The sequence below is a fragment of the Nioella ostreopsis genome (assembly GCF_004000255.1).
Taxonomy (GTDB): domain Bacteria; phylum Pseudomonadota; class Alphaproteobacteria; order Rhodobacterales; family Rhodobacteraceae; genus Nioella; species Nioella ostreopsis.
In genome coordinates this window covers 1-115,343 of record NZ_RCIQ01000010.1, presented here as the reverse complement: position 1 = coordinate 115,343, position 115,343 = coordinate 1, and the positions used below count along the sequence as shown (strand labels likewise).

Annotated in this window: 101 protein-coding genes, 1 tRNA gene and 1 pseudogene (1 of these 103 running past the window's edge); 61 read left to right on the top strand and 42 right to left on the bottom strand. The window is 63.1% G+C overall.

Going from position 1 to position 115,343, the window contains the following annotated elements; all coding sequences use genetic code 11:
- The 3 genes from EP237_RS12135 to EP237_RS12125 all read right to left on the bottom strand — a co-directional run.
- Positions 1–1,323, bottom strand: the 5' portion of a protein-coding gene (locus EP237_RS12135; RefSeq protein WP_240661615.1) for a hypothetical protein. It extends 375 nt beyond the left edge of the window; the window shows 1,323 of its 1,698 coding nt (coding positions 1–1,323); the start codon lies at positions 1,321–1,323; the stop codon falls past the left edge of the window.
- A gap of 69 nt (positions 1,324–1,392) precedes the next feature.
- The gene (locus EP237_RS12130; protein WP_127561162.1) at positions 1,393–2,094 is read right to left on the bottom strand and encodes a GntR family transcriptional regulator; all 702 of its coding nucleotides are present in this window, start codon (positions 2,092–2,094) and stop codon (positions 1,393–1,395) included.
- Positions 2,091–3,452 (bottom strand): formimidoylglutamate deiminase, encoded by a 1,362-nt coding sequence (locus EP237_RS12125; protein ID WP_127561161.1) that lies wholly within the window; start codon positions 3,450–3,452, stop codon positions 2,091–2,093. The genes EP237_RS12130 and EP237_RS12125 overlap by 4 nt, the downstream gene beginning before the upstream one ends.
- A 79-nt stretch (positions 3,453–3,531) precedes the next feature.
- Between EP237_RS12125 and hutI the strand changes: the two genes are divergently transcribed.
- The 6 genes from hutI (at position 3,532) to EP237_RS12095 (ending at position 11,081) form a co-directional block, all read left to right on the top strand.
- Positions 3,532–4,713, top strand: a complete 1,182-nt coding sequence (gene hutI / locus EP237_RS12120; RefSeq protein WP_240661614.1) for an imidazolonepropionase — start codon at positions 3,532–3,534, stop codon at positions 4,711–4,713.
- Positions 4,710–6,236: a histidine ammonia-lyase gene (gene hutH, locus EP237_RS12115; RefSeq protein WP_127561159.1), complete on the top strand. Its 1,527-nt coding sequence runs from the start codon at positions 4,710–4,712 to the stop codon at positions 6,234–6,236. Before hutI ends, hutH begins: the two co-directional genes overlap by 4 nt.
- The gene (gene hutG / locus EP237_RS12110) at positions 6,233–7,027 is read left to right on the top strand and encodes an N-formylglutamate deformylase (protein ID WP_127561158.1); all 795 of its coding nucleotides are present in this window, start codon (positions 6,233–6,235) and stop codon (positions 7,025–7,027) included. The genes hutH and hutG overlap by 4 nt, the downstream gene beginning before the upstream one ends.
- A 3-nt stretch (positions 7,028–7,030) precedes the next feature.
- Entirely contained in the window at positions 7,031–8,695 is a 1,665-nt protein-coding gene (hutU, locus tag EP237_RS12105; protein ID WP_127561157.1) for a urocanate hydratase, read from the top strand.
- Positions 8,696–8,905: 210 nt separating this feature from the next.
- Entirely contained in the window at positions 8,906–9,820 is a 915-nt protein-coding gene (locus EP237_RS12100; protein ID WP_127561156.1) for an HNH endonuclease, read from the top strand.
- A 475-nt stretch (positions 9,821–10,295) separates the two neighbouring features.
- On the top strand, positions 10,296–11,081 hold the full coding sequence (locus EP237_RS12095; protein ID WP_127561155.1) for a phytanoyl-CoA dioxygenase family protein: 786 nt from the start codon (positions 10,296–10,298) through the stop codon (positions 11,079–11,081).
- A 32-nt stretch (positions 11,082–11,113) separates the two neighbouring features.
- Here the strand turns inward: EP237_RS12095 and EP237_RS12090 are convergent, their stop codons facing one another.
- Together EP237_RS12090 and EP237_RS12085 are read right to left on the bottom strand one after the other, a co-directional pair.
- Entirely contained in the window at positions 11,114–12,145 is a 1,032-nt protein-coding gene (locus tag EP237_RS12090; RefSeq protein ID WP_127561154.1) for an ACP S-malonyltransferase, read from the bottom strand.
- Positions 12,142–14,331: a thiamine pyrophosphate-dependent enzyme gene (locus EP237_RS12085; RefSeq protein ID WP_127561153.1), complete on the bottom strand. Its 2,190-nt coding sequence runs from the start codon at positions 14,329–14,331 to the stop codon at positions 12,142–12,144. The genes EP237_RS12090 and EP237_RS12085 overlap by 4 nt, the downstream gene beginning before the upstream one ends.
- Positions 14,332–14,468: 137 nt before the next feature.
- Here EP237_RS12085 and EP237_RS12080 point away from each other — a divergent pair, with 137 nt between their 5' ends.
- Positions 14,469–15,350, top strand: a complete 882-nt coding sequence (locus EP237_RS12080; RefSeq protein WP_127561152.1) for a LysR family transcriptional regulator — start codon at positions 14,469–14,471, stop codon at positions 15,348–15,350.
- A gap of 4 nt (positions 15,351–15,354) precedes the next feature.
- Here the strand turns inward: EP237_RS12080 and EP237_RS12075 are convergent, their stop codons facing one another.
- Complete coding sequence (locus EP237_RS12075; RefSeq protein ID WP_127561151.1) at positions 15,355–16,470, bottom strand: glycine cleavage T C-terminal barrel domain-containing protein; 1,116 nt, start codon at positions 16,468–16,470, stop codon at positions 15,355–15,357.
- Between the two features lie 327 nt (positions 16,471–16,797).
- On the opposite strand from EP237_RS12075, the gene pseF reads away from it, so the two are divergent.
- From pseF to EP237_RS12045, 6 genes are all read left to right on the top strand, one after another.
- Positions 16,798–17,493 carry a pseudaminic acid cytidylyltransferase gene (pseF, locus tag EP237_RS12070; RefSeq protein WP_127561150.1) on the top strand — a complete coding sequence of 232 codons (696 nt, stop codon included), beginning with the start codon at positions 16,798–16,800 and terminating at the stop codon, positions 17,491–17,493.
- Positions 17,490–18,584 (top strand): hypothetical protein, encoded by a 1,095-nt coding sequence (locus EP237_RS12065; protein ID WP_127561149.1) that lies wholly within the window; start codon positions 17,490–17,492, stop codon positions 18,582–18,584. The genes pseF and EP237_RS12065 overlap by 4 nt, the downstream gene beginning before the upstream one ends.
- Positions 18,584–19,618 (top strand): hypothetical protein, encoded by a 1,035-nt coding sequence (locus EP237_RS12060; protein WP_127561148.1) that lies wholly within the window; start codon positions 18,584–18,586, stop codon positions 19,616–19,618. Before EP237_RS12065 ends, EP237_RS12060 begins: the two co-directional genes overlap by 1 nt.
- Positions 19,615–20,661, top strand: coding sequence for a pseudaminic acid synthase (pseI, locus tag EP237_RS12055; protein ID WP_127561147.1), 1,047 nt, complete (start codon positions 19,615–19,617; stop codon positions 20,659–20,661). The genes EP237_RS12060 and pseI overlap by 4 nt, the downstream gene beginning before the upstream one ends.
- Positions 20,658–21,440 carry a WbqC family protein gene (locus EP237_RS12050; protein WP_127561146.1) on the top strand — a complete coding sequence of 261 codons (783 nt, stop codon included), beginning with the start codon at positions 20,658–20,660 and terminating at the stop codon, positions 21,438–21,440. Before pseI ends, EP237_RS12050 begins: the two co-directional genes overlap by 4 nt.
- Before the next feature lie 130 nt (positions 21,441–21,570).
- Positions 21,571–22,203, top strand: coding sequence for a class I SAM-dependent methyltransferase (locus tag EP237_RS12045; protein ID WP_164744693.1), 633 nt, complete (start codon positions 21,571–21,573; stop codon positions 22,201–22,203).
- Between the two features lie 590 nt (positions 22,204–22,793).
- Here EP237_RS12045 and EP237_RS12040 read toward each other — a convergent pair.
- The 4 genes from EP237_RS12040 to EP237_RS12025 form a co-directional block, all read right to left on the bottom strand.
- Positions 22,794–22,880: transfer RNA gene (locus EP237_RS12040), tRNA-Leu, on the bottom strand.
- Between the two features lie 13 nt (positions 22,881–22,893).
- Positions 22,894–24,612: a methionine--tRNA ligase gene (gene metG / locus EP237_RS12035; protein ID WP_127561144.1), complete on the bottom strand. Its 1,719-nt coding sequence runs from the start codon at positions 24,610–24,612 to the stop codon at positions 22,894–22,896.
- Between the two features lie 81 nt (positions 24,613–24,693).
- Entirely contained in the window at positions 24,694–25,914 is a 1,221-nt protein-coding gene (locus EP237_RS12030) for an MFS transporter (protein WP_127561143.1), read from the bottom strand.
- Positions 25,915–26,128: 214 nt separating this feature from the next.
- On the bottom strand, positions 26,129–26,740 hold the full coding sequence (locus EP237_RS12025; RefSeq protein WP_127561142.1) for an ImuA family protein: 612 nt from the start codon (positions 26,738–26,740) through the stop codon (positions 26,129–26,131).
- Positions 26,741–26,846: 106 nt separating this feature from the next.
- Between EP237_RS12025 and EP237_RS12020 the strand changes: the two genes are divergently transcribed.
- The gene (locus EP237_RS12020) at positions 26,847–27,890 is read left to right on the top strand and encodes an aldo/keto reductase (protein ID WP_127561141.1); all 1,044 of its coding nucleotides are present in this window, start codon (positions 26,847–26,849) and stop codon (positions 27,888–27,890) included.
- A gap of 3 nt (positions 27,891–27,893) precedes the next feature.
- Here EP237_RS12020 and EP237_RS12015 read toward each other — a convergent pair whose 3' ends face one another.
- Positions 27,894–28,868: a GlxA family transcriptional regulator gene (locus tag EP237_RS12015; protein WP_127561140.1), complete on the bottom strand. Its 975-nt coding sequence runs from the start codon at positions 28,866–28,868 to the stop codon at positions 27,894–27,896.
- A 75-nt stretch (positions 28,869–28,943) separates the two neighbouring features.
- Here EP237_RS12015 and bcoG point away from each other — a divergent pair, with 75 nt between their 5' ends.
- The 11 genes from bcoG to EP237_RS11960 all read left to right on the top strand — a co-directional run bounded on the left by bcoG (position 28,944) and on the right by EP237_RS11960 (position 38,519).
- Positions 28,944–29,855 carry a 3-dehydrocarnitine:acetyl-CoA trimethylamine transferase BcoG gene (bcoG, locus tag EP237_RS12010; RefSeq protein WP_127561139.1) on the top strand — a complete coding sequence of 304 codons (912 nt, stop codon included), beginning with the start codon at positions 28,944–28,946 and terminating at the stop codon, positions 29,853–29,855.
- On the top strand, positions 29,855–30,169 hold the full coding sequence (locus EP237_RS12005; RefSeq protein ID WP_127561138.1) for a hypothetical protein: 315 nt from the start codon (positions 29,855–29,857) through the stop codon (positions 30,167–30,169). The genes bcoG and EP237_RS12005 overlap by 1 nt, the downstream gene beginning before the upstream one ends.
- A 10-nt stretch (positions 30,170–30,179) precedes the next feature.
- Positions 30,180–30,956 carry an SDR family oxidoreductase gene (locus tag EP237_RS12000; protein ID WP_206052291.1) on the top strand — a complete coding sequence of 259 codons (777 nt, stop codon included), beginning with the start codon at positions 30,180–30,182 and terminating at the stop codon, positions 30,954–30,956.
- A gap of 1 nt (position 30,957) precedes the next feature.
- Positions 30,958–32,400: a carnitine 3-dehydrogenase gene (locus EP237_RS11995; protein WP_127561137.1), complete on the top strand. Its 1,443-nt coding sequence runs from the start codon at positions 30,958–30,960 to the stop codon at positions 32,398–32,400.
- 526 nt (positions 32,401–32,926) lie between these two features.
- Complete coding sequence (gene pcaF / locus EP237_RS11990) at positions 32,927–34,129, top strand: 3-oxoadipyl-CoA thiolase (RefSeq protein ID WP_127561136.1); 1,203 nt, start codon at positions 32,927–32,929, stop codon at positions 34,127–34,129.
- Positions 34,130–34,145: 16 nt separating this feature from the next.
- The gene (gene paaA / locus EP237_RS11985) at positions 34,146–35,138 is read left to right on the top strand and encodes a 1,2-phenylacetyl-CoA epoxidase subunit PaaA (protein WP_127561135.1); all 993 of its coding nucleotides are present in this window, start codon (positions 34,146–34,148) and stop codon (positions 35,136–35,138) included.
- A gap of 21 nt (positions 35,139–35,159) precedes the next feature.
- Positions 35,160–35,444 carry a 1,2-phenylacetyl-CoA epoxidase subunit PaaB gene (paaB, locus tag EP237_RS11980; protein WP_127561134.1) on the top strand — a complete coding sequence of 95 codons (285 nt, stop codon included), beginning with the start codon at positions 35,160–35,162 and terminating at the stop codon, positions 35,442–35,444.
- Complete coding sequence (gene paaC, locus EP237_RS11975; RefSeq protein ID WP_127561133.1) at positions 35,444–36,205, top strand: 1,2-phenylacetyl-CoA epoxidase subunit PaaC; 762 nt, start codon at positions 35,444–35,446, stop codon at positions 36,203–36,205. The genes paaB and paaC overlap by 1 nt, the downstream gene beginning before the upstream one ends.
- Before the next feature lie 5 nt (positions 36,206–36,210).
- A complete protein-coding gene (paaD, locus tag EP237_RS11970; protein WP_206052290.1) occupies positions 36,211–36,672 on the top strand; it encodes a 1,2-phenylacetyl-CoA epoxidase subunit PaaD in 462 nt (153 codons plus the stop codon).
- Positions 36,673–36,684: 12 nt separating this feature from the next.
- Positions 36,685–37,755, top strand: coding sequence for a 1,2-phenylacetyl-CoA epoxidase subunit PaaE (paaE, locus tag EP237_RS11965; RefSeq protein WP_127561132.1), 1,071 nt, complete (start codon positions 36,685–36,687; stop codon positions 37,753–37,755).
- 11 nt (positions 37,756–37,766) lie between these two features.
- Positions 37,767–38,519, top strand: a complete 753-nt coding sequence (locus EP237_RS11960; protein ID WP_127561131.1) for a Phenylacetic acid catabolic protein — start codon at positions 37,767–37,769, stop codon at positions 38,517–38,519.
- On the opposite strand, the gene EP237_RS11955 is transcribed toward EP237_RS11960, so the two are convergent.
- The 6 genes from EP237_RS11955 to paaG all read right to left on the bottom strand — a co-directional run bounded on the left by EP237_RS11955 (position 38,516) and on the right by paaG (position 43,558).
- A complete protein-coding gene (locus EP237_RS11955; protein ID WP_127561130.1) occupies positions 38,516–39,361 on the bottom strand; it encodes a LysR substrate-binding domain-containing protein in 846 nt (281 codons plus the stop codon). The genes EP237_RS11960 and EP237_RS11955 overlap by 4 nt on opposite strands.
- Before the next feature lie 89 nt (positions 39,362–39,450).
- Positions 39,451–40,347, bottom strand: coding sequence for a DMT family transporter (locus tag EP237_RS11950; RefSeq protein WP_164744692.1), 897 nt, complete (start codon positions 40,345–40,347; stop codon positions 39,451–39,453).
- Positions 40,348–40,432: 85 nt separating this feature from the next.
- The gene (locus tag EP237_RS11945) at positions 40,433–41,029 is read right to left on the bottom strand and encodes a TetR/AcrR family transcriptional regulator (protein WP_127561128.1); all 597 of its coding nucleotides are present in this window, start codon (positions 41,027–41,029) and stop codon (positions 40,433–40,435) included.
- 3 nt (positions 41,030–41,032) lie between these two features.
- Positions 41,033–42,343 carry a phenylacetate--CoA ligase PaaK gene (gene paaK, locus EP237_RS11940; RefSeq protein ID WP_127561127.1) on the bottom strand — a complete coding sequence of 437 codons (1,311 nt, stop codon included), beginning with the start codon at positions 42,341–42,343 and terminating at the stop codon, positions 41,033–41,035.
- 7 nt (positions 42,344–42,350) lie between these two features.
- Positions 42,351–42,776 carry a hydroxyphenylacetyl-CoA thioesterase PaaI gene (gene paaI / locus EP237_RS11935; protein WP_127561126.1) on the bottom strand — a complete coding sequence of 142 codons (426 nt, stop codon included), beginning with the start codon at positions 42,774–42,776 and terminating at the stop codon, positions 42,351–42,353.
- Complete coding sequence (paaG, locus tag EP237_RS11930) at positions 42,773–43,558, bottom strand: 2-(1,2-epoxy-1,2-dihydrophenyl)acetyl-CoA isomerase PaaG (protein WP_127561125.1); 786 nt, start codon at positions 43,556–43,558, stop codon at positions 42,773–42,775. Before paaG ends, paaI begins: the two co-directional genes overlap by 4 nt.
- Before the next feature lie 93 nt (positions 43,559–43,651).
- Between paaG and EP237_RS11925 the strand changes: the two genes are divergently transcribed.
- From EP237_RS11925 to EP237_RS11890, 8 genes and pseudogenes are all read left to right on the top strand, one after another.
- Positions 43,652–45,703 carry an FAD-dependent oxidoreductase gene (locus EP237_RS11925; protein ID WP_127561124.1) on the top strand — a complete coding sequence of 684 codons (2,052 nt, stop codon included), beginning with the start codon at positions 43,652–43,654 and terminating at the stop codon, positions 45,701–45,703.
- Positions 45,700–47,718, top strand: a complete 2,019-nt coding sequence (gene paaZ, locus EP237_RS11920; protein ID WP_127561123.1) for a phenylacetic acid degradation bifunctional protein PaaZ — start codon at positions 45,700–45,702, stop codon at positions 47,716–47,718. The genes EP237_RS11925 and paaZ overlap by 4 nt, the downstream gene beginning before the upstream one ends.
- A gap of 38 nt (positions 47,719–47,756) precedes the next feature.
- Positions 47,757–48,566 carry a PaaX family transcriptional regulator C-terminal domain-containing protein gene (locus tag EP237_RS11915; protein ID WP_127561122.1) on the top strand — a complete coding sequence of 270 codons (810 nt, stop codon included), beginning with the start codon at positions 47,757–47,759 and terminating at the stop codon, positions 48,564–48,566.
- Between the two features lie 373 nt (positions 48,567–48,939).
- Positions 48,940–50,040 carry an ABC transporter ATP-binding protein gene (locus EP237_RS11910; protein ID WP_127561121.1) on the top strand — a complete coding sequence of 367 codons (1,101 nt, stop codon included), beginning with the start codon at positions 48,940–48,942 and terminating at the stop codon, positions 50,038–50,040.
- 67 nt (positions 50,041–50,107) lie between these two features.
- Complete coding sequence (locus EP237_RS11905) at positions 50,108–51,223, top strand: extracellular solute-binding protein (protein WP_127561120.1); 1,116 nt, start codon at positions 50,108–50,110, stop codon at positions 51,221–51,223.
- Between the two features lie 98 nt (positions 51,224–51,321).
- Positions 51,322–51,612 carry a DUF1330 domain-containing protein gene (locus EP237_RS11900; protein ID WP_071690844.1) on the top strand — a complete coding sequence of 97 codons (291 nt, stop codon included), beginning with the start codon at positions 51,322–51,324 and terminating at the stop codon, positions 51,610–51,612.
- A complete protein-coding gene (locus EP237_RS11895) occupies positions 51,609–53,165 on the top strand; it encodes an ABC transporter permease (RefSeq protein ID WP_127561119.1) in 1,557 nt (518 codons plus the stop codon). The genes EP237_RS11900 and EP237_RS11895 overlap by 4 nt, the downstream gene beginning before the upstream one ends.
- A gap of 14 nt (positions 53,166–53,179) precedes the next feature.
- Positions 53,180–54,025: pseudogene (locus tag EP237_RS11890) on the top strand (ABC transporter permease); the annotation flags it as partial.
- 212 nt (positions 54,026–54,237) lie between these two features.
- On the opposite strand, the gene EP237_RS11885 reads toward EP237_RS11890, so the two are convergent.
- Together EP237_RS11885 and EP237_RS11880 are read right to left on the bottom strand one after the other, a co-directional pair.
- Complete coding sequence (locus EP237_RS11885) at positions 54,238–54,972, bottom strand: SDR family NAD(P)-dependent oxidoreductase (RefSeq protein WP_127561117.1); 735 nt, start codon at positions 54,970–54,972, stop codon at positions 54,238–54,240.
- Positions 54,969–55,742, bottom strand: coding sequence for an SDR family oxidoreductase (locus tag EP237_RS11880; RefSeq protein WP_206052289.1), 774 nt, complete (start codon positions 55,740–55,742; stop codon positions 54,969–54,971). Before EP237_RS11880 ends, EP237_RS11885 begins: the two co-directional genes overlap by 4 nt.
- Before the next feature lie 152 nt (positions 55,743–55,894).
- Between EP237_RS11880 and EP237_RS11875 the strand changes: the two genes are divergently transcribed.
- On the top strand, positions 55,895–57,121 hold the full coding sequence (locus EP237_RS11875) for an acyl-CoA dehydrogenase family protein (protein ID WP_164744691.1): 1,227 nt from the start codon (positions 55,895–55,897) through the stop codon (positions 57,119–57,121).
- Positions 57,121–58,140 carry a phosphotransferase family protein gene (locus EP237_RS11870; protein WP_127561115.1) on the top strand — a complete coding sequence of 340 codons (1,020 nt, stop codon included), beginning with the start codon at positions 57,121–57,123 and terminating at the stop codon, positions 58,138–58,140. The genes EP237_RS11875 and EP237_RS11870 overlap by 1 nt, the downstream gene beginning before the upstream one ends.
- 183 nt (positions 58,141–58,323) lie before the next feature.
- Here the strand turns inward: EP237_RS11870 and betC are convergent, their stop codons facing one another.
- Positions 58,324–59,859 carry a choline-sulfatase gene (gene betC / locus EP237_RS11865; protein WP_127561114.1) on the bottom strand — a complete coding sequence of 512 codons (1,536 nt, stop codon included), beginning with the start codon at positions 59,857–59,859 and terminating at the stop codon, positions 58,324–58,326.
- Positions 59,860–60,354: 495 nt separating this feature from the next.
- Here betC and EP237_RS11860 point away from each other — a divergent pair, with 495 nt between their 5' ends.
- The 9 genes from EP237_RS11860 (at position 60,355) to EP237_RS11820 (ending at position 71,323) form a co-directional block, all read left to right on the top strand.
- Positions 60,355–61,923 carry an ABC transporter substrate-binding protein gene (locus tag EP237_RS11860; protein ID WP_127561113.1) on the top strand — a complete coding sequence of 523 codons (1,569 nt, stop codon included), beginning with the start codon at positions 60,355–60,357 and terminating at the stop codon, positions 61,921–61,923.
- A gap of 92 nt (positions 61,924–62,015) precedes the next feature.
- Entirely contained in the window at positions 62,016–62,972 is a 957-nt protein-coding gene (locus EP237_RS11855) for an ABC transporter permease (protein ID WP_071690835.1), read from the top strand.
- A gap of 12 nt (positions 62,973–62,984) precedes the next feature.
- Positions 62,985–63,908 (top strand): ABC transporter permease, encoded by a 924-nt coding sequence (locus EP237_RS11850; protein WP_127561112.1) that lies wholly within the window; start codon positions 62,985–62,987, stop codon positions 63,906–63,908.
- 4 nt (positions 63,909–63,912) lie between these two features.
- A complete protein-coding gene (locus EP237_RS11845) occupies positions 63,913–65,547 on the top strand; it encodes an ABC transporter ATP-binding protein (protein WP_127561111.1) in 1,635 nt (544 codons plus the stop codon).
- Positions 65,548–65,724: 177 nt separating this feature from the next.
- Positions 65,725–66,678, top strand: a complete 954-nt coding sequence (locus tag EP237_RS11840; RefSeq protein WP_127561110.1) for an ABC transporter substrate-binding protein — start codon at positions 65,725–65,727, stop codon at positions 66,676–66,678.
- An 8-nt stretch (positions 66,679–66,686) separates the two neighbouring features.
- Positions 66,687–67,745: a quaternary amine ABC transporter ATP-binding protein gene (locus tag EP237_RS11835; RefSeq protein ID WP_127561109.1), complete on the top strand. Its 1,059-nt coding sequence runs from the start codon at positions 66,687–66,689 to the stop codon at positions 67,743–67,745.
- On the top strand, positions 67,742–69,808 hold the full coding sequence (locus EP237_RS11830) for an ABC transporter permease (RefSeq protein WP_127561108.1): 2,067 nt from the start codon (positions 67,742–67,744) through the stop codon (positions 69,806–69,808). Before EP237_RS11835 ends, EP237_RS11830 begins: the two co-directional genes overlap by 4 nt.
- Complete coding sequence (locus EP237_RS11825; protein WP_127561107.1) at positions 69,805–70,809, top strand: GlxA family transcriptional regulator; 1,005 nt, start codon at positions 69,805–69,807, stop codon at positions 70,807–70,809. The genes EP237_RS11830 and EP237_RS11825 overlap by 4 nt, the downstream gene beginning before the upstream one ends.
- 220 nt (positions 70,810–71,029) lie before the next feature.
- Positions 71,030–71,323, top strand: coding sequence for a hypothetical protein (locus tag EP237_RS11820; protein ID WP_127561106.1), 294 nt, complete (start codon positions 71,030–71,032; stop codon positions 71,321–71,323).
- A 95-nt stretch (positions 71,324–71,418) separates the two neighbouring features.
- Here the strand turns inward: EP237_RS11820 and EP237_RS11815 are convergent, their stop codons facing one another.
- Positions 71,419–71,763: a hypothetical protein gene (locus tag EP237_RS11815; protein WP_127561105.1), complete on the bottom strand. Its 345-nt coding sequence runs from the start codon at positions 71,761–71,763 to the stop codon at positions 71,419–71,421.
- Between the two features lie 135 nt (positions 71,764–71,898).
- Here EP237_RS11815 and ppsA point away from each other — a divergent pair, with 135 nt between their 5' ends.
- Together ppsA and EP237_RS11805 are read left to right on the top strand one after the other, a co-directional pair.
- A complete protein-coding gene (ppsA, locus tag EP237_RS11810; protein WP_127561104.1) occupies positions 71,899–74,289 on the top strand; it encodes a phosphoenolpyruvate synthase in 2,391 nt (796 codons plus the stop codon).
- Between the two features lie 83 nt (positions 74,290–74,372).
- A complete protein-coding gene (locus EP237_RS11805; protein ID WP_127561103.1) occupies positions 74,373–75,599 on the top strand; it encodes a coiled-coil domain-containing protein in 1,227 nt (408 codons plus the stop codon).
- A 39-nt stretch (positions 75,600–75,638) separates the two neighbouring features.
- Here EP237_RS11805 and EP237_RS11800 read toward each other — a convergent pair whose 3' ends face one another.
- From EP237_RS11800 to EP237_RS11745, 12 genes are all read right to left on the bottom strand, one after another.
- Entirely contained in the window at positions 75,639–79,229 is a 3,591-nt protein-coding gene (locus tag EP237_RS11800; RefSeq protein WP_127561102.1) for a hydantoinase B/oxoprolinase family protein, read from the bottom strand.
- 65 nt (positions 79,230–79,294) lie between these two features.
- Positions 79,295–80,578: a TRAP transporter large permease gene (locus tag EP237_RS11795; protein ID WP_127561101.1), complete on the bottom strand. Its 1,284-nt coding sequence runs from the start codon at positions 80,576–80,578 to the stop codon at positions 79,295–79,297.
- The gene (locus EP237_RS11790) at positions 80,575–81,123 is read right to left on the bottom strand and encodes a TRAP transporter small permease subunit (RefSeq protein ID WP_127561100.1); all 549 of its coding nucleotides are present in this window, start codon (positions 81,121–81,123) and stop codon (positions 80,575–80,577) included. The genes EP237_RS11795 and EP237_RS11790 overlap by 4 nt, the downstream gene beginning before the upstream one ends.
- Positions 81,124–81,151: 28 nt before the next feature.
- On the bottom strand, positions 81,152–82,186 hold the full coding sequence (locus EP237_RS11785; protein WP_127561099.1) for a TRAP transporter substrate-binding protein: 1,035 nt from the start codon (positions 82,184–82,186) through the stop codon (positions 81,152–81,154).
- Positions 82,187–82,207: 21 nt separating this feature from the next.
- Entirely contained in the window at positions 82,208–83,032 is an 825-nt protein-coding gene (locus EP237_RS11780; protein ID WP_127561098.1) for a putative hydro-lyase, read from the bottom strand.
- A gap of 89 nt (positions 83,033–83,121) precedes the next feature.
- Positions 83,122–84,015: a LysR family transcriptional regulator gene (locus EP237_RS11775; RefSeq protein WP_206052288.1), complete on the bottom strand. Its 894-nt coding sequence runs from the start codon at positions 84,013–84,015 to the stop codon at positions 83,122–83,124.
- 74 nt (positions 84,016–84,089) lie between these two features.
- Complete coding sequence (locus EP237_RS11770) at positions 84,090–84,725, bottom strand: DUF3726 domain-containing protein (protein WP_127561097.1); 636 nt, start codon at positions 84,723–84,725, stop codon at positions 84,090–84,092.
- Complete coding sequence (locus tag EP237_RS11765; RefSeq protein ID WP_127561096.1) at positions 84,722–86,416, bottom strand: hypothetical protein; 1,695 nt, start codon at positions 86,414–86,416, stop codon at positions 84,722–84,724. Before EP237_RS11765 ends, EP237_RS11770 begins: the two co-directional genes overlap by 4 nt.
- Positions 86,417–86,486: 70 nt before the next feature.
- Positions 86,487–88,034, bottom strand: a complete 1,548-nt coding sequence (locus tag EP237_RS11760; protein WP_127561095.1) for a BCCT family transporter — start codon at positions 88,032–88,034, stop codon at positions 86,487–86,489.
- A gap of 70 nt (positions 88,035–88,104) precedes the next feature.
- Entirely contained in the window at positions 88,105–89,082 is a 978-nt protein-coding gene (locus tag EP237_RS11755) for a membrane dipeptidase (protein ID WP_127561094.1), read from the bottom strand.
- Positions 89,079–90,530 (bottom strand): aldehyde dehydrogenase family protein, encoded by a 1,452-nt coding sequence (locus EP237_RS11750; RefSeq protein ID WP_127561093.1) that lies wholly within the window; start codon positions 90,528–90,530, stop codon positions 89,079–89,081. The genes EP237_RS11755 and EP237_RS11750 overlap by 4 nt, the downstream gene beginning before the upstream one ends.
- A 102-nt stretch (positions 90,531–90,632) precedes the next feature.
- Positions 90,633–91,514 (bottom strand): LysR family transcriptional regulator, encoded by an 882-nt coding sequence (locus EP237_RS11745; protein WP_127561092.1) that lies wholly within the window; start codon positions 91,512–91,514, stop codon positions 90,633–90,635.
- Positions 91,515–91,558: 44 nt separating this feature from the next.
- Between EP237_RS11745 and EP237_RS11740 the strand changes: the two genes are divergently transcribed.
- Together EP237_RS11740 and EP237_RS11735 are read left to right on the top strand one after the other, a co-directional pair.
- Positions 91,559–92,005, top strand: a complete 447-nt coding sequence (locus EP237_RS11740) for a RidA family protein (protein ID WP_240661613.1) — start codon at positions 91,559–91,561, stop codon at positions 92,003–92,005.
- A 305-nt stretch (positions 92,006–92,310) separates the two neighbouring features.
- Entirely contained in the window at positions 92,311–93,561 is a 1,251-nt protein-coding gene (locus EP237_RS11735) for a tyrosine-type recombinase/integrase (RefSeq protein ID WP_127561091.1), read from the top strand.
- Positions 93,562–93,720: 159 nt separating this feature from the next.
- On the opposite strand, the gene EP237_RS11730 is transcribed toward EP237_RS11735, so the two are convergent.
- Positions 93,721–94,605 carry an HAD-IIA family hydrolase gene (locus EP237_RS11730; protein ID WP_127561090.1) on the bottom strand — a complete coding sequence of 295 codons (885 nt, stop codon included), beginning with the start codon at positions 94,603–94,605 and terminating at the stop codon, positions 93,721–93,723.
- A 298-nt stretch (positions 94,606–94,903) separates the two neighbouring features.
- Here EP237_RS11730 and EP237_RS11725 point away from each other — a divergent pair, with 298 nt between their 5' ends.
- The 7 genes from EP237_RS11725 (at position 94,904) to EP237_RS11695 (ending at position 102,249) form a co-directional block, all read left to right on the top strand.
- A complete protein-coding gene (locus EP237_RS11725; RefSeq protein ID WP_127561089.1) occupies positions 94,904–95,680 on the top strand; it encodes a DeoR/GlpR family DNA-binding transcription regulator in 777 nt (258 codons plus the stop codon).
- Positions 95,677–96,720 carry an ABC transporter ATP-binding protein gene (locus EP237_RS11720; RefSeq protein WP_127561088.1) on the top strand — a complete coding sequence of 348 codons (1,044 nt, stop codon included), beginning with the start codon at positions 95,677–95,679 and terminating at the stop codon, positions 96,718–96,720. The genes EP237_RS11725 and EP237_RS11720 overlap by 4 nt, the downstream gene beginning before the upstream one ends.
- 37 nt (positions 96,721–96,757) lie before the next feature.
- Positions 96,758–98,014: an ABC transporter substrate-binding protein gene (locus EP237_RS11715; RefSeq protein ID WP_127561087.1), complete on the top strand. Its 1,257-nt coding sequence runs from the start codon at positions 96,758–96,760 to the stop codon at positions 98,012–98,014.
- 66 nt (positions 98,015–98,080) lie between these two features.
- Positions 98,081–98,974: a carbohydrate ABC transporter permease gene (locus tag EP237_RS11710; RefSeq protein WP_127561086.1), complete on the top strand. Its 894-nt coding sequence runs from the start codon at positions 98,081–98,083 to the stop codon at positions 98,972–98,974.
- Positions 98,971–99,780, top strand: a complete 810-nt coding sequence (locus EP237_RS11705) for a carbohydrate ABC transporter permease (RefSeq protein WP_127561085.1) — start codon at positions 98,971–98,973, stop codon at positions 99,778–99,780. The genes EP237_RS11710 and EP237_RS11705 overlap by 4 nt, the downstream gene beginning before the upstream one ends.
- Before the next feature lie 5 nt (positions 99,781–99,785).
- Complete coding sequence (locus tag EP237_RS11700; protein ID WP_127561084.1) at positions 99,786–100,583, top strand: phosphodiesterase; 798 nt, start codon at positions 99,786–99,788, stop codon at positions 100,581–100,583.
- 1 nt (position 100,584) lies between these two features.
- On the top strand, positions 100,585–102,249 hold the full coding sequence (locus tag EP237_RS11695; protein ID WP_127561083.1) for a Na/Pi cotransporter family protein: 1,665 nt from the start codon (positions 100,585–100,587) through the stop codon (positions 102,247–102,249).
- Positions 102,250–102,480: 231 nt separating this feature from the next.
- On the opposite strand, the gene EP237_RS11690 is transcribed toward EP237_RS11695, so the two are convergent.
- The 7 genes from EP237_RS11690 to EP237_RS11655 all read right to left on the bottom strand — a co-directional run bounded on the left by EP237_RS11690 (position 102,481) and on the right by EP237_RS11655 (position 108,264).
- Positions 102,481–103,614, bottom strand: a complete 1,134-nt coding sequence (locus EP237_RS11690) for a recombinase family protein (protein WP_127561082.1) — start codon at positions 103,612–103,614, stop codon at positions 102,481–102,483.
- Between the two features lie 141 nt (positions 103,615–103,755).
- Complete coding sequence (locus tag EP237_RS11685) at positions 103,756–104,319, bottom strand: hypothetical protein (RefSeq protein ID WP_127561081.1); 564 nt, start codon at positions 104,317–104,319, stop codon at positions 103,756–103,758.
- 230 nt (positions 104,320–104,549) lie between these two features.
- Positions 104,550–105,089 carry a hypothetical protein gene (locus EP237_RS11680; protein WP_164744690.1) on the bottom strand — a complete coding sequence of 180 codons (540 nt, stop codon included), beginning with the start codon at positions 105,087–105,089 and terminating at the stop codon, positions 104,550–104,552.
- Between the two features lie 852 nt (positions 105,090–105,941).
- The gene (locus EP237_RS11670; protein ID WP_164744689.1) at positions 105,942–106,346 is read right to left on the bottom strand and encodes an SDR family oxidoreductase; all 405 of its coding nucleotides are present in this window, start codon (positions 106,344–106,346) and stop codon (positions 105,942–105,944) included.
- 164 nt (positions 106,347–106,510) lie between these two features.
- Positions 106,511–107,242 (bottom strand): SDR family NAD(P)-dependent oxidoreductase, encoded by a 732-nt coding sequence (locus EP237_RS11665; RefSeq protein WP_127561077.1) that lies wholly within the window; start codon positions 107,240–107,242, stop codon positions 106,511–106,513.
- A gap of 3 nt (positions 107,243–107,245) precedes the next feature.
- The gene (locus EP237_RS11660; RefSeq protein WP_127561076.1) at positions 107,246–107,569 is read right to left on the bottom strand and encodes an EthD family reductase; all 324 of its coding nucleotides are present in this window, start codon (positions 107,567–107,569) and stop codon (positions 107,246–107,248) included.
- Positions 107,566–108,264: a GntR family transcriptional regulator gene (locus tag EP237_RS11655; RefSeq protein WP_127561075.1), complete on the bottom strand. Its 699-nt coding sequence runs from the start codon at positions 108,262–108,264 to the stop codon at positions 107,566–107,568. The genes EP237_RS11660 and EP237_RS11655 overlap by 4 nt, the downstream gene beginning before the upstream one ends.
- A 95-nt stretch (positions 108,265–108,359) precedes the next feature.
- On the opposite strand from EP237_RS11655, the gene EP237_RS11650 reads away from it, so the two are divergent.
- The 4 genes from EP237_RS11650 to EP237_RS11635 are packed head-to-tail and all read left to right on the top strand — an operon-like array spanning position 108,360 to position 112,158.
- Positions 108,360–109,298, top strand: a complete 939-nt coding sequence (locus EP237_RS11650; protein ID WP_206052287.1) for a fumarylacetoacetate hydrolase family protein — start codon at positions 108,360–108,362, stop codon at positions 109,296–109,298.
- A gap of 31 nt (positions 109,299–109,329) precedes the next feature.
- Complete coding sequence (locus EP237_RS11645) at positions 109,330–110,328, top strand: DctP family TRAP transporter solute-binding subunit (protein WP_127561074.1); 999 nt, start codon at positions 109,330–109,332, stop codon at positions 110,326–110,328.
- A 7-nt stretch (positions 110,329–110,335) separates the two neighbouring features.
- Positions 110,336–110,872 carry a TRAP transporter small permease gene (locus EP237_RS11640; RefSeq protein ID WP_127561073.1) on the top strand — a complete coding sequence of 179 codons (537 nt, stop codon included), beginning with the start codon at positions 110,336–110,338 and terminating at the stop codon, positions 110,870–110,872.
- The gene (locus EP237_RS11635) at positions 110,869–112,158 is read left to right on the top strand and encodes a TRAP transporter large permease (RefSeq protein WP_127561072.1); all 1,290 of its coding nucleotides are present in this window, start codon (positions 110,869–110,871) and stop codon (positions 112,156–112,158) included. The genes EP237_RS11640 and EP237_RS11635 overlap by 4 nt, the downstream gene beginning before the upstream one ends.
- 453 nt (positions 112,159–112,611) lie before the next feature.
- Here EP237_RS11635 and EP237_RS11630 read toward each other — a convergent pair whose 3' ends face one another.
- Entirely contained in the window at positions 112,612–112,872 is a 261-nt protein-coding gene (locus EP237_RS11630) for a helix-turn-helix domain-containing protein (RefSeq protein WP_127561071.1), read from the bottom strand.
- Positions 112,873–113,074: 202 nt separating this feature from the next.
- On the opposite strand from EP237_RS11630, the gene EP237_RS11625 reads away from it, so the two are divergent.
- Positions 113,075–114,838 (top strand): DUF262 domain-containing protein, encoded by a 1,764-nt coding sequence (locus tag EP237_RS11625; RefSeq protein WP_127561070.1) that lies wholly within the window; start codon positions 113,075–113,077, stop codon positions 114,836–114,838.
- Complete coding sequence (locus EP237_RS11620; RefSeq protein WP_240661612.1) at positions 114,835–115,299, top strand: hypothetical protein; 465 nt, start codon at positions 114,835–114,837, stop codon at positions 115,297–115,299. The genes EP237_RS11625 and EP237_RS11620 overlap by 4 nt, the downstream gene beginning before the upstream one ends.
- Positions 115,300–115,343: the final 44 nt, after the last annotated feature.

The window sequence follows — 115,343 nt, the reverse complement described above, 5'->3', positions numbered from 1 at the left end:
CTCGTGTCGCTGCCCGAGCCGGGGTTCGAGCTTTTCCTCGGACACGTACCAGGCCCGCGCGGTGGCCTCCGGGGCGGTCCAGTCCGTTTCCAGCGCCCATGGAAACTGCTGTTCGATCAGGGTCTTGACCTGATGCAGGGGCATGGAGCCATCAATGCGGAACCCGGCCTGTTCCACGGCAGCCATGCAGGGGCCTAGCCCGTCGATGATGTCGCCATAGGGTTCAAGCATCAGCGAGACCAGCAATTCCTGCCCCTCAAGCGACAAGGACCCTTCGGCCCATGTAAGGAGCGTGTCCCACGGATGATCGGCGTCGAGCCCTTCCGCGACATGCGGCAGCACGCGTGCCAGATCGGCCCGAAGAGCCGCAAGTCTCGCCAGTTGAATCGGGTGTTCGGTTCGCCAGCGCTGAACCGCCTTGGCACTTCTGGTCAGAAGATCGCGGAACAGCGCAATCTCCGACGCCGTGGCGGAGGGCAGGGCGCGCACCCGCGCCAGTGCCGTTTCGCGCACCAGTATCCAGTTGTTCACCAGCATCGGGTGATTGACCAGAAACGGCGCCATGCCAAGCCCGGTGGAGTTGCCGATGCCGAGGCGGCGCGCAAGGGCGGGGTCCAGCGCCACGGCATTCTCGCCGCCCTGCACCCGGGCCATGTGTTCGACCATGTCGCGCACGAACCAGCGGGTCAGGTAGACCGACAGCATTTCCGCCTGGAAAGGTGCCGCCATCTCGGGGCGGTCGGCGATCACCTCGCGGTCGGCAGCGCCGAACTTGCCAGAGCCGTAAACAGCCGTCGTGCGCATCAAATAGCCCACCTCGGTGATCACATCCGGGTCGGGCTGCTGCCCTGTGGCCAGTCGGTCCACCACATGTGTCCACAGCCTGACGGACCGATTGGCCCGTGAAAGGGAGAGTTCACTTTCACTTATGCGACCTGCCTCCTGCACCGGCACATTTCGGGACAGCCTGGCGATATCGTCCCGGTCGGGCACCCCGTCAAACAGAGCGAATGTCGCGTCCCAGGCCTCGGCGATCACCCGGTCGGACCGCAGGTGGTCGGGCAGATCATGGGCGAAGGCGACCAGAGAATAGGTTCGTTCGGGGCCTTTCGCGCAATAGACCGCGTGACCGACGCCCCTGTCGTCGATTTCGAACGCGGCCCGCGAAAACCGCCAGCCCTCGCTGGAAAGCCTGCGGGTGAGCTGCCGCATGAAACTGAGCCTGCATTGGTGCAACGACCCCAGACGCGCCAGCCGCATCACCTGTTCCGGCGGGCGCAAGGCGCATGCGCTGAAGTCTTTCATGTCTGCGTGTTCGGTCATCGCGCTGTCCTCCAACCCCGGTGCAGCTTGGCGGCCGCGGCGGGCAAGGTCAAACGCGCATCCGACATCTTACCCTGCGATAGGCGACACGATCCGGTGCCCTGGCATGTGCCAGAGCCTGACGAATGTCACCGGCGCGTCAAGGCCCCACGTGCTGCGTTCCAGCGTCAGAAGCGGAGTGCCTTCGGCGACATCCAGTGCGCGGGCCTCGTCCGGGCCGCAGGGCTGCGCCGAGATCGCCAGTTCGCCCCGTGCGACCGGGACCGTTTCCAGTAGCCATTCATTGGCGCTTTTGCGGCTGAAATCATGGTGTTCCGCCTGAGGTACGGCGGCAAGGTTGATCCAGCGATCTTCCAGAACATAGGGGGCACCGTCGGCCAGGTGGATTGCAGAAAGATGCAGGGTGCGGGCGGCTTCGCCAAGCCCGAGCGCATAGGCAACGCGCGCGGGGGGGCGCAGGATGCCTTGGGTCAGCAGAGCATAGCCGTAGCGCTGGCCGCCCGCTTCAATCTCCTGCCGGATGACCGGGATCTCGATGACCGCCTTGCCGACCGGGTGCAGCGCCACGCGCGTCCCCGATTTGCGGCGGCGTTCCACAAGTCCCGCCCCGGCCAGTTCCCGAAGCGCCCGGTTCACGGTGGTCCGTGCACAGCCGAATTCGGTGGCGAGGTCGGCCTCGTTCGGGATCAGGTCGCCGGGCTTCCATTGGCGGGCGCGGATGCGGCGACGCACCTCGTCCTGCACGCCCTGCCATGTATTGGTGTCGCTCATGTGGCGGCCCGAAGGTCTTTAACCGCTGCCCTGTAGGCTGCTTCGATGGCGTCGCGGTGGATATGGCGGCCCTCGCGCACCATGTGACGTCCCGCCGACCAGACGTCGCGCACCATGCGGTCGTCGCCCGCGAAGATGTAGCTGTCGAGGATCGTGTCGCCGGTCATGCCCTCAAGGTCCGGGTGGCTGGTGTCGAGCGTGAGCATATCGGCCCAGGTCCCGGCGGCAAGCGCCCCGGTCTGCCGCCCGGCCGCGCCTGCACCGCCCGAGTTGACGGCCTCGAACAACCTGCGCCCGGTGGAGTGGTCCGGCGTGGCGAGGGCCGCGCGGGAATGGTCGCGCAGGCGCTGGCTAGTGTCGAGCTGGCGCAGCTCCTCAGCCAGCGCGATACGGATATTGCTGTCGGACCCTATGGCGATGCGCCCGCCTGCGTTCATCCATCTGACCCCGTCGAAAATACCGTCCCCGAGGCTGGCCTCGGTCAGCGGGCAAAGCACGGCCGTGGCACCGGACCGGGCGAGCCCCTTGGTTTCGTGCGGCTCCATCTGCGTGCAGTGGATGAAATGCCAGTGTTGCTCGGGGGTGAGCGTGTCCAGCACCCATTCGACGGGCCGTTTGCCGGTGGCGGCCAGAACCTCCTCCACCTCGGCCTTCTGTTCGGCGAGGTGCATGTGGATCGGCCCGCCGCTGGCCAGCCCGATCACCTCGCGCAGGGCGTCTGCCGGGGCGGCACGCAGCGAATGGGGAGCGATCCCGAAGCCCCAGTCGGCGGGACCATCAGCAATCTGCGCGCGGGCGTCTTGTGCCAGCCGTGCGAAGCGGTCAGCGTCGTTGCCGAAGCGCTGCTGGCCCGAGGTCAGCCCGCGTCCGTCCAGCCCGCCGGTCTGGTAGAAGACCGGAAGCAGCGTCAAACCGATGCCCGACAGATCCGCCGCTGCCGTGATCCTGTCGCTGAGTTCGGAGAGCCGCGCATAGGGCACGCCGCCGGGCTGGTGGTGCAGATAGTGAAATTCCACATTGGTGGCATAGCCTGCCTCCAGCATTTCCATCTGTACGAAAGCGGCAATCGCCTGCACCTGTTCGGGCGTGATCCGGTCGAGGAAGCGGAACATCAGTTGCCGCCAGGTCCAGAAACTGTCGCTTGGGTCGGGGCCGCGGCGCTCGGTCAGCCCGGCCATGGCGCGCTGGAAGGCGTGGGAATGGGCGTTGGCCGGGGCGGGCAGAAGGCACCCCACCCGCGTGCCCTGCGGCGCGGCACCCGGCGTGACGCTGACGATGCGGCCCTCCTCCAGCGTGACCAGCACGTTCTGCTGCCAGCCATCGGGGGTCAGCGCGGTTTCGGCCCAGACATGTTCCATGGTCAAATCCCTGCTTGACTCGAATATGTGCATACATAATCCTTTCACGCAGGGATTAATCAAGCGAAATGAGTCGATCATGCTTCTGGTGAACGCGACGGTGGCCACGATGGGCGAGGGCGCGCCTTACGGGCTGATCCCCGACGGGGCGGTGCTGCTGGAGGGCGACCGGGTGGCCTGGGTCGGGCCGCGCGCCGAGGCGCCAGAGGCCGAGACGCGCGACATGGGCGGGCGGCTGATCACACCCGCGCTGATCGACTGCCACACCCATCTGGTTCACGCGGGCGACCGTGCGCGGGAGTTCGAATTGCGCCTGCAGGGGGCGAGTTACGAGCAGATCGCGCGCGAAGGCGGGGGGATCCTTTCGACGGTCACCGCCACCCGTGCGGCGAGCGTCGAGGAGCTGGTTGCGCTGGCCCTGCCGCGTCTGGATGCGCTCTTGTCCGAGGGTGTCAGCGTGGTCGAGGTGAAGTCGGGCTACGGCCTGACCATCGAGGCCGAACTCAACATGCTGCGCGCGGCGCGGGCGCTGGAACAGCACCGCCCGGTGAGGATCGTGACAAGTTTCCTCGCCGCCCATGCGGTGCCGCCGGGGGCCGAGCCGGAGGCCTATATCGACGAGGTCTGCATTCCCGCGCTGCATCAGGCCCATGCGGAAGGGCTGGTCGATGCGGTCGATGGCTTCTGCGAGGGGATTGCCTTCACGCCCGCGCAGATCGAGCGGGTGTTCGAGGTGGCGAAGGCGCTCGGCCTGCCGGTGAAGCTCCATGCCGAACAGCTCTCGCATCTGGGCGGAACGGAGCTGGTGGCGCGATATGGCGGGCTGTCGTCGGATCACGTGGAATACGCGACCGAGGCCGATGCGCGGGCGATGGCCGAGGCGGGCACCGTCGCCGTGCTGCTGCCGGGCGCGTTCTATACGCTGCATGAAACGCAGATGCCGCCCGTCGCCGCCTTCCGCGCCCATGGCGTGCCGATGGCGCTGGCGACCGACGCAAACCCCGGATCGTCGCCCATGTTCTCGCTGCTTCTGGCCGTGAACATGGGCTGCACGCTCTTCCGCCTGACCCCGGAGGAGGCGTTGAGGGGCGTGACGGTGAACGCGGCCAAGGCGCTCGGGCTCATCGATTGCGGGCAGATTGCCGCCGGAAAGCGCGCGGATCTGGCGGTCTGGGATGTGAAACAACCGGCGGAACTGGCTTATCGCTTCGGCTTCAATCCCCTGGCGGAACGCTGGATCGGCGGGGAGGTCGTGGCATGATCCTGACCCCGGGCGCGGCGACGCTGAGGCAGCTGGAGGCGGTGTGGCGCGGGGCGACCCCGGCGCTAGACCCGGCGGCTTACCCTGCCATCGAGGCCGCCCATGCCGAGGTACAAAAGGCCGCCGCCGGGGAGGATCCGGTCTACGGGATCAACACCGGCTTCGGCAAGCTTGCTTCGATCAAGATCGCGGCCGGGGATACGGCGGCGCTGCAGAGGAACCTCATCCGTAGCCATGCTTGTGGCGTCGGCAAACCGCTGGAGGAGGACACCGCGCGGCTGATGATGGCGCTGAAACTCCTGTCTCTGGGTCGTGGCGCGTCTGGCGTGGCGCCTGCCACGGTGCGGCTCATCGAGGGGATGCTCGCCAAGGGCGTCACCCCGGTCATCCCCGAACAGGGATCGGTCGGCGCCTCGGGCGACCTTGCGCCGCTGGCCCACATGGCCCTGGCGATGATGGGCGAGGGCGAGGCGGTCTTCGACGGCCAGACCTTGCCGGGGGGCGAGGCGCTGGCCCGCGTGGGGCTTGATCCGGTGAGTTTCGGCCCCAAGGAAGGCTTGGCGCTGATCAACGGCACCCAGTTTTCGACAGCCTGCGCCTTGGTGGGGCTCTTCACCGCCTGGGCCAACCTGCGCGCGGCGATCACGGTCTCGTCGCTCTCGACCGATGCGATCATGGGCTCCACCGCGCCGCTTTTGGCCGAGATCCACGCCCTGCGCGGTCAGCCCGGCCAGATCGAAGTAGCCGCCGCGATGCGGGAGCTGATGGAGGGCTCCGAGATCCGCGAAAGTCACCGCGAGGGCGATACCCGCGTGCAGGATCCCTATTGCATCCGCTGCCAGCCGCAGGTGACGGGGGCCGCGCTGGACCTTCTGCGCATGGCCGCTGGCACGCTGCGGATCGAGGCCAATGCGGTGACGGACAATCCGCTCGTGCTGCTTGGTGAGGGTCGGATCGTCTCGGGCGGGAATTTCCATGCGGAGCCGGTGGGGTTTGCCGCCGACATGATCGCGATTGCCCTGTCGGAGATCGGGGCGATTGCACAGCGCCGCGTGGCGCTGATGGTGGATCCGACCTTGAGTTTCGACCTGCCGCCCTTCCTGACGCCCGCGCCGGGCCTGAACTCCGGCCTCATGATCGCCGAGGTCACGACGGCGGCCTTGATGAGCGAGAACAAGCACCTGGCGAACCCGTGTTCGACGGATTCCACCCCCACGAGTGCCAACCAGGAGGACCATGTCAGCATGGCCGCCCATGGCGCGCGGCGGCTGGCCCGCATGAACCTGAACCTCTCGCGGATCTTGGGCGTCGAGGCGATGTGCGCCGCGCAGGGCGTGGAGTTTCGCGCGCCCTTGCAGACAAGCCTCGCATTGCAGGGCGTGCTGGCCCGGTTGCGGTCACGTGTGCCCACGATCCGCGAAGACCGCTACCTCGCGCCCGATCTGGAAGCGGCGGGCGAAATGGTGGCTTCCGGCGCTTTGTGCGAGGGGCTGGACCTGCCGGAACTGGAGGGCGTGGCATGACCCCGGTTGAAGTTCAACAGGGCGACCGCCCCGTCATTCTGGGCCTGCCCCATACCGGCACCTTCGTGCCCGATGAGATCCATTCGCGGTTGAACGCCCGCGGGCGGGAGCTGTCGGATACCGACTGGCATATCCATCGGCTCTATGACGGGCTGCTGCCCGGCGTGACCACCGTGCGCGCCACGTTTCATCGCTACGTTGTCGACGCCAATCGCGATCCTTCCGGCGCGAGCCTTTATCCGGGGCAGAACACCACCGGCCTCGTGCCGCTCACGGATTTCGACGGCGCTGCGATCTGGGCCGATCCGCCGCGCGAGGCGGATATAGCGGCACGGCGGGAGGCGTTCCACACCCCCTATCACGCCGCCCTGCAGGCGGAGATGGAGCGGGTGCGGGCCATCCACGGCGTGGCGATCCTCTATGATTGCCACTCGATCCGGTCGGTGATCCCGCATCTTTTCGAGGGGCTCTTGCCCGATTTCAACATCGGCACGAACAGCGGCACCACCTGCGCGCCCGAGATCGAGGCCGCCGTCCGCGGGATCTGCGCCGAGGCGACCGGCTATACCCAGGTGCTGAACGGCCGCTTCAAGGGCGGCTGGACGACCCGCCACTATGGCCACCCCGATCAGGGCTTCCACGCCATCCAGATGGAACTGGCGCAGTCGACGCATCTTGTCGACGAGACCGCCGGTTGGGCCTACGCCCCCGAAAAGGCCGACCGCCTGCGCCCGCATCTGTCCCGCATCCTGACAACCCTGGCCGACCTGGCCCCAAAGCTGAAGGGCTGACCCATGACCGACCCCCGCCACAACATCCGCGACGTCTTCCCCGCCACGGGGACCGAGATCACCGCGAAAAGCTGGCTCACCGAGGCGCCCATGCGGATGCTGATGAACAACCTGCACCCCGATGTGGCCGAAAACCCGCATGAGCTGGTGGTTTACGGCGGCATTGGGCGCGCGGCGCGCACGTGGCATGATTTCGACCGGATCGTCGCCAGCCTGAAGGAGCTGGAAGAGGACCAGACCCTGCTGGTGCAGTCGGGCAAGCCCGTGGGCGTTTTCCGCACCCACAAGGACGCGCCGCGGGTTCTGATCGCCAATTCGAACCTCGTGCCGCATTGGGCGACATGGGACCATTTCAACGAGTTGGATAAGCGGGGGCTGGCGATGTATGGCCAGATGACCGCCGGGTCGTGGATCTATATCGGGTCGCAGGGCATCGTGCAGGGCACCTATGAAACCTTCATGGAAGCGGGCCGCCAGCACTATGGCGGCAACCTGAAAGGCCGCTGGATCCTGACCGGCGGGCTTGGCGGCATGGGCGGCGCGCAGCCTCTCGCTGCCGTCATGGCCGGGGCCTGCTGCCTGGCCGTGGAATGCGACGAGACCCGCGCCGAGTTTCGCAAGCGCACCCGCTATGTGGACGAGATCACCCATTCGCTGGATGACGCACTCGCCATGATCGAGAGCTGGACCAAGGCGGACGAGGCGAAATCCGTGGGGCTCATCGGCAACGCTGCCGATATCTTCCCCGAACTCGTCCGGCGTGGCGTGCATCCCGATATCGTGACCGACCAGACCTCCGCCCATGACCCGATCCACGGCTACCTGCCGCAGGGCTGGAGCGTGGGGGAATGGCGCGACAAGCAGGAAAGCGACCCCAAGGCTGTGGAACGCGCGGCGCGGGCCAGCATGAAGGTGCATGTGGCTGCCATGGTCGATTTCTGGAACGCGGGCGTGCCGACGCTGGATTACGGCAACAACATCCGGCAGGTGGCGCTGGAGGAGGGCTTGGAGAACGCCTTCGCCTTCCCCGGTTTCGTGCCCGCCTATATCCGGCCGCTCTTCTGCCGGGGCATCGGGCCGTTCCGCTGGTGTGCCCTGTCTGGCGACCCGGAGGATATCTACAAGACCGACGCCAAGGTGAAGGAACTGGTCGACGACCCGCATCTGCACAACTGGCTCGACATGGCGAAGGAGCGGATCGCGTTTCAGGGCCTGCCCGCGCGGATCTGCTGGGTGGGTCTCGGCGTGCGCCACAAGCTGGGGCTCGCCTTCAACGAGATGGTCCGGAACGGAGAGCTGAAAGCCCCCGTGGTGATCGGGCGGGACCATCTGGACAGCGGTTCCGTCGCCTCGCCCAACCGGGAAACCGAGGCGATGAGGGACGGCTCGGATGCTGTGTCCGACTGGCCGCTCCTGAACGCGCTTCTGAACACGGCGTCAGGGGCCACCTGGGTCAGCCTGCACCACGGCGGCGGCGTCGGCATGGGGTTCAGCCAGCACTCGGGCATGGTCATCTGCTGCGACGGGTCAGAGGACGCCGACCGGCGGCTGGAGCGGGTCCTGTGGAACGACCCTGCGACGGGGGTGATGCGCCACGCCGATGCGGGCTACGACATCGCCCTCGACTGCGCGCGGGAGCATGGGTTGGATCTGCCGGGGATCTTGTGATAGGAGACGGCCCCTCGATAGCGAGGGGCCAGCCGCCTGGCGGGTTGGGGTGCGGGTGCATATGCTAGTACGGACGGCAGCGACGCGCAGAAAGCGGAATTTGTAAAGCTGGCACCTTTCGTCCATCTTGAGGGCGCAATCCGCTCATGGACGAAGCGGCGCCGCGGCACTAGAGATCTTGGATTGTCATGCACGCGGCTCCTATTGAGAATGTTTCAATTGAATTCGCAAGATAGATCATACAAACACAGAGAATTATTCGACGCTGGGGTTGAAGCCCTTCAAGGTATTGGCGTCGAAGGAAAATTCTATAAATGTCCAATTTGCCAACGTGATTACGATGAACGAGCTATCAAAAAAGATGCTCCAACTGATTATTGTCTTACTCTCGAACATGCGCCGCCCGACAGCATTGGCGGAAAGGTAGTCGCACTAACATGTAAAAGTTGCAACAATGCCCTTGGATCAAGATTGGACAGCCAGATTGCCGCCAGAGAGCAATTCTTTCGCTTCATCGACCCAAACAGGCCTGATCCCAAACCCTTCGCAGGAAAGATAACCCTGAGTGAAGATCCCAAAACTACTACTAATGTTCAAATTTCAGGAAAAATTGGTGGCGGGATCAATATCCGCGCAGGGAATAACAATAAGCCATCAAATCTGGTTGAAACACACAAGAGCCTCAAAAAGATACACCTATCTGGAGACGTGTTTCATGGAACACTTGGGCTGCCTGCCTATAATCTGAGTCTAGCGAAATTGGCTTTCCTTAAGAATGCCTTCCTTTGTTTATTTGGAAAATTTGGATATACATACGCCTTGAGCAAGCCAGCTAGATATATTGCCGACGGCTTTCTTGAGAAGGGGGATGTTGAAGTAGTGATGCTTCAGCCAATTAGTGGTTTTGAAAACAATATTTTGGTATGCGAAGAGTTTGGGGTTTGTTTTGTTGGCTTTGGTGACTTTCTTTTGGTTTGCCCGTGGATAAATGCCAGCATTGAAAAGTACGCCGCAGCCTGCCAGACCCCTGACTCTCTTTTGGGAAACTACAAGTCACTTTTTCCATTTGAAATGCCGCTCAAACTCGAAGCGATACTGGACAAGAGATCGAGCAGAAAAGCTTAGGGACTAGAACGCTGTTATCGCTTCGCGCATTGAAGGCCCGCTTTTTGACGAGGAGCTATCGTATGCGAAGGGAACTTCCCAAATTCACCCAGTTCGCATGCGGGGCCATCAAATGCTTGCATAAACGAATGACCGCTTCGGGCTGACTCCGGTCATTAGGGTGGCCCCGATGGATGGCAGCTCTGTCCCGCAAAACCGACCTCAAGCCCTCAACGAACCCCGAATAACCATTTTCCCTTGGCAGGTCGTGCAAAGCCTGTCAGCGTGAGGGGCAGCGAAAGGGAAAAGCGATGCTGGAGACTGTCCGACAGTTCCGCGACAGGCTGACCGGGAAATGGTCGGCTCGGTCCTGCTGGCCCTGTTTCATCATCAATATCCGCTCCTCCCCCGCTCTCTGATGATCCGCTGAACCCGGGGCCTCGCCCCAGATGACATGGCTGCCGCGATGGCAGCCCGGATGATTGGAGCTTTCCAGATGACCCTTACCCCAGACCTGCCCAAGGTGCAGGAGGACTACAAGCGCGACGGTGTCGTGCTGCTGCGCAACGCGGTTTCGCCCGAGTGGATCGAGAAGCTGCGCGCGGCGATTGACATCGAAGTGCAGAAGGGCGAGCGCTATTTCGCCTACAAGAACATGCGCGAAAACCCCGGCACGTTTCAGGATTTCTGCCTGCACTCGGATATAGGCGAGCGCGTGGCCGAGGTGGCCGGCAGCCCGTGGACCTCGCTCATCTACGACCAGATTTTCGTGAAGGAGCCGGGGACGAAAACCCAGACCGGCTGGCACACGGATCAGCCCTATTGGCCGGTCTCGGGGCCGATCATGACCATGTGGATCGCGCTCGATGACGTGGACGCGGACAATGGCGCGCTGGAATTCGTGCGCGGGTCGCACGCCTGGGGGGCCAAGTATCGGCCCTTCAAGACCGACCAGCTTGGCGCGTTTTCGCATTACCTGGAGGAGGGGAACCCGGACTATATCGACATGCCCGATTTCGAGGCGGATCGGGCGAAGTATGACATCTTCCACTTCCCGCAGATGGCGCCGGGCGATGCGCTCGCCTTTGATGGGATGAGCGTGCATTCGGCCATGGGCAACCGCACCTCGACCCACCGGCGGCGGGGCTACGCGATCCGTTTCGCGGTGGAGGGCGCCACATATGACCCGCGCGATGAGGTCACGGAATGGCTGCATGATGAGAGCCTTGCGAAGGGCGATCCCTTTCGGGGCGGGCGCTTCCCGGTGATCTACGCGGCGTGACCAGTGGGGGGCCGGGTGCCCGGCCCCTTGCGTCAGGTGACCTGCGCGCGCTGATCCTCGCGGCCCATGGAGACGAGGAGGGTGTCGCGGGCTTGCACGGCCTCGAACCCCGCCTTGTCTGCGATGCCTTTCCACTGGGCCAGCACCAGCGACTGTGCCACCGCGCCGCCTAGCGTCGCACCGGGGCCAGTCACGATGAAGAGGTCGGGGGCGAATTCGCGGGCCGCCGTGCGGATGGCGGCGGTGAAGTCGTAGGTCTCGCAGACCTGCGTGTCGAAGGTGTAGCGCCAGAGAGCCTGCGTGTCTGTGGCCCCGGGCCACCAGACCGACCCGCGCCCGTCGATAAGGGGTTTTTGCGGCTGGTGGAACAGCGTCGCGGGCAGGGCGGTTCGGCCCTGTTCGGCCACGGGCGCCTGAAGGCCCGTATGAAACGCCGCGTGATTGGCCAGCCGCATGGGGAAGCGGCCCCCGACCGGGGGAACGGCGGCTTCAAAGGCGTTCAGACCGGCCTCGTCGCCCGCAAGCACCAGCATTCCGCCGAGGTCGATGGAGAGGCGCAGCGTTTGCCCGTCGCGTGCGTCGATGTCAGCGACCAGCTCCAGCAGCTCCGCCTTGCGCGTCCTGTCCGCCCGCCAGTCGTCCCCCATCCACGGGTAGACCAGTTGCCCGCCAATAAGGTGCTCCTGCATCAGGCTGCCCATGGTGTCGACGACCCGGAATCCGTCCTCCGGCGTCAGCGCACCACCTGCGGCCAAAGCCAGATACCAGCCCATGGAATTGCCGGTGACGGCCACGACCTCGATATCCTCGGCCAGCGCCGCCGCATCGGCCAGCGAGCAGGCGCAGATGAGCGGCGAGGCCACGTCACCGCGCGAGTATTTCGAGACGCTGAACCGCTCCGCCCCGTCCAGTGCGGAAACAGTCTCCCGCCCCGCCTCGGCGCGGATCGCGTCGAAGCGCGCGACGAGATCCGAGCGGGCCCCGTGGTGGCGCCCCAGATACCCCAGTTCGGCTGCGTTATAGGTGCCCCGTCCGGGGCAGATCAGAACCGCCTTGCGTGTCATGCCATGCCTCCCGTCAGGGATTTCGCCGCGTGGTAGATGCCGTCCGCGGAAGGTAATGTCGCGCCATAGGCCGGGCCGGTGGCGATGAAGCTGTCCTCTGCCGTGACCCGTGCGAAACTGGCGATCCCGGCCTCGTGCAGATGGGCCATCAGCGCCTCTGCCTGCCCGCCAGTGAAGCGGCATTCATCGACCACCAGCACATGGGCCGCGCCGCGCACCGCCTCGATCATCGCGTCCACCGGCAGGGGCGCCAGCCAACGCAGGTCGATCACGCGGGTTCTGATCCCGTCCGCCTCCAGCCGCGCCTGCGCTTGCCGGGACAGGTAGTGGCCGTTGCCGTAGGTGATAATCGCCAGATCCTGCCCGTCGCCATGCTGGCCGATCTCGCCAAGCGGAATGCGCCGGTCCGGCGCGGGGTAGCTCGTCATCCAGCCGCCATCCCCAGCCTCGTGCAGGTCGCGCATGGGGTAGAGCGCAATGGGTTCGACGAAGACGACGACCCGCTGTTCCTCCCACGCCAGCCGCACGCATTCGCGCAGCATCATGGCCGCGTCTTCGCCGGTCGACGGGCAGGCGAGGATGAGGCCGGGAATGTCGCGCAGGACGGCGAGCGAGTTGTCATTGTGGAAATGCCCGCCGAAGCCCTTCTGGTAGCCAAGCCCGGCGATGCGCACCACCATCGGGTTGGTGAACTGGCCGTTGGAGAAGAAGGGCAGGGTGGCGGCCTCTCCCCTCAGTTGATCCTCGGCGTTGTGCAGATAGGCGAGGAACTGAATCTCGGGGATCGGGACGAAGCCATTGCCCGCCATGCCGATGGCATTGCCGAGGATGGACTGCTCATCCAGCAGCGTGTCGATCACCCGGTCCGGGCCGTAGCGCGCTTGCAGCTTCTGCGTCACGCCATAGACGCCGCCCTTGCGGCCCACATCCTCGCCCATCAGGACAATCTCGGGATGGTCCAGCATCAGATCGGTGAGCGCGAGGTTGAGGATCTTCGACAGGGGCTGTGGGGTCTCCATTGCCTTCATGTCGGCGCCGAAGGCGGCCGCCCGCGCCTCCGCCGAGGGGCCGTTCGTGGGTGCGCAATCCCGTTTCGGGGGGATGAGGCTGGCCATCACGCCTGCCGCGTCCTGCAACCGAGGACGGGTCATGGCCTCCTGCGCCACGCGGGTCACGCGGGCGTTGGTTTCTTCATAGATCGTCAACGCATCCTCTGCGGGCAGGGCGCCCGAGGCATCCAGCAGGCGGGCGGAATGCAGGAGGGGATCGTTCGCTTCGCCGGCCTCGACCTCCTCTTTCGACAGGTAGCTCAGCGCCACATCCGCGCCCGCGTGGCCGTAAAGCCGGACCGTGCGCAGGTGCAGGAAGGCGGGCTTTCTGCGGGTGCGGACATAGTCGGCAGCCTCCTGCGCGACTTTGTAGGTGTCGTAGATATCGAGCCCGTCGGCGCTGAAATACCTGATGCCGGGGCGGTGGCGCATGCTGGCTTCGATCCAGCCTTTCGGCGTCTTGACCGAGATGCCGATCCCGTTGTCCTCGCAGACGAAAAGCAGCGGCAGGGGCGTGGATTGCACCGATGTCCAGCCCGCCGTGTTGATGGCACCCTGCGCGGTCGAATGGTTGGCTGACGCATCGCCGAAACTGCACATGACGAGCGCGTCATCTTCGTAAAGCTTGTGCTCGGGCGGATGCCGCCGGGCAAGGCCGATGGAAAACGCCGCGCCGACCGCTTTGGGCAGGTGGCTCGCGATGGTGGAGGTCTGGGGCGGGATCATCAGATCGCGTGAGCCGAGCACCTTGTGCCGCCCGCCGGAAATCGGGTCTTCCGAGGAACAGGAAAAGCTCAGCAGCATGTCCCAGGTGATATTTTGCCCCGGCACCTGCGCGCTGCGCGCGATCTGGAAGGCGGCGTCGCGGTAATGCAGGAAGGCCGGGTCCGCAGGGCGTAGCGCGGCGGCGACGGCGGCCATGCCCTCGTGCCCTGAGGACCCAATGGTGTAGAAACCTTGCCCCGCCTTCTGCATCGCGCGGCTTTCCCGGTCGAGCGCGCGGCTGAGGCACTGCGACCGGAAGAGCGACACCGCCAGTGGTGCGGGCAGGCCCGGCGCGGGGGGGCTGCCGGGCGGGAAATCGCGCTTGGCCACGCGGGTCAGGAAATTGTCGTGGACGATCTGGGCGCGGTCCATGGGGGCCTCTGTTGGGTCTTGCCGTGCGATTTTGTTGAAGGAGATCGCAGCCGGGCTGTCACGTTCCCTTCTGAATTATTCGTATTTACACGGCAACGCCAATGATGAATTCTCCGAAGAGTTGGAGAAAAACTCACATGATTGCCTCTCGCCGGTTTCTTCCCTCACTGCCCTCTATGCTGGCGCTGGAGGCGGTGGACCGTCTTGGCAGCGCCACGGCTGCGGCGGAGGAATTGTCGCTTACCCACAGCGCTGTCAGCCGTCAGATCAAGGTGCTGGAGGATCAGTTGGGCGTCACGTTGGTGCAGCCGGGGCGGGGCGGGCTGCGGCTGACGCCCGCTGCGGTGGACTATTGCCAGACGCTCAGGGAAAGCCTGACGGCGCTGTCGCGCGCCTCGCTGCGGCTGAAGGCCAATCCCGATGGCGGCAGTCTTGACCTCTCGATCCTGCCCACTTTCGGCATCCATTGGCTGGCGCCCCGTCTGCGTCGCTTCAGCCTCGCGCACCCGGAAGTGTCGCTGAACCTGTCCACCCGCCTCAAGCCCTTCGATTTCACGCGAGAGCCCTTCGACGCGGCGGTCCATTTCGGCGCGCAGGACTGGCCGGGCGTGTCCTATCTCAAGATTGCGGGTGAAGAGGTGCTGCCGGTCTGCGCGCCGGGGGTGTTGGCAGGGCCGCTCGACCGTCCCGAGGCGCTGCTGGACCTGCCGCTGCTGCATCTCGATACGCGCGCCAGCGCGTGGGAGGATTGGTTCCGCCATCAGGGCGTCGATGTCAGCGCCCCGCGCGGCATGCTCTTCGACCAGTTCACCACCATCGCACAGGCCGCCGCGCTGGAGATGGGGGTTGCCCTGCTGCCCACCTTCCTCGCCGAAGCGGAAATCGCACGCGGGCGGCTGGTGGTGGCCTATGGCGGGCCGGTGGTCTCGACCGGCAGTTACTACCTCGTCTGGCCCAATGACCGGCCCATGCGCGCGCCGCTGGAACGGTTCGCGGAGTGGATCCGCTCGGATCTGTGAGGCATCAGGCGAAGGGCAGGGGCGCCAGCCGGGCGGCACGGGTTCCATCGGCCAGGGCGACGCTGAGACCGGTGGCGCTGTCGGCGATATCGGCGCGGATCAGGCCGACGCCGATATTCATCCCCAGGCGGCGGGACCGCGCTACCTCGCTGACATGACCGACCGGCTGGCCGTCCTGCAGCAGATCCACCGGATGGCCGTTCGGCTGCACCGGGTCGCCGTCCAGCACCAGCCCGACCCGGCGGCGCGCGGCGCCGTCCGCCGCGATCCGTTCCAGCGCCGCGCGACCGATGAAATCATGCCCTGCGGCAAGGTCGATCAGCGGGCCGAAGCCCATTTCGTAGGGATTTGTCCGATGCGTCTGCAACCGCATATCCGCGCCATAGGAAATCAGCCCGCTTTCCAGCCGCTCGGTATCATTCGGCGCGCCCGGTCCGATACCAAAGGGCCGGCCCGCCTCTTTCACCGCCTGCCACAGGTCGCCGCCCCGGCTGCCATCGGTCAGATAGAGCTCAAACCCGCCCTGTTTCGACCAGCCGGATCGCGCCAGCACCAGCGGGATGCCGTTCAAATCGGTTTCGCGGAACGCGAAATAGCGCAGCGCGCGCACCCAGTCCCCGAACAGCGTGGCGGTCACGTCTTCGGCCTTCGGACCCTGAATGGCCAGGGGCGAGACATCGGGCTCAAACACCTGAACATCCATGCGCTTTTCCCGCGCTACGGCGGCGGCCCAGAGATGAATATCGCTATCCGCGACCGACAGCCAATAGCGGGTGTCCTCCAGTTTCAGCAGAACCGGGTCGTTGATCAGCCAGCCATCGTGATCACATAGCGGCACATAGCGGCCCTGACCGACTTTTGTCGCCGACAGGTTGCGTGGCGTCAGGTATTGCGCCAGCGCGCCCGCATCGGGACCAGAGAGTTCCACCTGCCGTTGCGCGGCCACGTCCCACATTGCGACGCCATTCAACAGCCGGTCATATTCCGCCTCCGGGTCGCCGAAATTGCCGGGAATATACATGTGGTTGTAGACCGAGAAGGACCGCACCCCGTCAGCAACGGTTGCCTCGAAATAGGCGGATTTGCGAATGTTGGGACCGATATTGATGTCAAAGGACATTGGGGGCCTTCCGGGAAAACTGCGGTTGTCCCCTTGTTGAATCGGTTCCCGAGGAGTGCAAGCCGTTCTGTGCGCCTGCTGCCCGGTTTGGGCGCAAAGGCGGGTCCGTCAGCCTGATCCCGCGTGCGCGGTCCGAACCGCGCGCGTGACATGGCATATCTCTACCGGTGATGGGCAGGCGCACGCCGTTGTCTGCCGGATATGCAATCCGCCATTTACAAACTGTGAACGAAACGGAAAACAGGCGCAGTCCCCTGCGAAGCCTTCAAGCTTGCCGCAAAGGTGATATACAGACGCTGTCCAGTTTGAAGCGGAAGGACTCCGGGCTTGAAAACCGTTGCTATCATCCCCGCGCGCGGTGGCTCCAAACGGATTCCGCGCAAGAATATCCGGCCATTCCGCGGCCAGCCGATGATTTCCTGGGCGATCCGCGAGGCGCTGTCCTCGGGCCTGTTCGACCGGGTGGTCGTCACCACAGATGATGCCGAGATCGCCGAGGTCGCCCGCGCGTCGGGGGCCGAGGTGCCGTTTCTGAGACAGACCGATCTGGCCAATGATCACGCCGGTCTGACCGAGGTCGTGCAGGACGCGATCCGGCAGCTGTCGCTGTCGATCACCCCTCCCGATATGGTTTGCCTGATCTACGCCACCGCCCCGTTCCTGAGGGCAGCGGACCTGCGCGACGGGCTGGACCGGCTGACTGCCTCGGATGCCGACTACGCGATTTCCGTGGCCAGTTTCCCGGCCCCCGTGGAACGCGCGCTGGTCGAGACGGATGGCCACCTGACGATGATGAATCAGGACAATCTGTTTCTGCGCAGTCAGGACCTGCGCGAGGCCTATCATGATGCCGCGCAGTTCGTCTGGGGAACGGCAGAGGCATGGCTGTCGGACCGGCGGGCCTTGCGGTCCCCGACGATCCCGGTTGTCCTGCCGCGTCAGCGGGTGCAGGACATCGACACTCCCGAGGACTGGGCTTTTGCGGAATTGCTAGCGAAAGTGCTGGAAGAGGTCGAGGCATGACAGCCCGCCGCCCCGTCCTGGGGGCCTTTCTGAACGGGGTGCCGGACGTTGAAAACCTCTATCCGATTCTCGCGGGCCTCAGGGATGGGGGGCGGGTCGAGCTGGATCTGTTCGTGACCTCCGGGCTCTGGCGGCGCGAGGCGCGCGTGCGCAAGCTGTTGCGCGGATCGGGCATGTCGTATCGGGTGCGGCCCAACAAGCTGATGAAGGCGGGCGTCTACTATCGACGCCTGCTGCGCGGGGTCGACCGGCTGCTTGTGATCGGTGACCCCTGCCATGACGAGTCGGTTTTCGGTGCGCGCGGGCGCTACATAAAGGACGCGGGCATTCCGACGATCTACATGCAGCATGGCGTCATCCAGCAGCACCTGACCTATTCGGACGATGGCAGCGCGACGGAGTTTCATTCCGATCCGGTCTTTCTGTGGGAAGATCCTTCCTGCCATGATGGCATTCTGGCGCCGGACGTGGCGCCGCGTATCCGCATTTCCGGCTTCACCAAGAAACCGGTTTTCGAACTACGGCGGCCCCCTGAGGCGCTCTCGCAGCGGCTGGCCGGATTCCGCAAGCGCGTCCTGATCTGCCACACATTCCGGGGCGGCGGCCATGACGCCACCCAGATCGAGCAGGCCTATGGGATGATCCGCGCATATTGCGAGCGGAACCCGGATGTCGCGGTGATCGTCCGGCCGCATCGGGGCAAGGTCCGCTCAAACTACAGCCAGCATGACAGGCAGCTTGGCCGTGACTGCCCCAACGTGCTCTTCTCCTTCCAGCATTCCGGTCCGCTCAAGGGCATGAACATCGTCGACGTGCTGAGCCTCGTGGACTGTATCGTCTCCACCCCGTCGACGGCGGTTCTGGATGGGCTCTATCTGGGGCGACCGGCGGCGTTGATGGCGGCTGAAAACTGTCGGCAACTGATGTCTCTACCCGTAATTTCCGACCAGGCGTCGCTTGAGGCCTTTGTCGAAGGGGGCATGACGGACCCAATGCGCCGGATGCTGGACCACTACGGTGACGTAGATCAGAACGTGAGCCGGGTCTGCGCCATGATTGAAGAGCGGCTGTTGACAGAGGCTGCAGCCTGATGGCCGCGATGCCCCCCCCGGTCGTCCTGCGCGCATCCGGTGGCGCGGGCGTAGGCATAGGCCATCTGCAACGCTGTGCCGCCCTCGCGCAGGCGCTGAAGGGCGATGTGCTTGTCTCGTCGCCCGAACGACCGGACGTCATGGAAGAACTTGGCCTTCCCGCGCATGGCCGTCTTGACGATGCCGGCTGGATCGTTGTGGTGCCCGAGGGGGCGGTCGTCGTGCTCGATACGCTGCACCATGGCAACGCCAAGGCCACGGCGGCGGATGTGGCGACGCTGAAAGCCGCAGGTCACCGCGTCGTGGTGATCGACAGCATGCCGCCCGACCACTTCACCGCGCCCGATCCGGGCTGCCTGCCAGATCTGCTGGTCACGCCCTATCATGCCGCCGACAAGCTGCGCCCGCCGCTGCCGGGCACGCGCTGGCTTGCCGGAAGCGCCTATGCGATCCTGCCAGAGGCCTATCGCCGCGCAAGAGCCGAGGCTGCGGCGGTGACGGGCGAGGGGGCAATCCTCGTCACCTGCGGTGGTGCTGATCCGACCGGGCTGTCGCTTGGACTTGCGCGCGCCTGTGCGCGAGGCGTGTATCCGGTCGATGTCGTCATCGGCCCCCAGTTCGCACCCGATCTGGTCGCGGAGCTGGAGACACTGGCAACGACCTGCCCGCAGATCACGCTGCATCGCGGCCTGAGCTCGCTCATTCCACTTTACCAGCGCGCACGCCTTGTCGTCGGGCGGCCCGGCCTTGTCCGCTACGAGGCGGCCTGCCTCGGTCGCCGGGCGCTCTACCTGTGGGATCACGATGAATACCGCGCCTATTTCGAAGCCTTTCGGGACAGCGGCCTTGCGGAGATCCATTTCACGGCCGATCCCGGTGGGGAAGCCGCGTTCTTCGACCGCCTTGCCACGCTTGTCACCTCGCGCGAACCGGATCGGGGGCTGGCCTCGGAGACCGCTGACGCGGTAGACGGGAACGGAGCGGCCCGCGTGGCGGAGGCGATCATGGCATTGTGCCAGAAAGGACCGAGATGACACTCACAGTAGACGGCAAGAAGATCGGAGAAACCGAGAAGGCATTCCTGATCGCGGAACTCAGTGCCAATCACGATGGCGATCTGGATCAGGCGCTTGCCCTTGTGGATCTTGCCGCCGATGCCGGGTGGGATGCGTTCAAGTTGCAGACCTACAGCGCCGACAGCCTGACGGTGAACAGCAACCACCCCTCGCTTGCCGTTGACAAGGTCTGGGGCCACACCAACCTTTACGAGCTGTACCAGTCCGCCGCGATGCCGATGGAATTTCATGCGCCGCTGTTCGACCGCGCGCGCGCCAGGGGAATGCTGCCCTTTACCTCCGTCTACGACCCGAAGGACCTGCCGTTCACCGAAGATCTTGGCTGCGCACTCTACAAGATCGCGTCCTTCGAGATGACCTTCGATGACCTGCTGATCGAGATTGCGGGCACCGGCAAGCCGGTGATCATGTCGACCGGCATGGCGGAACTGGCCGAGGTCGACCATGCCCTGAACGTGCTGGCGCGGGCCAATGCGGGCGACGTGATCCTGCTGCACTGCGTATCGGCCTATCCGACCCCGTTCGAAGAGATCAACCTGACCGCGATGGATGCGCTGCGGGCGCGGTTCGGGCGGATGGTCGGGTTCTCAGACCACACGGTCGGGTCTCGCGCCGCGGTTCTGGCGGCGGCTATGGGGGCCGTGGCGATCGAGAAGCACATCACCAACGATCCGACCCGCACCGGCCCCGACCACAGGTTCTCCGCCACGCCGGATGTGCTCGCGGAGATCGCGGCCGGTGTCACAGAGGCCGCCATTGCGCGGGGGACCGGGAAGAAGGGCACGTCCAGTTCCGAACAGGTCAGCAAGGCGGTTGGCCGGCGGTCGGCCTTCAGCCTTCGGGATCTGCGCGCGGGAGAGATTGTGACAGAGGCGGATTTCCGGTTCGTCCGGCCGGGGGCGGGGATTCCGCCCAATGACAAGGGGGCGGTGCTGGGTCGGCGGCTGGTCAGGGACGTGCCGAAGGGCCACCCGATCACCTATGACGATGTCGAGACATGACCGACGCGCATGCCAAGATGATCCGGGATCAGCGGATTTGCGCCATCATGCAACCCACCTTCCTGCCGTGGCTCGGTTATTTCTCGTTGATTGCCCAGGCCGATGATTTCGTGTTTCTGGACGATGTGCAGTTTACCAAGCAGAGCTGGCAGAACCGCAACCGGATTTCCGGGCCGAACGGGCCGGTGCTTCTGTCCCTGCCGGTGGCGCGCAAGCCCTCCTTTCCACTGATCAACGAGGCCCTGTTCGGGCAACCTGATTTCGAACGGAAACTTGTGGCGCGGATCAAGGGGAGCCTTGGAAAAGCGCCGCATTGGCCTTTGGTGGAACGCCTGCTGGAAACCGGGCTGGCCCGGTCATCGCATGGGCTGTCGGCGTTGAATATCGGTTTCATTCGCGACATCTGCTCGGAAATCGGCATTGATGCGACGTTTCACCAGACCAGCCGGATGAACCTGCCGGACTTCGAACGGTCGGAACGGCTGTTGCAGATCTGCGAAAGACTGAAGGCAGGGATTTACCTCTCGCCCGTCGGGTCCGCCGGATATTTGCGCGACAGCAATCCCTTTTCGGAACAGGGTATCCGCCTTCGGTTCATGAGCTTCGCGCATCCGCAATACGCTCAGGCAAAGCACGCGTTCCAGTCCCATATGTCGATCATCGACGCGCTGGCCTGGACAGGGCCGGATGAAACGCGCCGGATGATCATCGAGGGCATTGGCGCGCCGGTCGGAATAGAGGCGCTGGATCAGCCTGTCGACGACGATCCCGCGTCCTGAGTTTGCTGTCGCGTCCAGAAATCCTGTTTTCGTCCCTGATCTTGCGTGATACCGTCCGTGGGCGCCCCTCGGGATCGCGTGAAACCGCCATAAACCAGCAGAAAAAGCAGGCCCGATGCCCTATCAGGACGTGAATAAGATCATCGCCAACTACGAAACTCTCTTGAAGGAAAAGGGGGAAGGCGCGCAGGCGGTGCAGTATGCGGACGAAGCCAGCCAACAGGCGCGTTTCGAGATCTTGCTGCAGATTGATCGGGACATGACATCGGTGCTGGACGTGGGCTGTGGGCTGGCGCATTTCGCCCATTACCTGCGCGCCGGTGGACGGAACAGCCGCTACACCGGTGTCGATGTGGTGGCAGATTTCGTGCGACTGGCCAACAGATCGCTGGCCGATGACGACCGGGCCACGGTCACGCTCATGGATGCGGGCGCTGATGACCTGCCGGGCGGGCACGACTATGCGGTGTTGTCGGGGGTCTTCAACAATACCATGACCGACAACTGGGGCTTCATGACCAGCACCTTGCGCAAGATGTATGCCGCAGCGGACAAGGGGATCGCCTTCAACGCGATGTCGACCTGGGTCGATTTTCAGGACCCCGATCTGTGGTATGTGGACCCGATGGAGGTCTTCTCTTTCTGCAAGCGCGAGTTGGGCGGTCATCCGGTTCTGAGGCATGACTATGTAACGCGCCCGGGCGGCTTTCCTTTCGAGTTCACCATGTATGTCTACAAGCAGCCCTACAGCCCCGACCGCTGATCGGCGCTGCGGAAGTCTGCGTTGGTCCCGTGGCGGGCACATGCGTGCCAGCCTCTGTTGCGCGCCAGGAAAGGACGGCGTGTCAGGTAGGGAACTGGCTCAAACAGAGGTCATCATTGGTTGAATGGTGATGGAGGCGAGCTTTCAGCTGCTGCCCCGGGCCATCCGTAATGACTCCGGATCATCTTTCAGGGATGCACTCACCCGGCTGATCTGCTCCGCCCGATCCCATTCAAGATTGCCGAATTCCATAGGACGACTTGGACTCAAGCATGGTTATGCAGAACTATGATTCGAACACCCTTTCGGCGGCAGCGCATTGACTGCAAACCTAGGGCCGCAGACCGGTGCGGGTGGCACCCGCTGCGTCAGAGACGACCTCGAATTCGGCCACGGTCTCCCCCCGTTCACGGTAGAAGAGCGAGGCAATCGGTAGCGTTGACTGGCACTCAAACAATTAGGCCTTGGAACGGTTGGCGACAGCCTCGCAAGCTGGCAACTCACAACGCGCAATAGGTGGGGCGGAAAGGGGGATTTATAACGGGAAAATACGCACAACCCTTTGAAATAGATAAAAATGATAACTTAGTTGGTGCGGGCGGTGGGACTCGAACCCACACGGGCACAGGGCCCTTCAGATTTTAAGTCTGATATGTCTACCATTCCATCACGCCCGCATAAGGCCCCCGGTCAGGTCCGGGTGCCTGCAAATCTTTCCTGCCAGCCCTCGCGATCCTCGTCGCTGATCTTGGCGAAGAGGACATCGGGCACGGTAAACTCGTGACCTGCCTCCAAGACCGCCAGCGCATCGCCCACGGAATCCGGCCAGCCCGCGCCGTCTGCGTTCATCGCCGCCAGCATCGTGGCCGATGCATCGGGGATGAAGGGTTCCGACAGAACCGCATAGAGCCGGATCAGGTTGAGCGACAGGCGCACGATGGCGGCGGCACGCTCGGGGTCTTCCTTGAAGGCGGCCCAGGGTGCGGCGGCCTGCAGGTATTCATTGCCCGCGACCCAGATGGCGCGCAGCTCGGCCGCTGCCTTTCGGATCTCCATCGCTTCCATATGCGCTTCATAGGCTTCGAGCTTTTCTTCCAGCTCGGCCACAAGCGCGAATTCCTGATCGCCGTAGTCGCCGCCCTCGGGCACCACTTCGCCGAACTTGGAGCGGCAGAACTTTGTGACGCGGCTGACGAAATTGCCCAAGACATCCGCGAGGTCCTTGTTCACGGATTGCTGGAAGTTTTCCCAGGTGAATTCGCTGTCGGAGCTTTCGGGCGCATGGGACAGAAGCCACCAGCGCCAGTAATCGGCGGGCAGGATCTCCAGCGCCTGATCCATGAAGACGCCGCGCCCGCGAGAGGTGCTGAACTGGCCGCCGTCATAGTTGAGGTAGTTGAACGACTTGATGTAGTCGACCATCTTCCACGGCTCGCCCGAGCCGATCATCGTGGCCGGGAAGCTCAGTGTGTGGAAGGGCACGTTGTCCTTGCCCATGAACTGCACATAGCGCACGTCATCCGCGCCCTTGTCGGTGCGCCACCAGCGTTCCCAGTCGGCATCCGTCTTGCCATTGGCCTCGGCCCATTCGGCGGCGCAGGCGATGTATTCGATCGGGGCGTCGAACCAGACATAGAAGACCTTGCCTTCCATGCCCGGCCAATCCCCATCGCCGCGCTTGACCGGGATGCCCCAGTCCAGATCGCGGGTGATGCCCCGGTCCTGCAGCCCGTCACCGTCGTTGAGCCATTTCTTGGCAATGGAGGTCGTGAGGACGGGCCAATCGGTCTTGCTGTCGATCCATGCCTCCAGCTGGTCCTTCAGCTTGGACTGGCACAGGAACAGGTGCTTGGTCGGGCGCATTTCCAGATCGGTGGAACCTGAAATCGTGGAGCGCGGGTTGATCAGATCGACCGGGTCCAGCTGTTTGGTGCAATTGTCGCATTGGTCGCCGCGCGCCGAGTCGAAGCCGCAATTGGGGCAGGTGCCCTCCACATAGCGATCCGGCAGGAAGCGGCCATCGGCCTTGGAATACATCTGCTGGTCATCGACCTCGCGGATCAGCCCGGCCTCGTAGAGCTTGCCAGCCAGGTGCTGCGTCAGCTTGTGGTTCTGCTTGCTGGAGGAGCGTCCGAAATGGTCGAAGCTGAGGCGGAAGCCCTTGGCGATCTCGGCCTGCACGGCCCACATCTCGGCGCAATACTCCGCGACCGGCTTGCCTGCCTTGGCGGCGGCCAGTTCGGCGGGGGTGCCATGTTCGTCGGTGGCACACAGGAACATGACCTCATTGCCCCGGCCCCGCTGGTAGCGGGCATAGAGATCGGCGGGCAGCTGGCTGCCCACGAGATTGCCCAGGTGCTTGATCCCGTTGATATAGGGGATTGCCGAGGTGATGAGGATTCGTGCCATCGGAGTGCCTTTTCTCGTCCTTGCGCAGTCCCGTTTAGCGCAGCGATGCGGCAAGGACCAGAACCCTTGCACAGGTCGGGATCAGGAGCGGTGATTTCGGCGAAAGATGCGCCCGACCAGGAAGCTGGTGCGCGGCACCCAGACATAGGGCGCGCGGGTGGTGGCGCTGGCCCGGCGGCGCATGCGGATCAGGCCGAAAACGACAAGCCCCAGATGCGCGGCGGCGATGAAGCTGAACAAAGCGCCGGGGCCATAGAGGGTGATCAGGTTCGAGGTCAGGAGCGGCGCGACGATGGCGCCAAGCGCGTAGAAGAACATGAGCGCGGCAGAGAGCTCCACCCGCTCGTGATCCTCGGCCCAGTCATGGGCATGGGCGGCGGAGATCGAGTAGATCGGGAAGGTCATCAGCCCGAAGAAGAAGGCCGCCCCCATGACGGCGGCTGTGCCCATGCCACTCACGGCGATGGTGAAGCCGCAGGCCGGCAAGGCGGCGATGGACATGCCGATCAGCACCCATCTGCGGTCATAGCGGTCGGCCAGCCAGCCCACGGGCAGTTGCGCCAGCGCCCCGCCAAGCACGAAGGCCGATAGGAAATAGGCGATCTGATCGGCGCGCAGCCCGACCTCGGTGCCATAGAGCGGCCCCACCATGCGGAACGAGGCCGAGGACACGGCAGCGACCATGACGCCCGCCACGGCCAGGGGCGACTTGGTCCAGGCCATGAGGGGCTGCAGGCGGGGGGCGTCGGGGGTCACCGGTTCGACCGCGCGCGACAGGGTGAGCGGCAGCAGCGTCGCGCAGCACAGGAGAGCGAGCAGGTTGTAGGAGACGTAATGGGCGGGCTCCAGAAAGCCGATGATCATCTGCGCGCAGAGTGATCCCACCATGTCGACCATCCGGTAACTGCCCATGGCGCGGCCGCGTGTCTCGTTCGTGACCTTGGATTGCAGCCAGGCCTCGACCACTGTGTAGCAGCCCGCCACGCAGAGCCCCGAGGCCACGCGCATCAGCGCCCAGGCATAGGGGTCCAGAATCAGCATATGGGCAAGCAACCCGATGGCTCCGCTTGCCGTGAAGGCCGCGAAGGCGCGGGAATGGCCGATGGAGCCCATCAGGCGCGGGGCCCACCAGCAGCCGATGAAGAAGCCGAAGAAATGGGCGGAGCCAAGCAGGCCGATCTGGCTGTTCGTGAAGCCCAGAACCGTGCCCGAGAGCACATCGAGCGGCCCCACGCCGCCCGACGAGATCTGCAGAAGGAAGATCGACAGGAAGAGGGCGGCAAAGGAGACGAGCAGGCGCATGGGGCAGGGGATCTGACTTTTTTGTCAGACTGGTGCCGCCTGCGGCCTGGTGCTGTTCCCCGGGCGACCTCAGCGGGGTCGTTTATGGCGGGTTCGCTCAATGCTGCGCGTGCCGGATCGCGGGAACGCTCTTGCAAGAGCGTTTTTCGGGGGCTCTGCCCCCGTCGCCTTGCGGCGACTCCCCCGAGGTATTTTTGCCAAGATGAAGGCAGGGTCAGGCGGCGGGGGCCTCTTTCGGCGGCGCGGGCATGATGCCCTGAGAATCCAGCATCCAACTTTTTGGCGGTGCCTGCCGGGCGCGCAGGCGGGTCAGCTGCCAGCGGGTGCGGCCCGGGGCGTGTTCCGGGATCAGTTGCCAGCGGCTTTCCACGCCGGGCGCACCGCCGGCGCCGGGGGTCAGCAGCAGGCAGATCGGTGCATGGCCTGCCATCGCCCCGGCCTCGGCGGCCAGGTGCAGGCGGCGCACCGGGGTCAGGCCCGGCGGTTCTGGCAGGTCGCCCACGACGAGCGGCACGATGCCGGGACGCAGCGCCTCTTCCAGCGCCCAGAGCAGGTCCTCGGGGCGGCTTGTATCGACCATCAGCAGCCGGGCCGGGTCGATCAGCGGGCGCACCCCGTCCATATGCAGCCGGTCGGGATGCCAGCCGGGGCGCAGCCACAGGACCGGCCCGTCGCAGCCCTGTGCGGCCAGGAGCGCCAGCCGTCGCCGGGCCGGGCCGCAGAATTCATGCGCGCGGGCACGGGGCAGGTCGAACCGGTCCAGAAACCGCAGCGGGCGCGGGCCGGATCGGGAGGGGGCAGAACGGGACAGCAGGGCCTGGGACATGGGGTCAATCTACATGTTCGCTAAATGTTCTTCAATCCCCGCCTTGCGCCCGGGGTCTCAGCGCCTAGGTTGCGACGTAACAACATGACGGACAGGACAGGATAATATGCGACAGGTTTCCTTTGGATCGACCGGGCAGACGGTATCGGAACTGTGCCTTGGCACGATGACATGGGGCACCCAGACCCCGGCGGATGATGCGCATCGGCAGATGGACATGGCCCTGGCGGCGGGGATCGACATTGTCGACACGGCCGAGATGTATCCGGTCAACCCGGTCAGGAAGGAAACGATTGGCGGATCGGAGGCCATTCTGGGCGACTGGAACGCGGCCAATCCGGCGCGGCGCGGAGATTATCTGCTCGCCACCAAGATCAGCGGCGAGGGCGGGGTCGCCCGAGAGGGCGCGCTGATCACCGGGGCGGCGCTGCGCGAGTCCCTGGAGGGCTCGCTGAAACGGCTCAGGACCGACTATGTGGATCTCTACCAGTTGCATTGGCCCAATCGCGGATCGTTCCAGTTCCGCAAGAACTGGACCTATGATCCGCGCGGCCAGAACAAGGCCGAGACCCTGGCCCATATGGAGGATGTGCTGGCGGAGGCCGACAAGCTGATCGCGGAAGGCAAGATGCGCCACATTGGCCTCTCCAACGAATCCGCCTGGGGCACGGCGCAATGGGTCCGGGTGTCCGAGGACAAGGGCCTGCCGCGCGTTCAGACCGTGCAGAACGAATATTCGCTGCTCGCCCGGATGTATGACACCGACATGGCCGAGATGTCGGTCAACGAGGAGGTGACGCTGCTGTCCTTCTCGCCGCTGGCCGCCGGGTTCCTGACCGGCAAGTACCAGAACGGCGTGGTGCCCGCGGGGTCGCGCATGTCGCTGGTGCCGGAAATGGGCGGGCGCAAATCGGCGCGGGTCTTCGATGCGGCGGCGGCCTATCTGGAGATTGCGGCGCGCCATGGGCTGGACCCGATCCATATGGCGCTGGCCTGGCAGCAGACGCGGCCCTTCGCGATCTCGGCCATCTTCGGAGCCACGACCTGCGCGCAGCTGGAGCACATTCTGGGCGCGGCGGATATGGTGCTGGCTGCGGAGGTGCTGGAAGAGATCACGGCAGCCCACAAGGCGCATCCGATGCCCTACTAGGCCTCAGCGGTCGGCGCGCAGGTCCGAGATCGACTGGCCAAACGCCTTGCGAAAGGCGCGGGCGAGGGTGGAGGGGCCGGAAAAGCCGGTCCTGACGGCGATCTCCTGCACGCTTAGCCCGGTATCCAGCGCCAGTCTGCGGGCCTCGTTGAGGCGCAGGCGCAGGAAGAAGGCACCGGGGCCGGTTTCGAGGTGCTTGCGGAAGAGCATTTCGAGCCGCCGGGGCGAGAGACCCACCTCTGCCGCGATCTCAGCTATGGCGGGGGGGTCTTCCAGCCGCTCCTCCATGATGGCCACGGCGCGGGCCACTTGCGGGGTCAGGGCGGCGAGGCGGGCCTGCGGGACCAGCCGTTGCGGGCTGGGGCGGTCCTCCGGGTCGTAAAGCAGCGCATTGGCGACCAGCCCGGCCAATTCCGCCCCGTGATGGGACCGGATCAGGTGCAGCATCAGGTCGAGGCAGGGGGCCGCGCCGCCGGTGGTCAGGGCCGGGCCGTCGATCACGTAGCGGTCGGGCAGGGGGTCCACCTCGGGGAAGGCATTTGCGAAAGCCTCCAGATCCTCCCAATGGGTCGTGGCGCGGTGGCCGTTCAGCAACCCGGCCCGCGCCAGCACCCAAGGCCCGCCATCGACACCGCAATAGGGGATGCCGCGCCCCCGCAACTGGCGCAGCCAGGACCTGAGCGCCGGGGTGGCATGGGCATCGAGCCGGAAGCCCGCCACCATCACCATAAGATCCATATCTGCATGAAGCGGAAGCGGCTCGGTCATCACCTCCAACCCCGATGTCAGTCGCACCAGCCCGCCCTCGGGCGACATCACCTGCCAGGCATAGACCTTCCGCCCCGCCCGCCGGTTCGCGGCGCGGAATGGGTCCAGGGCCGCGGCCATGGACAGCAGGTTGGAATCGGGCAGAACCAGCAGGCCGATGCGGAAGGGCGGCTCCCCGGGGATTCTTTTGCGAGTCGCGGAAATCGTCATGGATGTTGCGTATATCGCAAAGAACTTGCCCGCAACATGCGCTTTCCTACCCCGGACCAGAGGACGGAGACCATCATGCCCCTTACCCCTTCGCGCGACGTATTCATCACCTGTGCCATCACCGGATCGGGCGGCACCACGGACCGCAGCCCACATGTGCCGCGCAGCCCTGAACAGATCGCCGACAGCGCCATTGCCGCCGCCAAGGCGGGCGCGGCGATTGTTCATTGCCATGTGCGCGACCCTGAAACCGGGGCGCCAAGTCGCGACCGGGGCATGTTCCGCGAAGTGACCGAGCGTATTCGCGCCGCAGACGTGGACGTTGTGCTGAACCTCACCGCCGGGATGGGCGGCGACCTGGTGCTTGGCAGCGTGGAACAGCCGCTGCCCGCCAATGACGCCGGGACAGACATGGCGGGCGCGTCCGAGCGCTTTGCCCATGTGCTCGACTGCCGCCCGGAAATCTGCACGCTCGACTGCGGCACGATGAACTTCGCCGAGGCCGATTACATCATGGTCAACACCCCCGGCACCCTGCGCGCCATGGGGCAGATGATGACCGATGCGGGCGTGAAGCCCGAGATCGAAGCCTTCGACACCGGCCATCTGTGGTTTGCCAAGAAGCTGGTGGAGGAAGGCATCCTCGACGATCCGGCGCTTGTGCAGCTCTGCATGGGGGTGCCGTGGGGCGCGCCCGATGACCTCAACACCTTCATGGCGATGGTCAACAACGTGCCCGATCACTGGACTTTCTCGGCCTTTTCCATCGGGCGCAACCAGATGAATTACGTCGCGGCGTCCGTTCTGGCGGGCGGCCATGTGCGCGTGGGGCTGGAGGACAATATCTGGCTGGACAAGGGCGTATTGGCGACGAATGACCAGCTGGTGACCCGTGCACGCGGCATCGTGGAATCCATGGGCAGCCGGATCATGGGCCCGCAGGAGGTGCGCGACAAGCTTGGCCTGACCAAGCGGGACCCGGCCTGATGCGCAAGCTGGTCGCCGCGATGGCTCTGCCCCTGCTGCTGGCCAGCTGCATCGAGAACGGGCCGTCCGAGCTGTCCGGTCCCGATGCGGCGGCCTGCGAGGCGCGGGGCGGCTACGTCGCCGTTGCGGGCTTCTCGGGCGAGGAATTCTGCGCCGAACCGACGCCGGATGCGGGCCAGATGTGCCGTGCCGCGTCGGACTGCGAGGGGTATTGCGCGGCCGAGACGCGGACCTGCTCCACCCATTTCAACGCGTTCGGCTGCTACAGCTATCTCGATGACACCGGGCAGGTCGTGTCGATCTGCGTAGACTAGGGCAAGGCGAATGGACGGATTGCAGGGCAAGCGTGTTCTGATCACGGCGGGCGCGGCGGGGATCGGTCGGGTGATGGCCGAAAGCTTCAAGGCCAGGGGCGCGCGCGTCGCGGTGTGCGACGTGGACGAGGCCGCCTGCGCCGAGATGGCAGCGGCCAACCCCGACATCCTGACCCGCGTGGTGGACGTGACCGATATGGGCCAGGTGGACGAGTTCTTCGACGAGGCGCTGGAGGCGCTCGGCGGGCTCGACGTGGCGGCGGCCAATGCCGGGATCGGCGGGCCTGCGGCGCCGGTGGAAGAGATGGATTTTCAGGGCTGGAAGGACACGCTGTCCGTCAATCTCGACGGGGCCTTCCTGGTGGCCCGCCGCGCGGCCCCGGTGATGAAGGCGCAGCGTTCGGGCCTTCTTTTGCTGACTTCCTCGACCTCGGGCCTCTTCGGTCATCCCTATCGCTCGCCCTATGCGGCGGCAAAATGGGGCATTATCGGCCTGACCAAGACCTGGGCGATGGAACTGGGGCCATACAACATCCGCGTCAATGCGCTCTGCCCCGGGGCAGTGGAAGGGCCACGCATGGATCGGGTCGTCGCCAATGAGGCCAGGGCGCGCGGCATCCCGGAAGACGATGTGCGCCAGATCTATGTGAAGGGCGTCTCGATGAAGACATGGGTCAAAGCGCAGGACATCGCCAATATGGCGCTCTTCCTGGCGTCGGATATGGGCAACAAGGTCTCGGGACAGGCGATGGCCGTCGACGGGCATACGGAAACGAACGGGGATTGAAATGACCAAGACAGCGGCAATTCTGGGCGGGGGCGTGATTGGCGGCGGATGGGCCGCGCGGTTCCTGCTGATGGGCTGGGATGTGCGGGTGTTCGACCCGTCGCCGACGGCGGAGGAAACGCTGAACGCGATGCTGGGTCGGGCGCGCAAGGCTTTGCCCGCGCTATACGACGTGGCGCTGCCGGCAGAAGGCAATCTATCCTTCCATGGCACGATCAGCGAGGCGGTCGAGGGCGCGATCTGGATTCAGGAAAGCGCGCCGGAGCGGCTGGAGCTGAAACAGAAGCTCTACCAGCAGGTGCAGTCGGTCTGTGACCCGGACGCGATCATCGGATCTTCCACGTCGGGGTTCATGCCGTCAGAGCTGCAAAGCTGCGCCACGCGGCCCGAGCAGATCATCGTCGCGCATCCATTCAACCCGGTCTACCTGCTGCCGCTGATCGAGCTGGTCGGGTCGGACAAGACCGACCCGGCAACGCTGGACCGCGCCAAGGAACTGCTTGAAACCGTTGGTCTTTTCCCGCTGAAAGTCCGCCAGGAAATCCCCGCCCATATCGCCGACCGCTTCCTGGAGGCTGTCTGGCGCGAGGCGTTGTGGCTGATCAAGGACGGCATCGCGACGACCGAGGAAATCGACGACGCGATCCGCATGGGCTTTGGCCTGCGCTGGGGGCAGATGGGGCTTTTCGAGACCTATCGCGTGGCGGGCGGCCCGGCGGGGATGGCGCATTTCATCAGCCAGTTCGGCCCGGCGCTGGAATGGCCCTGGACCAAGCTGATGGATGTGCCGGAGCTGACCGATGAACTGATCGAGATGATTGCCAGCCAGTCCGATGCGCAGTCGGGGCACCTGTCGATTGCAGAACTGGAATCCTTGCGGGACGGCAACCTTATCGGCATGATGCGCAGCCTGAAGGCGCGCGGGTCTGCCGTGGGTAAGGTCTTGGCAGATCACGAAAAAACCATCGAACCCGCGATGCCGGACCTGATGGTTCCGATGATCACGCTGGACCGGCAGGTGCCGACCGATTGGGTGGATGGCAACGGCCATATGAACGAAAGCCGTTATGTGCAGGCGATGTCGGAGGCGAGCGACCGGTTCCTGCTGTGGATCGGCACGACGCCCGACTATATCGCCACGCAGGGCAGTTGGTTCACGGTGGAAAACCATGTGCGCTATCTGGCCGAGGTAATGATCGGCGACCGGATCACCGCGACGACGCAGGTGCTGGAAGCCAAGGGCAAGAAGCTGAAGCTGTTCTACACGATCCGCTGCAATGGCGATGTGGCGGCGACGGTGGAGCAGTTGCTGATCCATGTCGACATGCAGACCCGCCGGGCGGGAGAGCCACCGGCGGAGATGGCCGATCTGCTGACCCGGATTGCGGAGGCCCATGCGGCATTCGGGGTGCCGGAAGGGGCCGGGGGCACTGGCCGCAGATAGGCGAAAAACAGGGGGTGCCATGCGTGCACCCCCTGTACACCCCCCGTACACCATGCGTGCAGACGGAAAGCGGTTTCGCCGCCTGCCGGCGTCGACCCGCGAGCGGCCCTCCTCAACCCCCCGGCTTGCGCCGGGAGGCCTCGTCGGTCCGCGTTGCCACGGATCTGTTGGGAGGGCGGCCTGTCGGGTCGGGTTTCCGGATTTGTGGCGAGGNCCCGCGAGCGGCCCTCCTCAACCCCCCGGCTTGCGCCGGGAGGCCTCGTCGGTCCGCGTTGCCACGGATCTGTTGGGAGGGCGGCCTGTCGGGTCGGGTTTCCGGATTTGTGGCGAGGGGGGATGCCTCCGGCGGGAGTATTTGGGCCAAGAAGAAGGGGAAGGTCGGTCTATTGTCCGGCTGTGTGAATGCGTTACGGAATCTTCGCAATCTTGCCTGATCGCGTAACATTTCTCTTGCAACGAATCACGTTGCGGAATATCCCGACCATGCGGTCAGTTATTTGCGAGACTTTCGGGAGGATTCCGCCATATGGACGCTTTCATCTGCGACGCCACGCGCACGCCGATCGGACGTTACGGGGGGGCGCTCAGTTCGATCCGCACCGATGACCTCGCGGCGCTGCCCATAGCGGCCCTCATGGCGCGCAATCCGGGCGTGGACTGGGGCGCGATTGACGACGTGATCTATGGCGACGCCAACCAGGCGGGTGAGGACAATCGCAACGTGGCGCGCATGGCCGCGCTGCTGGCGGGGCTTCCGGTCAGCGTGCCGGGCACCACGGTGAACCGGCTTTGTGCCAGTGGCATGGATGCCGTGGGTATGGCCGCGCGGGGGATCAAGGCGGGCGATTATGACCTGGTGATCGCGGGGGGCGTCGAAAGCATGAGCCGCGCGCCCTTCGTGATGCCGAAAGCCACCAGCGCCTTTTCGCGGGCTAATGCGGTCTATGACACCACCATCGGCTGGCGCTTCGTGAACAAGAAGATGCAGTCGGCCTATGGCACGGATTCGATGCCTGAAACGGCCGATAACGTGGCCGAGGATTACAATATCAACCGCGCCGATCAGGATGCCTTCGCCGCCCGGTCTCAGGCCCGGTGGGAGGCGGCGCAGGCGGCGGGGCTGTTTGCCGATGAGATCACGCCCGTGACGGTGCCGCAGCGCAAGGGCGATCCCGTGGTGGTCGATACGGATGAGCACCCGCGCCCCGGCACCAGTGCCGAGAAACTGGCGGGGCTGAAAGGCGTCAATGGCCCTGACAAGACGGTGACGGCGGGCAATGCCTCGGGTGTCAATGATGGCGCAGCGGCGGTTCTGCTGGCATCAGAGGCCGCGGCCAAGGCCAACGGGCTGACCCCGATGGCGCGGGTCGTGGCGATGGCGGCGGCGGGGGTAGAGCCCCGTATCATGGGCATCGGCCCGGTGCCCGCCACGCGCAAGGTGCTGGCCAAGGCGGGGCTGACCATAGACCAGATGGATGTGATCGAACTGAACGAGGCCTTTGCCAGCCAGGGCTTGGCCACATTGCGCGAACTGGGTGTCGCCGATGACGCGGCGCATGTGAACCCCAACGGGGGCGCCATCGCGCTTGGCCATCCGCTTGGCATGTCGGGCACGCGGCTGGTGCTGACGGCGGCCTATCAACTCAACCGCACGGGCGGGCGCTATGCGCTCTGCACCATGTGCGTGGGCGTGGGACAGGGTGTGGCCCTGATCCTGGAACGGGTCTGAAGGGAGACACGGGAAAATGTATGCACAGATGATCAAGACGGCCTCGAACGGGATCAAACCGCGCGAGGAGATGTCCGAGGAAGAGCGCGCCTTTCAGGACAAGATCGACAACGACATCAAGATCGAACCGCGCGATTGGATGCCGGAGGATTACCGCCGGACTCTGATCCGTCAGATCGGCCAGCACGCCCATTCCGAAGTGGTGGGGCAGCTGCCGGAAGGTAACTGGATCACCCGCGCGCCGACGCTGGAACGCAAGGCGATCCTGCTGGCCAAGGTGCAGGATGAGGCGGGGCATGGGCTCTACCTCTACTCCGCTGCTGAAACGCTCGGCGTCAGCCGGGATGAGCTCATTGAGCTGCTGCATGAAGGCAAGATGAAGTATTCCTCGATCTTCAACTATCCCACGCTCAACTGGGCCGATATCGGGGCTGTGGGCTGGCTGGTCGATGGCGCGGCGATCGTCAATCAGGTGGCGCTGCAGCGGACGTCCTACGGGCCTTATGCCCGCGCCATGGTGCGGATCTGCAAGGAAGAGAGTTTTCATGCGCGGCAGGGTTATGACGCGATCCGCGCGATGGCCTTCGGCACGCCGGAACAGAAGCGGCAGGCGCAGGATGCTTTGAACCGGCTCTGGTTCCCGGCGCTGATGATGTTCGGGCCGTCCGACGCGGAATCCACCCATTCGGAACAGTCGATGGCGTGGAAGATCAAGGTGAAGTCCAATGACGAGCTGCGCCAGCAATTCGTCGACCAGACCATTCCGCAGATCGAGTACCTGAAGCTCGACCTTCCCGACCCGAACATCAAGTGGAACGAAGAGCGCGGGCATTACGATTTCAGTGAACCGGATTGGCCCGAATTCTTCAATGTGATCAAGGGGAACGGCCCCTGCAACGTGGACCGGATGAAAGACCGTGTTGCGGCCTGGGACGATGGGGAATGGGTGCGCGACGGGCTGCTGGCCCATGCCCGCAAGAAAGCCGCTCGCAAGGTCGCGGCCGAGTAATTCCGTCGAGGAGGACGAGAGATGAAAAACGAATGGCCCCTGTGGGAGATCTTCATTCGCGGCCAGCATGGGTTGAGCCACCGGCATGTCGGCTCGCTCCATGCGCCGGACGCGGAGATGGCGGTGAAGAACGCCCGCGACGTCTACACGCGCCGCAATGAGGGCGTGTCGATCTGGGTGGTGGAAGCCAAGCATATCGCGGCCAGTTCACCCTCCGAGAAAGGCCCGTTGTTCGAACCTTCGGAAAGCAAGATCTACCGCCACCCGACCTTCTACGACATTCCCGACGAAGTGGGGCATATGTGATGACCCGGGACGAGGCTTTGTTCGAATTCCTCCTGCGGATGGGGGACAATACGCTGATCCTCGGGCATCGGGTGTCGGAATGGTGCGGCCATTCCCCGGTGCTGGAGGAAGACATCGCGCTGGCCAACACCGCGCTCGACATGATCGGGCAGACGCAGCTTTGGCTGGGGCTGGCGGGCGAGGTCGAGGGCAAGGGGCGGACGGCGGATAACCTTGCCTTCCTGCGCGACGCCTGGGACTTCCGCAATGTGCTGATGGTGGAGCTGCCGAACGGCGATTTCGGCCAGACGCTGATGCGGCAGTTCCTCTATGACGCCTGGTCCTTCGTGATGACCGATTGGCTGAAAGGATCGTCCGATCCGCGGATCGCGGCCATCGCCGAGAAGGCCCACAAGGAGGTGACTTACCACCTGGAACGCTCTGGCGACACGGTGATCGGTCTTGGGGATGGAACCGAGGAAAGTCATAGCCGGATGCAGGCGGCTTTGGATTATCTCTATCCCTATTGTGGAGAGATGTTCGAAAAGGATAAGTCGGATGAGCTGCTGGCGGAGGCCGGGATAGCCCCTGATCCCACCGAGCTGCGCCCGGAATACGACGATATCGTCGGTCGGGTACTGGCGGAGGCCACATTGGCCATTCCGGGTGGCAGCTACGTCCACAAGGGCGGGCGCAATGGCCGGATGCATACCGAACATCTGGGTCATCTGCTGACCTCGATGCAGTGGCTGCAACGCGCCTATCCGGGCGCTGCGTGGTGAGCGTGATGGCGAAGCCTACGGTCGATCAGGTCTGGGAGTGGCTCGATGCCGTGCCCGACCCCGAGATCCCGGTGATCTCGCTGGTCGATCTGGGCATCATCCGGGGCGTGGAATGGCAGGGCGAGACGCTGATCGTATCGGTTACGCCCACCTATTCCGGCTGTCCCGCGACCAGCATCATCAATCTCGACATCGAGATCGCCTTGCGCGGCCACGGCATCGAGAAACTGGAGCTGAAACGCCAGATCTCGCCACCCTGGACCACCAATTGGCTGACCGAGAAGGGACGCGCCAAGCTGGAAGATTACGGCATCGCGCCGCCGCAACCCGCGGGCGGCCCAAGCCGCTGCCCGCAATGCCACAGCAGCAACCTGGAACGGATCAGCCAGTTCGGATCGACCCCCTGCAAGGCGACGTGGCGCTGCCGCGACTGTCTGGAACCGTTCGACTATTTCAAGTGCATATGAGGGAGGAGCCCCATGGCGCGCTTTCACGAGCTCACCGTTACTGACATCCACAAGACGATCCGCGACGCCGTTGTCGTGACCCTGAGGCCCGAGGACGCCGAGGCCTTCGACTTCATTCAGGGCCAGTACTTGACCTTCCGCCGGGAATTCGACGGAGAGGAGTTGCGCCGGTCCTATTCGATTTGTGCCGGAAAGCAGGAGGGCATCCTGCAAGTGGGGATCAAGCGCGTCGATGGCGGGGCGTTTTCCACCTGGGCCAACGAGGATCTGAAGGTGGGGGATACGCTGCAGGCGATGCCGCCCATGGGGGGCTTTCACACGGCGCTGGATGCGTCCCAGGCCCGCCATTACCTGGGCTTCGCGGGCGGGTCGGGGATTACCCCGGTTCTGTCGATCATCAAGACCGCGCTGGCGACGGAACCCCGGTCCAGCTTTACCTTGGTCTATGCCAACAAGGGCGTGAACACGATCATGTTCCGCGAGGAACTGGAGGATCTCAAGAACCTCTACATGGGCCGGTTCAACGTGATCCACGTGCTGGAAACCGACGCGCAGGAGATTGATCTGTTTACCGGTCTGGTGACCGAAGAAAAGGTCGCGCAGCTTGTGCGGACGGGTTGGGTGGATATCGACAGTGTCGACACCGCCTTCATCTGTGGGCCGGAACCGATGATGCTGGGCATCGCCAAGGCGCTGCGGGCGCATGGGCTGAACGATGCGCAGATCAAGTTCGAGCTCTTTGCCTCGGCCCAACCGGGGCGGCTGGCGCGGCGGGTCGTGTCGAAGGATGCGGGAAGCGCCGCCAATCAGGCGGCCCTGTCGGTGACGCTCGATGGGTCCACCCGATCGCTGACCGTGGGCAAGGATACCAGCGTGCTCGATGCGGCGCTGGAAAACGCCATGGACGCGCCCTATGCCTGCAAGGCGGGGGTCTGTTCAACCTGCCGCTGCCGGGTGCTGGAGGGCGAGGTCGAGATGGTCGCCAATCACGCGCTGGAGGATTACGAGGTCGCCAAGGGCTACGTCCTGTCCTGCCAGTCCTATCCCGTCACCGACCGCGTGGTCGTGGACTTCGACCAGTAAGGAGCCGGATCATGGAGATGAAGATCGAGGAGTATCTGGCCCAGGGCGGCGTGCTGACCAGCCCCGCCAATGTGCCGCCGCGCTACCGCGCCGAGCTGATGAAGCTGATGGCCAGTTTCGTCGATAGCGAACTGGCGGGGGCGGCGGGCTTTGCCGATGTGATCAACGCAGGCCCCGGCATCAAGGAACGGATCGCTGCGGCGCGGATCGTGCTGGAAAAGACTGATCATGCGGACAAGGTGCTGCGGGTGATGGGCGAATTTGGCGTCGATACGGCGCGCTATGCCAACCACCACCCCTGGACCGCGCGGCTGGAACGTGACGCCGATATCGGGGCTGTGCGCGGCGACCATGATATGCGGCTGGCGGTGTTCAATTATCCACTGGATGGCTGGGGCGATGCTGTGGTTATGAACCTGCTGATGGGCCGCGCCGTGGTGGCGCAGCTGTCAGATATGCAGATGGTGAGCTACCAGCCGCTGGCCGAGGCGTTTCGCGCTGTGGCGCCGGTGGAACTCCGCCATGCGGAGCTGGCCGAGGAAGGGCTGGAGCGGCTGGTGTCAGAGGGGCAGGGAGAGGCGCTGCAAGCCTCTGTCGCCTATTGGTGGCCCCGTGTGGCGGCGAGTTTCGGGCAGGGCGATCCCGCCCGGTTCGATCAGCTGCGCGCCATGGGGTTGCGCCATGCGTCGCGAGGCGAGCTGTTTGCCCGCTGGCAGGCGGAGGCCGGAGCGGCGCTGTCTCGCGTGAGGCTGAGCGCGGCCTAGACGGCGCTGCGAATCCAGTCCTCGACGATGCGCCGTGCTGCGCTTGCAGGCGTGTTGGCGGGGCGGATCAGGTAGAGCCCCTGGCCCGGTTCGGGCGGGAATTCCTTCAGTTTCACGAGACGCCCGGCGGCAAGGGCGTCTTTTGCCATGATTGCGGGGACAAGGGCGATGCCGGTTCCCGCCTCTGCCGCGTCCAGGGCGAGGGCGGTCTGCGCGACCTGATGCGCTTGGAAGGCGGTTCCGCTTTGGTTCAGCCATCTGGCCCAGGGACGTCTGGCATCCTCGATCAGTATGTATTGCGCGAAGAAGCTTTCGCGCGCGATCACCGGCGCGCGGGCGATGAGCGTGGGACCGGCCACAGCGACCAGCGTGGTTTCGCAGAGCAGATCGACCTTCCGCCCGGCGGTGGAGGGCGCCGCGCCGAGATGCAGGATGAACTCCGCATCACTCTGATCCGGGGCTTGTGCGGTGATGATCTGAAGGTCGATTTCCGGGTTTGCTTCCGCAATCTCCGACAGGCCCGGAATCAGCCATTTTGCGGCCAGAGAGGGACTGAGTGCGATGGAAATCTGCGTGGAACGTGATTTAAGAGAATCTATACCCTGTTGAATCAGCCCCATGGCGTGTTCGATGGGTCTGTGCAACCGCAACCCGGCCTCTGTCAGGCGCAGGCCACGGCGGTGTCGTTCAAAAAGCTTTGCTTCAAGTGTAGCTTCCAACTGATTGATTTGTTGTGAAACTGCCCCTGTTGTTACCTGAAGTTCCCGCGCGGCCGCGCCAAGGGTCTTGTGGCGTGCCGCCGCGTCAAAGGCACGAAGCGTGTTCAGGCTGGGCGTGTTCATGCGGCCAATATAGCGGAGTTATTCTAGAATCAGAAGATGCCTGAGAGGTGTGATTCCATGATTTGATCAAAAACTGGGCGCGGAACAGGTCAAACCTGCGATTTATGCCCCAGAACCTCTACGAATCCGGCGCCGACGATCATCATCGTGCCAATCCCCTCTCGCCACCCGAAGGGCTCGCCCGACCAGAGCGCGGCCGAGATCACGCCGACGACGATATCGCTCATCAACAGAAGCCCGAGCCGCGCCGGGGTCAGGACTGTGGCCGGCCAGATGGTCAGGAAGAGCATGGGAACGACGATGAGGCCCGAGATCAGGAACCATGGGGCCGCGCCCATCACATGCGTAAGGGCGAAGCTGCCGCCAAGGCTACCCCCGCCGATCACGAGGGTCGCGCCGGTCACGACCAATGCGCCGAAGACGAAGGCGAAGACCTGCTCGGCCACCGCCACCGTGCCCGCGCGATAGAGGAAGAAGGACCCGAGTGCCCAACTCATCCCCGATATCAGCGCAAGAATATCCCCCAGATTGGGACCGCGCCCGAGCGCTCCGACCCCCATCATCACCACCAGTCCGCCAATCCCGAGTACGATTGCGCCGATCCTGGCCGGGGTCAGCCTTTCCCCCAGGAAGGCGAGGCCGAGGGCCGTGCTCCAGATCGGGGAGAGATAGAACAGCAAGACCGACCGGATCACATCCGTCAGAACGAGGCTGGTGGAATAGAGGCTGAAGGCGCATCCGGTCAGCAAGCCGCAGGGCACCAGCACCGCCAGATGCGCGAGCGGGCGGGCCTTGAGCCACAGCAGAACCGGGATCATCAGGGCAACGGCTGCGGAATAAAGCGAGAACCCGGCCCAGGCCCCCGGCAGGCCTGCCTGTTCGATGGCGCGGATCGGGATCCAGATCAGCCCCCACATCGCGCCGCCAATCACGATGGCGACCGCGGCAGATCCGGGCTGCCGTGCGATTTCCTGCAGGCGGGACATGGGCTTGGCTCCTGTTCGGGATGCGCCGGGCATGAATGGCCCGACCCCGCGCAGCCTGCCCCGACGGGACGGTCTGGGCAAGCCCTCAGATGCCCGGAAGGCCCCTCAGCGTCAGGTCCGCAACCAGCGTGGCATAGGCGTCACGGGCCTGCGGTGCCGCGCCGCCGTTCCACATGTAATACCAGTTCAGCATGCCGAAGACCGACATGGTCACGGCGCGCAGCTTGGCCCGGTCGTCGCCGAAGACCTGCGGGGCCGCCGCGCGGATGCAATCGGAGAGATAGCGCACCATGTCACGTTGATAGGCGCGCATGCGGTCCTGCTGGTCCTCGGGCAGAGCCGAGAGCGCATTGAGCTGGACCTGATGCTCATAATCCGACCCCTGATAGGCGCGCAGAACATCGCGGATCACCCGGCGCAGACGGTCCTCCGGCGAGAGCCCCTCGACATCGGTGGCAAGGATGAGATCCCGCAGGCCCGACAGGTAACTGTCGAGAATGTCGAAAAGAATCGCGTCCTTGCTGTCGTAGTAGTGGTAGATGTTTGCCTTCGAGATCCCGCATTCCTTGGCAAGTTGCGCCATCGAGGCGCGGTCGAAGCCCTCGGTGGCGAAGATCTTGGCCGCCGAATGCAGGATCTGGTCCCGTTTCTGGTCGTGGTCTTTCGCGATGGTCCGGGCCAAGGCTTATCCTTTCTCGCGGTTGTCGACGACGCGCTTGGCCTTGCCCTCGCTGCGGGCCACGGCACCGGGATCGCCCACATTCACCTCGATGGAAATGCCGACGATGTCTTTCACCCGCTTGGACAGCATCCGGGAGGCAGCGGTTTTCGACAGCTCGTCGGTGGCGTCGGGCAGGGCCTCCACATGCACGCGCATCGCGTCCATTCGACCGGCCGTATAGAGCTCGATCTGGAAATGGGGCGCGAGGCCGCCGGTCGCCATCAGCTGTTCCTCGATCTGGGTGGGGAAGACGTTGACGCCACGCAGGATCATCATGTCGTCAGAGCGGCCGGTGATCTTCTCCATCCGCCGCATGGATCGCGCCGTGCCGGGCAGAAGCCGCGTCAGGTCCCGCGTGCGGTAGCGGATCATCGGCAGGCCTTCCTTGGTCAGCGTCGTGAAGACCAGTTCGCCAAGTTCGCCATCGGGCAGCACTTCGCCGGTTTCGGGGTCGATGATCTCGGGCAGGAAGTGATCCTCCCAGATCACCGGGCCGTCCTTGGTTTCCACGCATTCATTGGCCACACCCGGCCCCATGATCTCGGAAAGCCCATAGATATCAACGGCATGCATGTCGAAGGCTTGCTCAACCTCCTTGCGCATGGCGTCGGTCCAGGGCTCGGCCCCGAAAATGCCGACCTCAAGGCTGCTTTCGCGCGGATCGAGGCCCAGTTTGTGGAATTGTTCGAGGATGTTGAGCATGTAAGACGGCGTGACCATGATCGTCGTGGGCTTGAAGTCGTTGATCAGAGTGACCTGCCGTTCGGTCATGCCGCCCGAGACGGGCACCACCGTCGCGCCGAGCCGTTCGGCCCCGTAATGCGCGCCGAGGCCACCGGTGAAGAGGCCATAACCATAGGCCACATGCACGATATCGCCTGCACGGGTGCCGGAGGCGCGCATGGAGCGCGCGACGAGGTCGGCCCAGTTGCTGATGTCGTTTTTCGTGTAACCCACAACCGTGGGTTTCCCGGTGGTGCCGGAGGAGGCATGGATGCGGGAAATCTGGTCGCGCGGCACGGCGAAAAGACCGAAAGGATAATTGTCGCGCAGGTCCGTCTTGTAGGTGAAGGGGAACTTCGCCAGATCGGAAAGTTGTTGCAGATCATCGGGATGCACGCCCGCCGCGTCAAATCTCTGGCGGTACATCGGCACATTGTCATAGGCGTGGCGGACGGACCATTTCAGGCGGTCGAGCTGCAGGGCGCGGATCTCGTCGATCGAGGCGATTTCAATCGGGTCAAGCTCTTCCTTGCGGGGGCTGAGGTCTTTCATGTCGGTTTTACTCCTCGAACAACTGGCCACGGATCGCGCGGGAATTGCCCCGGAACTCCGCGATCACGGTGCCGTCCTGGTTGGTCACGGTCACGTCATAGATGCCGCTGCGCCCGGTCAGGCTGATCTCGCGGGCCACGGCGGTCAGCCGGTCGCCGACGCGGCCCGGCGCGATGTAGGTGATGGTGTTGGTCTGGGCGACCGTGTTCTGGTTCCGGCTGTTACAGGCGAAGGCAAAGGCGCTGTCGGCGAGCGAGAAGGTCACGCCGCCGTGGCAGATCCCGTGGCCGTTGGCGTGGTGGGGTTCCACGGTCAAGGCCAGCGTGGCGTGTCCTTCGCTGACCTCCACGATCTCCATGCCGAACCAGGGGGAGGCATTGTCGTCGGCCCACATGGCTTCGGCGGATTTCTGGGCACGGGTTTCGGGGGTCATCGGCCTTTGAACTCCGGCTGGCGTTTCGACAGGAAGGCGCTGACGCCCTCGGCATAATCGGCGCTTTCGCCGCAGGTTTTCATGGCGTCGGCTTCAAGATCGAGTTGATCGGAGAGCGTGTTGGTGGCGGCGGCCTGGATGCAGCGTTTCGTGAGGCCAAGCCCGAGGGTCGGGCCTTTGGCAAGCTTGGCGGTCAGCGCGCGCGCCTCCGCCATCAGTTGGTCATCCGGGTAGGTGCGCCAGATCAGGCCCCAGTCGGCGGCGGTTTGGGCGGGCAGGGGTTCCGCCGTCATGGCGAGTGCCTTGGCGCGGGCTTCACCCAGAAGGCGGGGCAGGTGCCAGCTGCCGCCGGTGTCGGGGACAAGACCGACCTTGCTGAAGGCCTGGATGAATTTGCCGCTCTCCGCCGCCAGCACGATGTCGCAAGCGAGAGCGAGGCTGACGCCAGCCCCCGCTGCGACGCCATTTACGGCGCAGATCACGGGCAGGCGCATGTCGCGGATGAGCCGCACAAGCGGGGCGTAGAAGGTGCGGACGGTATGGCCCAGATCGGGCGGGCCATCCATTTTCGAGGGGTCGCGGTCGCCCAGATCCTGCCCGGCGCAGAAGCCTCGGCCCGCGCCGGTCAGCAGGATCGCCCGTGCGCCGCCATCGCGCGCATCAGACAGGGCCGCGCGCAGGGCAAGGTGCATTTCCTCGTTGAAACTGTTCAGCCGGTCGGGGCGGTTGAGCGTGATTTCCCGCCAGTCCCCGTGGTCCGTTACCAATACCGTGTCGCTCATCTGCGGCCTCTCCTCCCTCGCTCAGGAATCTCTTGCATAAACCGAACGGTTGGTCAATAAATTCCGCAATGCCGTGAGGGAGGGATCGTCGCAATGGCCACTGATGCACCAGTAACTGTCAGAAAAGACGGAGATATTGCGTGGGTCACCATTGACAGCCCGCCGGTGAATGCCACGTCGCAGGCGGTGCGGGCGGGGCTGGAACGGGCGGTGTCAGAGGTGCAGGGCGCGCGCCTTGCGGTGCTGACCTGCGCGGGCCGGACCTTCATCGCGGGCGGTGACATGTCGGAATTTGACGGTCCGGCGGCTTTACCGCATCTGCCCGATGTGGTGCAGCTGATCGAGGACTCAGCTGTGCCATTTCTGGCGCTGCTGCACGGCACGGTTCTGGGCGGGGGCTTCGAGATCGCCATGGGCTGCGCCTGGCGTTTCGCCGCGCCGGGGACCAAGTTTGGCCTGCCGGAAGTGAATGTGGGCATTATCCCCGGGGCAGGGGGCACGCAACGCGCCCCGCGCCTGATCGGGATGGAGGCCGCGATTGAGATGGCGTGCAAAGGGCGGATGTATTCTGCCGAGGACATGCTGGCGCTTGGCGGGGTGGACCGGGTGGAGACCGATCTGGAGGCCGCCGCTCGTGCGTTCGCCGCCGATCTGCCAGAGCGTCCCGTCGCAGTCAGCGCGCGAACGTGCGACGTGTTGAGTGATGCGGACTATGCGGCCAGGGCAGCGGAGATCGCCAAACGCGCCAAGGGCCAGCAATCGCCCCTGTTGAACCTGGAGGCCCTGCAATGGGCGGCCCTGCCATTCGCGGAAGGTCAGCCCATGGAACGCGCCCGGCATCTGGAGATGCGCGCCGGGGCCGAAAGCCGCGCGTTGCGCCATGCGTTCTTTGCGGAACGACAGGTGATGAAGCCCAAGGCGATTGCGGGTGCCACGCCGCGCGATCTGTCTCATGTGGCCGTGGTCGGTGGCGGGCTGATGGGGGCGGGCATTGCGGCATCGTGTTTGTCTGCCGGGTTGCGGGTGACTCTGATCGAACGCTCTGCAGAAGAGGCAAGCGCCGCGCAGGGCCGGGTGGAGGGGCTGGTTGCCGGGGCGCTGAAACGCGGGAAAATTTCGCAATCCCAGTATGATAAACAGATGACCGCCTTTGCGGCGGTGGACAATTACGCGGCGGCCTCTGGCGTCGATCTGGCGATTGAGGCGGTGTTCGAGGACCTGGCCGTCAAACAGGCGGTGTTTGCGGATTTGGCAAAGCATCTGTCGCAGGATGCCATCCTTGCCACCAACACCTCCTATCTCGATCCACGAGAGATTTTCGCGGCGGTCCCGAACAAGGCCCGCTGTCTCGGCCTGCATTTCTTCTCGCCCGCCCATGTGATGAAGCTGGTTGAGGTGGTGAACACCCCTGACACCGACCCCGATGTGCTGGCCACCGGGTTTCAGCTGGCCAAGCGGTTGCGCAAGATCGCGGTGCTGTCGGGCATCTGTGATGGGTTCATCGGCAACCGGATGCTCTCGGCCTATCGGCGCGAGGCGGAATATCTGCTGGCCGATGGCGCGATGCCGCATGAGGTGGATGCGGCGATGCGCGGCTTCGGCATGCCGATGGGGCCGTTCGAATTGCAGGACCTGACGGGCTTGCAGATTGCATGGGCCAATCGCAAGCGGCAGGCGGAGACGCGCGACCCTGCGGAACGCTACGAACGCATTGCGGATACGCTGTGTGAAATGGGTCGGCTCGGGCAGCGCAGCGGCAAGGGCTGGTATGCCTATACCGAGGGCAGCCGCACGCCGGAGCGTGATGCGGAGGTTGAGGCGCTGATCGTTGAGTATTCCGCCAAACGCGGCATCACCCGGCGCCGCTATTCAGAACAAGATATCCGCGACCGGCTGCTGGCCGTCTACGCCAATGAGGGCGCGCGGATCGTCGAGGAAGGCATCGCCGAGGATTTCGCGGCGGTCGATATGGTCAAGCTGCATGGCTACGGATTCCCGCGCTGGCGGGGCGGGCCGATGCACTATGCGGCGCAGGTGGGGTGGGCCGCGATGGCCCGGGTGATCGCCGAGGTGGCGGGGGAAAGCCCCGGATCCTGGGTCATGGCCGAGCACCTTGCGCGCGCGTTGGAAGGAGAGACGGAATGAGCCTGCTGGATATCAAAAGCTTCGCCGCGGGCGAGTGGATCGCGCCCGATAGCAACGCCCGGATGATCGCGAGTGCGGTGACGGGGGAGCCGATGGCACGGGCCGGATCGGCCCTGCCGGTGCAGGACATGCTGGATTATGCGCGGGGTGTGGGCGGACCGGTGCTGCGGGCAATGAGTTTCCACGACCGGGCGCGGATGCTGAAGGCGCTGGCGCTGGAACTGGGCAAGCACAAGCAGGCGCTTTATGACCTCAGCTTCAACACCGGGGCCACGCAATCCGACCACCTGATCGACATCGACGGGGGCATCGGCACCATGTTCGTCTTCGCCTCCAAGGGGCGGCGGGAAATGCCGGACGGGCATGTCTATCTCGATGGTGAGGTGGAGCAGCTGAGCCGCAACGGGACGTTCCTTGGTCAGCATATTGCGACGCCATTGCAAGGGGTTGCGGTTCACATCAACGCGTTCAACTTCCCCGTTTGGGGGATGCTGGAAAAGCTCGCGCCGACGCTGCTGGCGGGGGTGCCTGCGATTGTAAAACCGGCGACGGCCACCTGTTACGTGACCGAAATGGCCGTTCGGATCATGCTGGAAAGTGGCATCCTGCCCGCCGGCGCGTTGCAACTGGTGTCGGGCGGTGTAGGCGATATGCTCGACCGGCTTGGCTGTCAGGATGTGGTCAGCTTCACCGGATCGGCACAGACGGCTCTGGCGCTGCGGTCGAACCCGGTGATCCTGCGCAATTCGGTGCGCTTCGTGGCGGAGCAGGACAGTCTGAATGCCTCGATCCTTGGCCCCGATGCCGTCGCAGGCACGCCTGAGTTTGACCTTTTCGTCAAGGAAGTCACCCGCGAGATGACCGCGAAGGCCGGGCAGAAATGCACCGCCATTCGCCGGATCATCGCGCCGGAGGCTTCTGTGCCTGCGTTGCTGGAGGCACTGTCCGCGCGGCTTGGCAGCACCACCATCGGCAATCCGCAGGACGAAGGCGTCCGCATGGGCGCGCTGGTCAGTTCGGCGCAAAAGGCTGATGTGCTGGAGAAAGCGGCTCTGATCGGGGCAGAGGCGGAACGGGTCTTTGGTGATCCTGAGAATTTCGCCATGGCCGGATCGAAAGGGGCCTTCCTGCCGCCGATGCTGTTCCATTGCGCGGACCCGGATAGGGCCGAGCGTGTGCATGACACGGAAGCCTTCGGGCCGGTCAGCACCGTCATGGGCTACCGCGATCTGGGGCATGCGGTGGACCTGGCGAACCGGGGGCAGGGGTCTTTGGTGGCGTCGGTCATCACCCATGATCCGGCTGTTGCCCGCGAGGTGGCGCTTGGGTCGGGGGCGTTCCACGGGCGGCTCTATTTCAACAACCGTGACTCGATGAAGGAAAGCACCGGCCACGGCTCGCCGCTGCCGCATATGGTCCATGGTGGGCCGGGCCGCGCGGGCGGGGGCGAAGAACTGGGCGGCATCCGGGGCGTGATGCATTACATGCAGCGCACCGCCATTCAGGGCAGCCCGGATATCCTGTCGGCCATCGGCGGCACCTGGGTGCCCGGCGCGGCAGAGATCGACGCAGGCGCGCATCCCTTCACCCGCCGTTTTGGCGAGCTGGCGATTGGCGAGACCATCCACACCGATCCGCGTGTCGTGACGCTGGAGGATATCGAGCATTTCGCCCATTTCACCGGTGACACCTTCTACGCCCATATGGATGAGGAGGCCGCGAAGCGGAACCCGTTCTTCCCGGGGCGCGTGGCGCATGGCTATCTGCTGCTGTCCTTTGCGGCGGGGCTGTTCGTGGAACCCAATGAAGGGCCGGTTCTGGCCAATACCGGGCTTGATGCTTTGCGTTTCATGAAGCCGGTGCAGGCGGGCGATGCGATCAAGGTGCGGCTGACGGTGAAAAAGAAGACCCGGCGCAATGATGAGTATGGCGAGGTCCGCTGGCATGCGACCCTGACCAATCAGGATGACGAAATGGTCGCGGAATACGAGCTTTTGACCATGGTCGCCTTCTGAGAGTGGCGGGTCAGGGCGCGCCTGCCTATAGTCGCGCCATGGAGACGGAAAGCCAGACATTCAGGGACGCGGCGACGCTGCTGACCGGGGGCGAGAGCCACCGGGTCTGGTCGCTGATCGTGACCATTTTCGGCGATCTCGCCCGGCAGGAACGGGACCGGATCAGCGGCGCGGCGCTGACGCGGCTCGTTGGCATGATGGGCGTGAAGCCCGAAGCGATGCGCGTGGCCCTGTTCCGCCTGCGCAAGGATGGCTGGATCGACAGTGTCCGCGAAGGGCGGGGCAGCCTGCATTTCCTGACCCCCATGGGGCGCAGGCAAAGCGCCGAGGCCAGCCCGCGCATCTACGATGCCGAGCGCGGCTTTCCCGACAGGTGGCACCTTCTGGTGTCCGGCACCGGCGAACAGACCGGCCGAAGCCAGCTCGACAGTGTCCTGCTGACAGGGGAATACCTGCCGGTCGGGTCGCAGGTGGTGATCGGGCCGGGGCCGCTGCCCGGGGATCTCAAAGGGTTGCTGGGGGTGGAAACCGGGCGGGTCTCGGTGCCCGACTGGCTGCGGGATCAGGTCTGCCCGCCGGACCTGCTGGCACAATACGCGGCGCTGGAGCGGGATTTCGCGACGCTGCTGTCCCAGCTGGATCGCGCCACGCCGCTGGCGCTTGCGGAATGCGCGGCGCTGCGTCTGCTTGTCGTTCACAGCTGGCGGCGCTTGTTGTTTCGTCATCCCGACCTGCCGGACTGGTTTTTTCCCGTCGGTTGGCGTGGACCGGACTGCCGGGGTCTCTTCCGCTCGCTGATGGACCGGTTGCCCGCCCCGCAGCTGCTTTCACTGGAAGCGGCCCTGTGACCGACGCATTCCGATTCTCGATCACCGCGAATCGGGGCGTGATCCCGGCCTTTTGGCCCACGATCTGATTCCCGATACGCGAGCGGCGCGTCGGGATCGGATGCCACCAAGAGCCGTCTTCTGCGTATCAATCGCGCAACCCCTTGCACTGATTGCCTATCAAACCCCCTTATTTTGGTCTTTCGAACTAAATTCTAGACTGGGGTTGGACGCCTTCGTCTGTGCGCATAAGGTGGGGAGCAGGACATGAGTGTCGGTTTTTGAAGGTCATGCGTCGCTTGACGCGCCGGAAACTGAGGCTAATGCATAAAGAATGGCCGCAAGAGCCGAAAATAAGAACCAGCGCCACGGCGCCGGACAACAGGGAAGAAACATGAACGCGAGTTCCGGATCGGAAAACTTCGTGGTCTTCGACCGCGTGCAGAAAAGCTACGATGGCGAAACACTCGTCGTAAAAGACCTCAATCTCAGCGTTGGAAAGGGTGAATTCCTGACCATGCTTGGTCCCTCGGGGTCTGGGAAAACCACCTGTCTGATGATGCTGGCCGGGTTCGAGACCGCAACCCACGGGGAAATCCTGTTGGGCGGTCAGCCGATCAACAACATCCCGCCGCACAAGCGTGGCATCGGCATGGTGTTCCAGAACTACGCCCTGTTCCCGCACATGACGGTGGCCGAAAACCTCGCTTTCCCGCTGCAAGTCCGCAACATGAGCAAATCCGACCAGGAAGCGAAGGTGAAGCGGGCGCTCGACATGGTGCAGATGGGCGATTTCGGCGGCCGCCGTCCGGCCCAGTTGTCCGGTGGTCAGCAGCAGCGGATCGCCCTGGCGCGTGCGCTTGTGTTTGAACCGGAACTGGTTCTGATGGACGAACCGCTTGGCGCGCTCGACAAGCAGCTGCGCGAACATATGCAGTTCGAGATCACCAACCTCGCCCACAACCTCGGCATCACCACGGTCTATGTGACCCACGACCAGACCGAAGCTCTGACCATGTCGGACCGCGTCGCCGTGTTCGACGATGGCCGCATTCAGCAGCTGGCCCCGCCGGACGAGCTGTATGAGGCACCCTCCAATAGCTTCGTGGCGCAGTTCATCGGCGAGAATAACACGCTGATGGGAACCGTTAGCAAGATCGACGGAGACCGCGCAGAGGTGCGGCTGGACGATGGCGAGATCATCGACACCAAGCCGGTCAACGTCAGCAAGGTTGGCGAGCGGACGCTCGTGTCGATCCGCCCCGAGCGGGTGGAATTCAACAAGGAACGGATGACCCCCGGCGCGCACACCATCAAGGCGGAAGTGCTGGAGTTCATCTATATGGGTGACATCTATCGCACCCGGCTCCGTGTGGCCGGGAACGAGGATTTCATCATCAAGACGCGTAACGCCCCCGATCAGCGCCGGCTACAGCCCGGCGAACAGATCGAGATCGGCTGGCGCGCAGAGGATTGCCGGGCGCTGGACGCCTGAGCAACGGACCCGCTCCTGCCAAGGGGGCGGACCCATTAAATAAAGACGACCAACAGAGGAGAGACTCATGAAACTCAAGACAGCTCTTATGCTGACCTCGGGCGCGGTTATGACCGCATCCATGGCGCATGCAGACGCCCATATGGCGAACAGCATGACCCTTGTCAGCTGGGGTGGCGCCTACCAGGCCAGCCAGGTGAATGCATACTCCGCGCCTTACCAGGCGATGCATGAAGGCCTGGAAGTGATCTGGGACGAAAGCTCGGCTGAAGCCGTGGCCCGTCTGCGCGCCATGAACGAAGCCGGCAACATCACCTGGGATCTGGTTGACGTTGTGGCCGCTGACGCCATGCGCCTGTGCGACGAAGGTCTGGCGATGGAAATCGACCATGACGAAGTTCTGGCCCCGGCGCCCGATGGTACCCCGGCCTCCGAAGACTTCGGCGACCTGATCGTGTCCGACTGCTTCATCCCGCAGATCGTGTATTCGACCACTTTCGGCTATCGCACCGACGTGGAAGCCTGGGGCGGCAACACCCCCGACGACATCTGTGACGTGTTCGACCTGGAAACCTTCCCCGGTCAGCGTTCCCTGGAACGTCGTCCGATCGGCAACATGGAATGGGCGCTGATGTGCTCGGGCGTTGCACAGGAAGACGTCTATGACGTTCTGGAAACCGAAGAAGGCATCGCGCAGGCATTCGCCATGCTCGATACCATCGCCGACAGCACCGTCTGGTGGACTGCCGGCGCCGACACCCCGCAGCTTCTTGCGGATGGTGAAGTCGTGTTCGGCTCGACCTATAACGGTCGTCTGTTCAGCCTGATCGAAGAGCAGGACCAGCCCGTCGCTATGATGTGGGACGCGCAGGTGTTCGACCTTGATGGCTGGATCATCCCCGAAGGTCTGCCGGAAGACCGTCTGGCTCGCGTTCTGGACTTCGTCCGCTTCGCAACCGACACGCAGCGTCTGGCGGATCAGGCTGCTTACATCTCCTACGGTCCGGGCCGCGCGTCCTCTGCACCGCTGGTGGGTCAGCATGCCGAACTGGGTATCGACATGGCGCCGCATATGCCGACCGACCCGGCCAACGCGACCCGGACCTTCCTGTTCAACTACGAATGGTGGGCCGATTACCGCGATGACATGGACGCCCGTTTCCAGGCGTGGCTGTCGCAGTAAGGCGATTGTAGCGGCGGGGATCTCCCCGCCCTACGACCAAAGACAGTGGCAAGGCGATGTGATCGCCTTGCCAGATCACCACGAAAGGCAGGGGACAGATGCCCAAGGGGTATATCATCGGACATATCACCGTCACCGATCCTGACGCCTACCCGGAATATATCCGGCGCGATACGCCGATCCTTCAGAACCTGGGCGCAAAGTTCATCGTTCGGGGCGGCCGGTCGGAAGTGCCGGAAGGTGAGACATTCGAACGCCATGTGGTAATCGAATTCCCGAGCTTTGAGGCCGCCAAGGCCGCGTATAACGACCCAGAATATCAGGAAGTGGCCGAAATTCGCCGGGCCTCGGCGGATAGTGTCATCATCCTAGTGGAAGGCCACGAATGACCGACAATACGGCACAGACCCCCGCAGGCCCGGTGCTGGCCGCCGACGGGCGCCCCCTGAAAGCGAGCCTCAATCGCGCGCTCAGGGCCCAGAAGATCCGTGCGCTGCTGCTGATTGCGCCGCTGCTTCTGTTCATCCTGATCACCTTCATCCTGCCGATTGCGGACATGCTGTTCCGCTCGGTCGAGAACCAGATCGTGCGAGAGACCTTGCCACGCACCGTCGCCGCGATGGAAGCGTGGGAAAACCACGAGGAAGCGCCGGGGGAAGACGTATATGCGGGGCTGTATATCGACCTGTTCGAGGCCGCCGAGTTCCGCCGCCACACCCGCGTTGGCAGCCGTCTGAACTACGAGATGACGGGTATCTCGTCGCTGTTCCGGCAGGCAGGCCGCGGCGTGGGCCGCTTTGACACCGACCTCTATACCGATCAATTCACCGATCTGGATACAGCCTGGGCCGACTACGCCACCTGGACCGGGCTGATGGGCGACAGCGCCATTCGCGCCGCGCTGCCCGAGACCGCAGACTCGTTCGACACATGGGTTCGGATCACCATCGAGGCCAATGATGATGATCCGGCTGAGGAAAACATCGAAGATTTCGTGTATTTCTCGCTGTATCGTGACCTGGCCGGCAACGGCTATTCCGGCAGCAACGCATTGCTGAGCACCGCCGCAGAAGCCGTGAGCAGCTTTGACAGCCTGTCGATCCGCGATCAGTTCGAAGAGCTGGACGAGGACTGGCTGAACCCCGAGTTGATGGAAACGATCTGGGTCTATTCGCCCTCCTACACGCCCGGCTATTTCCTGACCGCCATCGACATGCAACTGTCGGCGGACGGGATCACCGCGCAGCCGGAAGACCGTCAGATCTATGTGACGCTCTTTGGCCGGACGCTGTTCATGTCGCTGGTCATCATGGGCAGCTGCGTGTTGCTGGGCTATCCGATCGCCTTCCTGCTGGCGAACCTGCCGATGCGGATATCGAACGTGCTGATGATCCTTGTTCTGCTGCCCTTCTGGACCTCGCTGCTGGTGCGGACCTCGGCCTGGAAGGTGCTGTTGCAACAGCAAGGCGTGATCAACGACATCCTGGTCTGGATCGGCATGGTGCCCGATGACGCGCGATTGCAACTGATCAACAACCAGACGGGTACGATCATCGCGATGACGCATATCCTTCTGCCCTTCATGATCCTGCCGCTCTATTCGGTGATGCAGACCATCCCGCCGTCTTATGTGCGCGCGGCCAAGTCGCTCGGCGCGACGGACTGGACGGCGTTCTGGCGGGTCTATTTCCCGCAATCCATCCCGGGGATCGGGGCGGGGTGTATCCTCGTCTTCATCCTCGCCATCGGCTACTACATCACGCCGGAACTGGTTGGGGGCCGGACGGGGACCTTCATCTCGAACCGGATCGCCTATCATATCTCATCGTCGCTCAACTGGGGTCTGGCCGCTGCGCTTGGCAGTATCCTCCTCGGGGTCGTGCTGATCCTCTACTGGATCTATGACCGCATCGTGGGCATCGACAACGTGAAGCTGGGGTAAAGACCATGAGCAGCCTTCCTCCTTATGCCTCCACCGGCCAGAAGATCTGGTTCTACAGCTTCCGGGTGATCTGCGGGTTCATCTTCTTCTTCCTGATCGCCCCGATCATCACGATCATCCCGCTGAGCTTCAACGCCGAGGATTTCTTTACCTTCACGCCGGGTATGCTGGCGCTGGATCCGGATGCCTACGGGCTGGATCACTATCGGGATTTCTTCACCAATCCCGATTGGCAGCAGCCCCTGTGGAACTCGGTTCGGATCGCACCCATGGCAACCCTGCTGTCGGTCGCCTTCGGAACCCTGGCCGCCATTGGCCTGTCGCAGTCCCATGTGCCTTTCAAGGGCGCGATCATGGCGATCCTGATTTCGCCGATGATCGTGCCGCTGATCATCTCGGCCGCCGGCATGTATTTCTTCTACAGCCGCATCGGGCTGCAGGGGACCTATCTGGGCGTTGTGCTGGCCCATGCGGCGCTTGGCATTCCCTTCGTGATCATCACCGTGACCGCGACGCTTGTGGGCTTTGACAAGTCGCTGACGCGGGCCTCGGCCAGCCTCGGGGCGGATCCGGTGACGACCTTCTTCAAGGTGCAGATGCCACTGATCCTGCCGGGCGTGATTTCCGGGGGTCTCTTTGCCTTCATCACCTCGTTTGACGAAGTGGTTGTGGTGCTGTTCGTGGGCTCCGCCGGTCAGAAGACACTGCCCTGGCAGATGTTCATCGGGCTGCGGGAGCAGATTTCGCCGACGATCCTGGCGGTTGCGACGATCCTTGTGGTGATTTCCATCGCTCTGCTGACAACGGTGGAACTGCTCAGACGGCGGTCGGAACGGCTGCGGGGGATGAGCCCCGGTTGATGGATCAGGGCGGCCTTCGGGGCCGCCCTTTTCGTTTCGCCGCCTTCGGCGTCGACCCGGGAACGCGCCTCGTCACCCTCCGCTTGCGCGGGGACCTCCTCGGCGCGTGCTGCCGCGATTGCGTGGCGAGGACGGCGCTTGGGTGTCAGGCCCCGGTCCCCGGTGGTGAGGTTGGGACGCCTCCGGCGGGAGTATTTGGGCCAAGAAGAAGATCAGTAGGCGGTCACGCCCCCGTCGATGGCGATGGCCTGACCGGTCATGTAGCTGTTGGCCGGATCGAGCAGGGACAGCATAGCAGCGGTGATTTCCTCGGGCGTCCCGAGACGTTTCATCGGGGAAGCGTTGGCCAAGAATTCCTGCATCCCGGCCATGTCGCTGTCTGTGACCATCGGCGTGGGGCTGTAGAAGGGGCAGACGGCGTTCACGCGGATGTTGTTGCGCGCTTCCTCGATGGCGGCGGTTTTCGTGAGGCCCACCACCGCATGTTTGGCGGCGGCATAGGCGGCCAGCTTGGGGGCTGCACCGAGGCCCGCGACGGAGGCCACGTTGAGGATCGCGCCGCCGGTGTCCCGCATCAGGGGGATCTGGTGCTTGAGGCCGAAGAACGTGCCCTTGGCGTTGACCGCGTGAATGAGGTCGAACTCATCTTCGCGGATCTCGGTCAGGGGCTTCATCGGGCCTGCGATGCCGGCGTTGTTGACGGCTATGTCGAGCCGCCCGAACTGTTCGATGGCGAGGTCACAGAGCGCCTTCACGCGATCCTCTTTCGTCACGTCACAGCGCATGTACGTTGCCAGATGACCCCGCGCGACATGGCGCAGACCCCATTTGTTTCGGTCCCCCATGACCAGAAGTGCGCCTTCTGCTGCCAGTGCCTCGGCCAGCAGCTTGCCAAAGCCGCTGGCGGCCCCGGTGATGAGCGCGACCTTGCCTTCAAAGCGTTTCATATGGTCAGCCCGCCATCGACGACCAGCAATTCCCCGGTGGTGTAGCTGGCAGCATCCGAGACCAGATAGAGCACCGCGCCTGCCATCTCTGACGGCTCTGCGGGGCGTTTCATCGGCAAGCGGGCCATGATCTCGGTGTAGTGTTTTTCGCTGTCCAGCAGCGCGCCTGCGAAGCGCGTTCGGGTCCAGCCGGGCGCCAGCGCATTCACGCGGATACCAAGCGGTGCGCATTCCTTGGCAAAGGCGCGGGTCATGTTCACCACCGCGCCCTTGGTGATCGAATAGGTGCCCTGCATGTCACCGGGTTCCAGCGCGTTAACAGAGGCCGTGTTGACGATAGCGCCTTTGCCCTGATCGCGCATCATCTTGCCAGCTTCCACGGACATGAAGAAGTAGCCCCGGATATTGACGTCGAGCGTTTTCTCGAAACTGCCGAGGTCGGTGTCGAGGATATGCCCGAAATAGGGGTTGGTGGCGGCGTTGTTCACGAGGATGTCGAGCCGACCATGGGTGTCCTTGATATGGTCGAACACGGTGGTGATCTGATCCATGTCGCCGATATGACAGGCGAAGGCCTCGGCGCTGCCGCCTGCGGCGGTGATGGCCTCGGCCACGGCGGTGCAGCCGTCAAGCTTGCGGCTGGACACGATCACATGGGCACCGTGATCGGCCAGGATCTTCGCGATCTCCTCGCCGATGCCGCGACTGGCACCGGTGACAAGCGCCACGCGCCCGGTGAGGTCGAATAGCGGGTGTGGTTGGATGGTCAAGTCTGCGCCTCCCTCTTTGCGGGAAAGGCTAGAGGGGAGGACCCGAAAGGCAAGGGCTTTCGGGGGTTTGTGGGAAATGACACCACGGCACAGTTGACAGTTCATGGCCGGGCCAAGAACGTAGCGCCAGCCAGCGAGGGAGGACAGAACCGGTGGATTTCGAACCAACGCCGAAGATGCGCGAGATGCAGGCGCGCCTGACCGAGTTCATGGAGGCACATATCTATCCGGCGGAACCGGTCTTTGCGCGGCATTTCGAGACGACGGAGACGCCGTTTCGCACGCCTGATTTCTACGAGGATCTGAAGGAAAAGGCCCGCGCGGCGGGGTTGTGGAACCTCTTCCGTCCCAAGGCCCATGGCGGGGAGCTGTCGAACCTCGAATACGCGCCGCTGGCCGAGATCATGGGCCGGGTCTGGTGGGCGCCCGAGATCTTCAATTGCAATGCGCCCGATACGGGCAACATGGAAACGCTTATGCTTTATGGTTCCGACGCGCAGAAGGCGCGTTGGCTGGAGCCTTTGCTGGCAGGCGAGATCCGATCGGGATTTGCGATGACGGAACCCGATGTCGCGTCCTCGGACGCCACCAATATCCGCACGGAGATCCGCCGTGATGGCAGCGAGTATGTGATCAACGGGCGCAAGTGGTACACGACCGGGGGCATGCGCGACAGTTGCGCGGTGTTCATTGTCATGGGCAAGTCCGACCCGGACAATCCCGACCGCCACAAGCAGCAAAGCATGATCCTGGTGCCGCGGGATGCGCCGGGGCTGAAGATTTTGCGTCATGTCACGACGTTTGGCTATGCGGACGCGCCCTTTGGCGAGGCGGAGATCGCGTTCGACAATGTGCGGGTGCCTGCGGACAACCTTCTGCTTGGTGAGGGCAGGGGGTTCGAGATCGCACAAGGGCGGCTCGGTCCCGGGCGCATTCATCATTGCATGCGACTGGTGGGGGCAGCACAGCGGGCGCTGGAGCTGATGATGGACCGGGTCGAGGAACGTGAAACCTTCGGACGCCGTTTGTCGCAGCATCAATCGGTGCGCGAGGACATCGCCAAAAGCTGGTGCGAGATCGAACAGGCGCGCCTGTTGACGCTGAAGGCCGCGGCCAAGATCGACCGGGAGGGCGCGAAATCGGCGAAGGATCTGATTTCCGCGATCAAGATTGTCGCCCCGATGATGGCACAGACGGTGATTGACCGCTCGATCCAGATCCACGGCGGCAAGGGGCTGACGCAGGATTTGCCTTTGGCGGAATTGTTCAATTATGCCAGACAGATACGCTTTGCCGACGGGCCGGACCAGGTGCATATGATGGCGCTTGGGCGGCAGCTGGTCAGGGCGCATCACGAGGGCAACAAGGGGCCGGTCTGATGGAAGAGGCGGAGCTTCGACGGTTAGGCAGCTATCTGGAGGCGCATCTTCCGGGCTTTCGCGGGTTGCGAACGGCGCAGAAGTTCTCTGATGGCCAGTCGAACCCGACCTACAAGCTGCGCGCCGAAAGCGGGGCCTATGTATTGCGCCGCAAACCGCCGGGCGAGTTGCTGAAATCCGCCCATGCGGTGGACCGGGAGTTTCGGGTGCTGTCAGCCTTGGCCGAAACGGATGTGCCGGTGGCCCGCGCGCTTCATCTATGCTCGGATGACAGCATTCTTGGGGCGATGTTCTACGTGATGGAGTTCGTGGAGGGCCGGGTGTTCTGGGACCCATCGCTTCCGGGGATGGAGCCTGCGGAGCGCGCCGCGATTTATGATCAGATGAATGTGGGGTTGGCGGCGATTCACTCGGTGGATCTGGAGGCCGTGGACCTTGCGGATTTTGGCCGGGCAGGGAGCTATTACGAGCGCCAGTTCGCAACCTGGGTGCGCCAGTATCGCGCGACGGAGACCGGGAGCATTCCGGCGATGGAGCGGATCATCGACTGGTTGGGCGCCAATATGGTGGCCGATGACGGGCGCGTGTCGCTGGTGCATGGCGACTATCGGCTGGACAATGTCATGTTCGCGCCAGACACGCCAAGGCTGATCGCGGTCATGGACTGGGAGTTGTCGACACTCGGCCATCCGCTGGCCGATCTGGCCTATCAATGCATGTTGTGGCGGATGCCGCCGGGGCCGGTGCTGAGCGGATTGCAGGGGGTGGACCGGGCAAGTCTTGGCGTGCCGACGGAAGAGGAATACGTCGCGCGGTATTGTGACAGAATGGGGCTTTCGGGGATCGACAACTGGCCGTTCTATCTGGTCTTCGGCCTGTTTCGGTTGGCCGCCATCGTGCAGGGCGTGGGCTATCGCGGATTGCAGGGCAATGCGTCTTCGGATCGGGCGCTGCAGGTGGGGGCGCTTGCGGCACCTTTGGCTGAAAAAGCCTGTGAAATTCTCGACGGGCAGGGCTGACTCGGCCCCTCTAAGCCGTTGAAATCAGATTCATTATTGGAATCCAGTCAGTTGTCGAGCGAGTCTCGAGTCATCTATGAAGAATGGCCGCAGGACCCAATCAAAGTCATACCCCGCCAGCTTTGGAACTGACGGGGCATTCTTTTTGTTTGATCAAACATCTTAAAGGCGAGCCGCCTTGTATTAACTGTCTGATTTCGCTTTGAAAGGTGGGAAGCGGGTCATCTCTGCTGCCACCGTCCAATCCATATGGTTGCGCACGAATTCCTGCGCGGCGTCACGGGGCGGCTGATAGTCCCAACTCACCAGTTTGCCGATCTCCATCGCGCGATGCACCGGTCCGCGCCGCTTCTGGCTGGCCAAAATGGCCTCGTAGAGCGGGTCTTCGGTCCATTTTGCGGAAATGAACGCTTTAAACTCTGCAACAACTGTTCCGAAAGCAGGGTCGGCGGCAAGGTTGTTTCGTTCAAACGGGTCAGCAGAAAGATCAAATAATTGAGGTGGATCAGCCCGACAGTGAATGTATTTCAGCGTTCCCCGACGGATCATGAAGATCGGATCACTTGCACATTCCGCACAATACTCCCCAAGCACCTCTCCACCAGCCGGGTTATCCACAGCCCCCAGGAGCAGCGGCCAAAGCGACCGCCCGTCCAGGTCCATCGCCGGATCGGGGGCGGTTTGCCCGGTGGAGGCGGCGATATCGAGGAAGGTGGGCAGCATGTCGAGCAGGCTGACGGGCTCTGCCACGGTCCGGTTCTCGACACCCGGACCCGCAATTATCATAGGGATTCGAGCAGAATGCTCGAAGAAGCTCATCTTGTACCAGAGCCCGCGTTCGCCAAGCATGTCGCCATGATCCGAGGTCACGATAACGATGGTGTTGTCCAGTTGCCCGGATTCCTCCAACGCCTTCACGATCTCGCCGACCTTCGAGTCGAAATAGGACGTGTTGGCGTAGTAGCCGTGACGTGCATTGCGGATTTCTTCCTCCGTCACCGGTTGCGCATCCGCGCCGATCCCGTGATGCACGCGCAGCGTGTGCGGGTCGTCGGTCAGCCCGGTCTGCGGCATGTCGATCTCGTCGTCGGAATAGAGGTTCCAGAACTCGGGCCGGGGCACATAGGGGTCATGCGGGTGGATGAGGCTGACCACCATGGCAAAGGGCTGCGCCCCGCGCATGGCGTATTCCATGATCCGGCGGCGGGCGAGGAAGGTCGCCTCTTCATCATATTCGATCTGAAACGTGGTCGCGGCAGGGCCGGCTTCCTTCACGGAATCCATATTGTGATACCACTTGTCGATCCGCTCGTGCGGATTAGTCCAGTCCGGCGTCCAGGCGTGATCAGAAGGGTAGACATCGGTCGTCAGCCGTTCTTCGAAGCCATGCAGCTGATCCGGGCCGACAAAGTGCATCTTGCCGGACAGGCAGGTGCGATACCCCATCATCCTGAGGTAATGGGCAAAGGTGGGGATCGATGCGGGGAACTCGGCGGCATTGTCATAGGCCCCGATTTTCGAAACAAGTTGACCGGTCATGAAAGACGCCCGCGACGGCGCGCAGAGCGGCGAGTTGCAATAGGCGGACTCAAAGCGCGTCCCGCGTGCCGCCAACGCATCCATATTCGGGGTTTTCACCACTGGATGGCCGTATGTGCCCGTGAAATGCGGGGCAAGCTGATCGGCCATGATCAGCACGATATTCGGGGGCCTTTGCATCTGTCTGTCCTCTTTTCGGGGGGGGTGGTCGGGCACGACGCCGGGCGCGGCACCAAATGGGGCATGTACAGTGCCAATGACATGGAAATCCGGGCCAGACGCAAGAAAATTTCTTTCATTTGTGGAAACCGTGTCGCAAATCGCCAATCACCGGTCGAATTTGGGTTTTCGCCCTCGGAAACCCGTGCAAGAGTGCCCCCATGGACTCGCTGCACTTGATGCCATCATGCCAGAACTCCGGAACTGAGGTTTCGAAAAACTCGAAAACAGGGCAATTGGCTTGCGGATTTGAGGATCATTGTTTCGATTGGGACCCAGGGGGTGCAGCTCAGACCACTTGCCGCGCATATCGAAAGCCGTCTAGCTTAAAACATGGCTTGGACCATGCGACGAGAGTCCGATGACACCCCCTGTTCCGGACCATGCAAACCAACGAGACACAGCTCTAGACTGTGAGAAACTCGAAAGAACTATGACAACAGCGGAGAAAGCAACATGATGAAGACTTCACTTCTTTCGGGCGGTGTGAGCCGCCGTGGCGTGCTGAAAGGTGCGTCTGCCATTGGCGGTGCGGCCCTGATCGGCCCGATGGGCGCGCGCATGGCCAGCGCACAGCCGACGCGCGGCGGCACCCTGCGTGTCGCACAGGCCCATGGCTCCACCACCGACTCGATGGACCCGGGTTCGTGGGAAAACGACTTCACCATCCTTCAGGCGCATACGCGCAACAACTACCTGACGGAAATCGCCCCCGACGGGTCGATCGTGCCGGAACTTGCGGAAAGCTGGGAAGCCTCGTCAGATGCCGCGACCTGGACCTTGACCATCCGGTCCGGCGTGCAGTTCCATTCCGGTCATATCCTGACCGCTGAAGACGTGGTTGCCTCGCTGCGTCACCATATGGGCGAAGATTCCACCTCGGCCGCCGCGCCGATCGTGGCACCGATCACCGATATGCGTGTCGACGGCATGAACGTGGTGTTCACCCTGGCCTCCGGCAACGCAGACTTCCCCTTCGTGCTGTCGGATTACCACCTGCCGATCCTGCCATCGACCGATGGCGCCATTGACCCGATGACCATGGACGGCTGTGGCCCCTACAAGATCGAGGAACTGGAATTCGGCGTCGGTGCAACCTACTCGCGCCATGACGGATACTGGAAATCGGACGCGGCCTATTTCGACGCCGTCGAACAGATCGTGATCCACGATGCGGCGGCCCGTCAGAACGCGCTGATCTCGGGCGAGGTCGACTATATCGACTCGGCTGACCTGAACACCGTCCATCTGCTGCAGCGCGCCCCCGGCGTGGTGGTTCTGTCGGTCGCGGGCAACCAGCATTACGGCCTGCCGATGGACACCCGCGCCGCGCCGTTCAGCGACAACAACATCCGCATGGCGCTGAAATACGCAATCGACCGTCAGCAACTGGTGGATACCATCCTCAACGGCTACGGCGCGGTCGGCAACGACCACCCGATCGGCTCCGGCCAGCTCTACTACAACACCGAGCTGGAGCAGAAAGCCTACGACCCCGATCGCGCGCGTTACTACCTGGCGCAGGCGGGCGTGGACAGCCTCGACGTGGATATCCACCTCGCCGACGCCGCCTTCGCGGGCGCTGTCGATGCGGGCGTGCTCTATTCGGAAACCGCGGCTGCGGCTGGCATCAACCTCAACGTGGTGCGGGAACCGAACGACGGGTACTGGTCCAACGTCTGGATGCAGCTGCCCTTCTGCGGTACCTATTGGGGCGGCCGTCCGACCCAAGATCTGATGTTCTCGACCGCCTATGCAGATGGCGCGCCGTGGAACGAGACCTACTGGAGCCACGAGCGCTTCAACGAGCTGCTTCTTGCGGCACGTGCCGAACTGAACGAAGACCTGCGTCGCGACATGTATTTCGAGATGCAGCAGATCTGTTCGGACGAGGGCGGCGCTCTGATCCCGATGTTCGCGGCCTATGTCGGCGCGCATAGCGATGCGCTGATGCATGGCGAGCAGGTGGCTTCCAACTGGCGCAATGACGGTCACCGGATCGCCGAACGCTGGTGGTTTGCCTGATCTGACACACATCACCCCGGGCCGTTCTGGCCCGGGGTTTCAATTCTGTGACCTTAGGCGCACGCGGGACGGTGCAGCCTGAAGGGGGACCCATGTCACATATCTGGAGCATGATCGCGAAGCGACTGGCCCTTGGCCTGCTGACGCTGTTCATCGTGTCACTTCTGATCTTCGGGGCGACGGAACTGTTGCCCGGCGATTTCGCCGAAGAATTCCTCGGGCAGGCCGCGACGCCTGAAACCGTTGCCGCGATCCGCCGGGAGCTGGGGCTCGATCTGCCCATGCACACGCGCTATATCGAATGGCTGACCGGCGTCTTGCAGGGCGATTTCGGCAATTCGCTGTCGAACCGCCGCCCGGTGATCGAGCTGATCAGCACGCGGCTTGGCAACACGTTGTTCCTGGCGCTCTATGCTGCCGCCATCGCTGTACCGCTGTCGCTGATGCTGGGGATCCTCGCGGCGCTGTTCCGCAACAGCTTTTTCGACCGCTTTTCGAACGCCTCGGCGCTGACCTCGATTTCCTTCCCGGAATTCTTCGTCGCCTATATCCTGATCTTCTGGCTGGCGGGCCGGGGCGGCATGTTCCCCTCTATGGCAAGTTTCCGGGGCGATCCGTCCATGGCGGAAATGCTCTACCGCACCTTCCTGCCTGCCCTGACCCTGACGCTGGTGGTGACCGCGCATATGATGCGCATGACGCGGGCGGCGATCATCAACCTTCTGGCCAGCCCCTATATCGAGATGGCACGGCTGAAGGGGATGAAGCCGATGCGCGTGATCGTGAAACACGCGCTGCCCAATGCGCTGGCTCCGATCATCAACGTGATTGCGTTGAACCTGGCCTACCTGATCACAGGGGTGGTCGTGGTCGAGGTGGTCTTTGTCTTCCCCGGTCTCGGTCAGCTGATGGTCGACAGCGTGGCGGCGCGGGACATGCCTGTGGTGCAGGCGGTCGCGCTGATCTTTGCCGCGGCCTATGTGCTGCTGAACCTGACGGCGGATGTGTTGGCGACCTTGTCCAACCCGCGCCTCGTACATCGTCGTTAAGGGGGGCGGATCATGGGTTTTCTGACTGGACTATTCTGGTTCGTCGTCGTCATCGCAGGCTGTATGGCCGCCGGCTGGCTGTTTCGGACCATTGCCATTGCCGTCACTCCGAAGGGCGTCAAGAAAGAGCTGCGCACCGCGCCGCTGACCGCCTCTTTCGGGATGCTGATGATCATCATCTACATCTTCGTGGCCATCTTCGCCCCGCTCATCGCACCGTTCCCGGAACGGATGGTCGTGGGGCCGGAATACATGCCGTGGGATCAGGTGCATCTGTTGGGCACTGACAATCTGGGGCGCGATATGCTGTCTCGCCTGATCTTCGGGGCGCGCAACACAGTGGGCATCGCCTTTGCAACCACTGCCCTGGCTTTCCTCATCGGCTCGATCCTGGGTCTTCTGGCGGCCACCGTGGGCGGTTGGCTGGATCAGGTGCTCAGCCGTGCGGTCGATGTTCTGATGGCCATTCCGGCGCTGATTTTCTCGCTGCTGCTGCTGACCATCTTCGGCACGTCGGTGATCACCCTGATCCTCGTCATTGCCGTGATCGACTCCACGAGGGTGTTCCGTTTGGCGCGCTCGGTGGCGCTGAACATCGTGGTGATGGATTATATCGAGGCCGCGAAACTGCGGGGTGAGGGGCTCTGGCGCCTGATCACGCGAGAGATCCTGCCCAATGCCATGGCGCCGTTGGTGGCCGAATTCGGGCTGCGTTTCTGCTTCGTCTTCCTGGCGATCTCGGCGCTCAGCTTCCTCGGCCTTGGCCTGCAGCCGCCCATGGCGGACTGGGGGTCCATGGTGAAGGAAAACGCGACACTGATCGCCTTCGGAGACATCACGCCGCTGCTGCCCGCCGTTGCCATCGCGCTGCTGACGGTCAGCGTGAACTTCGTCGTCGACTGGCAGTTGCACCGCGCCAGCGGGTTGAAGGAGTAAGACCATGACCGAGCAAAACAACGGAAAACCGGTCCTCCTGACCATGAAGGGCCTGCGTATCGAGGGCCGGTCCGACGAAACCTGGTCCGAGATCGTGCATGGCATCGACCTGACCCTGCACAAGGGCGAGGTTCTGGGCCTGATCGGCGAATCCGGGGCGGGCAAGTCCACGGTCGGTCTGGCCGCCATGGGCTTTACCCGCGACGGCTGTCGGATTTCCGGGGGCGAGATCGTTTTTGACGGGATCGACCTGATGAAAGCCAGCGAGGCGACCAAGCGAGACCTGCGCGGCAAGCGCATCGCCTATGTGGCGCAATCGGCGGCGGCCAGCTTCAACCCGGCCCACAAGCTGATGGACCAGTATTGCGAAGCGCCGGTTCAACACGGTGTCATGGGCCGGAATGAGGCGGAAAGCGATGCGGTGGATCTGTATCGTCGCATGCAGTTGCCGGAGCCCGATGTGATCGGTTTCCGCTACCCGCACCAGGTCTCGGGCGGGCAGTTGCAGCGGGCGATGACAGCGATGGCGATGGCCTGTCGTCCGGACCTGATCATCTTCGATGAACCCACCACCGCGCTTGACGTGACCACACAGATCGAGGTTCTGGCCGCGATCCGCAATATCGTGGAACAGTTCGACACGGCGGCGATCTACATCACCCATGACCTCGCGGTCGTGGCGCAGATGGCGGATCGGATCAAGGTGCTGCTGAAGGGGGATGAGGTCGAAGAGGCCGACACGCGGTCGATGCTGTCGGCCCCGAAAGAGGACTACACCAAGTCGCTTTGGGCCGTGCGCAGCCATGCGCGCGCAGAACAGCCCCCGGTCGCGGCGGACAAGACGCCGGTTGTCTCGGTCAAGAATATCACCGCGGGCTACGGTGCCGTGGACGTGCTGATGAATGTCAATTTCGACATTCATGAACGTCGTACCGTGGCCGTGGTGGGCGAGTCCGGCTCCGGCAAATCGACCACCGCGCGGGTCATCACCGGGCTGTTGCCACCCCGGCAGGGCGAGATCCTGTTCGATGGCAAGGTGCTGCCGCCCGATTATCGCCGCCGCACCCGCGACCAGCTTCGGCAGGCGCAGATGATCTACCAGATGGCGGACACGGCGCTGAACCCAAAGCTGCGCATCCGGGAACTGATCGGACGACCTGCCCAGATGTATCTTGGGCTACAGGGCAAAGCCCTGACAGACCGTATCCGCAATCTGCTCGACCTGATCGAGTTGGAGCCCGACGACTATATCGACCGGCTGCCGGCCGAGCTGTCGGGTGGGCAGAAGCAGCGCATCGGCATCGCGCGGGCATTGGCGGCGGAGCCAAAGTTCATCATCTGTGACGAGGTGACATCAGCGCTCGACCAGCTGGTCGCGGAAGGCATTCTGAAGCTTCTCGACAAGCTCCAGACGGAGTTTGATCTGGCCTATATGTTCATCACCCACGACCTTGCCACGGTGAAGGCCATTGCCGACGAGGTGGTGGTGATGAAAGAGGGCAGGGTGGTTGAACAGGGCCCCAAATCCGAGATGTTCCAGCCGCCGCATGATCCCTATACGGAACTGCTTCTGTCATCGGTCCCGGAAATGGACCCGGATTGGCTGACCGATCTGCTGCGCGAACGCGAAAGCGGCTAGGTTGAATGGCGCTTCTACAGACCTTTCACGGCCTGCCTCTTCTGGGGGCAGGCCGTTTTCATGCGATAAGGTGGCGGAAATCTGCAATTATGGGTGGAAATCCGTCGCCTTGTCATATGAAATGACCGCAGACACTAAGAACAACCAATCAACAAAACGACCTCAGGGAGTGACTTCATGAAATCCGTGCTTCTTTCCGGCTTGTCCGTCCTGGCACTGGCAGGCACCGCTGCCGCCGCGGATCTAGGCGATACCGACACGCCGATCCGACTGGCCATCAATGAATGGACCGGCCAGCATCTGACCACGCATGTTGCAGGCCAGATCCTGGAACAGGCGGGCTACACCGTCGAATATGTCACCGCAGGGTATTACAACATGTATCCCGCGATCGGCGAGGGCGAGATTCACGCCGCGCTAGAGGTTTGGGACTCGAACGTGCCCGATCTCTACTATGACGTGCTGGAAGATGGCGGCGTGGTGGAACTCGGCGATCTCGGCCTGACTGCCCGTGAAGGGTTCGCCTACCCCGCCCATGTCGAAGAGATCTGCCCCGGCCTGCCCGCATGGGAAGCGCTGAACGATTGCGCCATGCAGTTTGCCACTGCCGAAACCATCCCGCAGGGCCGCCTCATCGACTATCCTGCCGATTGGGGGACGCCGGGTGCCGAACGCGCCGCCGGTCTGGAACTGCCCTTCCGCGCCGTGCCCGCTGGCTCCGAAGGGGCGCTGATCGCGGAACTGCGCGCCTCGACCGAACGCGGCACGCCGCTTCTGATGGTCTTCTGGCAGCCGCATTGGGCCGTGTCGGCCTATGACGTGCGCTTTGTCGATCTGCCGCCGGGCACCCCGGAATGCTACGAGGATGCCTCGGTCGGTCCGAACCCGAACGCGACCTCCGACTGTGACTTCCTGCCGACCCGCGTCTTCAAGATCACCTGGTCGGGCTTTGCGGACCAGTGGCCTGCGGCTGCGGAAATCCTCACCGCCTACCAGATGATGACCGAAGACCAGCAGCCGATGATGGGCATGGTCGACAATGACGGCATGTCGGTGGAAGAGGTCGCGGCAGCCTATGTTGCGGACCATGCCGACGCCGTTGCGGCGATGATCGCGGCCGCGACGGAGTAACCGGGGACATGACCGCTTCGGCCCCGACCGGCACCCCGGCAATCGCTGTCGAGGGGCTGTGGCAGGTCTTTGGCAATGACGCCAAAACCCGATTGAAAGACGCGCAGGGGCGGACCAGTTCCGCCCCCGACGCCGCCGAAGCTTTGCGCGAAGACGGGCTGATCCCTGCTGTGCAGGACGCCAGTTTCGAGGTGCGCGAGGGCGAGCTGTTCGTGATCATGGGCCTGTCGGGATCCGGCAAATCGACCATGATCCGCTGTATCTCGCGCCTTGTGGAGCCTACTGCCGGATCGGTGCGGATTGACGGGGAGGATATCCTCTCGGCCAATGCCAAACGCCTGATCGAGCTGCGCCGAAAGAAACTGGGCATGGTGTTCCAGCATTTCGGTCTGTTCCCGCATATGTCCGTCGCTGACAACGTGGCCTTCCCCCTGAAAATGCTGGGGCAATCCAGATCGGAACGGCGCACCCGCGCGCTGGAAGTGATCGAGATGGTGGGGCTCACGGGCCGCGAAGATGCCTATCCGCGCGAGCTGTCAGGTGGTCAGAAACAACGTGTCGGCATCGCCCGGTCGCTGGCCGCCAATCCCGATATCTGGTTCTTGGACGAACCTTTCTCGGCGCTCGACCCGCTGATCCGTCGGCAGTTGCAGGATGAATTCCTGAAGATCCAGTCGACGCTTCACAAGACCATCGTCTTCATCACCCACGACATCTCCGAGGCGCTGAAACTCGCCGACCGGATCGCCATCATGCGCGACGGAAAGATTGTTCAGATCGGCACGCCCGCGCAGATCGTCCTGAACCCGGTCGATGACTATGTGCGCGAGTTTTCCCGCGATGTGGCCAAGGGCCGACATGCGCGGCTGGAAAGCGTGTTGCACACGGACACGCCGCCGACCATGCCCGACGATCCCAAGCTTCGCCTCGACATGACGCTGGAGGAGGCGCTGGCCTCTTGCATGTCGCTATACGAACCCGTCCCGGTCTGGGGTAGTGACGGGCAGATGGCGGGCTATATCCATCCCTCCGATCTGGCCAAGGCCCTGCAGGTGGACCGCACATGAGCGATGTCAGCCTGCCAGCCCCCTCGATCGTTGCACGCCTGACGCCCGGTGCGCGCGCGGCTTTGCTGACGCTTCTGGTCGGAGCGATCTGCCTGCTATTGGAGTCTTCAACAGACCTGCTACCGGTCTGGCCAGAGGCCTGGACCCTGCCGGTCACGGAATGGATCGGCGTCTCGTTGGAATGGCTCTTTGACATCATCCGCCCCGCGATGCGCCTGATATCCGCTGTGCTGGAATACCCGATGGTCTGGGTGAACTGGCTGCTGGTCAACACGCCCTGGCCGCTGATCATTGGCGCAACCGTGGCGCTCGGCTGGTACGCGGGCGGGCTGTCGCTGGCCCTGATGTCGGGCGTGGGTCTGGGATTCGTGCTGGCTTCGGGCTACTGGATCGAGGGCATGAACACGCTGGCGCTGGTCTTTGTCTCGGTGCCGCTGGCGCTGACGCTCGGGTTGCTCATTGGCATCTGGTCCAATGAAAGCGCGCGGGCGCGGCCCTGGATCGAGGCGACGCTCGACCTGATGCAGACGGTTCCGACCTTTGCCTATCTGACGCCGCTTCTTCTGCTCTTCGGGTTCGGCCCGGTCGTGGGCCTGATTGCGTCGGCCATCTACGCCGCCCCGCCTATGGCGCGGAATACGCTTCTCGGCCTGCAACGGGTCGAGGCGGAGGTGAAAGAGGCCGGGGTCATGTCCGGCGCGACGCGGCTGCAACAGCTGGTGCAGGTCGAGATCCCGGCCGCCGCCACCCAGATCATGATCGGAGTCAATCAGGCGCTGATGGCGGCCCTGTCCATGGTGATCATCGCCGCCGTGATTGGCGGTTTCGACGATATCGGGTGGGAAGTTCTGCTGACCATGCGGCAGGCCAATTTCGGCCAAAGCCTGCTGGCCGGGCTGGTCATCGTTGTCTTCGCAATCATTATCGACCGGATTTCGGCCCGTATGGCCACGTCGCGCGACCGCTTTGACGTGCGGATATCGTGGATCATCCTTGCCGTGGCCATTGCCGCCTCGGTCCTGGCCTGGGCGGCGCTGCCCGCCCCCGGTGAGATGGCCATCCTGGCCCCGACAGTCGAGGCCGTGGACGGGGCTCTGACCAGTTTTACGCGCAGCGCAGGGACGACGCTCGACTCCATCAAGAACAATGCGATGTTCTACGGACTTCTGCCGCTGCGCATCGGTCTGGACGGGGCGGTCCTGCCCTTTACCTGGGGCTTCAGCTGGACGGCGAACATGTCCTACGCGCTGTTCGCGGTGGCTGGTGCGCTTGGACTTGCCGTGGCGATGTCCGGTCGCGTGGCCTTCGGGCTGTGCATCCCGATCGTGGCGGGCATCCTGGAAACCGGTGTGTCCGACCTGCCCTGGCCCTTCGTTCTGGTCGGGCTCGGCGCGGTGGCCTGGGTTGCGGGCGGATGGAAGCTGACGCGTCTGGTGGTCATCCTGATGCTGGCCATCGCCATCGCTGGCCTCTGGCCGCGGGCGATGTTGTCGCTTTACCTGTGCGGTGCGGCGGTCCTCGCCTGCGCGGTTCTGGGTGGATTGCTCGGGCTTCTGTCCGCCGTATCCCGCCCGGCATGGGCGGTGATCCGGCCGGTCTGCGACATGCTGCAAACCATCCCGCTCTTCGTCTTCCTGATCCCGGTGCTGATGTTCTTCCAGATCGGGGAATTCTCGGCCTTCCTCGCCATCATCGCCTATGCCATCGTGCCGATGATCCGCTACACCCGCCACGGGCTGGTCACCACCCCGCCCGAGATGCTGGAGGCCGCAGTGTCCTCCGGCGCGACCGAGTGGCAGATCATGCGAGAGGTGCGCGCGCCCTATGCCGCGCCCACGATCCTTCTGGGTCTGAACCAGACGATCCTTTACGGATTCGCCATGCTGGTCATCGCGGCCCTGATCGGCACCACTGGGCTGGGCCAGTCGATCTATATCGCACTTGGCGCGGGGGATGTGGGACTGGGGATTGCAGCGGGGGCGGCCATGGCCATCCTTGCGCTGATCGCCGATCGCATTGTACAGGGGTTCGCGGAAGAACGGCGGAGGGCCCTTGGCCTATGAATGACGAGTTCATCCCCAAGGGGGTGGCGCATGTGGACCTGCCCCCCGGGCAAAAGACGGAAATGATCAGCTTCCTGCTGTTGCCCAAGCTGTCGCTGCTGGCCTTCACCTCGGCCATCGAGCCGTTGCGCATCGCCAACCAGCTGACCGGGCAAAAGCTTTATAGCTGGCAGATGATCACCACCGATGGCCGCCCGGTGCGCGCGTCCAGCGGTGTGGAAATAGGGGCGACCTGCGCCCTTGCCGATGCAAAGATCAACGGCCCGCTCTTCGTGTGTTCCGGGGTCGAACCCGATACGGTCGTGACCGATCAGGTGGCGGGGCTGGTGCGAAAGCACTGGCGGATGGGCCATCAGGTGGGCGGGCTGTGCACCGGCGCCTATGCGCTGGCGCGGGCGGGCATCCTGAAAGGCCGGGACTTCACCCTGCACTGGGAAAACACGCCGCCCTTCCGCGAAAGCTTTCCCGATCTGGAACCGCTGGACCAGCTTTATGCCATCGACGACCGGATCGTAACCTGCGGCGGCGGATCCTCCGCGACGGACCTGTTCTTGCGGCTGATTTCCGAACGCTTCGGCCCGATCCTGTCGCATTCGGTGCTGAACATGTGCCTGCATCCCGTGCATAGGTCCGAGGAGGAGGCGCAGCAATCCTCGCGCGCGGCCTCCATCGGCACCCGCAACCGCAAGCTGCTGCAAATTCTGCGCTACATGGAAGAGAATATCGAGGAGCTCTTCTCGCTCGATGACCTCGCCGACCGCTTCAAGGTCTCCCGCCGCCAGATCGAGCGGCTGTTCCTGACCCATGTGAAGGCCACCCCCAAGCAATACCTGACCGACCTGCGCCTGCGCCGGGGGCGGATGCTGCTGGCGGAAACGGATATGAAAGTGGCCGATATCGCCAGCTCATGCGGGTTTGAATCGACCAACCATTTCTCGCGCCGATTTCGCGAAAAATACGGGGTCTCGCCGCATAAGTTCCAGTCGGCGGGGCGGGGGTAGGGCTGCGCCGCATTCTGAAGCTCGATATCGGTTTCTGACCCGTCGGGATCACGATGGAATGCCTGATCGCGTCGGCATACTGGCCCGGCCTGTGGCCTTCGATATCGGCAAGGCCCTGCAATAAACAGTTGATTGGCGTCCGACAGAAGGTCAGGCTGAGCAGAGCAGACATTCCTGCCTGCGAATTACCGGCTTTTGGTAGCCACTTCCGGAGATTGCCATGAAACTGTTCCACTCAGCGCTCGCGCTTTGTCTGCTTGCCTTGCCCGTTTCTGCCGAAAGCCACGGCGCACAGCAGGCGACCTGCTATTTTTCAATTACTGGTGAACCCAATGGGGTCGACTATGGGAACCAGGCTAACGACGCGGCGTCCGGCACCTGGTATCAGGCCGAGTATTCGGGCGACTACGCCTACCTGTTCGTCGTGGACCGGAACGGTGACAACTATTCCTGCCCCGTCAGATTGAACGTGGGGTGCAGCGATTGCCGGCAAGTCAGCCCGGTTTGGGAATAATCAGTCAGTGTGACCATCAAGGCTGATCCGGGGGCCTTCAGCCACGCATGTGTGACCCGGCTTTCGGGGGTAGGGGCAGTCCGGCGGGCTGATCCCTATCCCGACTTCCGCACCACATCCCAAAACGCCCGCGCCAGGGCCAGTGGAATCGTCGGCCCCGTTGCAGTCCCCACCACAAGATCGTCGTCATGGGCGTCGGATTTGCGCAGGGAACAGCGCCAGTGGCCGTTCGGCTCGGCGGCTTGACCAGATAAATGAATCTGCCAGCCGGGCAGGCAGTGGGACAGCAGGTGCATGACCGCCTCGGTCGGGTCTGACAGCACCTCCGGGTGGGCAGGGGCCTCGGGGAATACACTGCCCGCTGCGGTGCAGATCTCGGCCAGCATGTCGGAATCCAGCGACGTGGCGGCGGCAAGGTGGTCGGTCAGGTCTTGGGTCATTGGCGGCTCCTGTGATCTGTCGCATTCGTTGTGCCGTGCCCTGCGACATCGGGCCATGACCTGCATCAAGGAGCTATGTCAAAGACGCGCGTAGCCTGTCGCCAACGGGCCGATCCGGCCCGAGAGGAGGACAGAATGGCTCGCTATGTGATCGGATTCGAAGACCTGCGCCGCGCCGATGTGGCGCTTGTGGGCGGCAAGAACAGCTCTCTTGGGGAAATGGTGCAGGAATTGGCAGGGCAGGGGATTGCCGTGCCGGGGGGCTTTGCCACCACCTCTGACGCCTATCGCGCGTTCCTGTCCGCCAACGGGCTGGAGGCGATGATCGCCGATACCGTGGGGCGATGGCAGGCAGGCAAGATCACATTGGCCGAGGCGGGCAGCGCCATCCGCGCGGCCATTGTCTCAGGCGACTGGCCGGAGGAGATCCGCACCGACATCCTGACCTCCTACGCGGCGCTCAGTGAAACGGCGGGCAAAGCGGATGTCGCTGTGGCCGTGCGGTCCTCTGCCACGGCAGAGGACCTGCCCGATGCCAGTTTCGCGGGCCAGCAGGAGACCTTCCTGAATATCGAGGGCGAGGCCGATCTGCTGACCGCCTGCCGCCGCTGCTTTGCCTCGCTCTTTACCGACCGGGCGATCAGCTATCGCGAGGTGAAGGGGTTTGACCATATGGCCGTGGCGCTGTCCGTGGGCGTGCAGCGCATGGTGCGGGCCGATACCGGCGGATCGGGCGTCATGTTCTCCATCGACACGGAATCGGGGTTCGACAAGGTCGTGCTGATCAACGCCGCCTGGGGCCTTGGCGAAAACGTGGTCCAGGGGGCGGTGGACCCGGATGAATATCAGGTGTTCAAGCCGTTCCTTGCGGATGAGAGCCTCAGCCCCATTGTCGGCAAGCGGCGCGGCGCGAAAGAGATCAAGATGATTCTGGGCGGTGACGGCCCCGCGCCGGTGCGCAATGTGCCGACATCGAAAGCCGAACGCGCGGCCTGGGTGCTGAGCGACGGGGAAATCCTGTCGCTCGCCCGCATGGCCGCCACCATCGAACGCCACTACGGCTGCGCCATGGATATGGAATGGGCACGCGATGGCGATACTGGAGAGCTCTTCATCGTTCAGGCACGGCCCGAAACGGTGGAAAGCCAACGCAAGGCGGGCGCGCTGCGCAGCTATTCCTTGTCTGGTGAGGGGGAGGTTCTGTTGCAGGGCCTCAGCGTCGGCAACGCGGTCGCCACGGGGCGCATCTGCCTGATCGAGAGCGTTGCCGATATCGACCGCTTCGTCGATGGCTCGATTCTCGTAACGTCCAACACCGATCCTGATTGGGTGCCAGTCATGAAACGCGCAGCGGCGATCATCACGGACCATGGTGGGCGCACGTCACACGCAGCCATCGTCAGCCGGGAACTGGGGGTGCCCGCCATCGTCGGCACCGGCAATGCCACCCACGTGCTGCATGATCAGCAGGACGTGACAGTGAACTGTGCGGCGGGCGAAGACGGGTTGATCCACGCCGGAATTGCCAAGGTGAGCGTCGAGGAGCTAGACCTGTCTGATCTGCCCGAAACCCGCACCCGGATCATGCTGAACATGGCCAACCCCTCTGCGGCGTTCCGCTGGTGGCGATTGCCGGCTGACGGGGTGGGCCTCGCGCGGATGGAATTCGTGGTGAACAACGCCGTGAAGGTGCATCCCATGGCGCTCATTGAATTCGACAAGGTGACGGATGCCGGTGAACGCGCGGAGATCGAGGCGCTGACGGCGGGCTACCCCAACAAGCCCGACTATTTCGTCGATCAACTCGCCCGCGGGCTGAGCCAGATCGCGGCCTTCGCCCATCCACACCCGGTGATCGTGCGGATGAGCGATTTCAAGACCAATGAATATGCCGAGCTTCTGGGCGGGCGCGCGTTTGAGCCAGAGGAGGAAAACCCGATGATCGGCTTCCGGGGTGCCTCTCGCTACACCGACCCGGCCTACAGCCCGGGGTTCGAACTGGAATGCCAGGCGATCCGGCGGTTGCGCGAGGAGATGGGCTTCGACAATGTCGCCATCATGATCCCCTTCTGCCGAACCCCGGAGGAGGCAGACAGGGTGCTGGAGGTCATGGGCCGCGCCGGTCTGGAACGGGGCAAGGCGGGGCTGGAGGTCTTCGTCATGTGCGAGATCCCCGCCAATGTGATCCGGGCCGAGGAGTTTGCCGACCGTTTCGACGGCTTCTCAATCGGCTCGAACGACCTGACGCAACTGACCCTTGGCGTGGACCGCGACAGCGACCGGTTGGCGAAGCTCTTTGACGAAAGCGACCCGGCGGTTCTGTGGATGATCCGCACGGTGATCGAAAAGGCCCGCGCGGCGGGGCGTAAGATCGGGCTGTGCGGGCAGGCGCCGTCGAACAACCCGGCCTTCGCGCAGTTGCTGGTCGATGCGGGGATCGACTCGATTTCCGTGACGCCCGACAGCTTCGCCGCCGTCAAGGCACAGGTCGCCAAGGCCGAGGCTATGCAGAAAGGCCCCGATTGAGTAGGCTGCAAGGTGGGAGGCGTCCGGATTTTCGCCGGACGTGCATGTATTCAAAACTCGCATTTACGGAGGTCTGATCCGATATGACCCGACTGCCTTACGCCCTCGCCCTGTCTCTGCTGGCCAGCCCCGCCTTGGCCGGTCCACCGATTGAACAGCCCGCCCCCGCACCGGCCCCCACTGGGGTCGGCGGCGCGGCGACGATCTATGACTGCCAGATCGCCGGCCGCACGGAGCGGTTCGTGATTGCCGATGGCGCGCTGGCCGAGGGGCCGGGCACGCTGAGCGTTCTGACCGAGGATGTCTATGTGGTGACCCGCGGCGGCGTCACCTATCTGATTGACCCCACGGGCGTGCAGATCGACCAGGGTGTCGATGCGGGCAAATGGCCTTGCGTTGAAAGCGCAGCAGCTCCGGCCCCAACCCCCGCGGCACCGGATGCCAGCCAGATGGCCCGGATCGTGGAGCTGGAGGCGAGTGTCGCCAATCTGCAGGCCGCGCTCAGTGCCGCGAATGGCGAACGGGATGCGGCCATTGCCGCGCGTGAGGCGGCGCTTGCGGCAAGCGCTGAGGCCGAGGCCAGCAGTGCGGCGGCCTCTACCGCCGCGCAAACAGCGCTGAACGAGGCTGCGGCGCTTCAATCCCGCGCGGAAACGGCGGAAACTGCCGCGACCACGGCCATCGCCGCGCAGGCCGCTGCGGAAGCGCGTGTCGTGGAACTGGAGGCGGCGGCAGCGGCAAGTGCCGTGCAGATGGCAGAGATCCAGACAAGCCTCGACCAGACCATGGCGGCGCTCGCCACCGCGAACGCACGGGTGGCCGAGCTGGAAGCTGCCGCGACAGCGGACGCGACCGAGATGGCCCAGATGCGGACCCTGCAAGGCCAGATGGCGGAAACCCTGGCGGCGGCAGAGGCGCGGGTGGCGGAGCTGGAACAGGCTCTCGCCGCGTCGGTGGCCGCGCCCGAAGAGGACAGCGCCGAGGATGCCGGGGCCATGACCGAAGGGGCGGATGAGGCTGCCGAGGATATGACCGAAGGGACAGATGAGGCTGCCGAGGACATGACCGACGGATCGGATGAGGCCGCCGAAGACATGTCCGACGACACCGGCTCCGACGACATGACCGAGGATCACGGCGCAATGGAGGATGCGGCGTTTGACGCCGATGCGGCGCTGATGGCCATTGAGGCGGCAGAGCTCAGCCCGATTTCTCGCGCCGCCCTGACAGCAGCCGTGGAACAGGCGCGCAACAATCCGGATTTCGTGGCCGAGGTCGTCACCCGGTTGCAAAACGCGCTTGGGGAATAAAGGCAAGCGGGCCGGGGTCTTCCCCCGGCCCCTTTCGTGTCAGGCGCGACCGTAACCGCCCCCGCCGGGCGTTTGCATGAGGAAGATGTCTCCCGGCTGCATCTGGGCCTGATCGTTGCCCGCCAGCAACTCAACCCGACCATCAACCCGTTCTACCGCGTTGCGGCCACATTGCGCCGGTTCGCCTCCATGGGTCCCATGCGGCGGCACCTGCCGGTGCGAGGACAGGACCGTCACCGTCATCTCCTCCAGAAACCGCAGGCGGCGGGTGATGCCATTGCCGCCGTGCCACTTGCCTGTGCCGCCCGATCCCTGACGAATGGAAAACTCCTCGACCCTCACGGGAAAACGGGTTTCCAGCACCTCGGGGTCGGTCATCCTCGTGTTGGTCATGTGGCTGTGCACGGCGCTGGCCCCGTGAAACCCTTCCCCCGCGCCGGTCCCGCCGCAGATGGTTTCGTAATTCTGGAACCGGTCATTGCCATAGACGAAGTTGTTCATCGTCCCCTGGCTGCCCGCGATCACCCCAAGCGCCCCGTAAAGCGCATCGGCGATGGACTGGCTGACCTCGGTATTGCCGGAAATCACCGCCGCAGGCGGGCGCGGGTTGATCATGCTGCCTTCCGGCACCCGGATCTCGATGGGTTTCAGGCAGCCTTCGTTCATCGGGATGTCGGCCCCCACGAGCGTGCGGAAGACGTAAAGCACCACCGCCCGGCAGATCGACAGCGGCGCGTTGTAGTTCAGCCGGTCCTGAGGTGAGGTGCCGGTGAAATCCACCACTGCGCTGCGGCCCGCGTGATCCACGGTGATCGCCACCTCAATCTGCGCGCCGCTGTCCATCTTGTAGGTGAACCGGCTGTCTTTCAAAACATCCAACACCCGGCGCACGCTTTCCTCCGCGTTGTCCTGCACATGGCCCATATAGGCCTGCACCACGGGCAGCCCGAACTGGCGCGTGATCTTCTGCAACTCCGCCACGCCGGTGGCATTGGCCGCGATCTGTGCGGCAAGGTCGGCCATGTTCTCGTCGATGTTACGGCAGGGGTAGGGACCGGAGGCCAGAAGGGCGCGCGTCTCTGCCTCCCGCAGCTGGCCCTGATCGACCAACAGGACATTGTCGATCAGAACGCCCTCTTCCTCGATATTGGTGCTGTCAGGCGGGGCCGATCCGGGCGTCTTGCCGCCGATATCGGCGTGATGGCCACGAGAGGCGGTGAGGAAGATGATCCTCTCTCCTGCCTCATCGAACACAGGCGTGATCACCGTCACATCCGGCAGATGGGTGCCGCCGTTATAGGGGTTGTTCATCATGAAGACGTCGCCCGGGCGGATCCGGCCAGCGTTTTCCCGCAGGACCGTGCGGACGCTCTCGCTCATCGACCCCAGATGCACAGGGACGTGGGGCGCATTGGCGACGAGATCGCCCGCCGCGTCGAAGATGGCGCAGGAGAAATCGTAACGTTCCTTGATGTTCACCGAATAGGCGGTGTTGGCCAGCGTCGCGCCCATCTGGTCGGCGATAGACATGAAGAGGTTGTTGAAGACCTCCAGCATCACCGGATCGACGGATGTTCCGACCGCCTCCTGCCGATCGAGCGCCACCACCCGGCGCAGGACCATGGCCTCACCGGCCAGCCCCTCGGCCTGCCAGCCCGGTTCCACCACATTGGTGCCGGTCGGATCGACGATGATGGCGGGGCCGGTCAGCGTGTCGCCCGCGCGCAGGCTGTCCCGCGCGATCAGCGGGACGTTCCGCCACGCACCCTGACTGTACATGCGGGCGCTGTCCGGTTCTGCGGGCGCGTCAGCGGATTCGGGCAGGGTTACGGGTTCGCCGGTTTCGCCCACGGCCTCAGCCGTCAGCAAGTCGATGATCAGCCCGTCATAGTCCGGCACGAAGCCGAAGCGCTGTTGATGCGCGGCGTCGAACCCCTCGCGCATTTCTTGCGGGGAACCAAAGGGCACTGGCAGGGTCTGGTGCGACCCCGGCGTGCGGATATGGGCGGTTTCGATCAGGGTGATGCGGTCTGCCGGAATGCCCTGCCGCGCGACCTCGTCCCGCGCATCCGCGCCGATCCGGTCCAGCGCGGTACGCGCCTTCGCATCATCCGCTAGAGGCTGCGCCAGCTGATGTTCCCGGATCGCCCGAATATCGGCCATCCCCATGCCAAAGGCCGACAGGACGCCCGCGAAGGGGTGGATATAGATGCTTTCCATCCCCAGCACATCGGCCACCTGGCAGGCATGCTGCCCGCCCGCGCCGCCAAAGCAGTTCATGGTGTAGCGGGTCACGTCATAGCCGCGCTGAACGCTGATCTTCTTGATCGCGTTGGCCATGTTCTCCACGGCGATCCGCAAGAAGCCCTCGGCCAATTCCTCCGGCGATTTCCGGGCCTCGCCGGTTTCCGTGGCGATCCGCGCGGCCATGGCTTCAAAACCTGCACGGGCCGCGTCCACGTCCAGCGGCTCATCGCCGCCGGGGCCGAAGACGGAGGGGAAGCGATCGGGCTGGATCTTGCCGAGGACCACGTTGCAATCGGTCACCGCCAGCGGCCCGCCACGCCTGTAGCTGGCCGGGCCGGGATTGGCCCCGGCGCTTTCGGGGCCGACCTGCATGCGGCCTTGGGCGAAGGACAGGATGGAGCCGCCGCCTGCGGCCACAGTATGAATGCTCATCATCGGGGCGCGCATGCGGACGCCAGCCACTTCGGTCTCGAAGGACCGTTCATAGTCGCCCGCATAGTGGCAGACATCCGTGGAAGTCCCGCCCATGTCGAAGCCTATCAGCTTGTCGAACCCGGCCTCTTCCGCCGTGCGCACCATGCCGACCACGCCGCCCGCCGGGCCAGACAGGATCGCGTCCTTGCCCTGGAAGAGCCGCGCGTCAGTGAGCCCTCCGTTGGATTGCATGAACATCAGCGACCGGCAGCCGCCCTCAGCGGCCCCAAGCGCATCGCTGACCTGTTGCACATAGCGGCGCAGGATGGGCGACAGATAGGCGTCAACAACGGTCGTATCGCCGCGTGACACCAGCTTGATCAGCGGGCTGACCTCGTGGGAGAGCGAGACCTGCGTGAACCCCGCCGCGCGGGCCATGTCACCGATGCGGGCCTCGTGATCGGGGAAACGGTAGCCATGCATCAGCGCCACGGCGACAGAGCGATAGCCATCGGCATAGGCATCGCGCAGCGCGGCCTCGACAGAGGCGGTGTCGAGCGGGGTGATGACCTCGCCGGTCTCAGATACGCGTTCAACCACCTCAACCGCTTCCTCATAGAGCAGTTCCGGCAGCTCGATCTTCAGATCAAACAGGCGCGGGCGGTTCTGGTAGCCGATCCTCAGCAGATCGCGCATGCCCTGGGTGATCAGCAGCAGCGTCCGGTCGCCCTTGCGTTCCAAAAGCGCATTGGTGGCCACGGTGGTGCCCATCTTGACCGCGTCAATCGCGCCTTGGGAGATGGCGTCGTCAACGCCAAGCCCCATCAGCTCGCGAATGCCCTGCACGGCGGCATCGCGGTAGCGCTCGGGGTTCTCGGACAGCAGCTTATGCGTGACCAGCCCGCCCTCCGGCGTACGCGCGACGATATCGGTGAAGGTGCCGCCACGGTCGACCCAGAATTGCCACATGAGACAGATCTCCTCTGTTTGCCGGGGCGCGCCCGGCAGCATTTCAGTTCAGATTTGGAAAGGGGTTATTGCAGGACGGCAGGCAGCCAGAGCGCAATGTTAGGGATCGCAATCAGTGCCGCGACCATGACCAGCATCGCCAGCACGTAAGGAATCGCGCCCAACATGACCTCACTCATCTTTCCCGATTTCCGCGCGCCTTGAACCACATAGAGGTTGAGGCCCACAGGCGGGGTGATCAGCGCCATTTCAATGAGCACGATCATCAGGATGCCGAACCAGATCGGGTCATATCCTTGTGCGACCACCAAAGGCACGATGATCGGGATCGTCACCACCATCAGCGAGAGCGTCTCGATGAAGAAGCCAAGCACGATGTAGATGCAGACCACGACGAGGATGGTCATCAGCGGCGACAGGCCCAGACCGTCGAGGAAGCCGGATAGTTCTGCCCCAAGACCAGCCGAGGCCAGGGTGAAGTTCAGGAAGGACGCGCCGATGACGACGAGCATGATCATCGAGGTGATCTTGACGGTGCCCATGACGGCCTCTGCCAGCATACTCAGGGTTACCCGGCTGAAAATCGACGCGATCAGCAACGCGCCTGCGACGCCCACGGCAGCGGCCTCTGTCGGGGTGGCCCATCCCTTGTAGATCGAACCGATAATGATGGTGAACAGCAGAATAATGGGAATGAGTTGCAGCAGTGCGCGCAGCATCTCGGGGAAGGGAAAGACCCGGCGCTGGCCGCCAAGATCGGGCCGGATCGTGCAGATGATGGCGGTGATCGCCAGGAACCCGAGCGCCAGCAGGATGCCGGGCATCAGCCCCGCAAGGAAGAGCTGCGGGATCGAGGTTTGCGTGAGGAACCCGTAAACGATCAGGTTGATCGAGGGTGGGATCATGATGCCAAGCGTGCCGCCCGCCGCGATTGCGCCGGAGAAGAGCTTGGGGTCATAGCCCAGCTTCTCGGCCTGCGGCATGGCCACGGTGGCCACGGTCGCGGCGGTCGCAACGGACGAGCCGGAGGTGGCCGAGAACATGGTCGCCGTCGCCACATTGGCATGAACCAGACCGCCCGGCATCCAGGACACCCACCGGTCAAGTGCTGCATAGGTGCGGGCGGCAATCCCGCTGCGCACGAGGATTTCGCCAAGCAGCACGAAGAAGGGAATGGCGATCAGCGTGGCATTGTTCGAGGTGGACCAGACCAGGTTGCCAAGCCCGCGCATCAGCGGGAAGGGACTGAAGAAGATGTCGGTTCCAAAACCAAGCAGGAACAGCACGATACCCACGGGGATCGACAGCGACAGCATGGCCAGCAGCCCGATGGAGACATAGGTGATCACAGCACTGCCTCCTCTTCGCCAAACGCTCCGATGGCGGCCTCGGACTGGCTGAACTCGCCCTTGGCGACCAGCATCAGCGCCGCCAGGAAGGTCAGCCAGGACACGATGGCGAACCAGACCCATCCGGCAAACCACGGTCCCTGCACCAGCCAGAGCGGTGTTTCGAGGGGCGTGTTGGCGCGGGACATGTTGGCGATGGACCGGTCCAGCACCGGCCAGCAGCGCAGGGCAATCAGCGTCACCGTGCCCGCCATGGTCAGCATGGCGAAAAGATCGAACAGCGACCGGCCAAGGGCCCCCACGCGCCCCCGGAGGATGTCGATGCGGACATGGGCCAGTTCCAGCAGGGCGTAGCCCATGCCCCAGGAGGTCACGATGGCCATGACATACCCGCTGATCTCGTCGGTGCCACCGAAGGAGGCCCCCAGTTTGCGCAAGCCCACATCCAGCAGCACGAAAATCGCGCAGAGGAACAGCACAAGGCCGATTGCCAGGGCCACCCACCGGTTGAGGCGGCGCAGGAGGGAGAGAATGGACTGGGCCATCTGGGGGCGCTCCTTCAACGATCCGGGGTCAGTTGACGGGAACCGTCACGCCAACGGTGGCGCCAACGCTGTCGTTCCAGCGGCTGGCCCATTCGCTGCCCGCGCGCTCGGCCCACTCGGGCAGCACTTCGGTCACCAGAATATCGCGGGCGCGGTCGAAATCGGCATCCGACACCTCGACAAGGATCATGTCGCGGGCCTCGCCCGCCGGGCACTCACCATTGCCGGTCAGGCAGGCGATGTCATTGACGAGCGCATCCTGTGCCACGGCCCAGGCCGGGTCTTCGAAACCGGTGGCGATCTCGGATTCGATCAGCGCCTGTGTGTCTGCGTCCATGCTGTTCCAGCGGTCGAGATTGATCGCGGTCACGACTGAATCCCAGCCCCCGAGCGGGATCGGCAGCAGATGGGTGGAGACCTCCCACCATCCGGCGGAATAGCCCGAGCCCGCACCTGTTACGGCACAATCCACGACGCCGCGTTGCAGGGCACCCGGCACCTCGGAGAAGGAGACGTTGACGCCTTCCGCGCCAAGCGCCTCAAGGAATTTCGCGGTCATCCGACCCGAGGCGCGGATCTGCAGACCGGCGAGGTCATCGAGGCTGTTGATCTCGGCATTGCAGAACACGACCTGCGGCGGGTAGGGAGCGATGGCCAGCACATGGCTGTTGAAGCGGGTGTTGAAGATGTCTTCGACCATGGGGCGGGCGGCATCGACCATCGCGCGGGCCTCGTCTGCGGTCATTGCCAGCAGCGGCACGTCGAGCCCTTCCAGCTCCGGTGCGTCGGCCACGGCGTAATCGGCCACGGTCATCGCCACGTCATAGACCCCGTCGCCAAGCAGGCGATAGACGTCGCCCACGCCCAGGTTCATCTGGTTATGGGTGGTCAGCGCCACGGTGATCTCCCCTCCCGAAGCGGCAGGCAGGGTTTCGGTCCAGAAGGGGGCCTCGAACTGGTTGTGCAAGGGCAGGCTGGACCAGCTGCCGACGACCGACAGATCCTCGGCCAGGGCCGGGGACGCGGCCAGAACGGCGGCGGTGATGGCGATTGTCTTTTTCATCTCGTCTCTCCTTGTTGGATGTTAGCTGTTTTGTTCTGAGGAAATCACCGGGAATTCCGCGTCGTCGGGCACATCGGTGATCAGCATGTGCCCTGGCTTATGGGTGATGCAGAGCGGCAGTTTCGCGCGGGTGACGGCCACTTGCGGGGTCACGCCACAGGCCCAGAAGGTGGGGATATGGCCCGGCGGCACCGGGGCGGGATCGCCCCATTCCGGGCGGGTCACATCCGCGATGCCAATCTCCGCCGGATCGCCCCAATGAACCGGCGCGCCATGGCCGAGCGGGTAGCGGCCCGACACCTCGATGGTGCGGGCCAGCTGATCCTCCGGGATCGCGCGCATGCTGACCACCATGGCCCCGCCGAAGGGGCCCGCGGGCACGGTCTGGATGGAGGAGCGAAACATCGGCACGGTGCGGTCATTGTCGATATGCCACATCGCGATGCCCTCGGCCTGCAACGCTTGCTCGAAGGTGAAGGAACAGCCGAGGGCGAAACCGACGAGGTCATCTGTCCAGATGTCAGAGATGTCGGTGGTGGAGCCGCTGAGCTGCCCATCACGATAGATGTTGTAGGCGGGCACGTCCGTTCGAAGGTCCAGATCATGGCCAAGCGTTGTCAGCATCGGGTTGCCGGTGTCGGAGACTCCCACCAGCGGGCAGGGCTTGGGGTTGCGCTGGCAGAACCGCATGAAATCGAGCGCATAGGCCTCTGGCATGATCGCAAGGTTGGCTTGAAGATATCCGCCCCCCAGACCAGCCGTGTGGGAGGTGTAGTTTCCCGCCCGGATCGCGGCCCGTATCTCGGGCAGGGATTTGTGTTTCAGCAGGCCATGAGTCGTTTTCAAGGTCGGGTCCTCCAGTTGGAGGAAGTATCGAAAGCTGATGCGATAAGATCAAATTGAATGATTTTTGAAATAGTGATCAGAAATTTTGATCACTTGGCAAAGTTCCGCGCCACATTCTGCGCGATATGGGCCGCGGTTTCCACGATATGGCTCTTGGGTTCGCCCAGGAAGGACGCCGTGAAGCGCAGCGGGCTTGGCACCCATCCGGGGTCGAACTCGCGGATGCGGCCTGCGGTGACCATCGGGGTGCCGAGGGTGCGGGGCAGGGCGGCGACACCCAGGCCCGCCTCGACCAGCCGGAAGCAGGCCGACAACGATGAGGAGGGAAAGGTCGACACCTGCGGCCCGACCCGCGCGGCCAGTTCTGCCTTCAGCTCCCGAAAGGGCCGCGTGTTGCGGGCATAGGTGATGACAGGTTTCAGCAAGAACCCGGCAGGGCCTTCCGGGGGAACCTCGGCCTCTGCCGCGCAGTACCAGGCAAGGTCAAAGGCGGGCAGGTCCACATTGTCGACGGAATACTCCGAGATCGGGCCAAGCAGGATGGCCAGGTCGATCTCCCGGTTCAGCAGATCGGCGCGCAGGTTCATCGAGATATCCACGTTGATCTCGATATCGAGCGTTGGATAGCGGTGGTGCAGGGCCGCGACGAATTCCGGCAGCCAGCATTGGGCGATGGTTTCAGACACGCCAAGGCGCAGGTGGCCTTCGACGCCCGCCGGGTCCATCACGTCGCGGCCCACGCGTTCGGCCAGTTGTTCCATCTGTTCGGCATATTGCACCAGCAGATCGCCGCGTTTTGTCAGGCGCACGCCATTGGCGGTGCGTTCAAAGAGCTCCGCCCCGAGCGAGGCTTCCAGGTTCTTGATCCGCGTCGTGACCGCCGGTTGGGTGATGTTCAGAACCTCGGCCGCCTTGCGGATGCCGCCCATGCGCACAACGGCGAGGAAGGTGTGCAGCTGGTCGAGATTCAGTCGGGCTTTCATGACGCGCGTGCCTGCGTGGGGCCGGGGGTAGCCCGACCCTAAGGCCGCGTCACCCCGCTTGGCAATGCAGGGCGTCAGTCGTTGTCGGTCAGCCCCGCGCCCGCCCCGGCAAGGCGGCTTTCCTCGGTCGCGGGCGCATAGGTGCGATGCGCAAAGATGTTGAGGGCCGCTACGGTGTCCGCCGAACATGCGGAGCGCAGCCCCTCAGCCACGGGGTCCCCTGCCGGATCGACGCCGAACCGCAGGGTCACGGGCGCAGAGGCGGGCGAAGGAATGCCTTTCGTTTGAAACAGGGTTCCCTCGGGGGACAGGGTGACCGCCGTATCAGAGACCGCAATTCCGACCGTCCGTCCCTGAGCACTTGCCATCCAGGACAGGAACGGCAACAGCAGCAGCGGACTTGCCATATTAGACAAGACGAGCGGGTCAGAGCCGGACCCGGCCATGCCGTCGGCCAGCATCGTGCCAGCCAGGATCGGACAGGCGGTGCCGCCGGGGGCGGTCCAGCTGTCGGCATCGGGGGTAAAGGCACCAAGGTCCTGACCGTCCACACGCTTCAGGTGGTCGGCCAGTGTCTCTGCGCCCAGCAATCCCCGCGCCTCCAGCCAGCGCACAGCGCGGCCCGCGTCCTCGGCCAGACCCCAGGAATATCCCGCGCCACGGGCGGCTTTACGGGACAGGGCTTCGATCTCGTTCAGGGACCATGTCATTGGGCGGCCTCCTCTACCGGGGGAAAGGTCCAGTCATCGGCGTCACCCTCCGCCAGATCGGCAGGGAAGGGCGCGTGCTGATACATGTTGATACGCACCCACCGGTCGGACCTCGGGTCGAAATGCACAGCCCCAAAGAAGGCCAGCTTGGCGCGCAACAGATCAATGGGCAGCAGGCCCGCACCGATGGTATTGTCGCGGATCTCGGCATAGGGGAAGCGCGCGGCGATCTGAGCGCGGCGGGCGATATGGCGATGCTCGGGGTGGTCCATCAGGAAGCGGGCCACGGTCCCGGCATCGCTGGCCAGCAGATCGTTATGCATCCTGGCCGCATCGCGACCGGGGCAGAGCGGCAGTTCATAGGGTTCCACCGGTTCGGCGTAGCGGTCGCCAAGGCGCGGTTCCAGCTTCTCCTCGGAGGTGTACCAGACATTTTCCTGCGCGGCCTGCGCGGTCCAGTCGATGGTCAGTGCCCAAGCATAGATGTCTTCGACATGGGCGCGGAACACATCCAGCGGCATGGTGCCCTCGATGCGGGTCGGCGTGGTTTCATCGGCGGCCATGGCAGCGGCGAGGTCATCCACAAGATCGTCATGGGGTTCCAGCAGGAGCGAGACTAACTGTTCCTGCCCCTCCAGCGTCAGGTTGGCCTCGCCCCATTGCCACAGCGCGTTCCAGGGCTGCGCGCCGGTCAGGTCGGCGGCGTTCAGATGGGCAACAAGGGCGTCCATATCCCGGCGCAGATCCTCCAGTTTCCGCTGCTGGATCGGATGGTCGGAATGCCAGTCCAGCGCGTTGATCTGGGCGCGGCGGGCGAAGCTGCGGACAGCCTCTGCGGTACCGGGCAGAGCGGAGGGCAGCGACCTTACACGCGCCAGGGCCGCCTCCCGCGCGGCAATCCAGTTGTTCAGCAGGACCGGGTGGTTGATCAGATAGGGCGCAATGCCGAGCCCGGTGGAATTGCCGATCCCGAAGCGGCGGCGGAGCGCGGGGGCCAGCGGCACGGCACTGTCCGGCGCGCGCATCCTCGCCATGTGTTCCACAAGGTCCATCACGAAGGCGCGGGTCAGGAAGACGCTCAGCATCTCGATCTGGAACGGGGCGTGAAACTCGGGCCTATGGGCGGTCTTTTCCCGATCCGCCGCGCCCAGTTTGCCGGAGCCGTAAACTGCCGTCGTGCGCATCAGGTAGCCCACATCCGCGATGCGGGCCTCGTCCGGTTGCTGGCCAGCGGCCAGCGCCTCAACCACGTGATCCCAGAGCCGCACGGAGCGGTTGGCGCGGCTGACCGAGAGGGAATTGTCATCCACGCGACCGGCCTCTTGCAGCGGGATGTTTGCGCGCAGGCGTTCGATTTCCGCCCGGTCCGGAATGCCATCATAGAGCGTGAAGGTCGCGTCCCATTCGGTGGCGATCACCCGGTCGGAGCGCTTTTCGGGCGGCAGATCATTGGCGAAGGCGACCAGCGAATAGCTGTGATCGGGGCCGTGTGCGGTGTAAACGGCGTGGCCGACCCCCTTACCGTCAATCTCGAACTCACGGCGTTCAAACCGCCAGTTCTCGGCTTTCAGGCGGCGCAGCAGCACTCGCATGAAGGACAGGCGGCACTGGTGGAAGGACCCCATGCGCGCCAGGGTCATCACCGTGTTCGGGTCGCGCGGGGCGATGGTGGCGGTGCGTGGCTGGGTCATATGGGGTCCTCCGTCCCGTGAGTGGTTCTGTGGTGGCGGCCCCAATCTGTCAGGGCCGCCGGGTGCTACGTCAGATGCGCCCTTTGGCCAGCGTGATCCGGAGCGCGTCCCAAAGCGAGGGCAGCAGCACCAGCGACACCGGTACAGCGGTGACGACGATGAAGCTTTGCAGCTTTCCGATGGTGCCCGAGCCTGTGTAGATCAGGATCAGCGCCATTACCCCCATGGCCACGCCCCAGAAGACGCGGACGGGCAGGGCGGGCTTGTCCTCGTTCGACATGGCGACCGAGATCACATAGGTCATCGAGTCGCCCGTGGTGGCCACGAAGACCGTGGTCAGGATCAGGAACAGGACAGATACGATGAAGCCCATGGGCAGTTGCTGGGTAATGGCCAGCAGCGCGGCAGGCAGGTTGAAGCCCTCGAACGCGGTTGAGACGGACCCAGGGGTCTCCAACTCGAACCACAGACCGGTGCCGCCCACGATGGTGAACCAGAAATTGGTCACGATGGGGGCAATGATCGCCAGCATGATCACGATGGACCGGATCGAGCGGCCCCGGCTGACGCGGGCGATGAACATCGCCATCAGCGGCCCGTAGCCCAGGAACCAGCCCCAGAAGAACACCGTCCACCAGCCGAGCCAGCCCGCGTCACCGAAGAGCCCCGCATCGCCGCGATGCATCGCCATCGGGATGAAGTCGGTGATGTAGGTGGTGAAGCCGCCAAAGAAGCTCTGGAAGATGAAGCCGGTGGGGCCCGCGATCAGCATGAAGGCCAGAAGCGCGCCTGCCAGGATCACGTTGAAGCGGCTCAGGATCTGGATGCCCTTGGACAGACCCGACATGGCCGACGCGGTATAGAGTGCGACAAGACCAAGGATCACCGCGGCCTGCGTGGCGAAGCTGTCCGGGATGCCAAAGAGTGCGTTCAGGCCGTAGCTGACCTGCAGGCCCAGAAAGCCGATGGGGCCAACGGTTCCCGCCACAACCGCGATGATGCAGGAGGCATCGGCAATCAGCCCGATAGGGCCATTGATCGCGCGATCACCAAAGAGCGGGTAAAGCAGCGTGCGCGGGGCCAGCGGCAAACCCTTTTCATAGTGGTAATGCATCAGCATGACCGTGGTCAGCGCGCCCAGGATCGCCCAGGCCAGGAACCCCCAATGCATGAAGGACTGCGCCATGGCAGGCGCCACATCCGCCGCCGTGCCGCCCTCGCCGCCGAAATGGGGCGGGGAGTAGAGGAAATGCGCCATCGGCTCTCCCGCCGCCCAGAAGACGCCGCCGCCCGCCAGAAGCGTGCACATGATCATGGCGCCCCACTGGAATACGGGGAATTCAGGCGCAGTCAGGCCACCCATCAGGGCCTTGCCACCGGGAAGGACGATCAGCACGAGGCCGATCACGAAAGTGGCGAGCAACAGGATCTGCCAGTAGAGCCCAAAGAAGCGGGCCGACCAGGCAAAGCCGGTATCGACAAGGCTCGACAGCAGGTCGATGTCGAAAAGTGCGATCAGGCAGAAGATCGCGATAAAGCCGCCGGTGATGACAAAAAGCGGCTTGTTGATATGCCCCAACCCGCTGCTGGCGGTCTGTGGAGCGGTGATGTCGGTCATTCTGTCCTCCCTCGCGAATAACCTGAGGTGCCTTTACCGCGAAGCACGCGGCGCGGGCGCAGTCCGGCCATCAGGCCGGGGTGAAGTTTTCCTTGAAGAACCGGTGCCAGTTGCCGCCCATCAGCCCCGCGACCTCTGCGTCGCTGAAGCCCTTGGCGCGAAGGCCCGTTTCGATATTGCCGAAATCGCGGTTGTCGCCGAACCAGTCGGGCATGGGCGGGAAGCCGGGCGCGGATGCGCTGCCCTCGCCATAGTCGATCTCCTTCGACCAGCGGCCCACGCGCATCCATTCCACGACGCTGTCGGGCTGATCCTGACAAAGGTCGCTGCCGATGCCGAAATGCTCCACCCCGAACTTGTCGGCAGCCTCCGCCACCATCGAACAGAAGCTGTCCAGCGTGCAGGCGGTCTTGTCCTTGAGGTGATGGGGATAGAGCGAGAAGCCCATCATGCCGCCGTTTTCGGTGACGGCACGCACCACGTCGTCACGCTTGTTGCGAAGCGCAGGCTGCCAGCTATGCAGGTTGGCATGGGTGATCGTGATGGGCCGGGTGCTGATCTCGGCTGCTTCGATGGTGGAACGGTCGGCGCTGTGGCTCATGTCGATGACCAGCCCCACGCGGTTCATCTCCTTGATGACCTGCTTGCCCATGCGGGTGATGCCGGGATCTACCGCCTCATAGCAGCCCGTCGCCAGAAGCGACTGGTTGTTGTAGGAAAGCTGCATGAACCGTGCGCCAAGCTTGTGCCAGACCTCCACGAGGCCGATATCGTCTTCGATCGGAGAAGGGTTCTGGAAGCCGAAGAAGATCGCGGTTCGGCCCGTCTCGCGCGCCTTTTCAACGTCGCTGGCCCACTGCCCGTGAAAGATCAGGTCCGGGAACTGTTCGAACCAGCGGTTCCACTTCTCCACGTTCAGCACGGTTTCGCGGAAATTCTCGTGATAGGCGATGGTGACATGGACCGCGTCCACGCCGCCCTCGCGCATCTGGCGGAAGATCTTTTCAGACCAGTTGGCGTATTGCAGGCAGTCGATGCGATAGGTCATTCCGGTGCCCCCGCAGAGATATAGGCGGTCTTCACGGTGGTGTAGAATTCCGCCGCCGTGCGGCCCTGTTCGCGCGGGCCGTAGCTGCTGTCGCCGCGTCCGCCGAAGGGGACGTGATAGTCGGTGCCCGCCGTGGGCAGGTTGACGGTGACCACGCCGGTGCGGGCGTTGCGGCGGAAATGGGTGGCCCGCGCGATGGAGCGGGTGACGATGCCCGAGGTCAGGCCGAAATTGGTGTCGTTGACCGTCGCCAGCGCCTCGTCATAGCTGCCCACCTTGATTACGGAGGTGAGCGGCGCGAACATTTCCTCGCGGTTGATGCGCATGGCGTTCGTCGTGTTCAGGAACACGCCGGGGGACATGTAGTAGCCCTCGGTTTCCATGTTGAGGCGCTGGCCGCCGCAGGCCAGTTCTGCGCCCTCGGATGTGCCAAGCTCCACATAGGCGAGGTTTTCGTCCAGCTGCTGCTGGCTGACGACAGGTCCCATCTGGGTGCCAGCGGCCAGCGCATGACCGACTTTCATCGCCTTCGCGCCCGCCACCAGTTTTTCGACAAAGGCATCGTGGATGCCCTCATGCACCACCAGCCGCGAGGACGCGGTGCATTTCTGTCCGGTGCCGCCGAAGGCGCCGCCAAGGGCCAGCGTTACAGCAAGGTCCAGATCGGCGTCATCCATCACGGCGAGCGCGTTCTTCGACCCCATCTCGGCCTGGATCTTGGTAAAGTTCTGCACCGCAGCCATGGCGATGCCGCGCCCCACGGGGACCGATCCGGTGAAGGAAATGGCGTTAATGCGCGGGCTTTCCACCAGCCGCTGACCCACGTCGCGGCCTGCGCCCATGACAAGGTTGAAGAGCCCCTTCGGGATGTCCTGGCGGCTGATGATCTCGGTCAGCGCGACGGCGCTGGCGGGGGTCGCGTTGGCAGGCTTCCAGATCACGGCGTTGCCGTAGCAGAGCGCCGGTGCGATCTTCCAACTCGCCGTCGCGGTCGGGAAGTTCCAAGGGGAAATCACCGCCACGACGCCCACAGGTTCGCGGCGCACGTCGATCTCCACCCCCGCGCGCACGCTGTCGGCATTCTCGCCCAGTTGCCGCAGGCATTCGGCCGCGTAGTAGGTGAAGAACTGCCCGGCGCGGTAGACCTCGCCCTTGCCCTCGGCCAGCGGCTTGCCTTCCTCGCGGGACAGCAGCGTGCCAAGCTCCTCGGCGCGTGCCATCAGCTCATTGCCGATATTCATCAGCACGGCCTGCTTGCGTTCCATCCCGTAGGCAGCCCATTCCGCCTGCGCGCGGGTGGCGGCCTCCAGCGCGTCGTCAAGCTGCGAAGCGCTGGCTTGGGTGAACAGGCCGACAAGGTCGCTCAGATCCGACGGGTTGCGGTTCTCGATCTCGGAACTCCCCGACACCCAGTCCCCGGCGATGTAATTCAGCTTTGTCTCGGTCATCTGGCGGTCCTCTTTCTGCGCGCATTTTATTGCGGGAGAGGGCCATAGAGCGAGGATTCAATCAAACGCAAAGAAATTGAATTTGCTTAAGAAGAACTGAAGTCAGTGATCCACACCGGTGATCCGCGCATGTCGGATCGACTCGGCCAAGGCCCGTGCGGCGGGGGTCAGCATTTGCCTTGGCTGGGTGATCATCCAGACCTCTCGCCGCGCATCCGTATCGGCCAGGGGCAGGAACGCGAGATCGGTGAACTCGGGCAGCACAACCAGCCGGGGCAGCACGGTGATGCCGACACCGGCCTTGACCAACCCCAGAAGCGAAGCCGTGTTGCGCACCATCAGCCGCGCTTTGTCCAGGATCGGGGCAAAGCCCTCGTGCCGGATCTGGCTGCACAGCCCATTGGCAATGAAATCCACACCGTCCAGATCGGCCCAGGTCAGCTGATCCCAGTCTCGCGCCAGCGGGTGATCACGGCGGCAGATCACGCCGAAGCGGTCGGAAAACAACGGGCGGCAATCGAAGCCCTGTAATGCGCCTATACTGGCCAGACCGATATCCGCCCGTTCCGCCTTGAGGTCTTCGTGTACGGCGGCGGAATCCATGTCCGCCATATCGACGCGCACATTGGGGTGATCCAGAAGAAAGCGCTGCAGGATAGGCGGCAGGACAGATTGCGCCAGCGAGGGTGTGACCGACAGCCGGACAAAACCGAGCTCTGCCCGCGACAGCCCCTCGATCGTGGAAACGGTGCGGTCGAAATGGTCCAGCTCCCGCCGGGCTTCGGCATGAATCAACTGACCAAGGGGGGTGAGGCGCGATTTCCGGGCGGTCTCGAACAGGGGCGCGCCGATATGCTCCTCGAACTGCTTCAGCATCATCGACACGGCAGAGGGTGTGCGCCCCAGCTCTGCGGCGGCCTCGGCCAGCGAGCCCTGATCCACCACGGCCCGGAAGCAGCGCAGCATTTCGATCTTGATGGACAAAGGCGCCCCTCCAGTTCAGATTTTCTGAAATAAATTCCACAAAATTGAGTCTGTTGCAATCTCTGGTGCGCAGCTATGCCTGCCGATGTTCGAAACGCAACTGGACCTCCACCCCCATGAACATGATGACCAACGCCGCCGCCCCCGTGACCAAACTCGGCGGCTCCCCCCGTTTTTCGGCCATTGCCACGCATAACGGCCTTGTCCACCTCGCCGGTCAGGTGTCGCAGCTGGAAGATGGTGACATCGCCGCGCAGTCCCGCGACGTCTTCGCCAAGGTCGATGCGCTGCTGGCCGAAGCCGGGGCTGCCCGCGAAAACCTTATCTCTGTCCAGATCTGGCTGCGCGAGATGGAAGATTATGACGGCATGAACGCGGTCTGGGATGACTGGGTGTCCGACATCACCCCGCCGACCCGCGTTTGCGTCGAGGCCCGCATGGCCAAGCCCCACTACCGCATCGAAGTGCTGGCACTGGCAGCCATCGGCTGACCCCGTCCCCCCGCAACCCAAGACCCCGGCCGGACTCGATCCGACCGGGGTTTTATTTGTTTATAAGCAGATAACAGGCTGAACCAAACGCAAAGCCCGAAGGCGCGCTGCTCGAAACCGGTCGTGATGTGAAGGAAGTGGCAGCCCGTAGGTCCGCAGCGATGGCGTTGCATGGGCTTTCACATGGAATGATAGAAATCTTCATATCATAGGAAAAACAATTATTTACAAGGTTTCTTGTTTCATCCTGGTGCAGCATGTTGTAGGCAAGCATTTCGATGTTGGTGGGATGGATGGCGGGATAGATGCCAAGGAAACCTAAAGAGCTTTCGCCTCTCGAGTTGCGCCGCCTGACGGACCCTGGCCTTCACGCCGTGGGCGGTGTGACAGGCCTTTACCTCAATGTCTCGGACACCGGCGCTAGGTCATGGATCCTTCGCGCGACCATTGGCTCAAAGAGACGGGAGATGGGTCTTGGACCGTTTCCGGATGTCGGTCTTGCAGAAGCCAGACACCTCGCTCGCGAGGCCAAGGCGGTGATCGCACGCGGTGGCGATCCGATAGAGGAACGTCGTGAAGCGATGCTGACTCTGCGTGCCTCCCAGCATCGAGGAAAGCCCTTCGGCGATGTTGTCGAGGAATTCTTTTACGCCAAGAAACGGCCTGAGCTCGGCAGCGACAAGCATGCGCGGAACTGGCTCAGCTCGGTCCGTCAGCACGCCCTGCCGTCCCTTAAATTAAAGCCTACTGCAGAAATCGACGCGCGGGATATCTTGAATGTGCTAGAGCCAATCTGGCTTGGAAAGACGCCGACGGCGAAGCGCCTGCGCCAGAGACTGGAGGAAGTCTTCGAGTGGGCCAAGGCGCATGGTCACTACGATGGTGAGAATCCCGCTCGTTGGGCGGGTCACCTGAAAGAGATGCTCCCTAAGCCTGATCGCGTCTCGAAAGTTGTCAGCCATCCGGCCGTTGGGCTCACAGATCTCCCACGGTGGTTTGAGCGGGTAAAAAGCATCGAAGGAATGGGGGCTCGCGCCCTTCAACTTGTCGCGCTGACCGCGGCGAGGAGCGGCGAGGTTCGCGGAGCGGATTGGACAGAGATTGACCTGAAGCGGAGGCTATGGACGATTTCGTCGGAGCGCATGAAAGCAGCGCGCGAGCACCGGGTTCCGCTTGCGAACGCCGCATGTGCGGTGCTTGAGGCCACTCCGAGGTTCCTCGGATCCGATCTACTTTTCACGGCCCATCGTGGCGGAGCGCTATCGGATGCGACAATTTCCAAGGCGATGAAGCGCGCGCACGCACTCGACCTTGAGTTGGGAGGGAAGGGGTTTCTTGATCACCGGTCGGGACGACCCGCAGTGCCGCACGGACTACGTTCCTCGTTCCGGGATTGGGCTGCAGAGATGACCGATTACCCCGCCGAGATGGCCGAGCTCGCTTTAGCACACCAGGTCGGCAATGAAGTCGAACGTGCATACCGCAGGACGGACCTGTTGGAAAAGCGGAGGCAGATGATGGAGGACTGGGCGTTGTTTTTGATTTCATCGAACTAGTGATTTGCACCTCACGCATTTTTCACGATTGAAGCATGGTGCCCTAAACGGGTCCTGTATCCCCGAGCAAAACCGTCAGATGACGTCTAGGTCCCAGAAGGTGTCTTTCATGCTTAAAACACAAAGTCCCTACACTTTTGCTGGCAGCTCAAAAAGACCTCAGATGCGAGAAAGATGCCAGGTGGGTCGTATGTTTGACGAGAGGCAGTATGTCGGGACATCTTCGCCGGAAAATAACCCATCTCGGGAAACAAGCACTGTGCGCCAGCCGCGCGCAGCTGCGCCGAGGATGTCGGTGTGCAAGGTGTCGCCGCACATCGCTATGCGTTCAACGGGGACGCCCGGCAAAGAGGTCTCGACTATCTCGTAGACCTCAGGAAAGGGCTTCCCGAAGAAACGGACGTTGGGAATGCCCCGGTCCACGAGCAAATGCCCGAAATGACCCGGCTCCAAAGTGAAACCGCCTTCCCGTGGCGCCACGAGGTCGGCATTCGCAATCATCACCGGCCGTGGCCGCTGTTCCAGCGCTTGCTGTAGGATTTTTTGCCGTTCAGAGGTCCAGATCTCGGTAGATAGGAACAAGAAAGCGTCGACAGACGCATAGTCGGCAGGATTGTCCAGCAGTCTGGTGGTCTGAGCAGGCACATCAGACAGATCGTCGGATGGCGCCGCGATACAACCCCAACGCCCAGGACCTAACGCCGGAAGCGTTGCATCCCGGCTGGTCACGATTTCCTCGGGGGCGACTATTATCCCCAGCTTGCGGAACTTTTCCACGGCGCGATCATGATGATAACTTGCCGCGTTCGATAGGATACGGATCGCGCACCCGAGGGCGCGCAGTTGATCCAGTCTAGCAGCCGCGCCCGGGATGGGGACTTCTCCGACATTCAGAACGCCGAACGCATCAAAAACGAATGCGTCGATCTCCTCGGTAATGTCGAGCAATGAAGCGATGTTGCGAGTGTCAGCTTCGAAGGAGGCCGTAGGCATACGCGGTCGCACATACTCGTAGCGGCTAAAGATGCTTTCAACACTCTCCATGGCGGATGGCGGCCTCTTGCTCTGCTGGGCGAGACCTTAGGGGCTCGCGCTTCGAACCGTAGGATTGCCAAAGCAGAATTGGAAGAAAAAAACGACAAAACGACAAAATATTGCGATGCGCTGGGCAGGCGCACTGATCAGCAGGATCTCTGTGAGACATCTTTGTGCTTTGAAAAAGAATAAAAAATACTCAAACTCGTTGCGAGCATCCGCCTTCAGTCCGACCGAGGGACTCAGAAAAATGTTGTTATGTTGCATCTCGAGCCATAGACTTTGCTCAAAGCAACAGGAGAATCGCGTGGCGTCGAAAAAGATCAGACGGCGGGACTTGATCCAGCAGATCGTGCAGGAACGCGGTGCAATCAGCGTGGGAGCTCTTGCAGACATGCTCGGTGTCTCGACCCAGACGATCCGGCGCGATCTCGACATGCTCAGCGACAGTGACGGGCTGCGCCGGGCTCATGGCCGGATTGAGCTGGCCGAGGACAGGCTGAACACTCCATTCGATCAGCGCGCTGGCACCAACCTTGTCGGCAAGCGCGCCATCGGCGAGATCGCAGCCTCCCGGATCCCTGATGGTGCGACGCTTTTCATCTCGATAGGTTCAACAGCCCTAGGCGTGGCCAGGGCGCTGCATCGGCGCAAAGAGCTGACGGTGATCACGAACAATCTTAGCGCGGCGATGGCACTGAGCGAAGAGGTCTCCAACCGGATCATTCTGCCTGGGGGCGAACTGCGTCTTCCGGACCGCGATTTCGTCGGCGAGGAGGTCGTCGCTTTCTTCGGTCGCTACCGCGCTGAATTTGCGATCTTCGGCACGGCTGGCGTGGATGTGGATGGCGGCCTGCTGGAATTTCACCAGGCGGAGGTGCGGGCGACCGAAAGACTTCGGCAAAATGCCGAAACATCGCTTCTGGTCATCGACCACAGCAAGTTCGGGCGCCTTGCTCCGGCTATGGGCGGCAACATCGCCGATATCGATCTAGTGGTCTGCGACCGCGCTCCCGGCGAGGCGTTCGCGCCGCTGATCGAGGCATTGAACAGCCAAATCATATTTGCAGAGGACAGCGAATGACCAGCAGCGAGCCATTCGTGCGCGTCGAGAATGTCGCCAAACGTTGGAACGGCCAGCTCGGTGTCGAAGAGGTCGATCTATCGATTCCGCGCGGTTCATTCGTGGCGCTTCTGGGGCCGTCGGGCTGTGGCAAGTCCACGACGTTGCGCCTTCTTTCAGGGCTGGAGTTGCCTGACGAGGGCACGATCACCATCGACGGGCGCGATGTGACGACGGCGGCCCCGTCCGAGCGCAACCTTTCGATGGTCTTCCAATCCTACGCGCTCTTTCCGCATTTGAGTGTTGCCGAGAACGTGGTATTTGGCCTCAAGGTGCGAAGGGTGCGCGCTTCCGAGCGTCAGGAGAAGCTTCGCCGCGCACTGGAGATCACGGGTCTACTCGGCTACGAGACGCGAAAGCCCGGCGAATTGTCCGGCGGTCAGCGACAGCGCGTAGCGCTCGCCCGTGCCATTGTCGCCAACCAGCCACTTTGCCTGATGGACGAACCGCTGTCGAATCTCGACGCAAAGCTGCGTGCGTCGGTTCGAAAGGACATAAAGAAACTGCAAGTCGATCTCGGGATCACGGTCATCTACGTCACCCACGACCAGACCGAAGCCATGAGCATGGCCGATATCGTCGTCTTGATGAAGGATGGCCGCATTCAGCAGACCGGGTCACCCGAGGATCTCTATTACCGCCCCGCCAATACATTCGTCGCCGAATTCGTCGGTTCGCCGCCGATGGCGCTTATCGCGGGGGCAGCGCTGCCGGGCTTCGAGGGATACGACAAAATTGGACTGCGTGCCGAGGACGTCCAAGTGGTTGAGGCCGGAAATGGACGGCTGACCTGCCGCGTCTCGGAGTGCGAGTTTCTCGGCTCGGAAACCTTCGTTGGCCTGACCCATTCCTCTGCGTCCGGTCTGACGGTCAGCATGCCGGGGCTTCGTAACATACCCGCGGGCAAGGAACTCGAAATCACCTTTTCTGATGAGGATCTGCACTTTTTCGACTCCAGCGGCAGGAGGATATCGCCGCAGACGGGCGCGATCGACATATGAGGATGACGCGCCCTCTCAACAAACTAGGGAGGAACTGATGACTTGTTTCAGAAGACTTGCCGTTGGCAGTGCCGCGGTCGCGTTGCTGGCAGCCCCGCTCGCAGCGGAGACGGAATTGACCATGTATTATCCGATCGCGGTTGGCGGTGCCTTGACAGAGGTCGTTGACGGGATTGTGGCCGAATTTGAGGCTGCGAACCCAGATATCAGCGTGGAGGCCATCTACTCCGGCAACTACGACGACACCCGTGTGCGGGCCTTGTCGGCCTTGGCTTCGGGCGAGCCGGCGCAGCTTGCGGTGATGTTCTCTATTGATGCCTACGACCTGATCGAGCAAGGCTTGATCGTGCCTTTTGAAAGCATCGAGGGCGTTTCGCAGGAATGGCTGGACAGTTTTTATCCCGCGCTAATGGCCAACAGTCGGATAGAAGGGCAGACTTGGGGCATCCCGTTCCAGCGCTCAACCATCGTGGCCTATTACAATCGTGACATGTTCCGCGAGGCGGGCCTTGATCCTGATGCGCCTCCTTCGAGCTGGGAAGAGATCGTCAGCATGGGCCAGGCCCTGACCGACGAGGACACCTGGGGCCTCATGATCCCCTCGACGGGCTATCCCTACTGGATGTTCCAGGCGCTGGCTATCCAGAATGGCGAAGAGCTCATGTCGGGCGACGGCCTGACCACCTATTTCGACGATCCCGAAGTCGTAGAGGCGCTGGAGTTCTGGCTTTCGCTGTCAACCGAGCACGGCATCATGCCGACCGGCACTGTGGAATGGGGCACTCTGCGTCAGGCCTTTCTGGAAGGTCAGACCGCGATGATGTGGCACTCGACCGGCAACCTTACTGCTGTTCGCAACGCCGCGACGTTCGATTTCGGTGTCGCAGAGCTTCCCGCAAACCTGCGCCCCGGTTCGCCGACAGGCGGTGGCAACTTCTACATCTTTGAGGATACCACCCCCGAAGAGCGCGCGGCGGCCTTGCGGCTGATCGAATTCATGACTTCACCCGATCAGGCGGCGGCATGGTCGATTGCGACTGGCTATATGGGCGTCTCGCCTGCAGCTTACGAAACCGAAGAGCTGCAAGCTTACACCGCCGAGTTCCCGCCGGCGCTTGTTGCTCGCAACCAGCTCGAAAACGCTGTCGCAGAGTTCTCGACGTTCGAGACTGCGCGGGTGCGCGAGGGGCTAAACAATGCGATTCAAGCCGCTCTGACCGGTGCCTCTACGCCGGGCGATGCCCTGTCAGAGGCCAATGCCGCGGCCGTCAGGTTGCTGCGCGACTACCAGTAATCCGTTGCTGCGGGCGCCCGGCTTTTTCCGGGTGCCCGCCCGCAATTGGCTCCGAAGGGCAGACTCATGGCGAAGCATGTAAATCTCGAGCGCCGCAGGCAGGCGATCTATGGCTGGCTGCTGCTGTCGCCTGCCGCGGTCCTGCTGACCACTTTCGCTTTCTACCCATCGCTTGCGACGTTGTGGACGAGCCTGTTTAGCCGCGAGACACGGAGGCGTCCTTCGGAATTTGTCGGCGTGGAGAACTATAGTGACCTCTTCGCTGATCCGACTTTCTGGACCGTGGTGCAAAACAACCTGATCTACGCCGCAGCCACGATCCCAATTTCCATGGCCATAGCCTTGGCTATGGCGCTCTGGGCGAACTCCAAGATTCCTGCACGGGGCTTCGTGCGCACGGCTTACTTTACGCCAACCGTTCTGCCGATGATCGCGGCTGCGAACCTATGGCTCTTCTTCTACACACCCGGCCTCGGCGTTCTTGACCAGATTGGGTCTCTCTTTGGACTGCCCTCCGTGAACTGGCTCGGCCAGCCTGAGACAGCACTCTGGGCAGTTATCATTGTGACGATTTGGAAAGAGGCAGGCTTCTTCATGATCTTCTACCTCGCTGCGCTTCAGACCATCCCTGAGGACCTCAAGGAGGCTGCCGACATCGAGGGCGCCAGCCGCTGGACTTACACGCGGCGGATCGTGCTACCGCTACTAATGCCGACGACGCTATTCATACTCGTCAACGCTCTGATCAACTCGGTCAAGCTGATCGACCATCTCTTCATCCTGACGAAGGGTGGGCCGAACGATGCCTCCAAGCTGATCCTCTACTACATCTGGGAAATGGCGTTCGCGTTCTTCGACGCGCCCCAGGCGGCAGCGATGACGATTCTCGTGCTCGCGGTGCTTGGCATAGTGGCTGGCATCAAATTCACCATTCTTGACAAGCGGACACATTACCAATGAGCGTTCTTCTGCGCCATCTCGAGAGCTTCGGAGCGCTGTTACTGGCGGTAATCTGGATCTCGCCGCTGCTTTTCGCCTTCTGGGCTGCGTTTCACGCGACCACGGATGCGGTCAATTTCAACCTAACCGCGCCGTGGACGCTCGAAAACTTCCGCACGGCCTGGGACGGAGCGCCTTGGCTGCGTTACTTCCTCAACACCTTCATGCTGGTGACGGTCATTCTCATCGGCCAGTTCATCGTAACCACGTTGGCAGGTTTCGCCTTCGCGCAGGTGCGATTTCCTGGTCGCGATATTGTGTTCATCCTTGTTCTGATGCAGCTCTTCATCCTGCCCGAGGTGCTGATCGTCGAGAACTATGTGATGGTATCGCGCCTCGGGCTCTTCGACACGATCCTCGGCGTTGGCATGCCCTACATGGCGTCTGCTTTCGGCATCTTCCTAATGCGGCAAGCTTTTAAGGGCGTCCCGATCGAACTGCACGAGGCGGCTCGCATCGAGGGTTGCGGCTGGTTCGGCATTCTCTGGCGCGTCTACGTGCCGCTGGCGCGACCGACTTATCTCGCCTATGCGCTCGTGTCGGTGTCGACCCATTGGAATAACTTTCTCTGGCCGCTGATCGTTACCAATTCGCCGGACACCCGTCCGCTGACTGTCGGGCTGTCAATCTTCGGAGCGCCAGAAAATGGCGTTGATATCTCCATCATCTCGGCGGCAACGATGATGTCGGTCGCACCGTTGCTTGTCGCCTTCCTTGTTTTCCAGCGACAATTCGTGCAGGCCTTCCTGCGCGCAGGGATCAAGTAAAGCCGATGGCCCGGCTTCTGCACCTTTCGGATCTGCACGTGGTGGCCACCGGCACACGTGCGTCAGGAGTGCTGGATACCAATGCCTTGCTGCGCGCGGCCATCGACACGCTTTCCGAGCGGCTCACGTCGATCGGGCCTATCGACGCGGTGCTCGTGACCGGGGACATCAGCGACGATGGCTCGGCCGACAGTTACGCCGTCGCCAAGGCTCAGTTAGCGCGGCTGGGGCTGCCGGTGTTCGTCATTCCTGGCAACCACGACCGTCGTGCCGCTTTCCGCGAAGCCTTCGCCGATACTGTTCCGATGCCGGACGACGGCCCGCTCGACTGGGTAGTCGAAGTCCTTGGAACCCGGATAGTCGGGCTCGATACTCTGGTCGAAGGACAGGGCGGTGGGCGGCTACGGGCGCAATCGCTCAACCACTTGGCCGAAGCTCTTGACCAGTCGGAAGGCCGCCCCGTCGTGGTTGCCCTGCACCATCCACCGCTTCGAACTGGCATCCGCTTCATGGATGCCATCGGGCTCGAGGATGCCAAGGCGCTCGAGGGCATTCTGCGTCGCCATGACGGGCCGCTGCGCGTGCTGGCCGGCCATGTTCATGGAGTCTATCACGGCATGCTCGGTGGCCATCCGGTCGTCACCGCGCCGTCAACGTGCAGCGCGTTCGCATTGGACCAACGTGAGGAGGCCCCGGTTGGGTTCATGCTGGGACCGCTAGGCTTTGCTGTGCTCGACACTGCCCCGGGAGGGGTTTGGGCGGCTTGCTCGCTTGCGATGGGCGATGGCCCTTATGGGTTCTGACATGGACCAGACGGGCGCCCCGATTGTCTTCATTTTGAACATGGCCGCTTCGGCGGCGTTGCTGATCTGGGCCGTGCGGCTTGTGCGGACCGGGTTCGAGCGTGCCTTCGGCGGCCAGCTCAGGCTCTGGTTGCGTCGATCCACATCGAACCGCTTTGCCGCCGCGGCGACCGGGGCCGGGGCCGCGATCCTGATGCAAAGCTCGACAGCAGTGGCAGTCCTGATGGCTGGGTTTCTTTCGGCCGGCGCAATTGGAAGACTATCTGGGCTCGCGATCATTCTAGGGGCTGACCTAGGTTCGGCGATCGTTGCGTTGATCCTCAATTTCCAGATCGGGGCGTTTACGTCGCTGCTCCTACTGGCGGGTGTAATGATCTTCCTGCAAAGCTCTGCACGGCGAATCCGCCAGATCGGGCGCATCCTAATAGGATTGGCTCTGATCTTCCTGTCGCTCGACCTGATCCGGGATGCCAGTCAGCCCCTCATGCAGGGAGCCGGCGCGGACGCGATCATGCTTTACCTTGCCGGTGACCCAATAACAGCCTTTCTGTTGGCGGCTCTCTTCGCTTGGCTCGTCCACTCGAGCGTCGCCGCGATCCTGTTGTTCGCCACTCTTGCCGCACAAGGATTGATGCCAGTCGAAGCGGCCTTTGCCATGGTTCTTGGCGCCAACCTCGGCGGATCGATGATTGCCTTCTTCCTGACGCTGAAGTCCTCGGCCGTCGTGCGCCGCGTGGTTTGGACCAATCTCGCACTCCGAGGTGGAGGCGCGGCCCTGATGCTTTTCGTGCTTGTAAGCTATGGACTTCAGGCCAGCATGTTGGGGGACAATCCTGGCCAGCAGGCATTGAACCTGCACGTGTTGTTCAACGTCCTGCTGCTTGTCGCCTTCCTGCCGCTTGCAAAGGTTCTGACGGGGGTCGCAGACCGGATGATCCCTGAACCGACCAGATCCGAGCTAACGGGGACAAGACGCTCGGCGCTCGATCCAGAGATCCAGAACCAGCCGCGACTCGCGTTCGCCTGTGCGCTGAGGGAGTTGGTTGAGATGGGCAATCGGATCGAGGTCATGCTCCGCGATGCCATACCACTTTTCGAAAAATACGACGAGACGGTCGCAAAGAGACTGCGCCAAGAGATGCAGGGCATCGCGGCGACGTCGCTGGAAGTTCGGATCTACCTGTCGGGCGTGCATGGCACGGTTCCCAATCAAGACACCGGCGCCCGCAGCTTCGATCTTTCGGGTATCGCAGTGAATCTCGAGGCTGGGGCCGATATGATCGCCCGCAAGATGGTCGTGCTCGCTGAGAAGAAAGATGCGGCCAGTTTGAACTTTTCCCCAGAGGGCTGGAGCGAGCTGCGCGATTTCCATGACGTGGTCCTGCGCAATGTCCAGCACGGAATCTCGGTTCTGATGTCAGAGGATCTAGGGCTTGCGCGTGAACTGGTCGAGCAAAAGGAAAATGTCCGCGACCTCGAACAGAACCTCCAGCGAAAGCACCTGAAGAGGCTGCGAAAGGGCCTGACCGAGTCCTACGAAACCAGCGCCATCCACCTTGATCTGCTGCGCGCGCTCAAGGCGTTGAACACCTCGTTCGCAATGATTGCCTACCCGCTGCTTTCGGACACGGGCGAGTTGCGGCAAAGTCGTCTTTCAAGCTCTTGACCAGTCGTCTGTGCAAAGGCTTAGAAAGACGCAGTTGCGTTAGAATATTTTCATCGTTTGTCGCGGCATAACCGAACAGAGATTTCACTTAGGAAACAGCGCGAAACTGCTCAAAAAATCCGAATCCGCTCTCAGCAAAGCGGCGTAGAACAGCGTGATTTTGGATAATAAGCCCGGCGCGTTCGAGAGTGGACAGCGCCGGGAGGGGGCTTGTGGTGGCCCACAGGCTTATTAGTTCTTCAAATCGCATTTGGTTTTGAAGATCTTATGCAAACGGTCGAGTTTGGCTGGAGTGAAATTCGCATCTGGCTTTAACGCATTTCGGAATTCTGGCATGATCCGCCTTAACGTTTCGACGTCGGTCCTCAGCTGCTTTTTGACCATCAACCTCCGGACAAGTTGCAGAAGCACGATCCGTTCTTCCCGCGTAAGTTGCCGCGTGGCAGAGGTGCCGGTCTTCAAAGCTTTCTCAACGTGTGCTTTAAGTTGCCTGTTCGAAACCGCAGTGATTTCCATGCTAACTGAACCCACCTCGAGGTTAGTTTGCTCTATCGGCGCTGTGGAAATCGTTTCCGACCTTTCAGCCGACAGCGCATCTTCCCCGTCCATCTCCACCTCAGCGGCGATCAATTCATTTGCCGCCTTCTGAACAGGACGCAGGGCCTCCTTTGTCCAGGGTATTCTGACTTCACCGCGCACACTACGCAGGTTCTGGATACCGGCATTGTTCAGGGTATCGACCAGCTGCTGTCGGGTCATTTTTTCCGCACCGGGAGTGGCATTGATGAAGTCGGCGACTTCGCGAATACGCTGCTCCTTCCGCATAATGTTGGAGAAGGTTCCCTTCCTGCGAGCCTCTGCGCGGGCCGCTGACGACTTGTTCTTCTTCCTGGAGCCCGAGGCGTGCTGTTGGGTCGTTCTGGCTGCTCTGGCGACACTCTCGGCTTGTGCTCGTGCGATGTGGCCCGTAAGGACAGCCTTTGAAACCTTTCCCCGGTCTGCGGAATGGATGCTAAGCCCCTTCTGGTGGAGAAGGGTTAAGTCCTTCAGGCTGCGCGACAGCCGGTCTATGCGCGGCACAAGAAGTGGAACGCTGACGCGCAATGCTTCATCTATCGCAGCACGCAGACCGGGACGAGTGCTGGACCCGCTGTTGAACGCGCTTGCCGCATCCTCGAACACCCTGAGCAGCTCAGCACCTTTTGCCGAAGCATAGGCCTGGATTTGGTCGAGCTGACATTCAAGACTGTCGCCCTCTCGCTCCTGTTTCTTGGATGACACGCGAATATAACCCACGTATTCTTTGCAGCGACTGCGGACGGCGGCGATGGCTGGAGGCACGGCTTCTGAGCTGCATTTCTGCATCTGTCGATTCCTTATACAAGCTTATCTACTTGGGATACTGGGGGTGTTGATTTCTGCTGCAGGAAGCACAGGGCTGACCATCCGTCCACACGATGCGTGACCACAGTGATCAACACCCCCTTCTTAGATGGAAGGTCCAGGTTAGAACTCGATGATCTGACCATCAGCCGGTGAAGGCTTCAGCTTGCTTGCCAGCCTTTCGCAGTTGATATCATATCCAGTCTTTTTGGTGAGGCCCGCGATAAGACGCGCCGCCGTCTGTCTATCCCACCGGTCGCGTTCGCGCATCCGACCTCGCGTGAGTCCCATTGTAGCATCCAAGTCCCCAGCAGCCTGAACAAACACGAGGTCCTCACGCCGGCACCACTTTACAGGCACTGACTTGCCATCACACTTGACTGTGCATGCCCCACGAAAATTACTCGAAGAGTAGATTGCTTCGAAGCCTTCGTCGTGCAGGTAGTTGTAGGATACCGCCTTTGACTGGATCCATTTGCCATACCGCTCAAGCCGATCTCCAAGCTGACAGAATAGCTCAGTATCAGTGTCATCAGGGTCATCCATGAGATCTGAAAGATCAAAGGCGAAATCCACCCCGAAGTCCGAAAGTGCAAATGGAATCCAAGACATCTCTTCATCGCCATCTGGACCATTCATGAATTGAAGGAAGTTGATTTTCGCCTTGTTTTCTGTGACCGTCGTCATGATGCTTCTCCTTACGTTTGCATCGCTTGCGGCGTGGCATGAGTTTGTCGACCGGCCACGCCGCTCCTATGGGCCAAAGGCCCGGCTTCCCCTCCAGGACAGGAGAGATCGTTCCCAGACCCGATGGCCGGGTTGGGTGTTTCTATGGTTGACTGGTGCAGAACGACTGATCACTCGGATATCGAGTGGCTATGCCGCCTGCAGGTTCTGAGAAATTTTGGCTTGGTAGCCTAGACGCCCTTGGCCTCCCACTGCGGCAGGGACCGGCGAACGTTCTTTGACAGGGCGCCCTTGATCTTCTCGATATGCACAACCTGCTCCAGCACGGCTTTCCGCTCTTCCGGATCTGAAAGGTCAGCGGCCTCGATCTCTTTGAGCCGCTTGTCGAGTTCGGCGCGCTTATACTTGTTCACGATATGCGCAAGCTCTGTCGCCGCATCGATGAGGAGACCGATCATGATCTCGGCCCGCCCAATGGAACCCGCTGCGCCACCGAAGGCCTCGTCTCGGTCTTCATCAGTCGAAAAGCATTCCTCATAGGCGTAGGCTTTCGGACCGCGGTCGTCTTCGAACTCGGGTGGTTCAATGCCCGCCATTTCCAAAGGCAGCGTGACAGAACTCCAGTTTGCATCTGTCTCAAGGTGCACGTGGAACGGGACCTGAAGGTATTCGTAGGAGCTATCCGGCATGGCGCGGAGCTGCGCTTGTTCGCGCTCGATTTGCCTTTGCTTTCGTTCTTTTGCTGACAGGGCCATCGTATTGCTCTCCATTCGTGATATCTATCGTGAATATAGATTTCACGTTCACGACAGTCAAGGGAAATTTTGGCTTCTCGCTTCCTCGTCCTTGAGGACGCAACATAGGCAGGATTGATCCCCCAGCTTTGGTGGCGCCAGAAGGCATGGGGATCAAGCTCAGTCGGTTTTCCTAGGACTTCCATCTGGTCCTTGAAGGGATCCGCCCGCGAACCTCTGCGGCGCTGGCCATTCCTTCTTCGACGACATATTTGGTGTCGGAACACCCAGCCGGACAGAAGCACACTCTGAGGCGCAGTGAGGTAGGTTCAGATCTCACCCCAATACTGCGTCACAGGGCCAATGAAAACGAAACCCAATTTGGTCTCGCCGCAAAAGCAGTATTCCCTAGGCCACCAGTCGGGGAACCAATGAACGAACAACTCCGGTGCCTTCGCTGACGATAAGACCGGATCAACGACGCGAGTAATCTCGTCGCAGGTCGTGCGGTTCTACACCATCGTTCCAGAGTGTCCGCAAGATCGTGCTTGGCTTCGAACCCCATCTCTGTCGCGGCGGCGGCCAGGTCGGTTGGAGCTGGACGAAGATGCGGGAACCCGGCGAATCCGCTGGGCCGGTGATCGGGAACGTTCAGTGCGAATGCCCTGAAGCGGGACGCGACCTCTGCGACCACCGCGTCCAGCGTCCAGCCTTTGGGGTGGGCAATCGCGCAGCCCCCCTGCGCCGGATCGTCAGCGTCGACAGCCGCAATCATCGCCAGTCTGCAATCACGTGGATCAACGAATTCCTCGGTGCCATCCCACTGCAGGAACGGGTCATCGAGGACATGCTCGCCCCGCGTCTTTGCAGCCGAGATTAGTCGCGACATCAGCCGCCCGGGAACGCTTGTAGGAGCATCCGCATCGCCGCCGACGACGGCTGCAACCGCAAGGAGACGATGGAGAGCCCGTAAAGGTCGCGCCACAAGAGAGCGAGATGCTCGCAGCTTTGCTTGGTCAGCGCATACAGGCTGCCGGGGCGGTGACTGACCACGCCGAGGGCCGCATCCTCTAGGATCGGGTCGGAGCCTAGCACGGGGAATCCAGCATACACCACCGTCGCGGAACTGGCCCGAACAAAGCGCCGAACGCCTGCCTCGCACGCCGCGTCCAGTAGGCGCGCAGTCCCAAGGATGTTGACCTCTAGGCCGCGCAGGGGGTCGGAGCGCAGGCCAGTCGAGAGCATCGCAGCGGTATGAATAACCCCGTCCACATCCTGCAGCAGCTCCTGCAACGGGGCGCGCTTGATTTCCCCCTAGATATAGACGACGCCCGTAGGGGCCAGCACTTCTGGCATAGGTGGCTAGATGTCGATCAGCGAGCAGGTCTGTCCGCGCGTCTACAGAAGTTGGGCGCATTGCAGGCCTATCAGGCCCGGACCGGTGATCAAGATCTTGCTCAGATGCCTAACCCTCCTAGGGATTTGCCACCGTCCACGAATAGAGTCTGGCCAGTCACAAATGCCGCGCCGTCGCTGGCCAGCCAGACCACAGCTGACGCGATTTCCGAAGGATCTGCGGCACGCCCCGAGGGCTCCAGCTTGCTCCATGCTTCGAACATCTCGGTCGGGGCCGAGCGGGTCATGGGTGTGTCTGTAAAACCGGGAGCGACCGAGTTGATAGTGATGCCTGTGCCTCGCGTCTCCATCGCCAGAGAGCGGGTCAGGCCAATAACTGCGGCCTTTGAGGCGGAATAGTGGGCAAATCGCGTTCCTCCAAGTGCCCCACGCGAGGAGATGGTTACAACCCGCCCGCCTGGCCCCATCCGTGAAAGCCCCTCCTGAACAGCGATGAATGTGCCAATCAGATTGACCTCCATCATCTTGCGAAAGTCATCCTCCGTTAGATCGGGAAGGGCGCGATCCCAGTAGACACCTGCAGCGGTGACGACCGTATCGATGCGGGCCTCGGCGTTCATTGCCGTGCGGATCTGGTCGCGATCCGTGGTATCTGCCACGTATCCCACAGCATCGAGTCCCTCGCTTCTTAGCCTCGCTGCCGCGTCTGCTACGGTGTCGGGGTTCAGGTCCAGCAGGACGACGCGATGACCGGCGTCACCCAGGGCCTGCGCAATGGAAAAGCCAATTCCCTGACCAGCGCCCGTGATCAACGCTGTCTTTTTCTCAGCCATGGTTCAATCCCCCATAAGTTCTGAAACCACATGGGCTACGGTGCCCTGGAACGGTGCCATGCCTACCTTGATCCGATCCCGCACCGCCATGCGCACGGGGCTGGCCAGCGCGGCGTCCATCTCGGCGAGGCTGTCGAAGAGCAGATCGAACTGCATGTAGACCGGAGGGGCGCCGTTGTCGGCGGTGACGAGCTTGCGCAGCGTGACATCGCGGATGCCGGGATAGGTGCCGATTTCCGGCACCACCACATCGCGCATGTAGGCATCGAAACCGGCTTGATCCTCGGGCAGCACGGAGCCGATCAGCAAGGCGGAACGGATGATCATTCGGCGCGTCCTTCGTGGCTGGCGGGGGTCAGCAGGCGCGCAACTGCCTGTTCGGTCTTGTCCAGATGCGCATTCATCAACGCCAGCGCGGCCGGGGTGTCGCGGTTCAGCACTGTTTCCATGATTGCGCGGTGTTCCGCATTCACGTCGCGCACATCGGCGGCGATGGTCCTGTAGTTCAGCAGGCGCAGCTTGCGGTAGCGCTCGGAATGGTCGGCAAGGACGTTCCAGATACGCAGCAGCCAGTCAGAGCCCGCAGCCGCCACCAACGCATGGTGGAACTGGCGGTGGAGCACTTCCCACCTTGAGGCAGTGTCCCGGTCTTCGGGGGACTCGGGCAAGGGCGCCTTCGACAGCAGATGCATGGCGCGCAGGATCTCGCCTTCCCAGGCGGTGTCGCCAAGCGCGATGGCCTTGGTCAGACACAGGGACTCGACCTCGCGCCGGGTCTGCATCAGGTCGTGCAGCTCCGCCAGAGTCGTGTCGCGCACGCGCGCGCCGCGGTTGACCTCGTTGGTCACCATACCCTCGCTGCTGAGCCGCATCAGCGCCTCACGGATGGGAGTGAGGCCAAGGCTGTAGCGGGCGCGCAGATCGGCCGCGCGCAGGCGTTCGCCGGGCAGAAGGTCACCATGCAATATCTCGTGCCGAAGCACGTCATAGGCCGTTGCCGGCTGCTCTTCGGTCTGGGTCATTTTTTGTATTGACTCACATATTTTATAAAATCTAGCATATATCACAGAAATTTACCCGTCAAGCCTCGGGTCGTCATGAAGAAGTGAGTTCGCTGATGAGCAATCACATGCCGCCATACGCGCCCTGGGCGCTTGCCAATGTTGCATCTCCAGACGGGCCGCTACCCTGCCTTGAAGTGGACGGAGGGCTTTATGCACTGGCACCATCGCTGGCGCGCGTCGGCTGGATGGGTCGCGCCACAGGCACGGATCTGTTCGCCGACTGGCCCACGGCCGAGGCCGCCCTGACGGCCGCCGCGTCGCAGGTTTCGCAGGACGATCTTGTCGACCCCGCGCCGCGCCGGCTGGCGCCAGTGCTCTATCCGGGCAAGGTGCTCTGTGCCGGGGCGAACTACTATCGTCACATGGCCGAGATGGGTGTGCCGGTTGAGGACAAGTCCACGCAGCGGCTCTTTTTCTTCTTCAAGCCGCCCCGCAATGCGGTGGTTGGCGAGGGCCCCACGGTGCACATGCCGCTCGACACCGAGGCCTTCGACTGGGAGGTCGAGCTCGCCGTCGTCATCGGCAAGCCCTGTCGGGCTGTCAGCCCCGAGGAGGCGCTCGACCATATCGCGGGCTACACGGTTGCGGTCGATTTCTGTGCCCGCGACCTGAACAAGGCGCTCGACCAGTTCTACAAGCTCGACTGGGTTGCCGGGAAGGCGCAGGAAAGCTGCTGCCCGCTCGGGCCCCGCTTCGTGCCCGCTTCGGCTTTTCCCGATCCGCAGGCAATCCGCCTCGGCCTGCGCGTGAACGGCGTCGACAAGCAGGACGACACCACCGGTGACATGATCTTCCCGATCGCCGAGCAGCTGGCCACGCTGTCGCGGATCATGACGCTCGATCCCGGCGATGTGGTGCTGACTGGCACCCCGGCGGGCGTCGGAACCGCGCGGCAGACCTTCCTGTCCGTCGGTGACCGCGTCGATGCATGGGTCGAGGGGATCGGCACCCTGACCACCGTCATTCAACCCCCGAAAACCAGTGCCGGATGAACGGCCGCAATTCCAACAAGGAGACCGCCACATGACACTTCCCAGACTCACCCGGCGCGCACTGGTCGCCGCCACGGCCATGGCCATGGGCCTTGCCGCGCTGCCTGCACTTGCGCAGGAACACACGGTGCGCTTCTCGACCGCCGGTCCGGCGGGCGACTTCCTCTATCGCGGGATGGAACTGTTCGCCCAGACCGTTGCCGAGGCCAATGTCGGCGTCACCGTCGAAACCTACCCGGCCTCGTCCCTGTTCCGGCAGGGCACGGAAGTGCCCGCGATCCAGCGTGGCAACCTGGAAATGAGCACGATGGCGGTGCCCGAGATCGCCGCGCAGATCCCCGAATGGGGCTTCCTCAGCCGCGCCTTCCTGTTTCGCGACTATGATCACATGATGGAGGTGATGTCCGGCCCGATCGGCGAGCAGATGTTCGAAGACGTGGCCGAGCAGATGGATATCCGCATCCTCGCCGTTGCCTATCTCGGCACAAGGCAGGTTGCCCTGCGCGAGGCGCGCGACGTCACCACGCCCGAGGACCTGAATGGCCTGCGCCTGCGGATGCCCGGCTCGCCCGAGTGGCTGCTTCTGGGCGAGTCCCTCGGCGTCGAGCCGACCCCGATGGCCATGCCCGAGGTCTATGTGGCGCTGCAGACCGGCGCGATTGACGGGCAGGAAAACCCGATGACCATCTTCAACGCCGCCCGCTTCTACGAAGTCAGCGAGCAGGTGATCCTGACCTCGCACATGGTGCAGCCGGTGTTCTACGCCATCTCGCGGCCCTTCTTCGATGCCCTGTCGCCGGACCAGCAGCAGACCCTGCGCGATGCAGCCCAGGCTGGCGCGGCATGGAACAACGAACATCGCTACGCGGACGAACAATCCGTCGCCGACCGGCTGGTCAGCGAACATGGCGTTCGGATCGACGCCGTGGACCTTGCGCCGTTCTACGCCAATGCCGACCGGGTCTATGCCGAGGCGGATATGGTGCAGGAATGGAATGTCGAGCTGATGCACCAGATCATGGGCGACTGACCCGCCGATGACCCGGATCCTCCCGATGCTCTTAACGGGCACCCGAGTCGTCCGCCGCCTTTCCGAGGCGGCGGCGACGCTCTGTTTCGCGGGTCTGGCCGGGCTGTTGGCCTACACGGTCTGGCAGCGCTACGTGATGGGAACGCCGTCGCGCTGGTCGGATGAATTCGCGATGGTCCTCTTCCTGTGGATCATCTTCGGCGCCGCGGCGCTGGTCGTGCCCTATCGTGACCAGATCGCCGTGGGTCTGGTGGCCGACAACCTGCCGCCCCCCCTGCGCCGCTGGGTCGAGGTGTTGGGCGCGGGCTGTGCCGGGGCGATCCTGCTGGCAACCTTGCCCGTCACGCTGGATTACATTGCCTTTCTCTGGCGCGAGCGGACCCCGGCGATGCGGCTGCGCCTGAACCATGTCTACCTGATCTTCGGCGTCTTTCAGGGCCTGGTCGGACTGAGCCTGATCCTGCGGGCCGCCATAACCCTTGCCGGCCGCCCGGTGCCCTTCGACGAGATGCCGCCCCCCGATACCGAGGACGCACCGGAATGAGCCTAGCCTTCGCCGCCCTTCTGATTGTTCTCGTTGGCCTCGTGCTGCTGCGGGTGCCGATCCCCTTCGCCATGATCTGCGCGGGGTTTGCCTATCTCTGGATGGGCGATCACGACATGGGGCTGGTGGTCGACCAGATCATGAACAGCATGTTCAGCTCCTACGTTCTGCTCGCCGTGCCGATGTTCATTCTCGCGGCCAACATGATGAACGCGGGCACGATCTCGGAACGGCTCTGGCGGGCCGCCGATGCGATGGTGGGGCGCGCTCAGGGCGGGCTGGGTCATGTCAACGTGCTGGTCAGCATCGTCTTCTCGTCGATGTCGGGCAGTGCCGTTGCCGATGCGGCGGGGCCGGGCATGATGTCGATCCGCATGATGCAGAAGGTGGGGGGCTATCCAGGCGGGCTGGCCGTTGCCGTCACGGCGGCCTCGGCGGTGATCGCGCCGATCATCCCACCGTCGATTCCCATGGTGCTGTATGCCCTGAACGCCAACACCTCGGTCGGGGCGCTGTTCCTGGGCGGAATCGTGCCGGGGCTGATGATGGGGCTGGCGCTGATGGCGACCATCGCGATCATTGCCCCACGAATGAACCTGCCCGCCTCGGACCCGATGACCCGCGCCGACGTGCTGCGCGCCCTGGGCGGGGCGATCCTGCCGATGACGCTGCCCGTCGTTCTATTGGGGGGCATCTGGTCGGGCATATTCACGCCCACGGAAGCGGCGGCCGTCGGCGCGATCTGGGCCTTCCTGCTGTCGGCTGTGGTTTACCGCGCGCTCGATCTGCGCGGGCTGTGGTCTGTGCTGCGCCTGTCGATGCAGAATGCCACGGTCGTGATGTTGCTGATCGCCGGGGCCTTCCTGATCAACTATGCCGTCACCGCCGAGCGGCTGGACCGGACGCTGGCCGACATGATCCTGTCGCGCGAGCTGTCACCGTGGATGTTCCTCCTGCTCATCAACCTCGTGTTCCTCGCCCTTGGCTGCCTGATCGACACCGGCACGCTGATCCTTGTCTTCGTGCCCCTGCTGATGCCCACGGTTGCCGCGCTCGAGATAGATCCGGTTCATTTCGGAGTGCTGATCACAGTCAACATCATGATCGGGCTGGTGACCCCGCCCTTCGGCCTGCTGCTCTTTGTGCTGGGCGGGCTGTCGAAGGTGGGTATGGGCGAAACCGTCCGCTACCTCTGGCCGTTCCTGATTGCCCTCGTGCTTTGCCTAGGAGTCATCACCTACGTTCCCTGGGTCGTTCTGGCGCTGCCGAGAGCATTCGGGTTCTAGATATGGCTCAACTCAGATGACAGGAAGCGTGTCGCCCTGATCGCTTGTAACCCGACGTGCCAAACGCGGAACCAGTTTGTCCCCAGCACCCCGACCGCAATCTAGCCTAAGGACCGCGTCAAGTTGGTCCGGAAGCGCGGGTTCTCGTGAAGCGCCTCTGTGGCCAGTCTTCCTGCGTATAGCCATAAACTTAGGAACTTGACCGCCAAGTCGACAAAGTATGCTTGCAGACTGCGTAGTGCACTTGATCGCGTGGACCTCCGATACGGGCAGAATTGATCCCCCACCCTCGGTGGCACCAGAACGCATAGGGATCAGGATCAGTCGGTTTTCCTAGGACTTCCATCTGGTCCTTGAAGGGATCCGCCCGCGAAACTGTGCGGCGCTGGCCATTTCTCCTACACCGCGCGCCTCAAGACCAAAGGACGAAAGCAATGCAGTGGTGTTTTGCAGCTACGCGCTGGAGGTCACGCGTGTTTCCAGTGCAACGATGATCTCCGACATGGGGACCCCGAGCCCATCGCTGAGCGCCGCCAGGGCGGACAGGGATGGCTGACGTTTTCCAGTTTCGAGCAGGGATATGAACCGGGCGGAAACGTCGGCCCGCTCGGCAAGCTGCTCCTGAGTCAGCCCCGCACGCTCACGGAAGTCCCTCAATACCGCTGCAAAGGCGATGACCAGCTGTTCATTGCTCCGATCCATGCGGATACGCATTCCGCAGGGATTGACATGGCGCCACGAACAGTTGTTCTAGTTTGTCCGGAAACGCGGTTCAGAGACGTGGCTGATCACCATGTCAGTCACTCAAACGCTCTGAATCTTAAGAAATCGTTAACTACGGCCTGGTTAGTCAGAGAGGCATCACGCCAGGCACAGCTCCTTTCCATGCGGCGCGGGCGAGAATTTCAGAGGTGACATGAGCTATTCAACCACGACGATCGGTTCGCTTCTCAACGACGTGAACCAACACTATTTCCTACCGGCCATTCAGCGGCCCTATGTCTGGACCTCCGATCAGGTCATCGCCCTGTTCGACTCGCTGCTCAAAGGATACCCGATCAGTTCCTTCATGTTCTGGGCGGTGGATGAGGCGACGAAGAACGAGGTCAAGATCTACAGGTTTATCGAGAACTACCGGGCCGATGCGCGCAACGAGGCCACACGGCCGGCCGGTCAGAACGTGACACTTGTGCTTGATGGCCAGCAGCGTCTGACTTCGCTTCTGATCGGTCTCAAGGGCACCTATTCCGAGAAACTGAAGCACGCGCGCCGCGACAACCCTGATGCCTGGTCGGAAAAGTCGCTATACCTCGACATTCTGAAAGATCCGGACGACGTCGAAGGCGAGGAGGATGTCAGCCTTGGCGTCACCTATGGCCTGAAGTTCCTGGCGACCCCGCCGCGCAACAATCACCGGCATCATTGGATCAGGCTGGGCATCATGCTCGACTATCAGGATACGGACCGGTTCGAGCTGTTCCTTGAGCGCACTCTTTCCGAAATCCATCACGGTGTGCCGCCCTACGAGCGAGAGATCGCCGAAACGACCTTGCGCAAGCTCCATGCCGTCATCTGGCAGGAAGACACCGTGAACTACTACACCGAGCGGGATCAGTCTTCAGACCGGGTGCTGGAAATCTTCGTCAGGGCCAATGACGGTGGCGTGAAGCTGTCGAAATCCGACCTGCTGATGTCCATGGTCACTTCGAAATGGTCCTCCGGCACGGCACGTGAGGACATCCTCGGGTTCATCGATTTCATCAACAAGGGGCTCTCGGCACCCAACAAGATCCAGAAAGATTTCGTGCTCAAGGCCTGCCTTGTGCTCGGAGAGTTCGACGTGACCTACAACGTGTCGAACTTCACGAACCAGGCTATCGCTCGGATCGAGGCGATCTGGCCCAGCATCAAGACCGCCATAGAGCGGACGTTTCGATTGCTCAACCGCTTCGGAATCACCGAGCAGAACCTGACATCGCTCAATGCCGTTCTGCCGATCGCCTACTACCTCTACAAGACCCCGGAGTTCACCTTTCTTGGGTCAAGCGAGTTCGAAACCCTCAACGCTGCGGCGATCCGGCGGTGGCTGATCAACAGTCTGCTGATCGGGGCCTTCGCGGGGGCTTCGGACCGGACGATTGCCCTTGCGCGGCATGCCATCCAACAAGAGCTAGAGACCTCGAGAAACTTCCCGATTGACCGCCTGTTCAAGGCTCTGGCCACCTATGGCCGCCTGTCGCGCCTGGATGAGCGGGCGATCGAGGAGGTTCTCGATCTGAAATATGGCAAACCGAAAACCTTCCTTGCTCTTTCTCTTCTTTATGACGATGTCGCTTGGTCGGACATGGCCGTGCATGTCGACCACATCATTCCGGAAGCGGAAGCCAAGCGTCGGGTTCTTATGGCCCAGAACCTGCCCGAGCATCGAATTCGCGAGATCACGGATAGTGTGAACCGGCTCGGCAATCTTCAGTTCCTTCCGGGAAACGAAAACATCGAAAAGAGCGACATCCCCTTTGCGTCCTGGATCACCGGGCGCAATCGTGATTATCTGGAACGGCACATGATCCCTGACCGACCTGACCTATGGATGCCAGCGCAATTGCCCGAGTTCGTGCGTGAACGGGAAAAACTCATCCGGCAACGCTTGTTGAACCTGTCACCGCCCGCTTCAGAATGACCGACACGCCCCTGAAGAGAGAGGACCTCAAGCGCGCCTGCCTCAACCGGCTCGAGGAGATCGCGATGGAGCATCCCCTGGGGCACCAGGGCAAGCTGGCGGCGCGGTATCTCCTGAGGCGGCTCGATGGGGACGTTATCGAGATCATGTTCGAAAAAGGCCCACGGAGTCCCGCCAATCTCTGGGTGGGTGAACGCTTCATGAGAAGCCTTGTCGACGGACCCATTCCGTTCCGACTCTCACCTGCCCGAACGCTGTTCGCGGCCAGGACATCAGACGGGCGAACACTCTACGGCCGCCATTCCGCATTGCGCCCCATGCGCCAGCTGGGGACAGCGGACCTGGTCTGTTTCGCGCTTCGCTCGCTTGCGGATCTTGAACTTGTTCTGCAAGCCTTGATTGGTGAGGTTGTCGATCCTGATTGTTCCGGGAGAACCGACAGATCGAACCACAAGCCGTGAGGTAGGCAGCATTCGGAACTCACCGCGGCAGTCCACCGAAGAGC

Excerpts from the sequence above, each read along its gene's own strand:
- EP237_RS11620 (WP_240661612.1), top strand. The coding sequence starts at position 114,835 with ATGACCGACACGCCCCTGAAGAGAGAGGACCTCAAGCGCGCCTGCCTC.
- EP237_RS11750 (WP_127561093.1), bottom strand. The coding sequence starts at position 90,530 with ATGACCGAGACAAAGCTGAATTACATCGCCGGGGACTGGGTGTCGGGG.
- EP237_RS12030 (WP_127561143.1), bottom strand. The coding sequence starts at position 25,914 with ATGCGCCTGCTCGTCTCCTTTGCCGCCCTCTTCCTGTCGATCTTCCTT.
- EP237_RS11680 (WP_164744690.1), bottom strand. The coding sequence starts at position 105,089 with ATGGAGAGCAATACGATGGCCCTGTCAGCAAAAGAACGAAAGCAAAGG.
- EP237_RS12095 (WP_127561155.1), top strand. The coding sequence starts at position 10,296 with ATGACCCTTACCCCAGACCTGCCCAAGGTGCAGGAGGACTACAAGCGC.
- EP237_RS11800 (WP_127561102.1), bottom strand. The coding sequence starts at position 79,229 with ATGTGGCAATTCTGGGTCGACCGTGGCGGCACCTTCACCGATATCGTC.
- EP237_RS12025 (WP_127561142.1), bottom strand. The coding sequence starts at position 26,740 with ATGTCCCAGGCCCTGCTGTCCCGTTCTGCCCCCTCCCGATCCGGCCCG.
- EP237_RS11905 (WP_127561120.1), top strand. The coding sequence starts at position 50,108 with ATGAAACTCAAGACAGCTCTTATGCTGACCTCGGGCGCGGTTATGACC.
- hutH (WP_127561159.1), top strand. The coding sequence starts at position 4,710 with ATGATCCTGACCCCGGGCGCGGCGACGCTGAGGCAGCTGGAGGCGGTG.
- EP237_RS12080 (WP_127561152.1), top strand. The coding sequence starts at position 14,469 with ATGATTGCCTCTCGCCGGTTTCTTCCCTCACTGCCCTCTATGCTGGCG.
- EP237_RS11960 (WP_127561131.1), top strand. The coding sequence starts at position 37,767 with ATGGAGATGAAGATCGAGGAGTATCTGGCCCAGGGCGGCGTGCTGACC.
- EP237_RS11770 (WP_127561097.1), bottom strand. The coding sequence starts at position 84,725 with ATGACATGGTCCCTGAACGAGATCGAAGCCCTGTCCCGTAAAGCCGCC.
- EP237_RS11950 (WP_164744692.1), bottom strand. The coding sequence starts at position 40,347 with ATGTCCCGCCTGCAGGAAATCGCACGGCAGCCCGGATCTGCCGCGGTC.
- EP237_RS11640 (WP_127561073.1), top strand. The coding sequence starts at position 110,336 with ATGACCCGGATCCTCCCGATGCTCTTAACGGGCACCCGAGTCGTCCGC.
- EP237_RS12125 (WP_127561161.1), bottom strand. The coding sequence starts at position 3,452 with ATGGAACATGTCTGGGCCGAAACCGCGCTGACCCCCGATGGCTGGCAG.
- EP237_RS11665 (WP_127561077.1), bottom strand. The coding sequence starts at position 107,242 with ATGGCTGAGAAAAAGACAGCGTTGATCACGGGCGCTGGTCAGGGAATT.
- EP237_RS11840 (WP_127561110.1), top strand. The coding sequence starts at position 65,725 with ATGAAATCCGTGCTTCTTTCCGGCTTGTCCGTCCTGGCACTGGCAGGC.
- pseI (WP_127561147.1), top strand. The coding sequence starts at position 19,615 with ATGACACTCACAGTAGACGGCAAGAAGATCGGAGAAACCGAGAAGGCA.
- paaD (WP_206052290.1), top strand. The coding sequence starts at position 36,211 with ATGGCGAAGCCTACGGTCGATCAGGTCTGGGAGTGGCTCGATGCCGTG.
- EP237_RS11710 (WP_127561086.1), top strand. The coding sequence starts at position 98,081 with ATGGCGAAGCATGTAAATCTCGAGCGCCGCAGGCAGGCGATCTATGGC.
- EP237_RS11785 (WP_127561099.1), bottom strand. The coding sequence starts at position 82,186 with ATGAAAAAGACAATCGCCATCACCGCCGCCGTTCTGGCCGCGTCCCCG.
- EP237_RS11925 (WP_127561124.1), top strand. The coding sequence starts at position 43,652 with ATGGCCACTGATGCACCAGTAACTGTCAGAAAAGACGGAGATATTGCG.
- EP237_RS11805 (WP_127561103.1), top strand. The coding sequence starts at position 74,373 with ATGACCCGACTGCCTTACGCCCTCGCCCTGTCTCTGCTGGCCAGCCCC.
- EP237_RS11735 (WP_127561091.1), top strand. The coding sequence starts at position 92,311 with ATGCCAAGGAAACCTAAAGAGCTTTCGCCTCTCGAGTTGCGCCGCCTG.
- EP237_RS11645 (WP_127561074.1), top strand. The coding sequence starts at position 109,330 with ATGACACTTCCCAGACTCACCCGGCGCGCACTGGTCGCCGCCACGGCC.
- EP237_RS11705 (WP_127561085.1), top strand. The coding sequence starts at position 98,971 with ATGAGCGTTCTTCTGCGCCATCTCGAGAGCTTCGGAGCGCTGTTACTG.
- EP237_RS11900 (WP_071690844.1), top strand. The coding sequence starts at position 51,322 with ATGCCCAAGGGGTATATCATCGGACATATCACCGTCACCGATCCTGAC.
- hutG (WP_127561158.1), top strand. The coding sequence starts at position 6,233 with ATGACCCCGGTTGAAGTTCAACAGGGCGACCGCCCCGTCATTCTGGGC.
- EP237_RS11790 (WP_127561100.1), bottom strand. The coding sequence starts at position 81,123 with ATGGCCCAGTCCATTCTCTCCCTCCTGCGCCGCCTCAACCGGTGGGTG.
- EP237_RS11830 (WP_127561108.1), top strand. The coding sequence starts at position 67,742 with ATGAGCGATGTCAGCCTGCCAGCCCCCTCGATCGTTGCACGCCTGACG.
- hutU (WP_127561157.1), top strand. The coding sequence starts at position 7,031 with ATGACCGACCCCCGCCACAACATCCGCGACGTCTTCCCCGCCACGGGG.
- EP237_RS12015 (WP_127561140.1), bottom strand. The coding sequence starts at position 28,868 with ATGACGATTTCCGCGACTCGCAAAAGAATCCCCGGGGAGCCGCCCTTC.
- EP237_RS11650 (WP_206052287.1), top strand. The coding sequence starts at position 108,360 with ATGAGCAATCACATGCCGCCATACGCGCCCTGGGCGCTTGCCAATGTT.
- EP237_RS11885 (WP_127561117.1), bottom strand. The coding sequence starts at position 54,972 with ATGAAACGCTTTGAAGGCAAGGTCGCGCTCATCACCGGGGCCGCCAGC.
- EP237_RS11815 (WP_127561105.1), bottom strand. The coding sequence starts at position 71,763 with ATGACCCAAGACCTGACCGACCACCTTGCCGCCGCCACGTCGCTGGAT.
- paaG (WP_127561125.1), bottom strand. The coding sequence starts at position 43,558 with ATGAGCGACACGGTATTGGTAACGGACCACGGGGACTGGCGGGAAATC.
- ppsA (WP_127561104.1), top strand. The coding sequence starts at position 71,899 with ATGGCTCGCTATGTGATCGGATTCGAAGACCTGCGCCGCGCCGATGTG.
- EP237_RS11835 (WP_127561109.1), top strand. The coding sequence starts at position 66,687 with ATGACCGCTTCGGCCCCGACCGGCACCCCGGCAATCGCTGTCGAGGGG.
- betC (WP_127561114.1), bottom strand. The coding sequence starts at position 59,859 with ATGCAAAGGCCCCCGAATATCGTGCTGATCATGGCCGATCAGCTTGCC.
- paaZ (WP_127561123.1), top strand. The coding sequence starts at position 45,700 with ATGAGCCTGCTGGATATCAAAAGCTTCGCCGCGGGCGAGTGGATCGCG.
- EP237_RS11870 (WP_127561115.1), top strand. The coding sequence starts at position 57,121 with ATGGAAGAGGCGGAGCTTCGACGGTTAGGCAGCTATCTGGAGGCGCAT.
- EP237_RS11635 (WP_127561072.1), top strand. The coding sequence starts at position 110,869 with ATGAGCCTAGCCTTCGCCGCCCTTCTGATTGTTCTCGTTGGCCTCGTG.
- EP237_RS11765 (WP_127561096.1), bottom strand. The coding sequence starts at position 86,416 with ATGACCCAGCCACGCACCGCCACCATCGCCCCGCGCGACCCGAACACG.
- EP237_RS11760 (WP_127561095.1), bottom strand. The coding sequence starts at position 88,034 with ATGACCGACATCACCGCTCCACAGACCGCCAGCAGCGGGTTGGGGCAT.
- EP237_RS11855 (WP_071690835.1), top strand. The coding sequence starts at position 62,016 with ATGTCACATATCTGGAGCATGATCGCGAAGCGACTGGCCCTTGGCCTG.
- metG (WP_127561144.1), bottom strand. The coding sequence starts at position 24,612 with ATGGCACGAATCCTCATCACCTCGGCAATCCCCTATATCAACGGGATC.
- paaC (WP_127561133.1), top strand. The coding sequence starts at position 35,444 with ATGACCCGGGACGAGGCTTTGTTCGAATTCCTCCTGCGGATGGGGGAC.
- EP237_RS11820 (WP_127561106.1), top strand. The coding sequence starts at position 71,030 with ATGAAACTGTTCCACTCAGCGCTCGCGCTTTGTCTGCTTGCCTTGCCC.
- EP237_RS12000 (WP_206052291.1), top strand. The coding sequence starts at position 30,180 with ATGGACGGATTGCAGGGCAAGCGTGTTCTGATCACGGCGGGCGCGGCG.
- EP237_RS11915 (WP_127561122.1), top strand. The coding sequence starts at position 47,757 with ATGGAGACGGAAAGCCAGACATTCAGGGACGCGGCGACGCTGCTGACC.
- EP237_RS11630 (WP_127561071.1), bottom strand. The coding sequence starts at position 112,872 with ATGCGTATCCGCATGGATCGGAGCAATGAACAGCTGGTCATCGCCTTT.
- paaB (WP_127561134.1), top strand. The coding sequence starts at position 35,160 with ATGAAAAACGAATGGCCCCTGTGGGAGATCTTCATTCGCGGCCAGCAT.
- hutI (WP_240661614.1), top strand. The coding sequence starts at position 3,532 with ATGCTTCTGGTGAACGCGACGGTGGCCACGATGGGCGAGGGCGCGCCT.
- EP237_RS12130 (WP_127561162.1), bottom strand. The coding sequence starts at position 2,094 with ATGAGCGACACCAATACATGGCAGGGCGTGCAGGACGAGGTGCGTCGC.
- paaE (WP_127561132.1), top strand. The coding sequence starts at position 36,685 with ATGGCGCGCTTTCACGAGCTCACCGTTACTGACATCCACAAGACGATC.
- EP237_RS11775 (WP_206052288.1), bottom strand. The coding sequence starts at position 84,015 with ATGAAAGCCCGACTGAATCTCGACCAGCTGCACACCTTCCTCGCCGTT.
- EP237_RS11690 (WP_127561082.1), bottom strand. The coding sequence starts at position 103,614 with ATGCAGAAATGCAGCTCAGAAGCCGTGCCTCCAGCCATCGCCGCCGTC.
- EP237_RS11955 (WP_127561130.1), bottom strand. The coding sequence starts at position 39,361 with ATGAACACGCCCAGCCTGAACACGCTTCGTGCCTTTGACGCGGCGGCA.
- EP237_RS11860 (WP_127561113.1), top strand. The coding sequence starts at position 60,355 with ATGATGAAGACTTCACTTCTTTCGGGCGGTGTGAGCCGCCGTGGCGTG.
- bcoG (WP_127561139.1), top strand. The coding sequence starts at position 28,944 with ATGCCCCTTACCCCTTCGCGCGACGTATTCATCACCTGTGCCATCACC.
- EP237_RS11910 (WP_127561121.1), top strand. The coding sequence starts at position 48,940 with ATGAACGCGAGTTCCGGATCGGAAAACTTCGTGGTCTTCGACCGCGTG.
- EP237_RS11850 (WP_127561112.1), top strand. The coding sequence starts at position 62,985 with ATGGGTTTTCTGACTGGACTATTCTGGTTCGTCGTCGTCATCGCAGGC.
- EP237_RS11685 (WP_127561081.1), bottom strand. The coding sequence starts at position 104,319 with ATGACGACGGTCACAGAAAACAAGGCGAAAATCAACTTCCTTCAATTC.
- EP237_RS11895 (WP_127561119.1), top strand. The coding sequence starts at position 51,609 with ATGACCGACAATACGGCACAGACCCCCGCAGGCCCGGTGCTGGCCGCC.
- EP237_RS11695 (WP_127561083.1), top strand. The coding sequence starts at position 100,585 with ATGGACCAGACGGGCGCCCCGATTGTCTTCATTTTGAACATGGCCGCT.
- EP237_RS11660 (WP_127561076.1), bottom strand. The coding sequence starts at position 107,569 with ATGATCATCCGTTCCGCCTTGCTGATCGGCTCCGTGCTGCCCGAGGAT.
- EP237_RS11995 (WP_127561137.1), top strand. The coding sequence starts at position 30,958 with ATGACCAAGACAGCGGCAATTCTGGGCGGGGGCGTGATTGGCGGCGGA.
- EP237_RS12020 (WP_127561141.1), top strand. The coding sequence starts at position 26,847 with ATGCGACAGGTTTCCTTTGGATCGACCGGGCAGACGGTATCGGAACTG.
- EP237_RS11730 (WP_127561090.1), bottom strand. The coding sequence starts at position 94,605 with ATGGAGAGTGTTGAAAGCATCTTTAGCCGCTACGAGTATGTGCGACCG.
- EP237_RS11655 (WP_127561075.1), bottom strand. The coding sequence starts at position 108,264 with ATGACCCAGACCGAAGAGCAGCCGGCAACGGCCTATGACGTGCTTCGG.
- paaA (WP_127561135.1), top strand. The coding sequence starts at position 34,146 with ATGTATGCACAGATGATCAAGACGGCCTCGAACGGGATCAAACCGCGC.
- EP237_RS12005 (WP_127561138.1), top strand. The coding sequence starts at position 29,855 with ATGCGCAAGCTGGTCGCCGCGATGGCTCTGCCCCTGCTGCTGGCCAGC.
- EP237_RS12060 (WP_127561148.1), top strand. The coding sequence starts at position 18,584 with ATGGCCGCGATGCCCCCCCCGGTCGTCCTGCGCGCATCCGGTGGCGCG.
- pcaF (WP_127561136.1), top strand. The coding sequence starts at position 32,927 with ATGGACGCTTTCATCTGCGACGCCACGCGCACGCCGATCGGACGTTAC.
- EP237_RS12085 (WP_127561153.1), bottom strand. The coding sequence starts at position 14,331 with ATGGACCGCGCCCAGATCGTCCACGACAATTTCCTGACCCGCGTGGCC.
- EP237_RS11715 (WP_127561087.1), top strand. The coding sequence starts at position 96,758 with ATGACTTGTTTCAGAAGACTTGCCGTTGGCAGTGCCGCGGTCGCGTTG.
- EP237_RS11720 (WP_127561088.1), top strand. The coding sequence starts at position 95,677 with ATGACCAGCAGCGAGCCATTCGTGCGCGTCGAGAATGTCGCCAAACGT.
- EP237_RS11625 (WP_127561070.1), top strand. The coding sequence starts at position 113,075 with ATGAGCTATTCAACCACGACGATCGGTTCGCTTCTCAACGACGTGAAC.
- EP237_RS12100 (WP_127561156.1), top strand. The coding sequence starts at position 8,906 with ATGTTTCAATTGAATTCGCAAGATAGATCATACAAACACAGAGAATTA.
- EP237_RS12050 (WP_127561146.1), top strand. The coding sequence starts at position 20,658 with ATGACCGACGCGCATGCCAAGATGATCCGGGATCAGCGGATTTGCGCC.
- EP237_RS11755 (WP_127561094.1), bottom strand. The coding sequence starts at position 89,082 with ATGACCTATCGCATCGACTGCCTGCAATACGCCAACTGGTCTGAAAAG.
- paaI (WP_127561126.1), bottom strand. The coding sequence starts at position 42,776 with ATGACCCCCGAAACCCGTGCCCAGAAATCCGCCGAAGCCATGTGGGCC.
- EP237_RS11825 (WP_127561107.1), top strand. The coding sequence starts at position 69,805 with ATGAATGACGAGTTCATCCCCAAGGGGGTGGCGCATGTGGACCTGCCC.
- EP237_RS11700 (WP_127561084.1), top strand. The coding sequence starts at position 99,786 with ATGGCCCGGCTTCTGCACCTTTCGGATCTGCACGTGGTGGCCACCGGC.
- EP237_RS12075 (WP_127561151.1), bottom strand. The coding sequence starts at position 16,470 with ATGTCCTTTGACATCAATATCGGTCCCAACATTCGCAAATCCGCCTAT.
- EP237_RS12090 (WP_127561154.1), bottom strand. The coding sequence starts at position 12,145 with ATGACACGCAAGGCGGTTCTGATCTGCCCCGGACGGGGCACCTATAAC.
- paaK (WP_127561127.1), bottom strand. The coding sequence starts at position 42,343 with ATGAAAGACCTCAGCCCCCGCAAGGAAGAGCTTGACCCGATTGAAATC.
- EP237_RS12065 (WP_127561149.1), top strand. The coding sequence starts at position 17,490 with ATGACAGCCCGCCGCCCCGTCCTGGGGGCCTTTCTGAACGGGGTGCCG.
- EP237_RS11845 (WP_127561111.1), top strand. The coding sequence starts at position 63,913 with ATGACCGAGCAAAACAACGGAAAACCGGTCCTCCTGACCATGAAGGGC.